The 103950-nt window shown below is 61.3% G+C and carries 107 protein-coding genes, 2 pseudogenes and 1 riboswitch; of the genes and pseudogenes, 67 read left to right on the forward strand and 42 right to left on the reverse strand.

Annotated features, from left to right (window positions below):
* Window positions 1-926 precede the first annotated feature (926 nt).
* Genes V3587_RS27185 through V3587_RS27195 form a run of 3 tightly spaced genes read left to right on the forward strand, consistent with a single transcriptional unit; the run spans window position 927 to window position 2958 of the window.
* Window positions 927-1289: a GntR family transcriptional regulator gene (locus V3587_RS27185; RefSeq protein WP_019747490.1), complete on the forward strand. Its 363-nt coding sequence runs from the start codon at window positions 927-929 to the stop codon at window positions 1287-1289.
* The gene (locus tag V3587_RS27190) at window positions 1286-2221 is read left to right on the forward strand and encodes an ABC transporter ATP-binding protein (RefSeq protein WP_283377492.1); all 936 of its coding nucleotides are present in this window, start codon (window positions 1286-1288) and stop codon (window positions 2219-2221) included. The genes V3587_RS27185 and V3587_RS27190 overlap by 4 nt, the downstream gene beginning before the upstream one ends.
* Window positions 2218-2958, forward strand: a complete 741-nt coding sequence (locus V3587_RS27195; RefSeq protein WP_283377491.1) for an ABC transporter permease — start codon at window positions 2218-2220, stop codon at window positions 2956-2958. Before V3587_RS27190 ends, V3587_RS27195 begins: the two co-directional genes overlap by 4 nt.
* A gap of 137 nt (window positions 2959-3095) precedes the next feature.
* Here V3587_RS27195 and V3587_RS27200 read toward each other — a convergent pair whose 3' ends face one another.
* The gene (locus V3587_RS27200; RefSeq protein ID WP_095971824.1) at window positions 3096-3587 is read right to left on the reverse strand and encodes an FBP domain-containing protein; all 492 of its coding nucleotides are present in this window, start codon (window positions 3585-3587) and stop codon (window positions 3096-3098) included.
* Between the two features lie 475 nt (window positions 3588-4062).
* On the opposite strand from V3587_RS27200, the gene V3587_RS27205 reads away from it, so the two are divergent.
* The 6 genes and pseudogenes from V3587_RS27205 to V3587_RS27225 all read left to right on the forward strand — a co-directional run bounded on the left by V3587_RS27205 (window position 4063) and on the right by V3587_RS27225 (window position 9198).
* Complete coding sequence (locus V3587_RS27205) at window positions 4063-5727, forward strand: hypothetical protein (protein WP_283377490.1); 1665 nt, start codon at window positions 4063-4065, stop codon at window positions 5725-5727.
* Window positions 5728-5773: 46 nt separating this feature from the next.
* On the forward strand, window positions 5774-6043 hold the full coding sequence (locus tag V3587_RS27210; RefSeq protein WP_283377489.1) for a WS/DGAT domain-containing protein: 270 nt from the start codon (window positions 5774-5776) through the stop codon (window positions 6041-6043).
* 279 nt (window positions 6044-6322) lie between these two features.
* The gene (locus V3587_RS27215) at window positions 6323-7795 is read left to right on the forward strand and encodes an MFS transporter (protein ID WP_283377488.1); all 1473 of its coding nucleotides are present in this window, start codon (window positions 6323-6325) and stop codon (window positions 7793-7795) included.
* Between the two features lie 150 nt (window positions 7796-7945).
* Window positions 7946-8119, forward strand: a pseudogene (locus V3587_RS30730) (helix-turn-helix domain-containing protein); the annotation flags it as partial.
* 9 nt (window positions 8120-8128) lie between these two features.
* Entirely contained in the window at window positions 8129-8566 is a 438-nt protein-coding gene (locus V3587_RS27220) for a TetR-like C-terminal domain-containing protein (RefSeq protein WP_253252960.1), read from the forward strand.
* 173 nt (window positions 8567-8739) lie between these two features.
* On the forward strand, window positions 8740-9198 hold the full coding sequence (locus V3587_RS27225; RefSeq protein ID WP_143538676.1) for an HtaA domain-containing protein: 459 nt from the start codon (window positions 8740-8742) through the stop codon (window positions 9196-9198).
* An 18-nt stretch (window positions 9199-9216) separates the two neighbouring features.
* Here the strand turns inward: V3587_RS27225 and V3587_RS27230 are convergent, their stop codons facing one another.
* Complete coding sequence (locus tag V3587_RS27230) at window positions 9217-9966, reverse strand: pentapeptide repeat-containing protein (protein WP_283377487.1); 750 nt, start codon at window positions 9964-9966, stop codon at window positions 9217-9219.
* 182 nt (window positions 9967-10148) lie between these two features.
* Here V3587_RS27230 and V3587_RS27235 point away from each other — a divergent pair, with 182 nt between their 5' ends.
* The 5 genes from V3587_RS27235 (at window position 10149) to V3587_RS27255 (ending at window position 14198) form a co-directional block, all read left to right on the forward strand.
* Window positions 10149-11033 carry an MBL fold metallo-hydrolase gene (locus V3587_RS27235; RefSeq protein ID WP_283377486.1) on the forward strand — a complete coding sequence of 295 codons (885 nt, stop codon included), beginning with the start codon at window positions 10149-10151 and terminating at the stop codon, window positions 11031-11033.
* Window positions 11034-11086: 53 nt separating this feature from the next.
* The gene (locus tag V3587_RS27240; RefSeq protein ID WP_166812257.1) at window positions 11087-11635 is read left to right on the forward strand and encodes a hypothetical protein; all 549 of its coding nucleotides are present in this window, start codon (window positions 11087-11089) and stop codon (window positions 11633-11635) included.
* 279 nt (window positions 11636-11914) lie between these two features.
* Window positions 11915-13285: an FAD-binding oxidoreductase gene (locus tag V3587_RS27245; protein WP_235171473.1), complete on the forward strand. Its 1371-nt coding sequence runs from the start codon at window positions 11915-11917 to the stop codon at window positions 13283-13285.
* A gap of 199 nt (window positions 13286-13484) precedes the next feature.
* Complete coding sequence (locus tag V3587_RS27250; RefSeq protein WP_235171472.1) at window positions 13485-13946, forward strand: Hsp20/alpha crystallin family protein; 462 nt, start codon at window positions 13485-13487, stop codon at window positions 13944-13946.
* Window positions 13947-14054: 108 nt separating this feature from the next.
* On the forward strand, window positions 14055-14198 hold the full coding sequence (locus tag V3587_RS27255; RefSeq protein ID WP_235171471.1) for a hypothetical protein: 144 nt from the start codon (window positions 14055-14057) through the stop codon (window positions 14196-14198).
* A gap of 362 nt (window positions 14199-14560) precedes the next feature.
* Here V3587_RS27255 and V3587_RS27260 read toward each other — a convergent pair whose 3' ends face one another.
* Window positions 14561-15280 (reverse strand): TetR/AcrR family transcriptional regulator C-terminal domain-containing protein, encoded by a 720-nt coding sequence (locus tag V3587_RS27260; RefSeq protein ID WP_283377485.1) that lies wholly within the window; start codon window positions 15278-15280, stop codon window positions 14561-14563.
* Between the two features lie 223 nt (window positions 15281-15503).
* Here V3587_RS27260 and V3587_RS27265 point away from each other — a divergent pair, with 223 nt between their 5' ends.
* The 4 genes from V3587_RS27265 to V3587_RS27280 all read left to right on the forward strand — a co-directional run bounded on the left by V3587_RS27265 (window position 15504) and on the right by V3587_RS27280 (window position 19042).
* A complete protein-coding gene (locus V3587_RS27265) occupies window positions 15504-16775 on the forward strand; it encodes an ice-binding family protein (RefSeq protein WP_283377484.1) in 1272 nt (423 codons plus the stop codon).
* 198 nt (window positions 16776-16973) lie between these two features.
* On the forward strand, window positions 16974-17429 hold the full coding sequence (locus V3587_RS27270) for a class F sortase (RefSeq protein WP_283377483.1): 456 nt from the start codon (window positions 16974-16976) through the stop codon (window positions 17427-17429).
* Window positions 17430-17552: 123 nt separating this feature from the next.
* The gene (locus V3587_RS27275; RefSeq protein ID WP_283377482.1) at window positions 17553-18704 is read left to right on the forward strand and encodes an alkane 1-monooxygenase; all 1152 of its coding nucleotides are present in this window, start codon (window positions 17553-17555) and stop codon (window positions 18702-18704) included.
* Entirely contained in the window at window positions 18701-19042 is a 342-nt protein-coding gene (locus tag V3587_RS27280) for a hypothetical protein (RefSeq protein ID WP_283377481.1), read from the forward strand. Before V3587_RS27275 ends, V3587_RS27280 begins: the two co-directional genes overlap by 4 nt.
* A gap of 133 nt (window positions 19043-19175) precedes the next feature.
* Here V3587_RS27280 and V3587_RS27285 read toward each other — a convergent pair whose 3' ends face one another.
* The 3 genes from V3587_RS27285 to V3587_RS27295 form a co-directional block, all read right to left on the reverse strand.
* A complete protein-coding gene (locus V3587_RS27285) occupies window positions 19176-19586 on the reverse strand; it encodes a hypothetical protein (RefSeq protein WP_283377480.1) in 411 nt (136 codons plus the stop codon).
* 551 nt (window positions 19587-20137) lie between these two features.
* Window positions 20138-20950: a M23 family metallopeptidase gene (locus V3587_RS27290; protein ID WP_283377479.1), complete on the reverse strand. Its 813-nt coding sequence runs from the start codon at window positions 20948-20950 to the stop codon at window positions 20138-20140.
* Window positions 20951-21539: 589 nt separating this feature from the next.
* Window positions 21540-23237: a 3-ketosteroid-delta-1-dehydrogenase gene (locus tag V3587_RS27295; RefSeq protein WP_095971813.1), complete on the reverse strand. Its 1698-nt coding sequence runs from the start codon at window positions 23235-23237 to the stop codon at window positions 21540-21542.
* 397 nt (window positions 23238-23634) lie between these two features.
* On the opposite strand from V3587_RS27295, the gene V3587_RS27300 reads away from it, so the two are divergent.
* Together V3587_RS27300 and V3587_RS27305 are read left to right on the forward strand one after the other, a co-directional pair.
* Complete coding sequence (locus tag V3587_RS27300) at window positions 23635-24057, forward strand: hypothetical protein (RefSeq protein WP_166812267.1); 423 nt, start codon at window positions 23635-23637, stop codon at window positions 24055-24057.
* Between the two features lie 97 nt (window positions 24058-24154).
* A complete protein-coding gene (locus tag V3587_RS27305) occupies window positions 24155-25405 on the forward strand; it encodes an amidohydrolase (RefSeq protein ID WP_283377478.1) in 1251 nt (416 codons plus the stop codon).
* Here V3587_RS27305 and V3587_RS27310 read toward each other — a convergent pair.
* A pseudogene (locus V3587_RS27310) lies at window positions 25373-26647 on the reverse strand (MFS transporter); the annotation flags it as partial. The gene V3587_RS27305 and the pseudogene V3587_RS27310 sit on opposite strands and share 33 nt — an antisense overlap.
* A gap of 49 nt (window positions 26648-26696) precedes the next feature.
* Between V3587_RS27310 and V3587_RS27315 the strand changes: the two are divergent.
* Together V3587_RS27315 and V3587_RS27320 are read left to right on the forward strand one after the other, a co-directional pair.
* Complete coding sequence (locus V3587_RS27315; protein WP_124567407.1) at window positions 26697-27146, forward strand: winged helix-turn-helix transcriptional regulator; 450 nt, start codon at window positions 26697-26699, stop codon at window positions 27144-27146.
* Window positions 27147-27208: 62 nt separating this feature from the next.
* Window positions 27209-27772 (forward strand): hypothetical protein, encoded by a 564-nt coding sequence (locus V3587_RS27320; protein ID WP_095971811.1) that lies wholly within the window; start codon window positions 27209-27211, stop codon window positions 27770-27772.
* A gap of 108 nt (window positions 27773-27880) precedes the next feature.
* On the opposite strand, the gene V3587_RS27325 is transcribed toward V3587_RS27320, so the two are convergent.
* A complete protein-coding gene (locus V3587_RS27325) occupies window positions 27881-28102 on the reverse strand; it encodes an RGCVC family protein (protein ID WP_095971810.1) in 222 nt (73 codons plus the stop codon).
* A 239-nt stretch (window positions 28103-28341) separates the two neighbouring features.
* Between V3587_RS27325 and V3587_RS27330 the strand changes: the two genes are divergently transcribed.
* From V3587_RS27330 to V3587_RS27340, 3 genes are all read left to right on the forward strand, one after another.
* Entirely contained in the window at window positions 28342-28686 is a 345-nt protein-coding gene (locus V3587_RS27330; protein ID WP_095971809.1) for a nitroreductase/quinone reductase family protein, read from the forward strand.
* A 234-nt stretch (window positions 28687-28920) separates the two neighbouring features.
* A complete protein-coding gene (locus V3587_RS27335; RefSeq protein WP_283377477.1) occupies window positions 28921-29652 on the forward strand; it encodes a response regulator transcription factor in 732 nt (243 codons plus the stop codon).
* Window positions 29642-31342, forward strand: coding sequence for a GAF domain-containing sensor histidine kinase (locus V3587_RS27340; RefSeq protein ID WP_283377476.1), 1701 nt, complete (start codon window positions 29642-29644; stop codon window positions 31340-31342). Before V3587_RS27335 ends, V3587_RS27340 begins: the two co-directional genes overlap by 11 nt.
* 3 nt (window positions 31343-31345) lie before the next feature.
* On the opposite strand, the gene V3587_RS27345 is transcribed toward V3587_RS27340, so the two are convergent.
* A complete protein-coding gene (locus V3587_RS27345) occupies window positions 31346-31726 on the reverse strand; it encodes a VOC family protein (protein WP_095971948.1) in 381 nt (126 codons plus the stop codon).
* 201 nt (window positions 31727-31927) lie between these two features.
* On the opposite strand from V3587_RS27345, the gene ctaD reads away from it, so the two are divergent.
* The 3 genes from ctaD to V3587_RS27360 are packed head-to-tail and all read left to right on the forward strand — an operon-like array spanning window position 31928 to window position 34713.
* Window positions 31928-33670 (forward strand): aa3-type cytochrome oxidase subunit I, encoded by a 1743-nt coding sequence (gene ctaD, locus V3587_RS27350; protein ID WP_283377475.1) that lies wholly within the window; start codon window positions 31928-31930, stop codon window positions 33668-33670.
* Complete coding sequence (locus tag V3587_RS27355; protein WP_283377474.1) at window positions 33663-33914, forward strand: hypothetical protein; 252 nt, start codon at window positions 33663-33665, stop codon at window positions 33912-33914. Before ctaD ends, V3587_RS27355 begins: the two co-directional genes overlap by 8 nt.
* The gene (locus tag V3587_RS27360) at window positions 33892-34713 is read left to right on the forward strand and encodes a universal stress protein (RefSeq protein WP_283377473.1); all 822 of its coding nucleotides are present in this window, start codon (window positions 33892-33894) and stop codon (window positions 34711-34713) included. The genes V3587_RS27355 and V3587_RS27360 overlap by 23 nt, the downstream gene beginning before the upstream one ends.
* Window positions 34714-34882: 169 nt before the next feature.
* On the opposite strand, the gene katG is transcribed toward V3587_RS27360, so the two are convergent.
* Both katG and V3587_RS27370 read right to left on the reverse strand, forming a co-directional pair.
* Window positions 34883-37105 (reverse strand): catalase/peroxidase HPI, encoded by a 2223-nt coding sequence (gene katG, locus V3587_RS27365; RefSeq protein ID WP_283377472.1) that lies wholly within the window; start codon window positions 37103-37105, stop codon window positions 34883-34885.
* A gap of 36 nt (window positions 37106-37141) precedes the next feature.
* A complete protein-coding gene (locus tag V3587_RS27370) occupies window positions 37142-37585 on the reverse strand; it encodes a Fur family transcriptional regulator (protein WP_095971947.1) in 444 nt (147 codons plus the stop codon).
* Between the two features lie 248 nt (window positions 37586-37833).
* On the opposite strand from V3587_RS27370, the gene V3587_RS27375 reads away from it, so the two are divergent.
* Window positions 37834-38142 (forward strand): amphi-Trp domain-containing protein, encoded by a 309-nt coding sequence (locus V3587_RS27375; RefSeq protein ID WP_095971946.1) that lies wholly within the window; start codon window positions 37834-37836, stop codon window positions 38140-38142.
* Between the two features lie 27 nt (window positions 38143-38169).
* Here V3587_RS27375 and V3587_RS27380 read toward each other — a convergent pair whose 3' ends face one another.
* From V3587_RS27380 to V3587_RS27425, 10 genes are all read right to left on the reverse strand, one after another.
* Window positions 38170-40467, reverse strand: a complete 2298-nt coding sequence (locus V3587_RS27380) for a serine/threonine-protein kinase (RefSeq protein WP_283377471.1) — start codon at window positions 40465-40467, stop codon at window positions 38170-38172.
* Between the two features lie 86 nt (window positions 40468-40553).
* Window positions 40554-41966, reverse strand: a complete 1413-nt coding sequence (locus V3587_RS27385; protein ID WP_283377470.1) for an FAD-dependent oxidoreductase — start codon at window positions 41964-41966, stop codon at window positions 40554-40556.
* Window positions 41967-42047: 81 nt separating this feature from the next.
* Complete coding sequence (gene nagB, locus V3587_RS27390) at window positions 42048-42827, reverse strand: glucosamine-6-phosphate deaminase (protein ID WP_283377469.1); 780 nt, start codon at window positions 42825-42827, stop codon at window positions 42048-42050.
* A complete protein-coding gene (murQ, locus tag V3587_RS27395) occupies window positions 42828-43745 on the reverse strand; it encodes an N-acetylmuramic acid 6-phosphate etherase (RefSeq protein WP_185564577.1) in 918 nt (305 codons plus the stop codon). It lies immediately after the preceding gene.
* A 94-nt stretch (window positions 43746-43839) separates the two neighbouring features.
* Window positions 43840-44715: a MurR/RpiR family transcriptional regulator gene (locus V3587_RS27400; RefSeq protein WP_283377468.1), complete on the reverse strand. Its 876-nt coding sequence runs from the start codon at window positions 44713-44715 to the stop codon at window positions 43840-43842.
* Window positions 44712-45908, reverse strand: a complete 1197-nt coding sequence (locus V3587_RS27405) for an anhydro-N-acetylmuramic acid kinase (RefSeq protein ID WP_095971798.1) — start codon at window positions 45906-45908, stop codon at window positions 44712-44714. Before V3587_RS27405 ends, V3587_RS27400 begins: the two co-directional genes overlap by 4 nt.
* Before the next feature lie 46 nt (window positions 45909-45954).
* Window positions 45955-47286, reverse strand: coding sequence for an MFS transporter (locus tag V3587_RS27410; protein WP_235171459.1), 1332 nt, complete (start codon window positions 47284-47286; stop codon window positions 45955-45957).
* Between the two features lie 103 nt (window positions 47287-47389).
* Window positions 47390-48370, reverse strand: a complete 981-nt coding sequence (locus V3587_RS27415; RefSeq protein WP_283377467.1) for a linear amide C-N hydrolase — start codon at window positions 48368-48370, stop codon at window positions 47390-47392.
* A gap of 17 nt (window positions 48371-48387) precedes the next feature.
* Window positions 48388-50295, reverse strand: coding sequence for an alkyl/aryl-sulfatase (locus V3587_RS27420; RefSeq protein ID WP_283377466.1), 1908 nt, complete (start codon window positions 50293-50295; stop codon window positions 48388-48390).
* A 109-nt stretch (window positions 50296-50404) separates the two neighbouring features.
* Complete coding sequence (locus tag V3587_RS27425; RefSeq protein ID WP_283377465.1) at window positions 50405-51811, reverse strand: MFS transporter; 1407 nt, start codon at window positions 51809-51811, stop codon at window positions 50405-50407.
* 112 nt (window positions 51812-51923) lie between these two features.
* On the opposite strand from V3587_RS27425, the gene V3587_RS27430 reads away from it, so the two are divergent.
* Complete coding sequence (locus V3587_RS27430; RefSeq protein WP_283377493.1) at window positions 51924-52526, forward strand: helix-turn-helix domain-containing protein; 603 nt, start codon at window positions 51924-51926, stop codon at window positions 52524-52526.
* Here V3587_RS27430 and V3587_RS27435 read toward each other — a convergent pair.
* On the reverse strand, window positions 52523-53302 hold the full coding sequence (locus V3587_RS27435; protein WP_283377464.1) for an IclR family transcriptional regulator: 780 nt from the start codon (window positions 53300-53302) through the stop codon (window positions 52523-52525). The genes V3587_RS27430 and V3587_RS27435 overlap by 4 nt on opposite strands.
* Before the next feature lie 167 nt (window positions 53303-53469).
* Here V3587_RS27435 and V3587_RS27440 point away from each other — a divergent pair, with 167 nt between their 5' ends.
* The 3 genes from V3587_RS27440 to V3587_RS27450 are packed head-to-tail and all read left to right on the forward strand — an operon-like array spanning window position 53470 to window position 56092.
* Window positions 53470-54237, forward strand: coding sequence for a CoA transferase subunit A (locus tag V3587_RS27440; RefSeq protein WP_172436629.1), 768 nt, complete (start codon window positions 53470-53472; stop codon window positions 54235-54237).
* On the forward strand, window positions 54234-54896 hold the full coding sequence (locus tag V3587_RS27445) for a 3-oxoacid CoA-transferase subunit B (RefSeq protein ID WP_283377463.1): 663 nt from the start codon (window positions 54234-54236) through the stop codon (window positions 54894-54896). The genes V3587_RS27440 and V3587_RS27445 overlap by 4 nt, the downstream gene beginning before the upstream one ends.
* Window positions 54893-56092, forward strand: a complete 1200-nt coding sequence (locus V3587_RS27450) for an acetyl-CoA C-acetyltransferase (RefSeq protein WP_283377462.1) — start codon at window positions 54893-54895, stop codon at window positions 56090-56092. Before V3587_RS27445 ends, V3587_RS27450 begins: the two co-directional genes overlap by 4 nt.
* A 71-nt stretch (window positions 56093-56163) precedes the next feature.
* On the opposite strand, the gene V3587_RS27455 is transcribed toward V3587_RS27450, so the two are convergent.
* The gene (locus V3587_RS27455) at window positions 56164-56379 is read right to left on the reverse strand and encodes a BldC family transcriptional regulator (RefSeq protein ID WP_095971307.1); all 216 of its coding nucleotides are present in this window, start codon (window positions 56377-56379) and stop codon (window positions 56164-56166) included.
* A gap of 111 nt (window positions 56380-56490) precedes the next feature.
* Between V3587_RS27455 and V3587_RS27460 the strand changes: the two genes are divergently transcribed.
* Window positions 56491-56898 (forward strand): RidA family protein, encoded by a 408-nt coding sequence (locus V3587_RS27460; RefSeq protein WP_283377461.1) that lies wholly within the window; start codon window positions 56491-56493, stop codon window positions 56896-56898.
* Between the two features lie 22 nt (window positions 56899-56920).
* On the opposite strand, the gene V3587_RS27465 is transcribed toward V3587_RS27460, so the two are convergent.
* Window positions 56921-57190: a DUF4235 domain-containing protein gene (locus tag V3587_RS27465; RefSeq protein ID WP_007734706.1), complete on the reverse strand. Its 270-nt coding sequence runs from the start codon at window positions 57188-57190 to the stop codon at window positions 56921-56923.
* A gap of 189 nt (window positions 57191-57379) precedes the next feature.
* Here V3587_RS27465 and V3587_RS27470 point away from each other — a divergent pair, with 189 nt between their 5' ends.
* Window positions 57380-57595, forward strand: coding sequence for a hypothetical protein (locus tag V3587_RS27470; protein ID WP_095971309.1), 216 nt, complete (start codon window positions 57380-57382; stop codon window positions 57593-57595).
* Between the two features lie 7 nt (window positions 57596-57602).
* On the opposite strand, the gene V3587_RS27475 is transcribed toward V3587_RS27470, so the two are convergent.
* The 4 genes from V3587_RS27475 to V3587_RS27490 all read right to left on the reverse strand — a co-directional run bounded on the left by V3587_RS27475 (window position 57603) and on the right by V3587_RS27490 (window position 60159).
* Window positions 57603-58760 (reverse strand): AI-2E family transporter, encoded by a 1158-nt coding sequence (locus tag V3587_RS27475; RefSeq protein WP_095971466.1) that lies wholly within the window; start codon window positions 58758-58760, stop codon window positions 57603-57605.
* Between the two features lie 64 nt (window positions 58761-58824).
* Window positions 58825-59301, reverse strand: a complete 477-nt coding sequence (locus V3587_RS27480) for a hypothetical protein (protein WP_283377460.1) — start codon at window positions 59299-59301, stop codon at window positions 58825-58827.
* A gap of 136 nt (window positions 59302-59437) precedes the next feature.
* Complete coding sequence (locus V3587_RS27485) at window positions 59438-59593, reverse strand: DUF6131 family protein (protein WP_003945564.1); 156 nt, start codon at window positions 59591-59593, stop codon at window positions 59438-59440.
* A 164-nt stretch (window positions 59594-59757) separates the two neighbouring features.
* Window positions 59758-60159: a nuclear transport factor 2 family protein gene (locus V3587_RS27490; protein WP_235171452.1), complete on the reverse strand. Its 402-nt coding sequence runs from the start codon at window positions 60157-60159 to the stop codon at window positions 59758-59760.
* 100 nt (window positions 60160-60259) lie between these two features.
* On the opposite strand from V3587_RS27490, the gene V3587_RS27495 reads away from it, so the two are divergent.
* Window positions 60260-61615 carry a DUF1254 domain-containing protein gene (locus tag V3587_RS27495; RefSeq protein ID WP_235172262.1) on the forward strand — a complete coding sequence of 452 codons (1356 nt, stop codon included), beginning with the start codon at window positions 60260-60262 and terminating at the stop codon, window positions 61613-61615.
* Window positions 61616-61667: 52 nt separating this feature from the next.
* On the opposite strand, the gene V3587_RS27500 is transcribed toward V3587_RS27495, so the two are convergent.
* On the reverse strand, window positions 61668-62459 hold the full coding sequence (locus V3587_RS27500) for an SDR family NAD(P)-dependent oxidoreductase (protein WP_235171451.1): 792 nt from the start codon (window positions 62457-62459) through the stop codon (window positions 61668-61670).
* Window positions 62460-62622: 163 nt separating this feature from the next.
* Window positions 62623-62781, reverse strand: a complete 159-nt coding sequence (locus V3587_RS27505; protein ID WP_166813300.1) for a hypothetical protein — start codon at window positions 62779-62781, stop codon at window positions 62623-62625.
* Window positions 62782-62937: 156 nt separating this feature from the next.
* Between V3587_RS27505 and V3587_RS27510 the strand changes: the two genes are divergently transcribed.
* From V3587_RS27510 to V3587_RS27530, 5 genes are all read left to right on the forward strand, one after another.
* Entirely contained in the window at window positions 62938-63795 is an 858-nt protein-coding gene (locus tag V3587_RS27510; RefSeq protein ID WP_235171450.1) for a siderophore-interacting protein, read from the forward strand.
* Between the two features lie 40 nt (window positions 63796-63835).
* Window positions 63836-64016, forward strand: a riboswitch (cobalamin riboswitch).
* A 58-nt stretch (window positions 64017-64074) separates the two neighbouring features.
* Window positions 64075-65088 (forward strand): ABC transporter substrate-binding protein, encoded by a 1014-nt coding sequence (locus V3587_RS27515; protein ID WP_235171449.1) that lies wholly within the window; start codon window positions 64075-64077, stop codon window positions 65086-65088.
* A complete protein-coding gene (locus tag V3587_RS27520; RefSeq protein ID WP_283377459.1) occupies window positions 65089-65841 on the forward strand; it encodes a class I SAM-dependent methyltransferase in 753 nt (250 codons plus the stop codon).
* Window positions 65838-66878: a FecCD family ABC transporter permease gene (locus V3587_RS27525; RefSeq protein WP_095971315.1), complete on the forward strand. Its 1041-nt coding sequence runs from the start codon at window positions 65838-65840 to the stop codon at window positions 66876-66878. Before V3587_RS27520 ends, V3587_RS27525 begins: the two co-directional genes overlap by 4 nt.
* The gene (locus V3587_RS27530) at window positions 66875-67648 is read left to right on the forward strand and encodes an ABC transporter ATP-binding protein (RefSeq protein ID WP_283377458.1); all 774 of its coding nucleotides are present in this window, start codon (window positions 66875-66877) and stop codon (window positions 67646-67648) included. The genes V3587_RS27525 and V3587_RS27530 overlap by 4 nt, the downstream gene beginning before the upstream one ends.
* Window positions 67649-67663: 15 nt before the next feature.
* Here V3587_RS27530 and V3587_RS27535 read toward each other — a convergent pair whose 3' ends face one another.
* Entirely contained in the window at window positions 67664-70024 is a 2361-nt protein-coding gene (locus tag V3587_RS27535) for an arylsulfatase (protein ID WP_283377457.1), read from the reverse strand.
* Window positions 70025-70201: 177 nt separating this feature from the next.
* Here V3587_RS27535 and V3587_RS27540 point away from each other — a divergent pair, with 177 nt between their 5' ends.
* From V3587_RS27540 to V3587_RS27550, 3 genes are read left to right on the forward strand one after another with little or no spacing between them, the layout of a single operon-like run.
* Entirely contained in the window at window positions 70202-71179 is a 978-nt protein-coding gene (locus V3587_RS27540) for an HAD family hydrolase (RefSeq protein ID WP_283377456.1), read from the forward strand.
* A gap of 12 nt (window positions 71180-71191) precedes the next feature.
* A complete protein-coding gene (locus tag V3587_RS27545; RefSeq protein ID WP_283377455.1) occupies window positions 71192-72058 on the forward strand; it encodes a hypothetical protein in 867 nt (288 codons plus the stop codon).
* A 55-nt stretch (window positions 72059-72113) separates the two neighbouring features.
* The gene (locus tag V3587_RS27550; RefSeq protein WP_095971319.1) at window positions 72114-72527 is read left to right on the forward strand and encodes a PPOX class F420-dependent oxidoreductase; all 414 of its coding nucleotides are present in this window, start codon (window positions 72114-72116) and stop codon (window positions 72525-72527) included.
* Between the two features lie 18 nt (window positions 72528-72545).
* Here the strand turns inward: V3587_RS27550 and V3587_RS27555 are convergent, their stop codons facing one another.
* Window positions 72546-73922 (reverse strand): WS/DGAT/MGAT family O-acyltransferase, encoded by a 1377-nt coding sequence (locus V3587_RS27555; protein ID WP_283377454.1) that lies wholly within the window; start codon window positions 73920-73922, stop codon window positions 72546-72548.
* Window positions 73923-74202: 280 nt separating this feature from the next.
* Here V3587_RS27555 and V3587_RS27560 point away from each other — a divergent pair, with 280 nt between their 5' ends.
* Window positions 74203-75075, forward strand: coding sequence for a hypothetical protein (locus V3587_RS27560; RefSeq protein ID WP_283377453.1), 873 nt, complete (start codon window positions 74203-74205; stop codon window positions 75073-75075).
* Window positions 75076-75087: 12 nt separating this feature from the next.
* Here the strand turns inward: V3587_RS27560 and V3587_RS27565 are convergent, their stop codons facing one another.
* Window positions 75088-75546 (reverse strand): MarR family winged helix-turn-helix transcriptional regulator, encoded by a 459-nt coding sequence (locus V3587_RS27565; RefSeq protein ID WP_172436599.1) that lies wholly within the window; start codon window positions 75544-75546, stop codon window positions 75088-75090.
* A 63-nt stretch (window positions 75547-75609) separates the two neighbouring features.
* On the opposite strand from V3587_RS27565, the gene V3587_RS27570 reads away from it, so the two are divergent.
* Window positions 75610-76488, forward strand: a complete 879-nt coding sequence (locus V3587_RS27570) for a haloalkane dehalogenase (RefSeq protein WP_283377452.1) — start codon at window positions 75610-75612, stop codon at window positions 76486-76488.
* 144 nt (window positions 76489-76632) lie between these two features.
* A complete protein-coding gene (locus V3587_RS27575; protein WP_166813324.1) occupies window positions 76633-77271 on the forward strand; it encodes a PAS and ANTAR domain-containing protein in 639 nt (212 codons plus the stop codon).
* A gap of 156 nt (window positions 77272-77427) precedes the next feature.
* On the opposite strand, the gene V3587_RS27580 is transcribed toward V3587_RS27575, so the two are convergent.
* Window positions 77428-77574, reverse strand: a complete 147-nt coding sequence (locus V3587_RS27580) for a hypothetical protein (RefSeq protein WP_166813326.1) — start codon at window positions 77572-77574, stop codon at window positions 77428-77430.
* A gap of 195 nt (window positions 77575-77769) precedes the next feature.
* On the opposite strand from V3587_RS27580, the gene V3587_RS27585 reads away from it, so the two are divergent.
* The 4 genes from V3587_RS27585 to V3587_RS27600 all read left to right on the forward strand — a co-directional run bounded on the left by V3587_RS27585 (window position 77770) and on the right by V3587_RS27600 (window position 81003).
* Entirely contained in the window at window positions 77770-78957 is a 1188-nt protein-coding gene (locus V3587_RS27585; RefSeq protein WP_283377451.1) for a zinc-dependent alcohol dehydrogenase, read from the forward strand.
* 112 nt (window positions 78958-79069) lie between these two features.
* Window positions 79070-79597, forward strand: a complete 528-nt coding sequence (locus tag V3587_RS27590; protein WP_283377450.1) for an SRPBCC family protein — start codon at window positions 79070-79072, stop codon at window positions 79595-79597.
* 51 nt (window positions 79598-79648) lie between these two features.
* Window positions 79649-80236, forward strand: coding sequence for a TetR/AcrR family transcriptional regulator (locus tag V3587_RS27595; RefSeq protein ID WP_166813330.1), 588 nt, complete (start codon window positions 79649-79651; stop codon window positions 80234-80236).
* Complete coding sequence (locus tag V3587_RS27600; protein WP_283377449.1) at window positions 80233-81003, forward strand: SDR family oxidoreductase; 771 nt, start codon at window positions 80233-80235, stop codon at window positions 81001-81003. Before V3587_RS27595 ends, V3587_RS27600 begins: the two co-directional genes overlap by 4 nt.
* 46 nt (window positions 81004-81049) lie before the next feature.
* On the opposite strand, the gene V3587_RS27605 is transcribed toward V3587_RS27600, so the two are convergent.
* Both V3587_RS27605 and V3587_RS27610 read right to left on the reverse strand, forming a co-directional pair.
* Window positions 81050-81535, reverse strand: a complete 486-nt coding sequence (locus tag V3587_RS27605) for an RNA polymerase subunit sigma (protein ID WP_283377448.1) — start codon at window positions 81533-81535, stop codon at window positions 81050-81052.
* Between the two features lie 51 nt (window positions 81536-81586).
* Entirely contained in the window at window positions 81587-81931 is a 345-nt protein-coding gene (locus tag V3587_RS27610) for a hypothetical protein (RefSeq protein WP_283377447.1), read from the reverse strand.
* 287 nt (window positions 81932-82218) lie between these two features.
* Here V3587_RS27610 and V3587_RS27615 point away from each other — a divergent pair, with 287 nt between their 5' ends.
* From V3587_RS27615 to V3587_RS27625, 3 genes are all read left to right on the forward strand, one after another.
* Entirely contained in the window at window positions 82219-83106 is an 888-nt protein-coding gene (locus V3587_RS27615) for an SAM-dependent methyltransferase (RefSeq protein ID WP_283377446.1), read from the forward strand.
* A 337-nt stretch (window positions 83107-83443) separates the two neighbouring features.
* Entirely contained in the window at window positions 83444-84697 is a 1254-nt protein-coding gene (locus V3587_RS27620) for a serine hydrolase (RefSeq protein ID WP_283377445.1), read from the forward strand.
* Between the two features lie 1165 nt (window positions 84698-85862).
* Window positions 85863-87041 (forward strand): carboxylate-amine ligase, encoded by a 1179-nt coding sequence (locus V3587_RS27625; protein WP_283377444.1) that lies wholly within the window; start codon window positions 85863-85865, stop codon window positions 87039-87041.
* On the opposite strand, the gene V3587_RS27630 is transcribed toward V3587_RS27625, so the two are convergent.
* Window positions 87035-87190: a DUF6131 family protein gene (locus tag V3587_RS27630; RefSeq protein WP_095971469.1), complete on the reverse strand. Its 156-nt coding sequence runs from the start codon at window positions 87188-87190 to the stop codon at window positions 87035-87037. The two genes, V3587_RS27625 and V3587_RS27630, sit on opposite strands and share 7 nt — an antisense overlap.
* A gap of 145 nt (window positions 87191-87335) precedes the next feature.
* Between V3587_RS27630 and V3587_RS27635 the strand changes: the two genes are divergently transcribed.
* The 3 genes from V3587_RS27635 to V3587_RS27645 all read left to right on the forward strand — a co-directional run bounded on the left by V3587_RS27635 (window position 87336) and on the right by V3587_RS27645 (window position 89935).
* Complete coding sequence (locus tag V3587_RS27635; protein ID WP_003945456.1) at window positions 87336-87539, forward strand: hypothetical protein; 204 nt, start codon at window positions 87336-87338, stop codon at window positions 87537-87539.
* A 77-nt stretch (window positions 87540-87616) separates the two neighbouring features.
* Window positions 87617-88699: a M48 family metallopeptidase gene (locus V3587_RS27640; RefSeq protein ID WP_095971333.1), complete on the forward strand. Its 1083-nt coding sequence runs from the start codon at window positions 87617-87619 to the stop codon at window positions 88697-88699.
* A 201-nt stretch (window positions 88700-88900) separates the two neighbouring features.
* Complete coding sequence (locus tag V3587_RS27645; RefSeq protein ID WP_124568701.1) at window positions 88901-89935, forward strand: baeRF2 domain-containing protein; 1035 nt, start codon at window positions 88901-88903, stop codon at window positions 89933-89935.
* A gap of 39 nt (window positions 89936-89974) precedes the next feature.
* On the opposite strand, the gene V3587_RS27650 is transcribed toward V3587_RS27645, so the two are convergent.
* A complete protein-coding gene (locus V3587_RS27650) occupies window positions 89975-91141 on the reverse strand; it encodes a MinD/ParA family ATP-binding protein (protein WP_124568702.1) in 1167 nt (388 codons plus the stop codon).
* 309 nt (window positions 91142-91450) lie between these two features.
* A complete protein-coding gene (locus V3587_RS27655) occupies window positions 91451-92158 on the reverse strand; it encodes a hypothetical protein (RefSeq protein WP_283377443.1) in 708 nt (235 codons plus the stop codon).
* A gap of 218 nt (window positions 92159-92376) precedes the next feature.
* Here V3587_RS27655 and V3587_RS27660 point away from each other — a divergent pair, with 218 nt between their 5' ends.
* The 4 genes from V3587_RS27660 (at window position 92377) to V3587_RS27675 (ending at window position 96181) form a co-directional block, all read left to right on the forward strand.
* The gene (locus V3587_RS27660; protein WP_029254615.1) at window positions 92377-92907 is read left to right on the forward strand and encodes a hypothetical protein; all 531 of its coding nucleotides are present in this window, start codon (window positions 92377-92379) and stop codon (window positions 92905-92907) included.
* Window positions 92908-93015: 108 nt separating this feature from the next.
* Window positions 93016-94446, forward strand: a complete 1431-nt coding sequence (locus V3587_RS27665; RefSeq protein ID WP_283377442.1) for a PepSY-associated TM helix domain-containing protein — start codon at window positions 93016-93018, stop codon at window positions 94444-94446.
* A 24-nt stretch (window positions 94447-94470) separates the two neighbouring features.
* Entirely contained in the window at window positions 94471-94971 is a 501-nt protein-coding gene (locus V3587_RS27670) for a copper chaperone PCu(A)C (protein WP_019747182.1), read from the forward strand.
* A complete protein-coding gene (locus V3587_RS27675; RefSeq protein ID WP_283377441.1) occupies window positions 94964-96181 on the forward strand; it encodes a Dyp-type peroxidase in 1218 nt (405 codons plus the stop codon). Before V3587_RS27670 ends, V3587_RS27675 begins: the two co-directional genes overlap by 8 nt.
* Window positions 96182-96261: 80 nt before the next feature.
* On the opposite strand, the gene V3587_RS27680 is transcribed toward V3587_RS27675, so the two are convergent.
* Both V3587_RS27680 and V3587_RS27685 read right to left on the reverse strand, forming a co-directional pair.
* Window positions 96262-97398 (reverse strand): GIY-YIG nuclease family protein, encoded by a 1137-nt coding sequence (locus V3587_RS27680; RefSeq protein WP_095971339.1) that lies wholly within the window; start codon window positions 97396-97398, stop codon window positions 96262-96264.
* A 45-nt stretch (window positions 97399-97443) separates the two neighbouring features.
* Entirely contained in the window at window positions 97444-98031 is a 588-nt protein-coding gene (locus V3587_RS27685) for a TetR/AcrR family transcriptional regulator (protein WP_283377440.1), read from the reverse strand.
* Window positions 98032-98243: 212 nt separating this feature from the next.
* On the opposite strand from V3587_RS27685, the gene V3587_RS27690 reads away from it, so the two are divergent.
* The 3 genes from V3587_RS27690 (at window position 98244) to V3587_RS27700 (ending at window position 101449) form a co-directional block, all read left to right on the forward strand.
* Window positions 98244-99809, forward strand: coding sequence for an LVIVD repeat-containing protein (locus V3587_RS27690; protein ID WP_124568708.1), 1566 nt, complete (start codon window positions 98244-98246; stop codon window positions 99807-99809).
* Window positions 99806-100462 (forward strand): DUF305 domain-containing protein, encoded by a 657-nt coding sequence (locus V3587_RS27695; RefSeq protein WP_235171429.1) that lies wholly within the window; start codon window positions 99806-99808, stop codon window positions 100460-100462. The genes V3587_RS27690 and V3587_RS27695 overlap by 4 nt, the downstream gene beginning before the upstream one ends.
* Window positions 100463-100525: 63 nt before the next feature.
* The gene (locus V3587_RS27700; protein ID WP_283377439.1) at window positions 100526-101449 is read left to right on the forward strand and encodes a DUF2797 domain-containing protein; all 924 of its coding nucleotides are present in this window, start codon (window positions 100526-100528) and stop codon (window positions 101447-101449) included.
* Between the two features lie 7 nt (window positions 101450-101456).
* Here V3587_RS27700 and V3587_RS27705 read toward each other — a convergent pair whose 3' ends face one another.
* Window positions 101457-101927 (reverse strand): hypothetical protein, encoded by a 471-nt coding sequence (locus tag V3587_RS27705; RefSeq protein WP_283377438.1) that lies wholly within the window; start codon window positions 101925-101927, stop codon window positions 101457-101459.
* Window positions 101928-102178: 251 nt separating this feature from the next.
* On the opposite strand from V3587_RS27705, the gene V3587_RS27710 reads away from it, so the two are divergent.
* The 3 genes from V3587_RS27710 (at window position 102179) to V3587_RS27720 (ending at window position 103894) form a co-directional block, all read left to right on the forward strand.
* The gene (locus V3587_RS27710; RefSeq protein ID WP_317829779.1) at window positions 102179-103000 is read left to right on the forward strand and encodes a roadblock/LC7 domain-containing protein; all 822 of its coding nucleotides are present in this window, start codon (window positions 102179-102181) and stop codon (window positions 102998-103000) included.
* A gap of 111 nt (window positions 103001-103111) precedes the next feature.
* A complete protein-coding gene (locus V3587_RS27715; RefSeq protein WP_283377437.1) occupies window positions 103112-103477 on the forward strand; it encodes a pyridoxamine 5'-phosphate oxidase family protein in 366 nt (121 codons plus the stop codon).
* A 78-nt stretch (window positions 103478-103555) separates the two neighbouring features.
* The gene (locus V3587_RS27720) at window positions 103556-103894 is read left to right on the forward strand and encodes a hypothetical protein (protein ID WP_283377436.1); all 339 of its coding nucleotides are present in this window, start codon (window positions 103556-103558) and stop codon (window positions 103892-103894) included.
* The last annotated feature ends 56 nt before the right edge of the window (window positions 103895-103950 follow it).

The following is a 103950-nucleotide window of genomic DNA, read 5'->3' on the forward strand; positions in this document are numbered from 1 at the left end:
AAAACCAAAGGCGCAACTCGCATACAAGCAAGTATCGCAAATCCAACTGTCTAATTATTTATCCCACGCCGCACTAGTTGGCACAGACCACTTCAAGTCGTCGACCAGGTAGCCGGTGGAAGCGCTTCGGTCTTCGGCCTGATCACGGGCGGCCGCACTATTTGGTGAGAATCGGTCGGTCGCCTCTTGAAATGTAATTGGCGAATCGCTCAATTCCTGCTTGTGAGAAGCTCCCTCGGCCTGCGCGTTTCAGTGCGGCTTCGACGAATGGGAGCGGTTTCCTGCGGTATGTGCGGTAGATGCTGTCGAGTACTGGTTGCAGTGCCCGGCGTGCGAGGTCTGCTGTTTCCGGGTCTGAACCCCCGAACTTCACTGTCACATTCGGCATTGATACCCCTGTTGGTCGAGTGTCCGATTCCCTGGCCGGAAGCGTACGTATCGGGATCGCGAATCAGTACAGAAACACCAAAACGAGGCGCTAAGTCCCTACTTGCGGTGGATGCGATTCCGTCTTTGGGTTGACGAAAAACAGCCCGACCGCGGCGTGCGGTCCGGCTTCTGTTCTACGACTGCGGGTTACGCCCCGAAGCCGAGGCCGCGGGTTTCGTCTGTTCACGTTGGGTGGCGAATTGCCGATGCTGACGGGTGTTTCGGTCAACCCTGTCCCGTGGTCGACCACCTAGAACGGCGGTTCCACGGTTCCGCAGAAGCTCAATGCCTGTGCCCAACGCCCCGGGATCTGGAAGTCGTAGCTGGTCTGCATCCAAGCTGTTCCATCAGCCTCTGCGATGAATGTCCCGATAGGTAGCGCTCGGAGACCCAAGTCATCGGTGCCAGATTCCGCGATCTCATTGCCAACATGCCCCACGACGTTCTATGGTTCACTACATGAGTAATGAACCAGTGAACACCGGGCATCGATCATCGTGATCGACGACGGACGACCACTGTTCCAGCAGATCGCCGAGCAGATCGAAGGCTCGATCATCGACGGCTCACTGCCGGAAGACGGACAGGTGCCCTCAACCAACGAACTGGCGGCGTTCCACCGAATCAATCCGGCGACGGCAGCCAAGGGCCTCAATCAACTCGTAGGCGAGGGGCTCCTCTACAAGAAACGGGGAATCGGAATGTTCGTCACCGTCGGCGCCCGCGATGCACTCAGGTTCAGACGACGAGAAGCGTTCGCGCGCCAATACATCGAGCCGCTGGTCATGGAGGCCGACCGCCTTCAGATTTCCCTCGACGAACTCAAATCCATGCTGGACGACAGGAAGGCGGACCGATGAACTCGAGCACGACAACGACCAAGTCGCACGTCAGGCGTTTCGACGAAACTGAACTCGTCGCCTCGATGCGAGCAGTGAACAGAAGCTACGGGGACGTCGATGCGCTCTCGGACGTCTCGTTCGAGATCAGCCAGAACAAGATCTACGGCCTGCTCGGCCGTAACGGCGCAGGCAAGACCACGATCATGCAGATACTGACCGGACAAGACCTGCACACCAGCGGCGACGTCGAGGTATTCGGCGCTGCCCCTTTCGAAAATGCCGACGTCCTGGCGAACGTGTGTTTCGTCAAGGAAAGCCAGACGTACCCGGAAGACCTCAAGGTCAAGCACGTACTTGTCGCCGCCGGCCATCTTCTCCCGCATTGGGACCACGCGTTCGCCGAGACACTGCTCGACGACTTCCAACTTCCCCTGTGCCGCAAGGTGAAGAAGCTTTCGCGCGGCATGAGGTCAGCGTTGGGGGTAATCATCGGACTTGCCTCCCGTGCACCGCTCACGCTCTTCGACGAGCCGTATCTCGGCCTCGATGCCGTTGCACGCCAACTGTTCTACGATCGACTGCTTGCGGATTACGCCGAACATCCTCGCACTGTGGTGCTTTCGACTCACCTTATCGACGAGGTAGCCAATCTGCTCGAGCACGTGATCGTCGTAGACAGCGGCCGGATTGTCGTCGACGAGGACGCAGATGCACTGCGAGGTCGCGCCGTAGTGGTATCCGGCCCCATTGATGCGGTGGATGCCGTTGCCACCTCCGGCAGGGTCCTGCGCCGGGAGACACTAGGCGCCCACAGCCGAATCATGTTGCAGGCCGAGGTGACAGAGACCGAGCGAATCCGACTGCGGGAGGCCGGAGTCCAAGTAGAACCGGCATCTTTGCAGGAACTTGTCATCGCGACTTCGACGCAGCGCAAGGAGATCACCGCATGAGCATCGCAACGACAGCGCCACGGACGGTCCCGAAGGCGCCCACCCGGTCCAGGATCGGTTCCGTCCTCAAACTGCACACGGTCGCGTGGCCGTTGCTGATCGCCTGGCCGGTGGGCATCCTGTTGATCTCGTTCCTCATCAGCTTCACCATCTACGCGATCGTCCGGAACGATGAGGGTGAGGGATTCACCGGCAGTGTGTTCTCCGTTTTCGGTTTCGTGCTGGCGTTCTACCTCCAGTCGATGACCCAGACGTTCCCGTTCGCGCTCGGACTCAGCGTGACTCGCCGCGAGTTCTTCACTGCCACCACAGTAATGGCGCTGGCACAGTCCGTAATCTTCGCAATCGCGCTACAACTGCTGTCAGTAGTGGAATCCGCCACCAACGGCTGGGGTGTGCACATGCGCATGTTCGGCATCGCACGCTATTTCACCGACAGCGCAGCCGTTCAGTTGCTCGCACTGTTCGCGACACTGCTGCTGACCAGTTCGATCGCAATGCTGACAGGTGCGATCTACCAGCGGTGGAGGACCACCGGTTTGCTCGCCTCCCTCACCGGCCTCTTCGGTGTGCTCGGCCTGTCAGCGATCGTAATCACCTGGGCCAGCTGGTGGCCGGCGATCGGTTCGTGGTTTGCCGATACTTCCCGAGTGGTGCCGATGGCACTACTTCCATTGGCCCTGGCCATCGCCTGCATAGCCGGAGCCTGGGTCACTTTACGTCGAGCAACGCCCTGACCGAGTAATCATGTGCGACGCCAGATGTCGCACGGTCTCCGAGTGCCCCTCGGATCGACACCGCCCAGGTAGTTCGGCCCCTCCCTAGCCTAGGGGGCCGAACTTCGTAACAGGTCTATCGCGTCCCCGGGTCCGTTCTACTGCCGAGCCACCCGCTCGACAAAACTCGAAGAACGCAGCACCAGTTCATCTTTCCGGTGCTGACGCGCAGCGGAGGCGTCGTAGCCGGTGTAAGGAAGAGGTGGGTCGTTACGAACATTGGCTGAGCATTGGAAGTCTCGACAGATCAGTGTTCCGACCGTGCTGCCGCGGCGACCAGCGGGCCCGGCCAACTTGGCGCCGTAGAAGACGACCTCGTTGGGAAGTCGCGTGTCACGGCACCAGGAGCACTGGGCGCGCGACCGCGGAGTGGCCTCCGCTTGAACGAGCAAGACTCCGATGGTCTCCCCGTCGAGTGTCGGGACGATCGCGTAGGCGCGTCGGCCCATTTTGGGATCTCGCCAGCCCAGATAGTCGAGAACGTCGAAGTCGATGGCGTCGAAGCCGTCCGGCAGGGTGAGATCGGACTTCTCCTTGCGGCTCGCGTTGACGAGGCTGGAACGGATAGATGTATCGGTCAAAATGATCATGGGTGTTTACCAATCGCGGCTCGGTGAAGGTGGGTACAGCTCATGGCCCGATCAGCACCAAGTGCTGTCGGGTCCGAATGCGCTATCTGCTGTCGGCGTAAGCGACGCCGACAACCCCCTCACACCCATAGGGCTTCACCGTGTCCACACCGCGATGGTAGCCACAAGCCTGCGTCACGGGCCACTCTATTTGGCGTCACACCTGCAAGGGCGGGGTTTTGGAAGAGACGAATAGCGCACTGGACAGGAGGAATTCGTGCGACTTCGGATAAGACACGTGGTTCGCCTGCTATCGGTATTCCTGCCTGGTCGCGGAGCGGTCTACCGACTACTGCGAAAGCACTTGCAGGACAATCTCTCCAATAGTCACCGAAATCCCGCAACACAGCAGTCGGGACTCTGCGCTGCAACCGACACAGATGGACAATCCTCACATTCTGCCGATTCAACGTGCCGATCATGCGACAATCGGACCGTGAACGACACCGACAGTGGAGTTTCGCATCCGCACCGATCGCGACTGGTGAGCGTCGGCATCCTCCTCTCTGCCGGTTTACTGTGGTCCACTCCCCTGGCCGCGGCAGCACCCGCCGAATCCGGGCCGGCAAGTTGCGTACCGTTCGGAACCGCCCAACTGCCGCCAGGTGTGCCCTCCGGCGGTGGCCGAGTCGGGCTGGCGCACCTACCGACGTTCACCGGTTCGACGGCCCCTACCTCCGTCGAGATTCGCACGCCGATAACTCAATTCAATCGCTTCTGGGACTTCGCGCTCGTCGACCACGACCTGCTCGCCCGTCCGCGGGAGCCTGGCGTACCGACCACGGAAGCCTGGCATTTCGTGCCGATGCCCGAGTGCCTGCGTGGACGACTGGTCGGGATATCGCTGGACGACGACGAACTGGTTGCAGTCGACGACAACGGCTGGATCTACACGATGGACAACCCGTCGCAGGATCCGCTGGTGTGGAACTGGACCTCAGCGTGGGGTGCGCCTCTGTGGAGTGGCCCAGGCAGACAACTCCCAGGCGACCGGCCGAACGGGTGGGCGCTGAGCGTCTCGTCGCCGTGGGACAACCGAACCTTCACCGACGTCGCGGGACGAATCCACTACGTCGGACTGGCCAAGATGACGATGATCCCCACCTTGACCGGGGACGGTAGCCGGATCACCTATGCGGACCCGTGGCTGCCCAACGACGACAGCTACGAGATCGGCGGCCCGCTTGGTGGTCGGTTCCGGGCCGACTCGCTGTCGGCGGCTGGATCGACCACCTTCGTGATGAACAAGTACGGCGACATGTACACCCGCACATTTGATTTCGACTCTTCGGGCTCCGACTCGATCTTCTTCCGATACAGCTGGGAAGACCAGTCGGGCAAGCCCACCGCACCCAACCTCGTTGCAGAAACGCTCGACCGCAACACCGCCGCGATCCAACTTCCGGCGCCGGACTGGGTGCACCAGCCCAAGATTCCGGGTGAAGTCACATCCGCGATCAGTGTGCACTCACTCGGTCCCGGCCCGAACCGGCGGGAATTGCGCGTCGAGGGCCGCCGCGACGCTGAATCCGGCTTCTGGCACAAGGATCTCGTCGGTGGCGTCTGGGAGTTCACACCGACAGGCGCTCCCATCCTCGGCACAGCGATCGAGAACACGCCGACAGACCGCTCGGCAGACACTCTCGCCCCCGCCGCCCCCTGGCACTTGTCCGCATCCCTGCCCGCTCGCAATGGCGCCATCGACGGCCAAACATTGATCGACATCGGGTTTCCGTACTCTGTCGTGGATCCGCGCCTGCTCGACGCGATCGGCCAGCACGCCCAGCCGTCGGGATACCAGCTGAAGGTGGACCACTTCGACCCGGCCGCCACTACCCGGACCGCGACCGTGACTGCACCTGATGGCACGGCGCTACCAGTCGTCCTGCACACCGCCGACGGGTTGAGGATGTCTCCCCGAGAGTCCGGCCTCGACAGCAATCCGCGCCACCTCGTCGGGGCAATCGAGATCCCGGCGACCGCGTACGCAGATCGGGCATCCAATCCGGCCTTGGATACGTTCGTGCGGGACTGGATGCACGGCAACCACATTGCGGCAATCACCCTCAGCGCCACCGACCACGACTTGGTGATCCGCTAGCTGAAACCCGCGTCGCCCAGGCCCGTTCGTCCATTACGCTCTGTAGATGGCGGAAACCACACGCGACGTGCCGATATCGCCCGTCGACGCGGTTCACGGCCCGCACGGCCCGCTCGCGCTCGCCGGGGCAGCGCTCGTCGAACCCTGGCCGCTTGGCCCGTTGGCCGGCAATGTTCGAGTCGGTTTCACAGCGGCGTCCTACAACGAATACTTCTGGATCGGAATCCAGGCGGATGCAGAGCATCTGCCTCCAGCTTCCAAGATCGCGCACGCCGTCGAGCGAGCTCTCGACGAAATAGCAAGCACTGCAATCTGACTGTGCCCCGCAGGTGATGTCTTGATGTCGGACCACACGCCGCTCATCGCGGGTTCGCACACTCGACCACACCCGCCGAGTGCAGGAGTTCAAGCACCCGATTTAGCTACCACCCAGTAGTAATTTTGTGAGCCTTGACACATCAGTAAGGCACTCAATACTGTTCAGCGGACGATAGTCGTCTCTAATTCGGTCGACTCCGAATCTCCCGAAGACAAGGAACCGAGAACTGATGCGCAACAACCGAACCCACAGTGAATACTCCGCCGAGGGGATCCAGTGACCGAACCGAACGTCCAGTCGAGTTCTGTGATTTCTCCGCGCCAGGCCGGAGGGCTCGCCGCCGTTGGCTTCCTCGCATTTTCCGAAGTCACCAGCGGAATGTTGCAGTCGTGGTACATACCACTCATACCGAAAATCGGACAGAGGCTCGACGTCAACCCCGCACAACTCAACTGGGTCTTGGCGGCATACCTACTTTCGACCGTCATCTGCGTCCCATTACTGGCCAAACTGGGTGACAAATACGGTCATCGTCGCATGGTAATGGTTGTGCTCGGCTCCGTAGCCCTCGGAACGATCCTGACAGCTGTAGCTCCGTCCTTCGGAATCTTCTTGTTGGGCAGGGCCATCCAAGGAACGCTGGGCGCACTACTTCCTCTCGAGCTTGCAATTCTCCGAGAACGCGCGGGTGCCAGTTCAGGACGCGCAATCGGAATTCTCGTGGGGTGTCTTGGCGCCGGAGGAGCCGCAGGAACCCTTTTGGTCGGACTACTCGGAACCAACGCGAGCCTGACTCTGGTCCTCTTCGTGCCCGCGGCACTCGTGCTGGCAAGCCTTGCCACTATTGCACTGTTCGTTCCCGAAACCTCTACCCGTGCAACTGGGTCCATCGACTGGACAGGGGCAGCACTGCTTGGCATCGGCCTCGCGATCTTCCTTGTCGGAATCAGCAACGGAAGCAAACTGGGGTGGACTTCTGCGACAACGCTCATGGCAGTTGGTGGCGGCTTGGCGTTACTTGCCGCTTTCGTCGCGCTCGAAAAGAAGATCAGTACCCCGCTGGTCGATTTGAACTTGTTGACCAAGGGTGGGGTGGGTTTCCTGTTGGGATTGACCGGATTGTTCGGCTTGCAATTCTACGGAGCTGCCACTGTCTCAGCACTGTATTTCGCATCCAAACCCGAAGTCGTCGGGTACGGATTCGGTCTCGATTCGATGGGCATTGCCCTCGCGATCACTCCAGTACCCATCGGCATCATGATTGCGTCGTCACTCGCCGACAGCTTTGCGCGGAGATTCGGCACTCGGACGGCATTGCAGATGTCGGCGATTCTGATTTCCACGTGGTTTGCTGGATTAATCGTATTTCGAGACTCGCAGACCGCGTTCATTTCAATGGGATTTGTCGGCGGCGCCGGAATCGGTTTGTTCGTCGCGATCCTTCCCGCTCTGGTAATTTCGCGCGCACGCCCGGAGGATTCCGCGATAGCGGGTGCTCTGTACAACACATCGCGAACGGTTGCGGGTGCAGTCGCTGGAGCCGTTTTTACCGCAATCATGTCCGGCATGTTGATCAGTGGGTCGAAACTGCCAACTGAGAGTGCATTCGTCGCAATCTGGGCCGTGTGCATCGGAGTCGGTGTTCTGATTTTCGTCTTGGCCCCCTTCCTCAACAAGCTAGGCGGAAAGGCATACCAACCCGAGACGATTGAGCAATTGGTCCATCTTCCGGTCCGAGAATCATCTTGACGCTGCGCGGGAGAAGGCTTTGCCTCGCTTCCTCTCACTTCGAGCAAGAAAGTGACTTCACTTTCGCTGCACCGTCGAGATTGACCCGAACCAACGACTCGACACAGACCCGACGATGGCGCGTGGCATGATGGGTCCATGTCGCGTGCCATGCCACAACCATCTGGTCGTGGGCGACCCAGCGACCCGGACATAGAGACACGCATTCTTTCCTCTGCGTTGGATTTGTACGGAGAACTTGGTTGGGCGAGATTGAACCTCGATATCATCGCCCGACACGCCAAAGTTGGAAAAGCAGCACTCTACCGGCGATGGACGACCAAAGAGCAGATAATGTCGGATGCATTGCGATCGAGCAAGAGAACCGTCCTCGACTTCGATACCGGAACGCTTCGAGGAGACTTGATTGCGATCGGTCACGTCACGGTAGAACAGTTGCTCGGTAAGCACGGCTCAGTACGAATACGAGCCATGATCGATGCAAAGATTTATCCCGAACTATTCGAGGGAGAAATTGCCGACTTTCGCAGTGAGAGCATTGCCGGCGGTCGCGAAATTATCTTTCGGGCAATCGAACGCGGAGAGATCAGCAAAGGAACGTCACCGGCCCTGATTCTCGACGCCGTGGCAGGAACAATTGAGCACCACTATTTGATGACCCCGATGTCCAAAATCAAAGAGTTCGAAGCTGGATCCGACACGTACGTCGAGTTGGTCGTCGACCTCGTTCTCGCGGGCCTCAAATCCCATCCCGGATCCAACGACGAATAACCAACACTGTTGCCGGTAGTTCGACCCCGACGGATAGCCGGGCGAACCATGGAACGATATTGCGCGTGGCCGTTGGAACGGGACTCGAGGTCGTCGACGCTGGGCCCGGTCGGTCAGGATCCGAGCGGATCACGTCCCGTTCACATTTCGGCGCACGAGAAGGAGGCTTGGGAATGACAGAGAACAGTAGTCCCACAATCTTGAGTTGGTCTGTGAAAGAGTCTCTGCTGCAGTATGTTCGCGCGCTGGGTGAGATTTCGTATGTGTCTGGCCTCGTTGAGCTGGGTGACGAATTGGTCTGGCCACTGGCGTCCGATCATCATGACGCAGTCGGGGTTCGGATTGCCGAGTTCAGTGGCGCGATCCATCTTCGTGCTCACGACGGGCTTCTCGATATCGTCATTGCCGATCCGGAAGTTCGTGTGAACGAGACGCAGGGGCAACTGAGCGTGAGGACCGCTCTGGACGCGCCGGAACGCGTCGTGATTGCGACCCTCGATGGTATCGAGAGCTCAGCGTCTGTCCTGCGAGCCGAAGTACAGGTGACCGCCGCCGGCTCAGCTGTGTTCGGCGCCAATTACCCTTCGGGTACGAGACTCTCGCCATTGACAATCGGCAGTGACCGCAACTGACAGACATCTTGCGGTCTTTCAGAATGGATCGAGGGACACGTTGTCCTCCTCCCCCATCTCGACTGCGGACGCGTAACGCACTGCGTGGCGCTCCAACGCCACGGCTGCTTGGGCCTTCCCTTCCCACTGGTCCCGCAGAGTAGATCCGTTACTCGTCGATCGCGAAACCCTCGCCGTCGAGAACTCGATGTCAGTGCGAGTGAAGGTGCACCGCTCGAAGTTGGTGGACGCGGAGAATCGCGCGCTTTGGAAGGTGCAATCGACAAAGGCGGTATCGGCGAACTCCGCGCCTGCCAGGTCCGAGTCGTCGAATGCGCACCGCTCGAACAAGGTATTGGGCACAGAGCGGAGCCTGTGTGCTTTCATCCCGGTGAAATCGCAATCGACGACCTTCGGTCCGATCGTCAGACGCGAAGCAGTGACTCCCCGGAAACTGCATCGCTCGAATCGGCGATTGAGTCGTTGCTGACTCGTCAGCGCAGCGAAATCGAAACGGCAGTTGAACATCTCAGCCTCGAAGGCGGTGAGCGCGCCCCGTACGTAGCTCAGATCAACACGTTCGAGTGCGAGGAATCTGAGGTCGAGACCATCGCTACCGACGACTAGACCGCGCAGATCCACGAAACCGTCATCGGTCTCTGCCCAACGAGAAGTGAGAGTGTGAGGGGGCTTGACAATCCGCGACTGGACGACCAATTGCGCGCGCAGATTCTCGACATCCTCATCCGCCCAGCGGCGGCGCAGTGCGGTGATCTCGGCCTTCTTCACAGATCGATCGTATCGAGCACCGAAAACCGGTGTGTGCCTGCCAAGAGACGGGCCACCTGTAGCCGGGTCACTATCCGATTCATCCCGTCGTCGGGGCAACGCATATTGTCGAGAGGTCCTGACTGATTCGAGCCTGCAAGCCGGTGTCATCTCGACACTGTCGTCGCACTGGGAGGCGAAAGATGTTCACACCCGTGGAATTCGGCAAGGTCTCGGTGTTGATTCCGGAGAACGGTGGAGCCGTCCCCTACGGAAACACCGTGGTGGTGAGCGGATCCGAAGGCACCCTCGTCATGGACCCTTCCCTTTCTCTCGACCGCGACCCCGTCGGCGCGGATCTCGTATTCGTCAGCCACGGCCACGAAGACCACATCGCCGGACTACGTCACTTCGACACACCGGTTTACGCGCACCACCTCGACGCACCCGCGGTTGCATCCCTCGACACGCTGCTCACCAACTACGGCGTTCCCCCAGGCCAACGAGCCGAGGTCCAGCAATCGATAGCAACTCAGTACGGCATCCCCTCGACGCACGAGAATGTGGCGGGGATCGATGACGGTCACGTCTTCGACCTCGGCGACCGCACCGCGACAGTCATTCATTTGCCTGGTCATACTCGCGGACACTGCGGCGTCCTTGTCGAGCCCGACGGCTTCTTCTACGTCGCCGACATCGACCTCACCTCCTTCGGCCCGATGTACGGCGATCTTGGCAGCAGCGTCAACGACTTTCTCGACTCCATCGACCACGTCGCAACGATCGACGCGCGTTGGTACGGAACTTTCCACCAGAAAGGCGTGATCGAGGGCAGCGAGGAATTCCGTCGACGCTTGACCGCCTACCGGGACAAACTCCTCAGCCGCGAAGAACGACTCGTCAACTTCCTCGATGAACCACAACGCTTGGAAGACATCGTCGCCCACCGCCTCGTCTACCGGCCCCACGTCAGTGCCCCGTACGTCGACGCCGTCGAACGGCGAACAGCGCAACTTCACCTCGAACGACTTATCGCATCCGGCGCCGTCATCACAGTCGCAGACAAGACGTACCGTCGTGCCCTCTGACGTTGTAGTAGGCAACCTGCCGCTCGACGATCACTCGTAGCATAATCTTCGGCATGAATTGGAACAGTTCCACAGATACCGGATGGTTTGTCAATCTTGCCGAAGACGGTTCAGCCGTAACGATTTTCGATCCATCGGGAAGCGTCTACGGCGCACTGTTCCCAACACACACGGACGAGGGCGATCAGACGCCAGGTAGAAGGAAGCGGGATTCGTCGATCGCCGCTCGAGATCGACAGGTTCTCACCTTCCGCAAAGGCCATCCCGCAACACTTCGATTGTCCGGAGGGATGACCGGAACTGTGACAGATCAACAACCCAAGGCAATGCGTCGAAAGAACAAGCGATGCGAAGTGGTCATCTCCGACCGGACGTATGTCTTCGCGCATTCATCGAGTCGGAGAGCGACAGCTCTCCGCGACGGATCCGCCTTGGCGCACATGGCCCGCGGACGCTGGTCAAACCGAAGTACCGTCACTCGGAAAACCGTGTCGGTAACGGACGCACTCGACGAGTGCGTGCTGACGCTATTCCAGAAAGTAGTGACTCCCGGCCGTACCGGAGCATTCGATCAGGTGATATCGGACCTCAGCAGTATCTGACACAGCGGTGCCGTCATGGTGTGGTTCCTCCATCGCTGGCTCGTTGCTGGGGATTGCCGTGGCGGACGAACTGTGCCGTACGCCACATTCAGTGGATCTCAACCGCACTCGAGACACTAGCTTTCAACTACCTGGTCCACGCCCATACCCCGGATGAGGCAAGACTTCTTGCGTCATCGACTGATGTCCACGCGGTTTGTGGGTGACCGACCATCGGTATTCCTCAGGTTCAACCGGTTTCGGTAGAACATCACGGATCGGAAGGCTGAAACTCGAATCATGGACACTGTCGACGACTTGGATCTACTCACCCAGCGACTGTCACCGGGCGCGATGACCACCGATCCAGATCTCCTCCAATCCTATCGACAGGACTGGAGTTTCGACCCCGCAGCAGGCACACCGGTAGCCGTTGTTCGTGCATCGACGACATCAGACGTGCAGGAGACCCTTCGCTTCGCCGACAGCCGAAGTATTTCAGTTGTCCCACGGGGCGCCGGAACCAGTGTCGTCGGCGGATCCACGGCCATCGACGGCGCGATAACCCTCAGCCTCGAACGAATGAGATCGATCCGGATCGACGCATCGTCACGCACGGCAATCGTCGAACCGGGCGCACTCACCAACGATGTGAAAGCCGCTGCCGCAAAAGAAGGTTTGTACTATCCACCAGACCCGTCGTCATTCGAGATCTGCTCGATCGGCGGCAACGCCGCAACCAACGCGGGTGGTCCTTGTTGCGTGAAATACGGCGTTACCAGCGACTACATTCTGGGAATGACCGTTGTGCTAGCGGATGGGTCCATCGCTGAACTCGGCGGAAACCGCATCAAGGACACCCCCGGGCTCTCGTTGACGAAGTTGTTCGTGGGCAGCGAAGGCACTCTGGGAGTGATAACCGAACTGACACTTCGGCTCATCCCTCAGCCCCCGACTCCTCACACATTGGTGGCCTTCTTCCCGCTGATGTCCGAGGCCGTCACCGCCGCACGGGACATCACAAACCACACACGCCCCTCAGAACTCGAAATCCTCGACAATGCCGCCATCAAGGTGGCTGAAGAGTTCCTTCGCATGGAACTCGACACCGACGCCGGGGCACTCCTCATCGGGCGCTCCGACGCCGGCAACGCCGCAGAGGCCGAGATGGAACTGATGCGCACGTACTGCGAAAAACGGGGAGCCTCAGCTGTATTCGTCACCGACGACCATCACGAAGGTGAGCTGTTCATCCGTCCGCGCTACGCCGTCTACGAAGCCTTCGAGCAGAAAGGCGTGGTCATCGGCGACGATGTTGCCGTCCCGATCGACAAGCTCCCTGAGCTCACCGACGGTATAGCCGACATAGCAAATCGCAACAACACCACTGTCGTCAGCTACACCCACGCCGCGGACGAGCTCACACACCCCGTCCTCAACTATCCGGTCGGCGACGAAGCGGCCGCAGCATCTGCAGCCGCGGCGAGACGAGAGATCTATGACCTCGTGAGGGCACTGGGAGGGACCGTGACAACAGAATACGGCGTGGGACAACACAAACGAGGAAACCTGTCGAATGCCTTGGACCCGGTCGTGATCAAGCTGAACAGGGCAATCAAGAACGCCGTCGACCCCAACAACATCTTGAACCCGCGCGTTCTGATCCCGTAGAGGCCACAAAGGTCGAGTAATCAGCGACCCGAGTTCGGCACACATCCTCCCGAATCTCGGTCCGAAGTCTCAACCGAAAAATCTGGCACTCGAGGTTGCAGAGTGCTAGATTCTTTGGTTATCATGTTCTCGCACAGTGAGTTCGGTCGCCGTCGAGGTGACGGTGACCTTTCTTCGACGATACGGGAGGTGTGTTGCTGTGCTTCGTTTCGATCCTTTCACCGACATCGACGCGATCACCAAATCCTTGCTTGCTACCGGAACCGGTAGTAACCGAAGTCCACGCTTCATGCCGATGGACCTCTACAAGGTCGATGACCACTACGTCCTGCATGCCGATCTCCCCGGCGTCGACCCGGGATCGGTGGACGTACAGGTAGACGGCTCGACTCTGACCTTGACCGCGCACCGTAGTGCCCTCTCCGAAGAGGGCGTGACGTGGCTGGCCGGTGAGCGTTTCACGGGAACGTACAGAAGGCAGTTGTCCATCAGCGAGGACATCGATTCCGAGCGGATCGTCGCCTCGTACGACAACGGCGTATTGACCGTGAGCTTGCCGATCGCCGAGAAGGCAAAACCGAGGCGAATCGAAATCTCGTCGGCGGCTCCTGTCCGATCTGCACATTCCGAGACGGAAGCTCGGGGACAGATCGAAGCCTGACCTGATCGGATCTGTAGCGCTACCCACACGCCTGGATCACGCTGCAAAATTCTGCAGTCCTGGCGCGAAATCGCATGCACAAGAACCTTTCATCCCAGGAGGTCTCCTATGTCCGCGACAACCGTTGCCCCCGAACCCACTCTCGCTGAACCGGTGCTCTGGAACGAAGACCCGCAGCGGCAAAAGTGGTGGAAGCGCATACTCGCAACCAGTCCACCGGAGAATCCCCACAACGAAGAGTTTCAACCCTGACAAGGCGACACAAATTTCGCCAAATATGTTGTCCAGCACATGAAACGATGCCTTCCGTCCGTTCATCTCGCGAACGGGCGGAGGGCGCCGTTCAGGCGTCTTCCCACACGCGCAGCGTGCAGGTCGTTCACCGTGCAATCTGCGCAAGCCAGCCGGCACTCGATGCGAGAGTTGCCCGAAATGGGCGAAGCAGGACGAAACACTCACACAACCAGGACGAAGCTCGACGCCGCTCTCCAACCGTGACACGTACGGTTGACATGTAAACGTCAGTGACCTCGCTGGCGTTCACCGGCCTCGTCGGTCCCCTGAATTGTGTGACCGTCGAGGTCGTCTCATGTCGCCACCCAACGTGGCACCGGTCAGGCTTCTGCACTCGACGGCGGCGAAGCCGTCGCCAGACCCTCCAGAAGAATTGCCAGGCCGCGCTCGAGTTCGTCCCGTCCGTCGTAGTGAGCCATGACCGTGGCCATCGACCGCAACCTCGGGAACTCGGCAAGCGGAAGCCGATGCAGACCTAGCCGCAGCAGATCGTCCGTCTCCTCGGGCTTTTCGACTACTTCTTGAAGCTCGTTGAGAATATGCCCGTTGAGGAAACCGAAGACCGCCCGGAAGATGTGCAAAGCGTCCTCGGGGGTGAAACCGGCCCGCACCAACAGTTCCAAGATCGCCTCGAGGTAACGCAACGTCCCCGGAGAACGCAATCCGAGCGGCGTCGCCAGTGGCCGAGTGACCAGCAAAGGGACCACGTTGGGATGCTCGAGCGCGAGGCGGCGATACCCATACGCAACCGCGTGCAGTTGCCCTCTCCAGTCGCGATCGGACGGATCGACGACCAGTTGTTCGAGCACAGTCTCTACCACCCCGTCCAACAGCGCGGCCTTGTTTTCCGCATACCGGTAGAGAGTCATCGGATTTCTGTCGAGCGCTTTCCCCAGTCGCCGCATGGAAAGGCCTTCCACACCTTCCCCGTCGATGATCGCCAACGCCGTCGACAGAACCACGGCACGATTGATCGACGTCTCACGACCTACAACTGGAAACGGTTCCACGCTGACGCGCTTCGAGGGGGTTTCGATCATCCACGAAACATACACCGTATACCTACATATTGACAGAACAGGCCGATTGGTTTATCTTTCAAATACGTCTTGCGTGTACAACGTATACACACATCGTATAGCCGGAATGTCCGGATTTACGTGGGCGCTCATCGATACGTCCCGGCGCCGGAGTCGGCGCGGACGTTCGGACTCACTTTCGTCGCATGAGTCCCTTCTTCAAAGGATCGAAGATGAACAGAACATGACAGCACCCACCGCAACACGACGCTCGCGGTTCTTTCAATTCTCAGGCATTGCAACGATTTCCGTATTCTCCGTCGGCATTCTCGTCCTGCCGGCCGGCACTGCCGGCGCGGAAGCGACCGCTGTCGGACTCGGCACCGCTGAGCCCTTTGCAGTCCTTGCCGGAGCAGGAATCACCAACACCGGACCGACAACCCTCGGTGGCGATATCGGCACGTATCCGACGCCGACCATCACCGGTGTATCGGACCTGACGATCACCGGCACCAACCATGGCGGCGACGCGGTATCGCAGGGAGCGAAACCCGATGTATTGACTGCCTACAACACTCTCGCCGGTCAGGGCCCCACACAACCAACCGGAGCTGACTTGACCGGCAGGACACTGGTTTCGGGTGTCTACAATTCCGGATCGTCGATCGCCCTCTCGGGTACCGTCACCCTCGACGCTCAAGGTGACCCGGATGCCGTCTTCGTCTTCCAAGCCGGATCAACGCTGATCACGTCGTCGTCGAGCACCGTCGCGTTGATCAACGGGACGCAGGCATGCAATGTTTTCTGGCAGGTTGGTAGCTCCGCCACTCTCGGCACCAATTCCGTATTCCGAGGAAACCTGTTGGCACTGACAGACATTACTGCCACCACGGAGGCCACCGTCGAGGGTCGCCTGTTGGCGATCAACGGCGCGGTCACTCTCGATACGAACACCATAACCACCCCCACCTGCGCGCCTCCGGTCACGACCACAACCCCGACCGTCACTACGACGACTACGGTCCCGCCCGACACGACGACAACCACCACGACGGCCGTCCCGCCCGACACGACGACAACCACCACGACGGCCGTGCCGCCAGAGGTGACTACAACCACGGTGGGCACCCCCGTTGGAACGGTGACCACCACGGTGGGCGTACCTCCGGTCATCACGACCAGCCGAAACAATCCGTCGATACCCACGATTCCCGGTTTACCGCCACTACCGGGAACACCTCCGACTGTGCACGGGACAGTTACCATCCCGTCTCAGGTCCCGACGACGTCGGCTTCACGAACGAGTGCCCCGACCACTCAACCTGAAAGACCCGAATCCCCAACTGGCCGAACCCCTCAGGTACCGCAGGTACCACGAGGCTCGGTAGACACCGGCGACGGGAGCACACAATCTCAACGCGGCGCACAGCCCAGCGGGGGGTCGATCGCCCTGCTCGTCAGTGTCTTCAGCGTCGTAGCAGTATCGGTCCTCGTCATCCGTCGGACAAGTCGATAGATGAAAAACAAGAATTCCGTGATGGCTCCGCGAACTCGCCGAGCTATCACGGCTGTCGCCCTTGCTGTTTCGGCACTCTTGACAGTCGTCGGATGCGCCGGTGGACAGTTCGACGCCGGAAACTCACAACCGCACCCATCTTCTCGACAAAGTGCCAACTCCGCGCAGAGCACCTCTGATTCTGCACACTCGGAAAAGGTGCCGTCAACGGCAGCACAACGCCCCGTGCGACTCGAAATCCCTTCCATCAGCGTCGATACCGACATCATCGATCTCGGACTCGATACCGATGGAACACTCGAAGTCCCACCGGACGGGAAGGCCGCGGGGTGGTACACCGGGGCTCCCGCCCCTGGCGAGGTCGGGCCGGCAATCATCGCCGGCCACGTCGACTGGGAAGGCACCGACGGGGTCTTCTTCGATCTGCGAAATCTCGAACCAGGGGCCGATATCATCGTCACCCGCGCAGACGGAAGTCGCACAGTATTTACCGCCACCAGTATCGAACACTTCCCCAAGGACGACTTCCCCACCGACGTCGTATACGGCGACCTCGACCACCCCGGGCTCCGAATCATCACGTGTGGTGGATCCTTCGACGAAACCGCCCGCAGCTACACCGACAACATCATCGCATTCGCCGACATCGTCTAACAACCCGACGACGCCGCAGCACGAAACTCATTGCAGCGAAGCGGTATAGATACCTCGAACATTCTGTACGAACAGTTGGAGAGCAATGATCATGTCCCACTTGTCCTTACTCGAGAACTCTCGATGACAGACACCGACGACGTTGGTACCGGCGTCGAAACCGGTGTCGATGCGCTCGCATGGCGGGATCGGAAGCGCTATTGGTGGCCGTTGGGATTGCTGATCCCACTGAGCCCCTTCCTATCCTGGTTACTCGTCGAACATTTGCACCTCGGCTTGTTCTGGGCGACCGGTGCTTGGATCCTGATTCTCGTCATCCCGATCGTCGACGTCGCCGTCGGCGCCGACGGCCACAGTCCGCCCGACAACGTGATCGCGGAATTGCAGGATGACCGATACTACCGATGGTGCACCTACCTGTTCGTGCCGCTGCAATACGGGGGTCTCGTCTTCGCCGCCTGGTGCTGGTCGTATGCCCCGATGGCAACCGGAGAGAAAATCGCACTGGCGATGACCGTCGGCGTCGTGGCAGGTGTCGGCATCAATGCCGCACACGAACTCGGCCACAAAAACAATCGCCACGAGCGGCGGTTGGCGAAAATTGTTCTTGCTCAATCCCTCTACGGACACTTCTACATCGAGCACAATCACGGTCACCACGTCAAGGTCGCGACGCCTCGCGACCCGGCCAGTGCCCGCTTCGGGGAATCTTTCTGGATATTCCTGCCCCGCAGTGCGTTCGGAGGTCTCAGATCGGGATGGCTGATCGAATCGGCACGTCTGCGCCGACAAGGTTCACCGGTACTGTCGCCTCGGAACAGCATCGTGCAGGCGTGGTCGCTCAGCGCCGCACTGTTCGGGACTTTGATCAGCGTGTTCGAGTGGCAGATATTGCCCTGGCTGTTCCTGCAAGCCTTAGCCGGGATAACTTTCCTCGAAGCGGCCAATTACCTTGAACACTACGGATTGCTCCGTGCACGAAGAGAAGACGGCAGCTTTGTCAAAGCCAGGCCCGAAGACAGTTGGAACAGTGATCATCTCGTGTCCAACTTGTTCCTGTATCAATTGCAACGACACAGCGACCATCACGCGAATCCGCGACTGCGCTACCAATCTCTGCGCAGCGCTCCGACGGCTCCGCAGCTGCCGGCCGGATACGCGGTGATGATCGTCTGCGCTGCCGTACCACCGTTGTGGAGGCGGATCATGGATCACCGCGTCCTCGACTACTACAACGGCAACATCGAACTCCTACACTCCAAGGCCACCATATGAATGACACTGCCCGAGATGGCGACCGCAGCGACGAGCAGTACACATCCATCGGACCGACACAGAACGCCCGAGCCGACTACCAGCCGGCCCGTGTTCGACTCATGCGCGCCGCTCCGAGTCCGGAGGTCGTCGCTTCCGCGGAGTACCTGTTGACCAAGCCCGACGCATACCTCCATCGCCGCCGCTACCTCGACCTGATCGCCCACACCCCCGGGCCTGACGGCACATCGATCACCGACTACGCCGCAGCAGAACGCTACCTTCTTGACACCGCCACCGCGTACCGGCGAACGATTCGTGAGCGTCTTCTGTCGCCGGTGACCGGCGAATTCCGGTGAAGTCGACAAAGTAACGAGCCCGATATCCAGATCACCGGTGAGTCATCCGCTTCGCTCAGTGCCATTGTGGGTATTGGTGTTCGGCGCCAATCATCCTCAGGAACAAAGCTTTCGCCATCGACAATCGGGATGGTCACTGGGGCTCACCGATACCTTCCAGGACCAAGAACTCGATCTTCCGCAGTTCGTCGTCCGCATCGAACTCGCTGTCGCGGGCGGCGACTCGCCTGATCAATTCCACCATGGCCGAGTGGATTGTCTGGAACAGGAATGCACGTGGGTCGGAAGCATCCGAGACGTCGTCACTGTTCATCTGGATCTGTGCTGTTGCCGTGCGTCGCCCCAGAAACACGCGCGGAACCCGAAGTCCGGTCGGGTGAGTCACCACGGTGATGTCTCCACCAACGACGACGAACAGATCGAAGCCGTACTGGAACTCGACGGCTCTCAGCCGGTGCCGGAGTCGAGCCAACTCCTCGATGAAGTCCGGCGGTATCGACGGCCCACCAAACACCGTTCTGAACGAGATCCTGCGAGTTTCCATGGTCAAAACACTAGGACATATCTGCTACCCCGCCTTAGAGATATCGATCGCCGGAATAGTTGACGACGCTCCCCGATTCCAACTCGATCTATCGACCCTGAGATTCGGGATCAAGGCTCATTCCAGGAACGGGGCGCAACCACGGCGTCGTCACCAGTGGCGTCGTGGTGGGCATCATCCTCGCCCACCGTGGCGGTACTGGTTGCTGATCTGGCCGGCTGGCGCGCGGCCGGGTCAGTCGTGACGCTGACAACTGCGAACCGAGTATTCCGTACCCGGGCACTGATCACACTGTTCCTCTTTTCACACTGTTCCTCTTTGCATCCTTCGGTGCACTTGTGGAGTGGAATGGCACTGCCACTGAGCGAGGAACGGTAGTGGTTGTCCACAACACAGACCTGACGCGCACATCGTGGGTACGAACACAGCCGGGCCGCAAACACGGCCCGGCTGTGAAGTTCTCACGCACCACTGGGATTCAGAATGAACGTAACTACTGAACCGGATCGAGAATCAGTCGTCCACCCTCGATCACTTCGAATCCTCCACTCTTACAGGTTGATGACGTCACCGACAAAGATCTGGTCGGGATCGACGATGTGCGGGTTCATGTCCCAGACCTGCTGCCAGGAAAGCCCCCGTTCTGCACCGAGACCGGACAACGTATCGCCCGCCGCAACGATTACCTCTTCGCCCGACACACGAGATTCAGTCTCCGGAATACTTTCTGCCGGTGCAGATTCAGATGACACGGGTTCGACAACCGGAGCGGAAGCGGGCTCCGGTGCGGATTCGATTGCCGCCTCAGGTGCAGGTGCAGGTGCAGGTGCAGCGGCAGGAACAATGCTCGAACCGGTATCGCACGCGCCGACCGAACTCAGGAAGGCCATCGGATCGACGGCCCCGCCACTGTGAATCCGCAGATGCAAGTGGGGACCGGTCGAGCTACCGGTGTTGCCGGTTGCCCCGATCTCATCGCCGACCTCGACGTGCTGACCCACTCCGACCCAGGTGTCGGAGAGGTGTCCCATCTGGATCTGCTCGCCGGTGTCCGCTTCCAATTGGATGTAAGTTCCGTATCCTCCTGGATCATTGGGCCCTGCAACAGAAATCGTTCCCGACGTCGGCGCGTAGAGCGTGGTACCGACGCTTACGGCGAAGTCGACGCCGTCGTGGCCCGCGTGGTACCCCTGCGAGAGTGATCCACCTACCGGCCACTCCCAACCGCAACTGGCCGACCAGCCTTGCGCACCGGCGATACCTGCGTTGGCTACTGCTCCGGCACCTACGAGGGCGCTCACTCCCGCGGTCAGGGCGATGAATCGTTTTGTGTTGGAGGGCTTGTGTTTTCTGTGCTTACTCATTGTTTCCTGACTGGATGTGGACGGTGAAGGTGCAGCCTCTACCGGCTGACAGCACTCGAAATGTGCTGAGCTCATGGCGAGCAGCACCGACTCCGTTGTGTAGAACTTTTCGAATGCGCCCAATACGGGGCGTGTAAAAGACGAAGCTCGCGATCGAGGGCACCTGGCGATCAAACGGACCGATCAGACTCTGACGAGTTCTGACTTCGTGGCGGTTCGATCTGCCGCGCGCTGTGAATGCAGGCGCACCGAACTTCAAATTTTTCGATCGCAGACCAATCGAGGCGGGTGTCTACCCGGACGGTCGAGAAAGGGGTGGAACATGCAGATCCTTGCGTTGCGGATGACGAATCACCTCATACGCTGTCGCTTCACGACGCTGCACGCGACGGTTGAACTACCTGGATACGTACCTGTTTTTGCACGTTCGTCCCGACCGGTCGTGTCATAATCCCGCGCCTGACAACGCCCCCACCAGGAAAAATGCCGAACGGGAGACCAGCGCACGTTCCGGTATCGGAAACGCGCGCTGATCTCCCGTCAGGTAGATCTATTTATGTGGTCGAGCTAGCGCTCTGTGTTTGTCGAGCTACCGCTCTGCGGCGTGATGGGCAGCGATGTAGCCGTAAACCAGGCCCTGGCCAATCGTCGCGCCGGCACCTGGATAGGAGTGACCGAATGCGTTGGCCGCGGTATTGCCGATCGCATAGAGACCGTCGATGATGCTGCCGTCCTCACGAAGCACGCGGGCACGCGCGTCGGCTTGTACGCCACCGCAGGTACCGAGGTCACTCAATGTCATCTTCACCGCGTAGAGGGAACGACCGTCGACCGGCCTCAGGTTGGGGTTGGGAGACACTGTCGGGTCACCGTAGTAGCGGTCGTACGCACTTCCTCCACGACCGAATTCCGCGTCGCTACCTGCTGCTGCGGCCTCGTTGTACGTCCGGAAGGTCTCGGTGAAGGCGTCCTCCGGCAGTCCGACCTTGCGAGCGAGCTCTGCCGGGTTGCTCGCTTTGTGTGCGATACCGGACTCGAAGAAGGCCGGTGGAAGGGGCTGACGCGGGAAGATGCCGCCGGCGAACACGTAGCTGTTGCGGTACTCCTGGTCGAAGACGAACCACATGGACTCGGCCGGGTCGCCCGCCTTCTCCCTCTCGAGCACGCGCTGACCGAAGGTCATGTAGTCGGTTGCCTCGTTCACGAATCGCCGGCCGGTGTGGTCGACGATGAACGAGCCAGGCAGGGCACGCTCCGCGAGCATCACCATCGGCGGCCGTCCCTTGATGCTCGCGACCGCCGGGAACCACCACGACTGGTCCATGGAACCGATACCGGCGCCCAACTCCTGCGCTGCCTCGATCGCCTCGCCAATGTTGCCCTCGGCACCGAGGCTCTCGTGCTCTCCGAGGCTCTCCGACTGGTACTTGTGGCGCCACTCCATGTTGTGGTCGAACCCGCCGGCGGCCAGAACTACGCCGCGCCGGGCCGTCACCGTCACCTCGCGGCCGTCTTGCACGACGACTGCACCGGTCACGCGGTCGCCCTCGGTGACGAGCCGAACCAACGACGTCTCCGTCCACACTGGGATACCAGCTTGCACCACACCGGCGAACAGGCCAGCTGCGAGCGCCTGACCACCGGCGATGTATTCACGCTTGAGGACGTACTTGCCGTAGACGCCCTGCGCCAAGCGGCGGATGATGCGCGGAAAAGCCTTGGTCGGCTTCTTCACCATCAGGTTCATCCATTTGTAGTCCGCGCCGGTCACGGGCATCGGCAGCCCGGCTTCCATCAAGCCGGGGCGCAGGCGACCGCGTTCCGCACCGAGCACCGACGCATCGAACGGCAGGCACTCACAGGTGCGGCCGGCAGCGCTACCGCCCGGCAGTTCGGGGTGGTAATCGGAGTATTCCTTGGCCCAGAAGAATTTCATGGGCGTCGTGCGATGGAGCATGTCGACCGTGGCGGCACTGTTGTCGACGAACGCCTCACCACGTGCGGCAGGTGCCGTATCACCCACCGCTGCATGCACATACGTCTTCGCGCGCGCAATCGTGTCGCCCGCACCGGCTTCTGCCAGTACCGGGTTGGCAGGCATCCAAAACGCCCCACCGGACCGCGCCGTCGAACCGCCAACGTACTGCGTCTTCTCCACGATCAGCGTGGACAAGCCGAGCTCGTTCGCGGTGAGGGCCGCCGCCATGCCGGTACCGGACCCGATCACAAGCAGGTCGACAGCGATGTCATGGGCTCGTGTCGCGGGGGGTGCCTGATTCTTAGCCATTGAACGAATCCCTTCACGTGGTTTATCGACGCAAACGCTAGGGCAGTCGCAGCGGAGTAGGGTCCGGATGCCCATTCAGCGGGACACTGCGAGCGGGTTGGCTCTGACAGCATCCGGTCAGAGTGGGCGCAGTTCGGCCGTCACGGCAAACAGCCCGGTCCCTGAGTGACATATTCGCGGCGGTTGATGCCGGGAGTCGGGAAGAATCGTGGGTGCGTTTGATCGTGCCTCGACATTGTCGACCAATTCGCAGATCGGTCCACCATCACGCCAGTGTGTCCTCGATCCACGAATTTCTCCTATTCGAGCGGATATGGTGAGGCTGTCCCTTCGATCACGACCGTGGTGGAAAGTGGTAACCGCAGGCGACATTGCCGAACACTGGAGGTCTCTCGTGATGAATCTCGTTCGCCGACTCAGCGTCTGCGCATCCGTCGTGATCGTTTCGGCTCTGACGCCGGTAGCCCTCGCATCCGCTTCGGTGACCATTCCGTTTCAGATCAACCCTGCGCCGTACGGCAACCCGAACGGCAGCTTCGACGCGCCCGCCGTCCGCTGCGTAGCTGTAGTCGGCGAACAACCCGGCACGGTGACGATCACCGGCGGCAAGGAAGACCGCTGGGGATGCCTGCTCTCGTCCGAAGTGCGCTGGCTGAACCTTTCGACCGGGGCTTCCGGCTCCGCTCGACTCTCGGACGGTCTGAACGGAGTCCCGGCCGAGGCGATCGTGCAGACCGGGACCGGTCAAGTCGCTGTCGCCGTGCTGTCTATGGCCGGATCCATCATCACCCCAGGTGCCACATCGTTTTACGTGCCGTAGCACCGGACTCCGCATCACCGGCACGGTGGGACCTAAGGTCCTGTTTACCGACCTGTCATCCCGGTTAGCCTGAAAAGACGCTACCGAGAGGACGCCCATGACCTCGTCAGTGCACGAAACAATCGCAGTCGATCTGGATTTGATCGACGTGTACAAGGATCTCCACAGTCACCCCGAGCTGGGGTTTCACGAAGATCGCACGTCCAAGATCGTCGAAAAACATTTGCATGCATTGGGATTCGACATCACAACCGGAGTCGGGACTACCGGAGTCGTCGGAGTCCTGAAGAACGGAGCAGGACCCACTGCGCTGCTGCGTGCGGACATGGACGCCCTCCCGGTTCGGGAAGAAACGGGATTGGACTACGCCAGCACCGTGACAACGACCGACGATCAGGGGAAGTCCGTCCCGGTCAGCCACGCGTGCGGCCATGACCTGCATACGACTTGCTTACTCGGTGCAGCCCGGATCCTCTCGCAGGACACGACGACCTGGTCCGGCACTCTTGTCCTCGTATTCCAACCGGCCGAGGAACTTGGCGCGGGTGCGCAAGCCATGGTCGACGACGGACTGTTCGAGCGATTCCCGAAGCCCGACATCGTTCTCGGCCAACACGTATCGCCGCTACCGGCAGGCACGATCGCCGGGCACGCCGGCCCCTCGTATGCGGGATCGGACTCACTTCGTGTGAGACTGGTCGGAAAGGGCGCCCACGGATCTATGCCGGAGAACTCGGTCGATCCCGTGGTCATGGCAGCCGAAACCGTGTTGCGTTTGCAAACTGTCATCTCACGCGAGGTCCCGAGTACTGCGACAGCTGTCCTCACCGTCGGCTCCATCCATGCTGGAGATGCCGCCAACGTCATTCCCGGCGAAGCAGAACTGCAACTCAACATCCGCAGCTACGACGCGGCTGTGCGTCAGCGCATCCTGGACAGCGTCGACCGCATCGTCCAGGGCGAAGCGGCCACCGCCGGCGCACCCACCCCACCGACCATCACCGAGACGGAGCACTTTCCGATCGTCGTCAATGACCCGGCGGCGCTGGACAAGACACTTGATGCGTTTGCCGAATGGCTGGGAACGAACAAGATTCTCGACCCCGGTGCGGGCGCAGGTAGTGAAGACGTCGGCATCCTCGCCACCAGTGCCAGTGCGCCACTGTCGTACTGGCTGTTGGGCGGGACCGACCCTTCACTGTTCACTACGGGTGACATGACTGATCCGGCCCTGCGAACCGTTCCGTCGAACCACTCTCCGCACTACGCTCCAGTGATCGAGCCGACCCTGACCATCGGTGTGAACGCCTTGGTCGTCGCGGCCAGGACGTGGCTCCCAACTCCATAGTGCGGGACCGGTCCGCAATCGATCAATCGTCCACACCGCCAATGCTGCAAACGCGTAGGCACCGCCGAGAATGCTTGCAGCACCCCACCCTGCCGCGTCGAAAACCATTGTGGTGGTTACCGCTCCAGCGGCGCTGCCCAACGAATAGAACACCATGTAACCGCCGATGATCCGTCCGGCCGATTCCGGTTGGTCCGCGACGATCAGATTCTGGCTCGTGACGTGAACAGCCTGTACGGCGAAGTCCAATGCGACAACACCGACTACGAGCAGGACAAGCGAATGCGGCGCCTGCGCGTTCAATACCCACGACAGCAAGAGAACGACCAAAGACGCCCCGGTAACACGTTGCGCCTTCCTTTGATCGGCCCAACGTCCGGCACCGATCGCGCCCAATGCTCCGACCAATCCGGCGATTCCGAAGAGCCCGATCTGTGTGGTCGACAACCGCCATGGTTCTTCGCTCAATGGCAGGGCCATTCCACTCCACAAGGCGCCAAAGGACGCGAACAAGAACAAGGTGATGAGAGCCCTCGTGCGAAACAGTCGGTTCGTAATCGCCAATGTCACGACCGATCCCATGGCATGCACATAAGAAGACCGATCCGAGTGCGAGCGAGTGTCTTTCGGCAGCATCGTCAACGCGACTGCCGCGACCAGTACCGAAATGAAAGTGGATCCCGAGTAGACCGCACGCCAGCCTGCCAGATCCGCAACTGCGCCGGCGACAGTTCGAGCGAGGATGATGCCGACGACAACGCCACTGGTGATTACACCGATGTTTGCGCCCCGCTCGTCCGGGTCGCTGATTGCCGCAGCGTAGGCGACTACGACTTGAACGACAACGGAGAACGTGCCGGCGACGGTCATCCCGATCAGCAGTTGCGCGCTCGTGGTGGCCAGAGCTACAACCATCGTTCCCGTTGCAGCAGCGACGATCTGGAGTGCGATCAATCTCTTGCGATTCACGAGATCGCTCAGTGGCACCAACACGATCAACCCGACCACGTAACCGAGTTGGGCGAGTGCCACGACGAAGCCGAGGCCGGCCGGAGGAAGGGAAAGATCCGAGCCGATCTGTCCGAGTAGCGGTTGCGCGTAGTAGATGTTCGCCACCGAGACACCGCAGAGCACGGCGAGCAACAGGCGAAGTCCACGAGGCATTTTCGGCCCTACCGGTGCGATCGTGAGTGCATGACGTTCGGACACTTCCACCTCAACTTGGTTGCATTTTGATACCATTTGAAGGCTACGTCAATTCGGTTTCAAAACGCAACCAATGAGGAATTCGATGCCTGATCGCGCACAGTGGACGGACTCGCACTGCCCGACGGCCCGAGCGGCCGACATCATCGGCGATCGATGGTCGTTGTTGATCGTGCGAGACGCCTTCGACGGGGCATCCAGATTCAGTCAGTTTCAACGAAACCTGGGCATCGCAAAGAACATTCTCACGGACAGACTCAAAGCCCTTGTCGAGCAAGGGATCTTCGAGGTTCGATCAAACGTGCAAGGGACCCGCAACGAGTACGTCTTGACTGAACGTGGCATGGATCTGTTCGTCGTGATCACGAGCCTGCGACAGTGGGGCGAACGCCATGCGTTCGATGACGGTGAACCCCATTCGACGTTGATAGACGACACCACGGGAGACCCGGTACCCGGACTCCGACTGGTCAATGCACGGAAAATCGACCTGAACCCGACCAACACACACGTCGAGAAGGTCGTTGAAGGTTGAGCGACGACTCGGCACAGTGAACGGTGGCCACGCAGGGTTGGTAGTACGCGCATACTCCATTCATGACCGTCGATCTCGAGTTTTCCTGGCCGCAGTTTCTCTGGATCGTATTCATCTTCGTCGGCGTGCCCACGGCTGTCGGTGCGAGCTTCATCTGGACTATTTGGCGTTCGGAACGACTTGACCTGGAGCATTCCACAACCGCCCCCGGTTCCGGGCTCACAGGGTCGGGCTCACTCGGACTGTGGCGCACTGGCCTGTTGGCTTTTGCGCTGGGCGTTCTGTCTTGCGTGGGCTGGCTCAGCTGGTCAGCCGACTACAAAGGCGGATTCCGCGGCCCCGGCCTGCCTGCCCCGACGCAGTTTCCGACCTGGCAGGTCCTCGCCTGCGGATTAACGGTAATTCTCGCGTGTTTCGTTTCCGCACATTGCGCGCGATGGATCAAGTCGGGAGGTCTGACTGCAGCTGCCGGCACGGCTGCAGGATTCACCACAGCTTTCAGCATCGGCGCTAGTACTGATGTCACCGGCCAAGCGGGCGTAGGCGTTGCGCTGTCTGCAATCGGATGGGGGCTAACCCTTACCGCACTGATGCTTCTGCGCGACAGATGGTCGCGACGACGCTGAATCCTGCCCTCAGTACATAGCCCCCGCGGCGCGATTCAGCGGCGACGACAGCATCACGCGGGTGGTAGTCGAATCCTGACGAAGGAATGGACGTGACGTCCATGCGGATCAATATCGCGAGTAGTGCTGCATTTCCTCGCGATCGGCGGCACAGATGCACTTTCGGTCGAGACCGCGGTCGGCAGTCACCGCGCAGAACCGAACTCCGAGCGGATCGTGGGATTCCATACTGTGCTGACATGCCGGACAGATGGACAATGCTTTCTCATCCGCGTCAGTCGACTCGGCTTGCCCTGGTGCATTCGACACGTCGGACGGGTTCGACGCCATACAGGCGCTCCAGTTCTCGGCCGTTCGACCACGGACCGGGTTGGCGTCGAGGACGACATGGCTTGACCGCGCATATTCGAATGACCCTCGACCTACCCCACGCTACTCGCTTCGGCGCACCGGTTTGTACCAATTTCTGCCCGCGCGACAATCCCCGTCGAGCAGGATAGAACTACTGCACGCAGCAATTTCCGTGCAGGATTCGATTTCGTGCAGTAGTCGATGTGAAAGGGCTTCTTGTGAACACTTTCCAACGTGTGTCCGCCGCCGTGAACGTAGTGGTCCAACCACTGATCGGTGCCCCGATAGTGGGCAAGCTTCTCGGCCGTTCGATGACCGTCATCACCTATGTCGGTCGCAAGTCGGGACGCACCTTCAGCGCGCCCGTCTCCTACAAGCGCAAGGGCGACCATGTGACGATCGGCGTTGCCATGCCGGACAAGAAGAGTTGGTGGCGCAATTTCTATCCGGAACAAGGACCGATCATTCTCCAACTGGACGGTATCGATCGCCCGGGTGAGGCACTCGCACACCGGAAAGGAAAGGGCGTCTACGTCTCGGTCGAACTCGCTCCCGTCGACTGAACGAATCGAACCGCCACCGGCGCAATCACATTCAGCTCACACCCACCACTTGGTGACATCGGGGTGATTCAGATCTCGTGACGGTCGGGACCTTTGACTCTGTGCAATCGGCACCCGGTCTCGCACCCTTCGACGCGGGTTTCTTGTCGACCATCGGTCGGACAACCCGATCCTGTCGGGACATTACCGTCCGGTAACATCGATGGCAGGCGTGAGCTGGAAGAGGTGACCACCGTGACGATCGGCATCTATCTGGTCGACGACCACGAGATCGTTCGTCGTGGATTGGCAGACCTGTTGAATCGGGTTTCGGGATTCAATGTCGTGGGCGAGGCGTCGTGTGTTCGCGAAGCCTCGACCGGCATACCCGCATGCCGACCCGACGTGGTTGTCATGGACGTCAGGCTTCCCGACGGCAACGGTGTGGAACTGTGCCGAGAACTGGCGTCGACCTATCCGGAAGCGGCCACCTTGATGCTCACGTCGTATTCCGACGACGACGCCCTCCTCGACGCCATGATCGCGGGCGCACGCGGATTCGTCCTCAAGAACATCCGCGGCCACGACCTGGTTTCGGCGATCCGTACGGTCGCCACCGGCAAATCCCTGTTGAACACTCAGGCAGTCATCGGTTTGGTTCGGCGCATCCGATCCGAGCAGGAGTCCGGCACTGCGGCAGCAATGTTGACCGATCAGGAACTGTTGATCTTCGAGTTGATCGGCAAGGGGCTGAGCAATCGAGAGATCAGCACGCACGCGGAGCTCTCGGAGAAGACAGTCAAGAACTACGTCTCCCGCATCCTCGAAAAACTGGGTCTCGAGCGTCGAACTCAGGCCGCAGTTCTGGCGACAAAGCTTCGTGCGGGCACTGCTCACCCGGATCCTTCCGGACAGGCGACCACTCACCTGCTGACTCCGTCAGGTTCGCCATTCTCCGCCACTACGGGCACACACCATGCCAGGTAGCCGCGACGCGCTCATGCTCAGCCTTTTCGGCGACATCGCCGGAAGCGCCGAGGCGACTGCCCTCAACCCGACCGCGATTCCCAAGCTGCTCAGTGCCGTATTGACCGTCGGGTCCACCCTCGAGCTCGACGAAACCCTGCAACAAATTGTCGACGTCGCGCGCCATCTCCTCGAAGCGGACTACGGTGCGCTCGGCGTGAAGTCCCCCGACGGACGCTTGTCGCGATTCATCCACTCCGGTTTGGATCAGGGGCAGGTCGCCGAGATCGGGCATCTTCCAGAAGGTCACGGACTACTGGGCCTGGTCGTTCAAGAACCGTGTCCCGTTCGAACCGAGCGCATTTCCTCGCATCCGTCCTCGGCGGGGTTTCCAGCCAATCACCCGCCGATGGATACGTTTCTCGGAGTTCCGATCTTCGTCAGGGGCGAAGTATTCGGAAGCATCTACCTCGCGGACAGTTCGGACCGGACTGCATTCGACGACCGCGACGAGGCCGTACTCCAGATCTTGGCAAACGCTGCGAGCATCGCCATCGACAATGCGCGCCTGTTCGAGGAATCCCGGACGCGAGAAGCCTGGCTCAAAGCCGTCGCCGCCGTCAACGCGCGTCTGCTCAGCGGCGGATCGCGCGACGAGACGCTGGCCGAACTCGTACGCACGACGCGCCATCTCACCGACGGCAATCTGGTGTGCATAATTCGCTACGACTTGGGCAGAGAGCCAGTAGTTCACGTCGCGGACGCTGCCGATTCCCAGCCTTTCACGGCGACCGGCTCAGCCGTCGATCTGTCCGGGACCGTGATCGACGACGCTGCGCGCAGTCGTCGACCGATCTCTGCCTTACGTGGCAGTTCCGTTCCGGCGCTGAATGTTTCCGGCGACGATTCGGTGGTCGCGCTCCCCCTCTCCGGAACCTCGTTCGGCGGCGGCGTTCTGTTCGCGTCACGCCGCAGCGACCGCCCGTGGGGCGCCGAGGAGATCGAGCAACTGACGGCAATGACAGACATCGCTTCTGTCACTGTCGAATTCGCCGAACAGCAACGGAAAGAAAGACTGGTCGACGTCCTCGAAGATCGCGACCGAATCGCGCGCGATCTCCACGACCACGTCATTCAACAGCTGTTCGCCACTGGATTGAGCCTACAAGGGGTATTGCAACGTCCAGGTGACGAGAACACCGTTCGAACCGTATTGGACACCTCTGTCGATCAACTCGATCGAACAGTCCGTGAAATCCGCACCGCAGTCTTCGACCTTCACACGAGCGAGATGTCTACTCCCACAAGCCTGCGGCGCCGCTTACTCGACGCGGTCAACGGTCTGTCCGGCCACTCGTCGATCACTCCCAGCGTCACCTTTGAAGGAACCATCGACAGTTCCGTCCCGGCTCGACTCGCCCCGCACGCCGAAGCCGTTGTGCGCGAAGGTTTGAGCAACGCACTGCGACATGCTCATGCCGATGCCATCGACGTCACCATCCGGGCCACCGAGGAACTTGTCATCAGCATCGTCGACGACGGCGTGGGTATCGACCAGGCAACCAGAATCCACGGTCTCGACAACCTGTCGACCCGCGCCCGTCAGTGCGGAGGCTCGAGCAACATCACCAGCGAGAACGGTGTCACCGAACTGGTGTGGCGGGTTCCGCTGAGCCCCAGGCGAAGTCCGATACCAAGCTCTGGCCGTTGAGCGTCAGAGCGGATCCAGTTGGGCCTTGAGCAGGCAGAACTCGTTGCCTTCCGGATCGGCCAGGACATGCCACTGTTCCTGACCTGTCTGGCCGATGTCGGCCGGGCGCGCACCAAGAGCCAGTAGGCGTTCGAGTTCGGCTTCCTGATCGCGGTCGGTGGCGTTGACATCGATATGCAGGCGGGGCTTACCCTTCTCCGGCTCGTCTCTACGACTGAGGATGATCGTGGGCTGTGGACCGCCGAACCCTTCGCGTGGGCCGATCTCCAGCGAACCGTCGTCCATTCGATCGAGCACGACGAAGTCCAGGACCTCGCACCAGAACCGGCCCAGCACCTCGGGTTCCCGGCAACCGAGCACCAGTTCACTGATACGACATGCCATGACCATCTCGCTTTCTTTCCGCCCGTGAAGACAACTCTCTCGACCGTACCGGACCACGTGATCTACGCCATGCCGCCCTGTCCGATCCTCGGGACCTTTTCCCCTCGCCCGAGGTCGTAACCGCCACGATCATTGCGTTTATGTTCCACAGTCCCAAGCATTCTCGGTATGTCGTCACGTCGATGCGCGTAGGCGGCCGTCGTGGTTGATCTCGCTCCCCGGCCGGTCGACGAGGTTGATATCCACATCGGCGCCACTCCCCGAACCGCTCCGAAGGGTTCGAAACTGGTCGAGATCCTCAGGACCACCGATCACAAGATGATCGGCCTGATGTACATCGTGACATCGTTCGCGTTCTTCCTGATCGGCGGGTTGATGGCGCTGCTCATGCGGATGGAATTGACCGTTCCGGGAATGCAATTCCTGTCCAACGAGCAGTACAACCAGTTGTTCACCATGCACGGCACGATCATGCTCCTGCTGTACGCGACGCCGGTCTTCTTCGGATTCGCCAACTACCTCATGCCACTGCAGATCGGCTCGCCGGACGTGTGTTTCCCGCGACTCAATGCCTTCAGCTACTGGTTGTACCTCTTCGGCGGCCTGATCACCTCCGCCGGATTCGTAACACCCGGTGGTGCGGCAGATTTCGGCTGGACCGCCTACGTGCCGCTCACCAGCGAACTCCACTCCCCCGGAATGGGCGCCGACCTGTGGATCATCGGTCTCGCTCTCGGCGGCGTCGGCACCATCCTCGGCGCAGTCAACATCGTTTCGACGATCGTCTGCCTGCGCGCCCCGGGTATGACGATGTTCCGCATGCCGATCTTCACGTGGAATGCGCTGGTCGCCAGCATGCTGATCCTTCTCGTTTTCCCGCTGCTCGCTGCTGCCTTGATCGGATTGTGGGTGGACCGGCACCTGGGAGCGCACCTGTTCGACCCCGCCACCGGTGGAGTCATGTTGTGGCAGCACCTGTTCTGGTTCTTCGGCCATCCCGAGGTCTACATTCTTGCACTGCCCTTCTTCGGCATAGTCTCCGAGATCTTCCCCGTCTTCAGCCGCAAGCCGATCTTCGGATACACCGGATTGGTCTACGCAACACTGGGAATTGCAGCACTGTCGATCGCTGTGTGGGCGCACCACATGTATGCAACCGGCGCTGTTCTCCTCCCGTACTTCTCGTTCATGACCTTCCTGATCGCAGTTCCGACCGGCGTCAAGTTCTTCAACTGGATCGGCACGATGTGGAAGGGACAGTTGACCTTCGAGTCCCCGATGTTGTTCTCCGTCGGCTTCCTGGTCACATTCTTGTTCGGCGGACTCTCCGGCGTCATCCTTGCCAGCCCGCCCTTGGACTTTCATGTCACCGACTCGTACTTTGTTGTCGCGCATTTCCATTACGTCCTCTTCGGAACAATTGCGTTCGCGACATACGCCGGAATCTATTTCTGGTTCCCGAAGATGACCGGCCGGATGTTGGACGAGAAGCTCGCCAAGATCCACTTCTGGTTGACTCTGATCGGCTTTCACGCAACATTTCTCGTCCAGCATTGGCTCGGCGCTCAGGGTATGCCTCGGCGGTACGCGGACTACCTGCCGTCGGACAATTTCACTCTTCTCAACACGATCTCGACCGTCGGCGCATTTGTGCTCGGAGCCTCGACGATTCCGTTCATCTGGAACGTTTTCAAGAGCTACCGGTACGGCCGAATTGTGACAGTCGACGATCCTTGGGGCTTCGGAAACTCGCTCGAATGGGCGACGTCCTGCCCACCACCGCGACACAATTTCACCGAACTCCCCCGAATCCGCAGTGAGCGGCCGGCATTCGAACTGCACTACCCCCACATGGTCGAAAGAATGCGCAACGAGGCGCATGTCGGGCTGCTCGGCCACAAGTCGGTTTCCGACGTGAGAACTGAGGTGAAACAACATGAATGACGGCACGAAGTACCGAGCCTGGGCAGAAGATCAGCAACACGAACGCCGAGCGAAACCCGGCCATCTTCTCGCGCCGTTGCTCGTGCTCATGTTCGCGGTCGCGACGCTGGTGTGGTTGCCCTTGACGACTGCCGCATGCTCGATAGTCGTCGCAGGATTGCTGTTCGGCACTGTCCTGCAAGCCAGTTCGCATTCGACAGACACAGCTCGAGGAGTTCACGATGAAGCCCGAACTATCGACTGACCTCATCACCTCCGAGTGGTCCGCAAACGGAGCGGTCGTCGTGTGTATCGACGGATCCCCTCTGCGCCATGACGTGATCACGTGGGCGGCCGAGTTCGCGCATCGCCACAGTCTCTGGATGCGAATTGTTTTCGTAGCTCCGACCACCGCCGATCCGAACACCTCGGCGTCACCGACCGGCCTGTTCATGGAAGCCATTCAGATCGCCGAGTCGGTGTCGCCAGATCTTCGGATCCGGACCGATCTGATCTCCGGGGAGAACACCGCAATTCTCACCGCGCTGACCGCTGAGGCCGCCTTGATCGTCACACCACAGGACGATCTCGCTGCCCCTGCCCCGAGGTGTTCGTTCGCAAAAGTCGGAAGACCGCGTGAAAGCATCGCTGCGGCAGCCTTGCCCGTTGTCGTCGGTTTGGACGGAAGCGCCCACAGTGAAAGCGCTTTGGCTATTGCATTCAAAGAAGCAGAGGCTGCGAATACCGAACTGGTCGTCGTGCACGCCGCCCCGCCAGAGGGCGAACTGCGTCGAGACTTCGCATCCGGGCACGCGCCCCAGCACTCGACGCCGCTGACGTGGCAACTATCGGGTTGGGCCACGCTCTACCCTGGCGTCGCCATCCGTCAGATCGAGTTCGACGGCCCCTCAGTTGCCATTCTTGAACAACTCTCCACCGAGGCACGGCTTCTCGTCGTGGGTCGGCGTGGGCGAGGTTCGTTCGACGACGCCGGTCTCGGCACGACGAGCAGCACGATGATTCGAAAAGCTCAGTGCCCGGTCATCGTTGCGAGCGAAGTCTGAATCAGATCCTCACCCGGTCAGAAGCCGTAGCTGTGGATGGGTGCGAGCTGACCGTACACCGCTGGTACCAGCGCAAATTGATCGGCCACACGACCACGCTATCGTGTGCAGAAGCAACGGCGCCCCGCGAGAACAAAGCTCGCGGGGCGCCGTCGGTTGATCTGCTGGATCAGCGGGCGTCGAACCGGTCGAGGTCCATCACCTTGGTCCAGGCAGCGGCGAAGTCCTCGGCGAACTTCTGCTTGGCGTCTTCGCTGGCGTACACCTCGGCGAGTGCACGCAGTTGCGAATTCGATCCGAAAACGAGATCGACCGCAGTTGCCGTGTATTTCGGATCGCCCGTCGCACGATCAACGCCGTCGTAGACGTTCTCGTCCGTCTTCGACGGCTTCCACTCGGTACCCATGTCGAGAAGGTTGACGAAGAAATCGTTGGTCAACGTCTCTGGGCGGTCGGTGAACACTCCGTGACCGGTCTTGGCGAAGTTCGCGTTCAGCGCGCGAAGTCCACCGACCAGCACTGTCACCTCGGGCGGGGTCAGCGACAGCATGTACGCGCGGTCGACCAACAGAATCTCTGCCGGAATCTTCTCCCCACCCTTGAGGTAGTTCCGGAATCCGTCGGCCCGGGGTTCGAGTACCTCGAACGAGTCGACGTCTGTCTGCTCCTGCGTTGCGTCTGTACGCCCCGGAGTGAACGAGACCGTGATGTCCTGTCCGGCGTTCTTCGCAGCCTGTTCGACGGCCGCTGTACCACCCAGAACGATCAGGTCGGCGAGCGAAACCTTGGCTCCACCTGCCTGGTTGAAGTCTTGCTGAACCCGCTCGAGAGTCTGAAGCACCGCGGAGAGAGCTGCGGGCTCGTTGACTTCCCAATTCTTCTGCGGTTCCAAGCGGATTCGCGCACCGTTGGCGCCGCCGCGCATGTCGGTGCTGCGGAAGCTCGCAGCCGACGCCCACGCCGTCGATACCAACTGCGAAATGGACAGCCCGGAGTCGAGAAGTCGACTCTTGAGGATCGCGATGTCTGCGTCCCCGATCAGCTGATCCTCCGCCGAGGGAACAGGGTCCTGCCACAGCTGCGGCTCGGGAACCCACGGCCCCAAGTAGCGCGTGACCGGTCCCATGTCACGGTGCAGGAGCTTGTACCAAGCCTTGGCGAACTCTTCGGCGAATTCTTCCGGATGATCGAGCCACCGCCGGGTGATCTTCTCGTACGTCGGATCCAGGCGTAGGGAGAGGTCGGTCGTCAGCATCGTCGGAGTGCGTCCGGCCGACGAATCGAACGGATCCGGGATCGTGCCCGCCCCCGCGCCGTCCTTCGGAATCCACTGCCAGGCACCCGCCGGGCTCTTGGTCAGCTCCCAGTCGTAGCCGTACAGGATCTCCAGGAAAGTGTTGTCCCACTTCGTCGGAGTGGGCGTCCATACGACCTCGAGACCACTGGTGATCGCGTCCTTGCCCACTCCTGTACCGAAGGCACTCTTCCAGCCCAATCCCTGCTGCTCGATGGGTGCGCCTTCCGGTTCCGGTCCGACGAGGTCGGCCGGGCCGGCGCCGTGCGTCTTGCCGAAGGTGTGGCCGCCGGCGATCAGTGCGGCTGTCTCCACGTCGTTCATCGCCATGCGAGCGAAGGTTTCGCGAATGTCGCGGGCGGCCGCTACCGGGTCCGGTTGGCCGTTGGGCCCTTCGGGATTGACGTAGATCAGGCCCATCTGAACTGCGCCCAGCGGCCCGGACAGCTCGCGGTCTCCGCTGTAGCGCTCGTCGCCGAGCCAGGTGTCCTCAGGACCCCAGTAGATCTCCTCCGGCTCCCAGATGTCTTCTCGACCGAAGCCGAAGCCGAACGTCTTGAACCCCATCGACTCCAAGGCGCAGTTGCCCGCGAACACCAGGAGGTCGGCCCAGGAAACCTGCTTTCCGTACTTCTGCTTCACGGGCCAGAGCAGGCGCCGCGCCTTGTCGAGGCTGGCGTTGTCCGGCCAACTGTTGAGCGGGGCGAAACGCTGAGCGCCCTGACCTCCGCCGCCGCGACCGTCGGCGATGCGATAGGTGCCGGCAGCATGCCAGCTCATACGCACGAAGAGTCCGCCGTAGTGCCCGTAGTCGGCCGGCCACCAATCCTGCGACGCCGTCATCAACGCGATGACGTCGCGCTTGAGTGCCTCGACATCGAGTTTGGCGAATTCCTGGGCGTAATCGAAGTCGGCACCCATGGGATTGGATTTCGACGAATGCGAATGCAGGACAGAGAGATCCGGCTGATTCGGCCACCAGTCGCTGTTTGTTCTCGGACGATTCCCGGTAGGTGTCGGAGACGGGATTGCGGGGTTTTCACTTTCGCTGGTGCTCTCGGTGTTTCCATCGTGAGCAACCGGGCAACTATCGGACACGGTAATCCCTCCATGAGCGAGTAGAACGGACTTCGATCACGGGTGTGATCGCAAACTCTGAGTTGTCGAACAGTCGGCACACAGGCCCCAGTAAATGACCTCGGCTTCATCGAGGACGAAGCCGTTGCGCGCCGACGGCGTCAAACACGGTGCCTCTCCGACTGCGCAGTCGACATCGGCAACGACCCCGCAGGACCGGCAGACGACGTGATGGTGGTTGTCGCCGACGCGGGATTCGTACAGCGCCACCGATCCGGACGGTTGGATCCGCCGTATCAGCCCGGCGTCGGTGAGAGCGTGCAACACGTCGTAGACCGCCTGCCGAGATACCCCCGGCAGAACTGCCCGCACAGCATCGAAAATCGTCTCGGTGGCTGCATGTGGGCGTGCATGCACAACCTCGAGCACCGTGACTCTGGGACGAGTCACGCGAAGCTCAGCGTTACGCAGTTGGGCTGCATAATCCGGCGTCGAAGGCACCTTTCCACTATTGCGCAATCTTCTGGACTGAACCCAGACTTTCGCGAAAATCATCGCTGACAGGGCCCTCCCGACCGATTCGTCCGTGCTAGGAGTGAGCCGGATTCCTCGCTTTTTCTGGCACCCCCACAGCGTCTTCAGGCGTGTTGCGCGTCGGCGCGTCCTGCTGCGTGGTTCCACAAACGACGACAATCTCCCCTTCGTCCAACTACCGTGAAAGAGAGAATCCGCCGAGGTCAGGAGTCATCGTGCCCAAACTGGAGATCAAGAGGAAGTCAGAACTCTCACGGCAGGAAGTCGCCGACCGACTCATCGCCCTCGGCCAAGCCCTCGCCAGCGGATCCGAAGTGGAGCTGGGGTCGGGTGGGGACTCGATCGAAATCAGTGTTCCGGAACAGGTTCGGTGGGAACTCGAGATCGAAGTCGACGGCAACGAAGTCGAGATAGAAATCGAGATTCACTGGCGCGACGACCCTCAGGAAGAATCAGAAGTGAAGTCTCCGACGCCCGCCAAAGCAGTTCGTCGCAGCCGACCGCGCAAGAGCACTGCGAAGTAACTCGTCGCGAACACGGTTGTCAGGTGGTTACGGAGACGCCGACACCTCGAGAGACACAACGCGCAGCAGTGCTCGGAGATCACTTTCGATCCGTCGAAACAGTTGATACACAACGATGAATCCGGCGATCCCGCCCAGACACAACGCACGAACTGTTGCGTTGAGCTCCTCGCCGGCCCCGGAACCGACAAAACTGAGCCCCGCGATTCCCACCAGTGGAACCGATGCCGCCACCGCGAGGTAACGCGTGCTGCTCCGACCCAGCGAGCGAATATCGCGTCCGTCGTCGCTCCGTAACTCCCCGTGTGACAACAAGATCGGATACAGACATCGAACCGAGTAATACGTCAGGATGAAGAACGGATACGCGACTGCGACGGCGCCGCACACCGCCAGCGACGACATCAAGTGCACGTAGGCTCGCTGCGGAATTCCGCCGGCGGCAATCTGCAATGCAACCGGATATGCGATACCGGCCAGAACCCACAGACCGAATGCGATCACCACCGCGCGGTGTCCGACGTTCAGCGTCGCGGTACGCGCCTTGTTCAAAACCTCTGCGCTGTACGTCTGACCGTTGCGCAGTCCGTGAGGCACGGTGAGGGCGAGCCGACACCAATACAGGATCGCTGCGGCGCCGAGAGAGAACGCAGCCACCCCGATGACCAGATGAACCTGCTCGAGGTGCTGCTGGGCCTGCGGCGAGAGTCCCGAGATGATCAGCATCTTGTTGTAGTAGTAGTTGTAGCCCGCCGCCAGGAGATTCGGAATTCCGATCGCGGCCAGAAGAATCGGCAGTGCCCACTTCCACAGCGTCGACCGTGGGCTCCCTTCCGGTGGGTCCACCAGATTGCGGGCCGACCGGTCCAGGCACAGAGCGAACTGACGAGCCAGCTTTCGTCCGCCAGACCACCTTCCGTCTCGCTCGGGCGAGAGAGACTTCACCAGCACTCGGCGCAGCGCCGGCGGACAGTCGTCCGGTAACCGTGCCTCGGCCGCAGGATCCACTCCACGCCGGCGGGCCTCGAGCGCCTTCTTGGGCGACGGCGGGTTCTCTCCCGTGCCGTCGCCCAAGAAAGGCCTACTCCCGGTGAGGAGTTCCCACAGCATCACGCCGAGCGCATAGATGTCGCTACGGGTGTCGAGTGTGCCGGGCGCCCCCACAGAACAGGCCTCCAACTGCTCCGGAGACATGTAGGCAAGCGAGCCTCCGACAAAACATGCTGCATCCTCGGTGGACACCTCCTCGCTCGAACTGACGTTGAAGTCGGCGAGTTTGGGAATGCCTTCGACACTGAGAAGTACGTTCGCCGGCTTGATGTCCCGATGTAGTACGCCGTGCTCACGCGCGTATTCGAGGGCGTCGGCCAGTCTCATTCCCATCCAGGCCACGGTCTCCGGCCACGACATCGCCGCGATCTCGCTCCGTAAACTCGTCTCGCTCGGCTTCATCTCTCCCTTCTTCGCCAGGGTGTGATCGATGGCGTCGAGAAGTAGTTGTCCGGACCGCTGCGCCTGCGGTGTCACGCGGACAAGTTTGACCACGTCGAGCAGGGTCCCGCCTGGCACGTATTCCATGAACAGAACTCGCAGTGCACGTTCTTCGAGCAGTCGTTGGTCGAAGACGCGAACGATGTTGGGATGGTCGAGTTGGGCGAGAGTCTGCGGTTCGACCCCGACGTTGCGCGAGATCTTCAATGCGACCCACCGCTGCATCGAAAGTTGCCGAGCAAGGAACACTCGGGCAAACGCTCCGTGCCCGAGTTCCAACACCAGTTCGAAATCGTCGAGGTGCTGCCCGATCTCGAACTCGTCGAAACCCGAGAGTCCCAACATCATGACGTCTTCGCGTCCGGCCATCGAATCACGATCGAACAACCGCTCGAAACTCTCTGCCTGCAAGGGGAACTCGCTGAGATAGTCGGCTGCTACGACGTTCTCCCCACTCTGCTTCCGCAGCCGGAACTCCTCGTACAGGAGCTCGGCCGGAAGTGGTTCTTCGAGTAGTTCGGGATACTCGGCACAGTAGTCCGTGAGTCGTTTCGGGCGATCATTTTTCAGCCAGCGATACTCCATGTCGATCCCGACCAATTCGATCAACGCCGCCCGACGAATCTTGGCCGGATCGGGCAGATAGTCGCTCAAGTCGGACGGGGTTCGCCCCTCCTCCCAATCCCCGACAAGGCGCCCGAGGCCGTCGACACCGTTCTGTCGGTCACGCACCACCGGCGGTGCGGACGGGCGCAACCCGGTGACGGTGCCCCGTTCGGTCAGGGGCCCGCTCGCGATTGTCGCGTCAACGGCCTGCGCACCACGTTCATTCATGACACTTCTGTTCCGCACCTCGATCACGATGAATCGGGGTGACTCACTTCAGCGTAACCCCGGCGGTACCCCAGACCCCAGCGAAACTATTGGGGGTGAACCGGCAGATTCGTGCCGATACCGACAAGTACCTCGCGATCTTTGATCTTGACGCGATCACGCCCATACTTCACACCGAGATCACGTTCGGCGGCATCGATGCGAAGCCATCCGTCCCAATCGACGGACACGACGTTGCCGGCCCCGAGGAGCCTCGCGATCCCGCTTCGGTCTGCTCGCCGCTCGCCAACCGAATCCAGCTGGTACAGCATCGTTTCGACGGTCTGGCGAGCATCAGGCCGCGCCGCGCCGATCAGCCCGGCGGCACCTCGCTTCATCCACCCGGTCACGAACAAGCCCGCAACCGGTGAGCCGCTCTCGTCGACCACAGCGCCGCCCCGGTGCGCAACGGTGCCGCGCCCGTGATCGAAAGGCACCCCTGCAAGTGGCGTTCCGAGGAATCCGATTGCCCGGTACACAGCGTGAACCGGATAGTCGGTACAGGTGCCCGAAGCGGTGACGTGACCGTAGCCGTCCGGGACTGACCGCTCGACGCGGAGTGCTTCGACTTTCCCACTGCCGAGAATCTCCGTCGGCTGTCGGTAGAAGTGCAGGTGAACGCGGCGGTGAGAAGTCCGGTCGGCAGAAGGGTCCGCGAAAGTGCGGAGTGTCTCGACTGCCAGTCGGGTGTGCACCGACTGCTTTGCCATCCGCTCGATATGCCGGTCCGGTGCGACATCGGCAGCGTCGACGACGACATCGACGCCTGGCAGTTCACCGAGAGCGCGCAACTCGTTCGGGGAGAAGCGAGCGTCGGCTGGTCCGCGCCGGACAAAGATGTGCACTTCGCGAACACGACTGCCTGCCATCCCTTCCCGAACTTCGGCCGATACGTCCGTGGCCTGCAGCGATTGCGCCTCGGCGAGGAGCATTCGGGTGACATCGAGTGCGACGTTGCCACCTCCGATCACCGCAACCGATGCGGCGTTCAGCGGCCACTGCAGCGAACTGTCCGGGTGATCGTTGTACCAGGCGACAAACTCGGCGCTGCCGAAAGAACCTGGAAGCTCGACGCCGGGAATGTCGAGAAGCGCATCCCGCGGCGCACCCGTTGCAATGATCACGGCATCGTAGGAAGAGCGTAGGTCCTCGACGGAAAGGTCCTTGCCGATCTCGACGTTGCAGAACAACCGGAAGTCACTGGCGGCCAGCGTGGTGTGCAGAGACTGGACGAACTTTTCGGATTCGGGATGCCCCGGCGCGAGACCGTAGCGCACCAGTCCGTACGGCGTGGGTAGACGCTCGAACACGTCTGTCTTGGTGCCTGGTGCCAGTTCAGCAAGAGCGCCCGCGGCGTGGATTCCCGCCGGACCCGCCCCGACGATCGCAACACTGAGCGGTGGTGAGAAAAACCGGGGCGACGCAAGCGGGGGTACCTCTGAACCTCTCGCACTGATCATGCCCCGAGGCTAGGGGCTCAACTGCACTAGAGATCAAATTCGCTTTTCGGTAACACGAACACGCTTTCAGTAACACGCCGTTCAGTAGCCCTGCGCAGCCGGCTTGTGCTCGGTTGTGTAGCGGTAGAAGTCAGCTAGTTGGAGTTCGCCGGCAGCTGCCTCGTCGACAATGACGGTCACGTGTGGATGCAGCTGCAACACTGATGCCGGGCAGAATGCCGAGACCGGACCCTCGACCGCCGCCCGGACCGCGGGCGCTTTACGGGCGCCGTCCGCGATCAGAACGAGATGCCGTGCATCACTGATGGTTCCGAGCCCCTGCGTGATCACATGATGCGGCACGTCAGCCGGGTCAGCGAAGAACCGTGCGTTGTCGGCGCGGGTCCTCTCGGTCAAGGTCTTCACTCGGGTGCGCGAGGCGAGCGAGGAGGAGGGCTCGTTGAAACCGATGTGCCCGTTGAGGCCGATTCCGAGGATCTGCAGGTCGATGGGACCGTTTTCGGCAATGGCTGCGTCGTAGCGTCGGGCAGCTTCACCGGGATCGGCGGCTCCGCCGTCGGGGCTGAACACTCGCGCATTGTCGATGTCGAGATGATCCACGAGTTCCGTGCGGATGGTGTGCGCGTAGGACTGCGGCTGATCGGGCGTGAGACCTACGTACTCGTCGAGAAGATACGCACTCATCGCCGCGAACGACACTCCAGATTCTCGATGCCGCTTGATCAGCTCCCGATACGTATGCAGCGGTGACGATCCCGTCGCGAGGCCGAGCGTCCGCGCTCCGTTTTCGATGGCGCCGCACACGATATCGGCAGCGATTCGTCCGCCGTCTTCCGGACTGGGAACTATGACGATTTCCATTCAGACTTCCTCACTGCTTTTGCCGGCTCCGACGATGGCCTCACGTACCGAACCCGAGGCGCGGTCCAACAATTCGGCCGCTTCGGCGAAGTCGCATTCGGCCAACAACATGACGACCGCTGCCTTCACATGACCGTCGGCATTTTCGATGGTCTCCGCAGCGATCTCGGTATCCACTCCGGTGGCTGCCGCGACGATCCGGTTTGCACGATCGACCAGTTTGGCGTTGGTAGGCCGAAGGTCGACCATCAGGTTGTGAAACGCCTTGCCGGAACGGACCATGCTTGCCGTCGAAAGCATGTTGCACACCATCTTTTGTGCAGTCCCGGCCTTGAGCCTGGTCGATCCGGTGAGGATCTCGGGGCCGGTCTCCACTTCGATGGCCACTCCGGCGTGCGAACTCATTGCCGCATTTCGGTTGCACGAGACTGCCACTGTTGCGGCGCCGAGTGCGCGGGCATGGTCAAGTCCCCCGATGACGTAGGGAGTACGACCGCTGGCCGCCAAACCCACCACGACGTCCGTGGCGTTCAACGAAATTGCGTCGAGGTCGACCCCAGCCGCTCGCGGATCGTCTTCTGCACCCTCGACGGCGTTCAGAAACGCTCCCGGACCACCGGCGATGATGCCGATCACCTCGCCCGGATCTGTCCCGAAGGTCGGAGGGCATTCCACTGCGTCGAGAACCCCCAGACGGCCACTCGTCCCCGCTCCCAGGTAGATCAGTCGACCACCTCGCGCCCGTGCCGCGACGATCAAGTCGACTGCGGCTTCGATGGCAGGTAGTACCGCCGCGACCGCGTCGGCCACGATCGCGTCCTGTTGATTCATCACCGTCAGCAGATCCGACACCGACATGACGTCGAGATCGCGGGTGAGAGGGTTGGGTCTCTCGGTGGAGAGCATTTCCAAGTGCATTGTGGCGAGTCCTCCTCGATCAAGTTCCATTAGACGACTCCTCGTCGGATTCACAGCGACGACTCCTCGTCAGATTCACAGCGACGACTCCTCGTCAGTGCCGCTTCGAAGCAATGGCGTCATGGCTTCGTTGCAGAGCAGAGAGTGCGCTGGGCAGCGAGTGCGCCACCATCGCGAAAATTGTGTCCACTACCAACAGCTGGCCAGTTCGGCTTGCCATCGCAGCCGACCGGAAACCGAATTCTCTACCGGCAGTGAGCAGTACGTGGTCTGACTGCACGGCGAGCGTCGAACGCGCTCCACCAGTGATCGCAGCCGTCGATGCCCCGGTACGACGGGCAAGGGCGAGTGGTTCGACGACATCGGAAGTCTCACCTGAATGTGAGATCCCCACTGCGATGTCGTCCGGTCCGAGCAAGCTGGCGCTCACCATCGCCGCGTCTCGGTCGAGATGAACCCGGCAGTTGACGTCGATACGCGAAAGCTTCAATGTGAGGTCTTGCGCGACGATGCCTGACGCGCCGATACCGTACACCTCGACCCGGCGGGCGGATCGAATCCGGGAGACAACTTCTTCGAGCGCAGCAGGATCTGTCAATTGCGCCGTGCCCTTGAGTTGTTCGGACTCGAACTCGGCAAGCTTGGCCATCACCTCGCCGGCCGAGTCAGCAGCAACGATGTCCACACCGAGTGGGATCGTGTCGCCGGCGCTGGACCCGCTGATCGCCGCCAGCGCGAGACGAAGCTGTGGATAGCCCTCGAAGCCGAGCCTTTTGGCTGTGCGGACCACTGTCGCCGTGCTTGTCGACGCTCGGTCGGCGAGATCGTTGACCGTCAGCGTGGAGGCCAGGCTGGGGTCGGCTTCGATGATTTCCGCGATCCGCAGCTCGGCAGGCGAGAGGCTGCTCAACGACGCGCGAATACGGGCAAGCAGGTCGACGGACGCCGGAACACTCCGGTCCAAAGTCATAACGCCTCGATTCGCATCGTTTTCGGAGCTGACGGCACCGATGTGATTCTAGGCAGCCCACGGCTTCCCGGCGTCAAGGATCCGAGCACACTGGCGTGACGCGCACCGGTGCACGAAGCAATGCTGCCAGGCAATCCGTGTGCGGTGAGAAAGCCGAGTACCGCGAAAGCCAATGCTTCCTTGATGTCGGAGGTGACCCCGAGTTCGTCCGAGGAGACGAGCGCAATGTCGCCCAGTTCGTCGCGAAGCATCGCCATCAACGTCGGGTTTTTGGTACCACCACCTGATACCACCACTTCGGTCGCCGCAAGCCCTTTGACGGAATCGGCGACGGTTCGGGCGGTCAGTGCAGTCAGTGTCGCGACGATGTCGGCCAGGGACAAGGATTCGTAACCACGCAGAGCGGCGAGTAGATAATCTCGATGGAACAATTCCTTGCCGGTGCTCTTGGGAGCGGGCTGCGCGTAATACGGCTCGCTCAGTAGATGCGCGAGCAGATCGACGTTCGGGGTGCCTGCTGCACCCAGAGCACCACCGAGGTCGAACCACTGCTCCCCCGCCGTGAATTCGCTTACCGCAGCGTCGATCAGCGCATTGGCCGGGCCGGTGTCGAAAGCAATCGGTTCAGCGGCACCGTCTGCCGTCGACGTCGGGGCGCCACCTGGAGCAGTGACGTTCGCGATGCCACCGAGATTGAGCGCGACGGAGCCCGAAGTTCTTCCGTTGAGCCACAATACGTCGAAGGCGCTGACAAGTGGTGCGCCCTGACCACCCGTCGCCACGTCACGAGAGCGCAGATCCGACACGACTGTGCACCCGGTCTCCTCGGCTATCCAGGCCGGCTGCCCGAGTTGAAGAGTGCCCCTCACTTGCGATCCTTCGACCCAGTGGAACATCGTCTGACCATGTGAGGAGATCAATTCCGCACTGCCACCGCACAGTTCCGCGTTCGCCCGTGCGGCCACCGCCGCGAATGCCTGTCCGATCTCGGTATCGAGTTGGCAGATCTGACCGACAGTGGTGGACGCAGGCGGTACCGCAGCAGCCACCGCTGCCCGCAACTCACCGGAATATGGTTCGCTGACCATCCCCAGTGGGGTCAGCACAAGAGTGTCCCCGTCGATCCGGATGTCTGCTGCGGCAGCATCGATAGCGTCGTACGAAGTACCGGACATCAGGCCGATGACTCTCATGAAATATCCCTTACTCGGATTGTTTCGGCATTCGGGAAAGCTGCGGTCAGTCGACGAGTGCCCGCTTGTGGGCATTACCTCGCAAGGTACTCAAGGCGATCGCGCTGACGGCGCATGTCGCCATCACGAAGTAGGCCGGAATATCGAGGTTGGAAGTTTCCTTGATCAACCACGTGATGATCAGACCGGCACAGCCCGAAAAGACTGCGTTGGACAGGGAGTACGCGAGTCCCAATCCGGTGTACCGCACCGAGGTGGGAAACATCTCGGAGAGCATCGCAGGTCCGGGTCCGGCAACGAGTCCCACTGCGGCGCCGGCGGCAAAGACTGCAAATCCCTTGGCGGTCAGAGACGTCTGCTCGTTCTGCAGGACGTTGAGCAGCGGCAGAGCCAAGACCAGAATTATCACGGTGCCGGTGAGCATGACCGCGCGTCGTCCGATGCGATCGCTGAGTCCACCCGCGATCGGAATGGTCACCGCGAAGCCCGCATTGGCGAGCACGGAAGCAACAAGCGCCTGATGGAAGGTCGCGTTGAGCGAACTCTGAAGATAGGTAGGCATCACCACGAGGAAGGTGTAACCGGCAGCAGACCACCCCATCAACCGCCCGATTCCGAGCAGGATCGCTCTGGCAGTCTCCCCGACGGACGGTTGCACTATCGGCACCGCTGTTTCAGCTGTCGGTTCGGATTGGACCGATCGAGCACGCTCGAACGAGGGCGTTTCCTCGAGCCGGAGCCGGAGCCACAGGGCAACCAGACCCATCGGAAGTGCAAGGAGGAACGGGATGCGCCAGCCCCAGTCACTGAGCTGTCCCGAGTCGAGCACGGTGGCGAGGAGTGCCGCGATACCCGCACCGGCGAGCAGTCCGAGTGCGACGGTGAACGACTGCCACGAGCCGTACAGCCCACGTCGCCCGGGCGGAGCGAACTCGGTCATCACCGATACAGCACCACCGAACTCACCGCCCGCCGACAATCCCTGGAGGATTCGAAGGACCGTCAAGAGCAGCGGTGCCAGAATTCCGACGCTCTCGTAGGTGGGCAGCACGCCGATCAGAGTCGTCGCACCCGACATCAACAGAAGGACGATCACCAAGGTGGGGCGTCGGCCGATGCGGTCACCGAGTCGACCGAACAGTGCGGCACCCACTGGGCGGAAGAAGAACGCCAGCGCAAACGACGCATAGGTCTTGATCAGGCTTTCGAGGTCGCCGGAGCCGTCTGCGCTGAAGAAGTTCGACGCGATGATCGTCGCGAAGAACCCGTACACACCGAACTCGTACCACTCGATGAAATTTCCGACGGAGCCGGCGACGAGCGCCCTGCGCCGTTTGAGCTGCGCACCATCGTTCCGTGTCTGCACTGTGATGCCCATGCCGTCCTCCGTTGACGAAACCCGAATATGCAACAAAGTTTCATCTGAACGGAGTAGAAATGTCAAGAAGTTTCACAACTGGGTTTTTGTGGGTCCCGAATCCCTATGCACCTGCGAACGTGAATGCCTCCGCCCGTTCGAACCGATCAGTGGAGTCGCCGGAGTAGACGGTGCTCTCGTTCGGACCCAACCCGAGCTTTCGAACGGCAGTCCCTTCTCCGAGATCCATCGACGCCACGTCCACCCAGAAGGTATTCGGCGTCATCGCGGATTCGAAGAAATAAAGCGCACGTTTGTGGTCGACGACCGTGCGCCATCTGGTCGACGAGATGTTGGGCTCGTCGGGAGTCGAAATACCCAGGGGTACCGAAACATTCCGGATGACGCTGAAAGTGGATGCCAAGGCCGATCGAGGATCGTCCGTCTGCGGTATCGCATCCACGTAGAACGACGCCCGGGCGAATCTGTCAGCGGCACGGTTGGTTCCGGGCAGCATGACGGTTCCGTTGATCTGCTTCCAGTACTCGTTGACGGCGAGTTGCTGATCGAAGATGGGTGAATTGGTCATCACCTGGTACTCGCGGCTGTGGTGAATCGTCGGACGTCCACCGATGTACTCGATGATCGCGCTGTCTCCCCCAGCGTCCGAAAGCGACATGTGCAGCGTGGCGAGGCGGTCTTCGCCCGGAACGGCAGCGGTCACCACCGTGAACGGTTCCGACGACAGCACTTCGACCGCTTCCCGAACTGTCGCAAAGCTGTCCAGGACGTACTGCGCCCACGCCGCGATCGACAATCCCGGGCTCGAACCGTCGTACTTCGGATACTCGGACTCGACCAACCACAAGAGATTGGCCGACAACCCAGCCTCGTTGACGCCGTCGGTCGTGCACATGTCGTAGGCCGTCGCGACAACACTTCCGTATTTCGACGTCCACTGGATCGAGTTCGGACCCGCGCAACCCTCTCTGGTCATGCCGCGTGGGAACGCCCAGAGGTTCGTTCCGAGGTCGACCTTCCAATCCATCGATCGAGCCGTGATCACAGTGTCGTTGGGCCCCAGGTAGACCAAGCGTGTGCACATCGAGAGCTCTCCCTTCGTTACGGTGTGACGATATTGAAACTGGGATCGAAAGTGTCCAGTAACCCTCCCAGCGTCTCCAGCGCCGATCCGTCTCCATCGAGCGAAATCTTCCCCGCCTTGGCCAGTTGGGCGGCGGCGACCGGCTGTAGAAGTGCCCCTACCAGTGCGGCTTTCGGTCCGGAGACGGTCAGTGGTGTGTTCGGTGACGCGCCCTTACGTGCGTTGAGAACGCCGCGCTTGACCCACACGGTCCATGCCTCGTCGCTGTGATCGGTGAACACGAAATCGATGCGCAGGTCCGCGTCGGCTGCCTTCTCGCCGATCAGATGTATTGCGACGAAGTCGAAGAGGATGTCGATGGGCATCGCGAGGACACTGTCCTGACTCGCCGTGACATACGGGGCAGGCTGGGCACCTTCGCGTAGTTCCAGGGCGGCCGAGAGATAGATTCCACGCCACTGAGGCCCTTCGGCTTGATAACCCATCTGCTCGTAGACGTCGGCTTGGAGATTCCTCGCTTCGGTGTTCTCCGGTTGCGCGAAAACCAACTTGTGCAGAATCTCCGCCGCCCATCGGTAGTCCGCAGCCTCGAAGGCCCGTTTACCCTCGTCCAGGATCTTCTGCGCGCCAAGGAGATCGACGAACCTCTTCGCCGATTCAACCGGCGGATGTGGATGAAGCGTCACCGGATCGCCGTCCCACATTCCCAGTTCCTTGGTGTACACGGCGCGCACGTCGTGGTGCAGAGTTCCGTGGTATCCGCGGTTGTACCACTTACGCGCGAGCTCGTCCGGCAGTTCGATCACCTCGGCGGCTTCGAGCGGCGTGTACCCCTTGTTCGCGAGGCGGAGCGCCTGATCGTGAATGTACTTGTAAGTGTCCCTTTGAGATTCGATGAACGGAACCAGGTTCTCGTTGCCCCACACCGGCCAGGTGTGCGGTCCGTAGTGAACCGCAGCTTCGTCGCCCCACCGTTCGAGAGTCTCGTCCAGATAGCGAGCGAAGTTCCGAGCGTCGCGGGTGCGCGCGCCACGCAACGTCTGAATATTGTGGAGCGAGTGGTTGGCGTTCTCGGCGCACGTCAGGGCCGCGAGTTCCGGAATCCAGATGTGCATCTCCTCCGGCGCCTCGGTATCAGGGGCGTACAGGAACTCGAACTCCAGACCGGCGATCTCGCGCTTGGTTCCGGTCTCCGTGATGCTGTCAGTGGGGGAAATATACGAAATCAGTGGACCTCGAGTACTGATCGTGCCGATGCCGCACGTGACCATCCCCTTGGCATCGAGGTCGAGCAACCCGCCGAATGCGTAGAAGGACCGTCTCGCCATGGCATTTCCCGCGACGACGTTTTCACCGATTGCAAACTTGTCGAACGACGCGATCGTGCCCGGCGCGATGATCGGCACTCGCCCCGACGTCACGTCGTCGAGGTCGACGATCCCTTTGACGCCGCCGTAGTGATCGATATGTGTGTGCGTGTAAATGATTGCCGCGACAGGCTTGTCGCTGACGTGCTCGCGAATCATCTTCATGCCCTGCCGTGCCGATTCGACCCCTGCCATGCAGTCGATGACGATCAGCCCCTCGTCACCTTCGACAACCGTCAAATTGGCCAGATCGTTGTTTCGCACCTGATAGAGACGATCCGTTACCTGGTAGAGCCCTCCGCGACGCATCAGTTGACCCTGGCGCCACAGGCTCGGATTGACGGTGTCGGGTGCCGGAACGTCGTCACCGATGTACGCCATTGCCTCGGGGTCGAAGACAACGTGCCCGTCATCGGCCACCACCTTGCCCGGCAACGGGGCGATCAGACCGCGATCGGCATCGGCAAAATCTTGCCGGTCCTCCATGGCATACCGCGAAAGCGCTTCGCGATTCGCCGTGACCGTGGCCGGTGTTGCGTCCTTAGGTGTCTGGCACATGGCACTCCCCGCTCGGATACGAGTCGATCAGATACCCCATCATCTGTATCGGGTGCGAACACACTTGGAATCACCCGCGCAGGGTGAAGCTCGAGCGGACGCTCGGTGGTTATCCGTTCGGTTCCTCGGAATTTCGAGATGCAAGTGCAATCGCCAGGACCGCGAGCCCACACCCGGCAACCAGGATCCATCCCGGCCTCGATGCTTGCGCGACATCCACCGGGGCGCTGCCACCGATGATCCATCCCGCCAGCGCCACACCGAGAGCGGCGCCGAATTGGCGTGCACTGGAGGTTATTCCACCGGCAAGCCCGGCCTGCGATCTCGGCAGCCCGTTGACGGCGGTGTTGGTGATGGGGGCATTCGAGAACCCGAATCCGATACCGAGGAACAGGTAGGCGACCAACAGCGTCGGAATCGCCGTGTTGTTGTCGAGCGCGACCAGGCACAGCCCGCCGAGTGTCGTGAAGCTACCGGCGATCAGTAGCGGCCGCCGCGGACCGAAGCGCCCGACGAGAATTCCGGACAACGGCGCGCAGACCGTTGCTGCAACAGCCATCGGGAGGGTGATCGCACCGGCCAGGGCCGGACTCATACCGCGGGAGTGTTGGAGATAGAACGTGCCGAGCAGCAGCGTCGCGTTCAAGGCGACGAACACCACGACCGCGCCGATCACGGCCGACGAAAACGGCCGTCGGCGAAACAGTGCGAGATCCATGAGTGGCTCGTGCTTTCGTGATTCGACGCGAATGAACGCGACCAACGCTGCAGCGACGACGACGTATCCGGCCGTCGCCGCGGCAGAGAACCAACCGATTCGCGGACCCTCGATCAGAAGGGCAACCGCACCGCCGACAAGAATCACCAGCAACAGCTGACCGGGAAGATCGAGACGTCGCGACTGCTGCGCTCGGGACTCCGGTACAAACGCAGCAGTCAGGGCGAGCACGGCCAAGATCACGGGCACGTTGATCCAGAAGACCGATCGCCAACCGAAACTTTCGATGAGCACCCCGCCGACGATCGGACCTGCCGCCATACTCAGGCCGAAGACGGCAGCCCACACCCCGATCGCCTTGGCACGCTCCTTCGGGTCGGTCATCACGTTGACCACGATCGCGAGGGCAACCGGGCTGAGCATCGACCCGCCGACGCCTTGGAAGATCCGCGCAACGATCAGCACCCCGACGGACGGAGCGAGTGCGCAGGCGATCGACGCCACCCCGAAGACAACGAGGCCGATCTGAAAAACTCGTCTCCTGCCGAAACGATCGGCCACCGCTCCGGACGAAATCAGCAAGCTCGCCAACACAAGTGTGTACGCGTTGACGACCCATTCGAGACCACGGGTTCCGACACGAAATCCCTCCCCGATCGTCGGCAGGGCCACGTTCACGATGGTCGTGTCCAACCCGACGACGAACAGACTCGTGCAGCAGATCGCCAGGACTCCCCATCGCCGCCCTGCATCAAGTCCGATCACTTGCGTTTCGTCGGTCCCGCTCGAAGGTTTCATGGTCGGACTCCATCTCTCGAAGTGTTCTGCCGTGCTCGACTGCCGCGAGGATCGTCACCCGCACACCTGCTAACCCGTTAGAAAACTTGCAGAAACTGCAAAGATGGACAGCATGGATGCTGAATTCGAGCAGTTGATCGCCGATATCGGACCGAGGCTGCGCACGCTTCGACGCGCTCGCGGGTTGACTCTCGAGGTGCTGTCCGAGGCCACCGGTATCTCCGTCAGCGCACTCTCACGCCTCGAATCGGGTAACCGTCGTCCGACCCTCGATCTGCTGTTACCGCTCGCGCGGGCTCATCGGGTTGCACTGGACCAACTCGTCGGCGCTCCCGCTACGGGCGATCCCCGGGTTCACCTCACTCCGAGTCGACGCAAGAACGGCAGTGCCGTCGTTCCGTTGACGCGTTATCCCGGACGCGTGCAGGTGTTCAAGCAGGTGATCGGTCCACGTCCACCGAAGCTCGTCACCCACGCCGGCTACGAATGGCTCTACGTCCTCGCCGGGAATCTGCGTCTCATTCTGGGTACGAACGAGGTTGTCCTGCGCCCCGGTGAAGTCGCGGAGTTCGACACTGCCGAGCCCCATTGGTTCGGGCCCGCCGATGAACAGGTGGTGGAAATCTTGCATCTGTTCGGCCCGCAAGGCGAGAAGGCGCATGTGCGCACGACGGCAAGAACGACTACTCCACAAGACCTCGTTCACGAAAGCTAGTTCACTGCATGCGTTTTCAGTCGGTTTGACAGTGTATGAGCGTGCTCGAGGAGTAGCGTTCCCAACTCGGCATGGCGTGCGGGCCGGAAGCGAGTTTCCACTCCGGTCAGGCTCAGCGCCCAGGCCGGGCGACCGTTGCGGTCGAACACCGCGGCACCCATCCCCCAGCTTCCTTCGACGATGAGGGCCGGATTGACGGCGTAGCCGGTGACACGCGTCGACTCGATTCGCTCGCGGATTGACGTCTCACTGTGGATCTCGCCCCATTCCGGTTCCAGATTCACTCGGACGAAATAGTCGTCGACGTCCCGCGTCGGTAGGTGACTCAAGATGGCAAGGCCGGCCGACGCGACTCCCAACGGGAATCGCTTCCCCTCGTGCAACACGTGGGATCGCAGCGGAAAACTGCCTTCCTGACTCAGGACGCAGACTGTCTCGTCACCTCGACGTGCCGACAGGAATGCGCTCTCCCCCGTGACCCGGGCAAGTTCGTCGACGACGTCGCGAGCGCGGTCGGTGATGTCGTACCTGTTTCCCGCCGCCGCCCCCAGCAGGTACAACTCCGGACCGAGAGACCACCGACCGGTTCTCGCATCACGGTCGACCAGTCCTTCGGCAGCCAGAGACGTGAGGAGCCGATGCGCGGTGGGGCGAGCGAGGCCGGTGGCCTTGCCCAATTCCGTGGTGGAAGTACCCGTTGGCTCGGACGCGCCGAGAGCTCGCAGAAGTGCCGCCACCCGCGCGACCATGGCCGGCGATTGCTCGTGAGTTGGCATGCAGCCATCCTAGCGTCCATTGAGTGAACGAAATTTCTTCAGATGATCAGTAGCCGATCAGTTCTGCATTGATGGTCGAGATTCCTTGAACCTGTGAACTGGAGATAGTTCACTGGATACCGAAGTGAGTGAGTGTCTACTCAATGAACGCTTGGCAGGGAGAGAACATGACAGCAAAGGTGTACGAGTCCGCAGCGGACGCAGTCGCCGACATCGTCGACGGCGCAACGCTGGCCGTCGGCGGATTCGGTTTGTGCGGCATACCCGACGTACTGATCGACGCGATCGCTGCAACGAGCGCAACCGACCTCGAAGTGTTCTCCAACAACTGCGGCGTCGACGATCACGGTCTCGGAATCTTGCTGAGCGCGGGACGTATCCGACGGGTGACCGCGTCGTACGTCGGTGAGAACAAGGAGTTCGCACGGCAGTACCTGGCCGGCGAACTCGAAGTGGAACTGACGCCGCAGGGCACGCTTGCCGAGCGTCTGCGCGCCGGCGGAACCGGAATCCCGGCGTTCTTCACACCGGCCGGCGTGGGTAGCCCCATCTCCGACGGCGGAATGCCATGGCGCTACGACGCCGACGGCTCGATCGCTATTGCATCGCCTCCGAAGGAGACTCGCGTCTTCGGAACCAAGCGCTACGTGATGGAAGAGGCGATCAACGCCGACTACGCACTCGTGCACGCTGTTCTCGGTGACACCGACGGCAACCTCGTGTTCGACAAGACCGCAATGAACTTCAACCCTCTCGCTGCCATGGCCGGTCGCATCACCATCGCGCAGGTGGAACGCCTCGTCGAACCCGGTGAAATCGACCCGGCGTCAGTGCATCTACCTGGGGTGTTCGTCCAGCGCGTTGTCCACACCGGACCTCAGAACAAGCGAATCGAAAAGCGAACCGTCAGCGCTTCGGAAGGAACCACACGATGACCGCACCAGTGACAGTGACGGGTTGGACGCGCCAGCAGATGGCAGCACGGGCGGCCGCAGAGATGATCGACGGCGAGTACGTCAACCTCGGAATCGGTCTTCCCACACTGATTCCCGGATACCTGGGCTCGGACATTCGCGTGGTCCTGCACTCGGAGAACGGAATTCTCGGAACGGGACCGTATCCCACCGAGGACAACGTCGATCCTGACCTCATCAATGCCGGTAAGGAGACGGTCACCGTCAATCCCGGTGCGGCATATTTTGATTCGGCCCTCTCGTTCGGGATGATTCGCGGCGGACACATCGACACCGCGGTCCTCGGCGGCATGCAGGTATCGAAGACCGGTGACCTCGCCAACTGGATGGTCCCCGGCAAGATGGTCAAGGGCATGGGCGGCGCGATGGACCTGGTCCACGGTGCCCGTCGTGTCATCGTCGTCATGGAGCACAACGACCGCGACGGTAACCCGAAGATCGTCGACGCCTGCACACTGCCGCTCACCGGCCAGGGCGTGGTGAATCGGATCATCACCAACCTCGCCGTCATCGACGTGAGTGAGGACGGCCCACTCGTCCTACGTGAACTCGCCCCCGATGTCAGCGTCGAAGACGTAGTCGCCGCAACCGGCACCGAACTGAAAGTTGAACTGGCATGACCGACACGACCACTGTGATTGTTGCGGGAGCTCGTACCCCGATGGGTCGACTCCTCGGATCGTTGAAAGACCTCTCCGGGTCCGACCTCGGCGGCATCGCCATCAAAGGCGCCCTCGACAAGTCCGGAGTCGCCCCCGAACACGTCGACTACGTCATCATGGGACAGGTCCTCACCGCCGGCGCCGGCCAGATGCCCGCCCGCCAAGCCGCCGTCGCCGCCGGCATCCCCATGAACGTGCCCGCCCTGACCATCAACAAAGTGTGCCTGTCCGGCATCGACGCCATCGCCCTCGCCGACCAACTCATCCGCGCCGGAGAATTCGACATCGTCGTCGCCGGCGGGCAGGAATCGATGTCCCGCGCACCCCACATGCTCGAAAAAAGCCGCGAAGGCTTCAAATACGGCGACGTCACCCTGCGCGACCACATGGCCTACGACGGCCTCCACGACATCTTCACCGACCAGGCCATGGGCCTGCTCACCGAACAAGTCAACCAACAAGACTCCGCCCACATCACCCGCGAAGAACAGGACGCGTTCGCCGCCGCCTCACACCAGAACGCGGCCCGCGCCTGGAAAGACGGCCTGTTCGACAACGAAGTCGTCCCCGTCTCCATCCCCCAGCGCAAGGGCGAGCCGATCGTCTTCGCGCAGGACGAAGGCATCCGCGCCGACACCACCACCGAATCGCTCGGCAAGTTGCGTCCCGCGTTCAGCAAGGACGGCACCATCACCGCCGGCTCCGCCTCCCCGATCTCCGACGGCGCCGCCGCCGTGATCGTGATGAGCAAAACCAAAGCCGAAGACCTCGGCCTGACCTGGATCGCGGAAATCGGCGCCCACGGCGTCGTCGCCGGACCCGACTCCACCCTCCAGTCCCAACCCGCCCGCGCCATCGCCAAGGCCTGCGCCAAGGAAGGCATCGACCCCACCGACCTCGACCTCGTCGAAATCAACGAAGCATTCGCCGCCGTCGGGATCGCCTCCACCCGCGAACTCGGCCTCGACCCCGCCAAGGTCAATGTCAACGGCGGCGCCATCGCCGTCGGACACCCCCTCGGCATGTCCGGCGCCCGCATCGCCCTGCACCTCGCCCTCGAACTGCAACGCCGCGGCGGCGGCATCGGCGCCGCCGCACTCTGCGGCGGCGGCGGACAAGGCGACGCACTCATCATCCGCGTCCCCAAGGCGTAATCAGTTCCTGCTGACCAGATAGGTCGCCGAGCCCTCATCGTGCTCGGCGACCTGTCTGCTTCACGCCGGAGTCACGTCGGATCGAGTGTCGTCGAGCGGTTACGCAACAACTTCTCGATCTCCGACCGTCGGTATCTCCGATGTCCGCCAAGCGTTCTCAGCGTTCCGACTTTGCCCTCCCTCGCCCATCTCGATACCGTCGTCCGGTCGACGTGGAACAGTGCCGCAACCTGTTTGGTCGTCAGCCACTCGTCGACTGGTGCTGTGTGCTCTTCTTCTCGGCTCATTGACAGGCATTCGTAGCCGCAGCCCGGATGGACGGGTCCGATAACGAATTGGCTACCCCAGGTGCGCTGTGAAAGACTGGCTGCAAAACTTTACTATTCCTTGGGGAAACTATGTCGAAGTCGGTAACTCTGATCCGTTCCACATCGCTCTCTTCGGTCGCTGAATATGCTTATGCAGCAACGGCTCCCACCGAAGCCAGACTGATCTTCCTCGCAGGATCTTGCCCGTTGAACGAGGACGGCTCTACTGCCGCCGTCGGCGATTACGCGGGACAAGCAGCCAAGGCCGTCGACAACCTGAGAACCGCTCTCTCGGACGCCGGCGCGTCGATCACCGATGTGATCAGCACCCGCGTTCTGGTGGCGTCGAGCAGTCAAGAAGACCTCGTTTCGGCGTGGGAGGTAGTCCGCGACGCGTTCGGCGATCATGACGCCCCGAGCACTCTGATGGGCGTGACCGTTCTCGGCTACGACGATCAGTTGGTCGAGATCGAGGCAATCGCGGCCGTCGTCGACTGAACTCGAACCGAACCGGACGTTCCTACCGGGGATCTTCGTGAGCCAGCGCCTGGTAGCCCTTTGCCCCCGCACGATCGACTGCGGCTCGCACAACAGCGAATATGGCCCCCTGTAGGGCTGCGGCGATCAGGACTTCCTTGCTCGACCTGCTCAAGTCTTTCGGCTCGGGCGCATTCTTGTCGTCACCGATGCGCTTCCACACCTGCTGGAAGACGGCGCCGGCCAAAATGCCGCCGAGGACGCTCGTCGCCAGTGAGAGTGGCTTGTACATCGCTTTCGATACTGCGCTCATTGCGCGGATCCTCCATGGTTCGATTTCGTACCGCCTGAGCGGGCTGACCGACTCTCACTACCCCGCAGGTGAACTGTCGAAACATTGCACCGGCGCGCCGCGAAGTCGACTGTCGCACGTTATGTTCCACGGGTTTGCCACTTCGCGGGCCGGGTAGGATCGTCTTAGCGAAAGAAGGTTGTGTAAGTCATGGAAAACTACAGAATCGAACTACCGGACGGTACAACGGTGATGGAAGATTTCGTCTCGGATCGCGCCGCAATCGCATACGCGGTCGATCTGAATCACGGGTGCAGCGAGAAAGTATCGGTATTCCGTATCACCGACGAAGGGGAAACCATCCCGACTCGGATGTGCCCCAAGCCGAATCCTGGTTCGCGGCGTCGCGCGCGAAGCGCCCGATAGAGGCCGGTCAAGAAGCGTCGAGGCGGGGGAAGAGTGTTTCTCTTGCGAGCAGCAGCAGGGCCGCAGCAACCGGAATCGCCAGCAACGCACCGACAATACCGAGCAGCGCTCCGCCCAACAGAACCGCGACAACGGTCACCAGTGCCGGGACCGCCACTGTCTTCCCGATGATCTTCGGAACAAGCAGGTAGTCCTCGAGCAGGCGTAACGCGATGAAGAACGCAACTGTCGCCAATGCCGTTGGGACAGAGACTGTCAGGGAGACCAAGGCGACGATGACCCCTGCGATCGTGGAACCGACTATCGGGATCAGATCGAGCAGGGCGACCAGCAGCGCCAGTATCAACGGGTACGGCACGTCGAAGATCAACAACCATGCGAAGGTACATCCTGCGGTGATCACGGAGATCAGAACATTGCCGAGGACGTACCCACCCACGCCTGCCAGTATCTGATCACCGATGGCGATTGCTCGTGGCCGCCGCGAATGTGGCACCAACCGATACAGATTCGTGCGGATTCGTGGATAGTCGATCAAGAAGTACGTGGTCAGTACAGCAACGATTCCGGCGTCGGCGACTGCGCTGAACACCGCCCGCCCGGCACCGAGCAAACCCGTTGCGAGCGCAGAACCCGAACCGTCCAGTTGCGTGGTGAGGTGCTGCTCGAGGTGATACTTCTCGTCGAGGTCGCTGACGATGGGATACCGGTCCCGAATGTGCGTCAGAAGTTCTGGAGCGTGCGATGCGAACTGACGCCCCTGCTCGACCAGCGGGGTGATCGCAGCAACGAGAAACAGCGCCAACATCACGGCAATCCCGAACAGCACCACGGTGACCGCGATCCAGCGTCGGAAATTTCTCCGCTCCAGCCAGACGATCACCGGTTCTATGCCCACCGCGAGAAACAGGGCCACCACGATCAGGATCAGCATGCCTCGCGCCGCAAGCAGCACTTCGATCACCGCGTAAGTCACGGCAACTCCGGCAGCGGCGGTCAGACCGATGAAGAACGGTGAACGACGATCGAACCTCGGTCCGGGTTCACCCAGCGGCCGGACGGGCGTCGCCAATGCGGCGGCTTCGCGTTCGGCCACCGCCATCGGATCCGGAGCTTGGACTTCGCTTTCGGGGTCGGGTGACGTGTCCGCGGAATTGGGATCCATCCAAGCCACCTCACGATCCGCGCGACTTCCCGGCTCGAGGGTGAGTACCCGTGCCGTAGTCGGATCAACCTCGAGGCTTCTCCGCTCCACTTCGTGTCAGCGCGAGCCCGGTTCCCACAACTCCGATGACCGACACAGCGATGGCGATGCTCGGCCAGCCGTCACTCTGCCAGTAGACGTCGTCGAGAGTGATCAGTAACGCGGCCTCGTCGACGATGAGTCCGAGCGCAATGCCCAACGCGATGCCCATCCATGTTCGTGCGCGAGGGCTTCGGCCGACGAGTCCGAAGATCGCCACCCCCGCCAACAGGAGAATTCCCCACAAGTAGTGGTGCAGATGAGTGCCGCCGGCACTGATGTCGCCGACATCCCTGGTGTCGATCTGGATCAACCACGTCACCAGACGTGCTCCGCCGAACGTCAGCGTGAAGGCCACCCACGCCAACACCAAACCGCGACGTGATTCGTCAACTTGATTCCATCTGCGAGGGAATCTGAATCTCTCGGCAGATTTCTCTTCGTCATGATCTCGAGAAAGCATGCTTCATGTTTACCCGACGCCGATCAGAGTGATGATTTCGGGTAGAGACACCGAAAAGCTACTGAAGAACGAAAAAGCGGTACTCGATCTCCGAAGAGACCAAGTACCGCCTTTTCAGCTACTCGCCCAGTATCGATCAATACCAGACTTTTCGTCCGCCCACTGCACGCCCGGTAGCACCGAGGATGGACAAAACTGCACCTACGACGACCAAGATGATGCCGACGGTGGTCAGAATACTCAACCCCGTGAAGAAGCCGATCAACGCCAGAATAATGCCGAGAACAATCATGTGAGAACCTCATCCGGTATGCGTATAAAAATGATCTACTCATCTGACGCTACTACAAAAACGTCACATTCTATAAATCCGATAATTGACGTCGTAAATACTGAACTCGTATTACTACCCAATAGTCTCGACGTTAAAACATCAGCGTTTCTTCGCATTCTCGTTCACGGTTCCGCGTCCTCGATCTTCGCCTCGACCGCCGGCGTGATGTGGCTCAACACGCAGCGCCAGCGACCTTCTCGCCGGGCGAACACGTCGGTGGTCCACTCGTCGGCGTCGTACTGCCTGCCGTCGTAGTGCGCAGTATTGGTGATCCGTGTGGTGAACAGTGCAACGTCACCGAAGAAGCGCACGCGAGCGTTCCCGACACGGTCCATCGCCGAATGAGTCAGGTCGCCTGAGGCCACGAAGCCCAGAAACTCCGCTTTGGTCGAGACCCCCGATTCCGAAACGATGACCCAGTCGTCGGCCATGAAGTCGCCGATCCGTTCGGCGTCGTTCGAGCACATCGCGACGTTCCATTCGTCTGCGGTCGCTGTCAACGCCGCTTTCTCCTGATCCGACATGTCCACTCCCTCCGCGCCGTCACCCCTTGTGGGTGATGCCGCGACGACAGGGTTCCCGCAAGGTGGACCTCGAACCGACGTGGACGACGAGAGGGCAGCGATGACCGACACCACCCGCACCGAGCTTGCAGCTCAGGCGTACATCTACGGCTTTCCCCTCGTTTTCAATCTCGACCAGGTCAATCGGTACGTTCACGACGGTGTCGGGGCAAACCCGGCCGCACCTTTCAACACCTTCAGCCACGCCCGCACACTTGCCGGCCCGGCCGACACCTTCGTCACGATCAACAACGACACCGTGTATTCGATGGCACAGATCGACCTCTCGGTCGGCCCTGTCGCGCTGCACGTCCCCGATACCGATGGCCGTTACTACGTCCTCCAATTCGTCGACGCCTGGACGAACAACTTCGCTTACGTAGGGCACCGTGCCACCGGCACCAAGAGCGGAGACTTCCTTCTCGTCCCGCCCACCTGGACCGGAACCCCGGCGGCCCAGACCACGGTGATCAGATTTCCCACGACTGTTGCATCGATCGTCGGCCGGTGGGCGTGCGGTGGCGACGACGACCTCCCCGCCGTGCACGCCTTGCAGGACGCCACCACCCTGACCGTCGTCGACTCCGCCGGGGCTCCGGCAGGTCTCCCGGTCCCCGACGCCGAAGTCAGCCAGGACCTCCTGTTCCTCGAGAAACTCCGCATCTGGTCGCAGGCCTTTGCGCCTGCACCGCGCGACCGAGAGCTTCAGAATTCGTTCTCGGCGATCGGAATCGACGAGCGCGGGCCCTCGCCCTACACCTCAGCATCTGCCGACTCGCTGTCTGACGACGAAGCAGCCGCACTCGCCGACGGATTGAGGGTCGGTGAGAAGAACTTGCTCGAGGCCCTCACCAAAGGCTCCAGCCCCGAAGTCAACGGATGGAAGCTCACCTTCCACGCTTTCGACTACAACCTCGATTACTTCGAGGTCGGCGCAATCGACGATCCACAATTCAAAATCGCCGATCCCAGGTTGCGCATCGTCGAACGTGCCGCGGCGGCCAAGGGCGGGCTCTGGGGCAACCATCCCTACGAAGCGGCGTACATCATGACCTACGTCGACGATCAGGGAGAGCAACTGAACGGAACCCACACCTACACAATCAGACTCGACCCCACTCCGCCGGTGAGCGCCTTCTGGTCGCTGACGATGTACTCGGTGCCGGACTTCTTCCTCGTGGCGAACCCCATCGACCGATACTCGATCGGCGACCGCACTCCAGGTGTCGTCCACGACCCCGACGGCGCGTTGACGATCACGATCAGCCACGAGGAGCCGAAAGATGCCACAGCGAAGGCGAACTGGCTCCCCTCCCCGCCCGGAGACTTCCGACCGGTCCTGAGAATGTACGAGCCTTCGCCCGCCGTACTCGATCAGTCCTACGTAGTCCCCGCTATCACTCGCTCGCGAGAATGACGGCTCGCGTCTGACGGCCTGCCCTGGGGCAGGCCGTCAGACGGACGCAGAATCAGGCGTGTGTGCCGCCGTCGACCCGGATCTCCGTGCCGGTGATGAAAGCACCATCCTCGGAAGCCAGCATCGCGATAACTCCCGCAACACTTTCCGGCCCCGCCATGGGGGCGCCGCCGGACTCCAGATCAGTGCTCAGAATCGGCGACAGCTTGCCGAAGAGCGACCAGTCGGTGTCCTCCGGCAGATACGACGCCGTTGTGTCGGTGATCCCGCTCTTCACACTGCCCGGAGCTACCGCGACGGCGCGCAGACCTTGCTTGCCGTATTCGAGAGCCAGTGCGTGAGTGAAGGACTGGATTCCTCCCTTACTTGCCGCATATGCGGCCATGTACGGGTGCGCGAAGGCTGCGGAGGTGGAGCTGAAATTCACCACTACTGCGTTGCCCGTGGCCAGGAGAGCGGGCAATGCCTCACGCGTGACGAGGAAGGTGCCGGTCAAGTTCACGGAGATCACCTGATTCCACAGCTCCAGTGAGGTCTCGTGGGTATGCCCGCCGCGCAGTATCCCGGCAGCGTTGACCAGTACATCCAACCCACCGAGGGCCGAAATCGCTTGACCCACAACCTTGATGACGGAACTCTCGTCACCGATATCGACGACGACGGTGTCGAGACGGTCGGCCGTCAAGGCGTGTTCGGCCGATTTCCGGGTGTCCGCCAAACCCGCCTCGGAGATGTCTGCAGCGACCACACGGCCACCTTCGGCGAGCAACCGCAGCGCGGTGGCCTGCCCGATTCCAGATCCTGCGCCGGTGACGAGAATACGACGACCTTCGAAACGATTCATTGCTGAGTACCTTTCACGAAAACGAGTTGGTTGGTAATCCAGGCTCGGCGGCGCCGACACACAACCACCCGACACAGAACTTCGGTACGGGAAAAGCGCAGCACGGCAACAGGTGTGGTGCTGCGAAGTCACGGCAAGGCGATGCCCGCCGCAGTGGCGAATGTCAGACGGATCCGGCCGGTACGGCCAATGCTCTTTCGATCCAGACGAGACCGGAGGGGCGGCGGTCGATCGCCTTGCGCCCCCGTCGGAAAGTCGCTACGCCGAATCGGGCCGTGCGCAGTGCACGGCCGGAAGCGAGAGAACAGCGGCGTATGGACATCACGAGCACGGTAGCAGTGCGAGTACAAATCGCTCAAACGCGTTGTTCGCTGCGCCAGTTCATTCAGGTAATCAGATGTCACTTCTGGACAAATCTGTCGACTTAGGCAGTACTAACCTGATCGCATCTCGAAAACCCGATCCAGGAGCACAGTCGATGACACATGCAGACGCCACGAGCACAACAACTCCCCCGACGACCGTCCTACGCACCGCTGACCACAATCGCGGACTCAACGACGTTCGCGCGGTCGTAGAAGCACTGGAGCGACCGAGCGACCATCTGCTGCGGATCACGGCCCGTTTGACGGAGTCGACCGACGATCCGGCCTGGTCACTCCCGAACGTCACCGTACGCATGAATCTCGGGCCTTCCTTCGACGACGCTTCGCGCGTGTACACGGTGCGTTCCTACGATTCCGCCGCAGGATCGATCGTCATCGACGTGGTCCTGCACGGACATACCAGCCCGATGATGAGGTGGGCAGCAACATTGACCGTCGGGGACACCTTCGACCTCACCGGTCCGCGACCACACTTCTTGGTCCCCGAAGTTCCCGGTCGACGTATCGCGCTTTTTCTGGACGGCACCGCAATACCCGCGCTGTTCTCGATCATCGAGCAGCTGCCTACCGACGTCGTCGGAATCGGCTGGGTCACAACAGATGACGAGGTCGCATTCGACGAACTTCCCACCCTCCCCGGCCTGGAATTTCATCGCGTGAGCGCCGATCCCGCCGAGTCCGACGGCCCTCTGACAGCACGGGCACGCGAGCTCGCCGATCCCGAGAGTTACGTCGTGTGGGGAGCCGGTGAACGCAACGAGATGCGCGCAATCCGGAAGCACTTTCGATCGACCGTCGGACTCGACAAAGACGACGTCGCGATATTCGGATACTGGAAGCACGGCGTCAGCAACACCGAAATCGACCTCCGCCGGCGCGAGAACTACGAGCGCATCCTCGCCGACGGTGGAACCCTGACCGACATCGACGACCTGGCGATCGAGATCTGATCGCCCTCACCGGCCGACCTGACCGGCTGTGCACTGCGGTGATAAGTTCCTCTGTGCCAGCAGACCTCCACACAGGGGGTCAGGGAATCCGGTGTGAATCCGGAACTGACGCGCAGCGGTGAGGGTGACCGCCCGGGCTTACGCCACTGGATGAGAATCTGGGAAGGCGCTCGGGTGGAGTGATCTCGAGTCCGAATACCGGCTGGCAGCAGGGGCCAACAGGCGCCTGTTCACACGGTAACGGGCTCCGCGAACGAGCCCCTGCGAGAACGAGATTCCATGCGTCTGTCCACACTTCGCCTATCCGCCGCTGCCGTCGCGGCCCTGTTGGGTGCATCGTTGGTTGCCTGTTCCTCCGAAGACAGTGCTGCCGAACAATCCAACTCTTTCGAACAATCCGGCGCCACTGTTCAGAACTGTGGCCGAGACGTCACGGTGGAGCGACCGATCGAACGAGCGATCGCGGTAAATCAGCCTGCCGCCGAGATGCTGTTCGCGCTGGGAGTGCAGGACCGGATGGCCGGCTACGCCATGAGCGATGACGATGTCCTCCCCGAACTGCGTGAGGCGCGCGGTCAGGTCCAGGCCTTCGACACCGAGTTCCCGTCATTCGAGAGTGTCCTCGAACGCGAACCGGACATGGTTTACACGACTTTCAATTACACGTTCACTTCGGAGGGCATCGCCGACCGAACCAAGTTCACTGACCTCGGTGTCGCGACATATCAGTCACCCAGTGAGTGCACCGGCCAGGACGCAGAGCAGAACAAGGCCCTCACACTCGACGACCTGTATGACGAAATCGGGGACGTGGCAACACTGTTCGACGTCCAGGACAAAGGTGTCGAGCTGACCGAGAGTTTGAAGGATCGCGCGGCCACCGCCACGGCGTCACTGGGAGCCGAGAATGTGACACTGGCGTGGTGGTACGCAGCCACCAAGACCCCGTACTTCGCCGGGTGCTGCGGCGCACCGGGAATCATGACCGACGCGGTGGGCGCAAAGAACGCCTTCGACGACAACAAGCAGTACTGGCCCGAAATCGGTTGGGAGAGTGTGCTCGACCGGGACCCCACCGTGCTGGTGCTCGCTGATCTCGACCGCGGCGGAGACGGCGACAGTGCGGCTGCCAAGATCGCGTTCCTCGAATCGGACCCGGTAGCCAGCAAGCTCACCGCAGTGAAGAACAAGCGATACATCATCCTCGAAGGCACGACGATGGATCCCTCGATCCGCAACGTCGGTGGCATCGAACAGCTCTCCGACGGCCTGCGCCGGTTGGGCGTGGTCTAGATGTCCACGGAAGTCAGCGAACTGGTGCGTCAATGGGACGACCAGCAGGCGGCATACATCGCCGATCGCGAGAAGCGCTTCGACGTGATTCTCGACGTTCTCGAATTGCAGTACGCGCATGCTCCGTTCACAGTCGTCGACCTGGCCTGCGGACCTGGTTCGTTGAGCGTCCGGATCCTCGAGAAGTTCGGGCAAGCGAGCGTTGTGGGGATCGACTACGACCCGATGTTGCTGGAAGTCGCCCGCCAGTCGTCGACTCGTTTCGGCGACCGAATGCAGCTGGTCGACGCGGACCTGCTGAGTACCGATTGGCCGACTTCGGTGACTGCGCCGGTTCAGGCGATCGTGTCGACGACCGCGCTGCACTGGTTGCAACCGCAGCAGCTCGTCGAGGTGTACCGGCAGTGCCGCGAACTGCTGAGCCCCGACGGCGTTCTGCTCAACGGTGATCACTTTCGCTTCGACGGTCGCTCCCCTGTCATCGGACGGTGGGCGAAGGCACACGACGAGCAGACACAACGCTCCGCTTTTGCTGCCGGGGCTCCCGCGTGGGACAGCTGGTGGGACGGGTTGCGGGCCACTCCCGGGATCGGGGCACTGACCGACGAGCGTGAGCGCAGATTCGCCGGTCGCGACGCCACCGCGCCCACCGCCGTCGATTTCCAATTGGCGGCGCTCGCGCAAGCAGGTTTCCGGGAGTCGGGTACGGTCTGGCAACTGTTCGACGACTACGTGGTCTACGGCGTGAGATGACGACAAGAGTTCGGCTGCGTGACAACCCGACTGCCGTCAGCCTGCTGTGGGTGATCGGTGTTGTCACGCTGGCCGGGTCGGCCGCCGTGGCGATCACGTTGGGGCCGGCGGGCCTGTCGGTCGGGGAGGTGACCTCGATCGTCGTCGGGCACCTCGGAGGTACCGCGGCGGACGTCACACCTATCCGCGACGGCATCGTGTGGGATCTCCGTCTGCCGCGTACTCTGCTCGCCGCGCTCTGCGGTGCCGGTCTCGGGTTGTGTGGAGCGATCATGCAGTCGCTGCTTCGCAATCCACTGGCCGATCCGTTTGTCCTCGGCATCTCGTCCGGCGCCTCGACCGGTGCCGTACTGATCGTGATCCTCGGAGTGGGGTCGGGAGTGATCGGCCTGTCGAGCGGCGCCTTCATCGGCGCGGTGATCTCCTTTGCCCTTGTGCTGCTGCTCGCCCACGCGGCCGGCGGCACGCCGGATCGGGTGATCCTGGCCGGTGTCGCCGCGACCCAACTGTTCTCCGCGCTCACCTCGTTCATCGTCATCACCTCGGCCGATCCCGAGCAGACCCGCGGTGTGATGTTCTGGCTCCTGGGCTCACTCGGTGGCGCCGACTGGCTCGACGTCGCGCTCTGCGCTGCAGTGGTCGCAGTCGGCCTCGTGGTCTGTCTGACTCACTCCCGCGCACTCGACGCCTTCGCCTTCGGTGAAGACGCGGCGGCGTCACTGGGAGTGAACGTGTGGCGGGTGCGCGTGACCCTGTTGTTGGCTACAGCTTTGATGACCGCGGTGATCGTGAGCGTCGCTGGCGCCATCGGCTTCGTGGGCCTCGTCCTCCCTCATGCGGCACGGGCCCTCGTCGGTTCGAACCACCGCCGACTCCTGCCCGCGTCTGCACTGATCGGCTCCATCTTCCTGGTCTGGGTCGACGCTGTGGCACGCACAGCCATTGCACCGCAGGAACTCCCGGCCGGCGTGGTGACCGCACTGGTCGGTGTGCCTGCGTTCGCCGTCATCCTCTGGAGACGGAAGGCCAGGCCATGACACTCGAAGCAACCGGTGTCAGCTGGCGGGTCGGCGAGGCGCTCATAGTCGACGACCTCGACGTGTCCCCCATCGTCGGAAGCACGGTAGGACTCCTCGGCCCCAATGGCTCGGGTAAGTCGACACTGCTGAAACTGCTTGCCGGGCAGAACCGTCCGACGTCCGGTGTGGTGACGCTGGACCGAACTCCGTTGCCTGACTGGAAACGCCGCGATGTCGCGCGCCGGATTGCCACCGTCGATCAGCACAGCAACACCGAGATCGACCTGACGGTAGCCGAGGTCGTCGAACTCGGACGCACACCGCATCGCGGACTGTGGGGCGGGCAGTCGGATTCCGACCGCGACGCCGTCCGCGCTGCGATCGAACACACCGACCTCGCCGCCATGCTGGACCGTTCGTGGCACACGCTCTCGGGTGGGGAGCGCCAACGCGTCCAGATCGCGCGCGCCCTCGCTCAGGAACCTCACGAGCTGCTACTCGACGAGCCGACCAATCACCTGGACATCAACCACCAACTCGAATTGCTCGCGCTCGTGCGACGCCTGCCCACCACCACGATCATGGCTTTACACGATCTGAATCTGGCCGCCATGTTCTGCGATTCGATAGTGATGCTGAACCGTGGATCCATCGTGGCCCACGGAAGCCCGACCCAGGTCCTCACCGCCGACCTGATAGCCGAGGTCTACCAGGTCGACGCCGAGGTCCGCTTGGACGGCCCCGGCGGCATACCCACCGTGAGATACCTTCCACCCAGCTCGGATTAGACGCGCTGGGATCTGTCATTCACGCGAGAGCATCGCCACTGCTTCGCGTTCGAGGTCGACGTACGGTTCACCACTGACGTCGATCGCCACCCGGTTGAGCGTTCCACCGGTAAACGCCCAAGGTGACGTACCCGGGTAGTCGTCGGTCACAGGCTCCCCGCTGTCACGGCCTGCGTTGAGCCCTTCGCCGCCGCCGATGCTGAACTTGCCTGGCTGAGTGCGGATTCTGCCCTCACCGACTTTCCGGTCGCCGTAGTAGAGACCGAGCACCCCGTTCGCAGTGCCCGGCGGGTCCTCACCTTCCTTCTCGAAAGTTGCTGCCAAGATCACGTTTTCGCCGACCGGAAGGTCTTCGGTGGCATCGATCTTCTGCTGTTCACTGCCGAGGAAGTTGTACACGTAATGCAGTCGGTTGTCCTTGACGTACAGCGAATGACCACCGAACCTGCCGCCATGCGAGAACAGCACGCCGACCGCACCCGGTTCGGCCAAGTCGACAACTGCTCCGATCGAGAAGGAACGATTACGAAGGTTGACGGCGACGGCTTCCGGTACCTCGGCTCCCCCTGGACGGTAGACGTACCGGTTGCGCGGCGGAGCGAGCTGGGGGCGAGGGGTGGTGAGGAGTTCGACACCGGACCGATCGTCCAGTGGCAGAGCTTGATTGGCGCCGGCCTCGTGGAACCACAACCCCACGAGCTCGGCCAGCCTGCCGGGTTCTTCATCCGCAAGGTTCCGGAGCTCGGCTCGGTCGACCTCCGTGTGGTAGAGCTCCCAGGTGTCTTCCGAGAAATGGCCCCACCCGCTCAGAGTCGGGTGCGTGGTGACGGCCTTCCAGCCGTCATGCCAAATCCCTCGTCCTCCGAGCATCGAATAGAACTGGGTGTGCTTGGCGGTGGGGATGTTGCCGGCGTCGAAGCTGTACCGCATGCTCACGCCTTGGATCGGGTGCTGGGTGTATCCCTTCACCGTGTCGGGCAAGTCGACGCCGACGCAGTCGAGCAGAGTCGGGACGACGTCGATAGCGTGGTGGTACTGATCTCGAATCTCACCACGGGCGTCGATGCCTTCCGGCCACGAGATGATGCAGGGGTCGCAGGTTCCACCGTTGAACGAGTACCGCTTCCACATCTTGAATGGAGTGTTGAACGCCATCGCCCACCCGTTGGGGTAGTGATTGTATGTCTCGGTGCTGCCCAACTCGTCCAGCTTTGACAGGTTCTCGGCGAGGTCGTCGGGTACGCCGTTCGCAATCTTGTTCTCGTTGACGGATCCGTCGGGTCCGCCCTCACCGCTGGCACCGTTGTCGGAGACCACCACGATGATCGTGTTGTCGAGCTGCTCGATTTCTTCGAGGTATGCGAGCAGGCGTCCGATCTGATCGTCGCAGTGCGAGAGGAAGCCCGCGTACACCTCCGCCATCCGTGAGAACAGTCGCTGCTCGTCAGCGGACAGGGTGTCCCAGGGGCGGGTGAAATCCAGCGGCGGGAACGGTTTACCGTCAGGTCCGGTGCGGGTGTCAGGAGTGCCTATCGGGTTGAGTGAGGGCAGAGTCGTGTCGTTCGGGACAAGTCCCATGTCCTTCTGCCTCGCCAGAATCTCATCCCGCATGGCTTCGTACCCTGCGTCGAACCTGCCTGCGTAGCGATCGGCCCATTCGCGGGGCGCGTGATGTGGAGCGTGTGCGCACCCGGGTGCGTAGTAGAGAAATACCGGCCGGTCCGGAGCTATCGACTTCACGTCGCCGATGTATTCGAGCGCTCTGTCGGTAATGTCGACGCTGAAGTGATACCCCTCTTCAGGCGTCGACGGCTGTTCGACGGGGTGGTTGTCGTGGACGAGGTCGGGATACCACTGATTGGTCTCGGCACCGAGAAAGCCGTAGAACCGCTCGAATCCGCGACCGACCGGCCAATTCCGTTTTGTGGAAGCAAGATTCATCTCGTCTTCGGCGCAGAGGTGCCATTTCCCGACCATCGCGGTACTGAACCCCTGCTCGACCAGAACCTCGGCGAGCGTGGCACATTCGGGAGGGATGTGACCGTTCCCGCCGGGAAACCCGACCGCGCACTCACTGATGCAAGCCATTCCGTTGGTCGTGTGGTTCCGGCCGGTGAGCAGACACGATCGCGTCGGTGAGCACAGCGCTGTGGTGTGCCACTGCCCGTACCGCAATCCGTTGCCCGCGATGCGGTCGATGTTCGGCGTCTCGATCGGTCCCCCGTAGCAACCCAAGGCGCCGAATCCGACGTCGTCGAGAACGATGTAGAGAATGTTCGGCGTGCCGGCGGCAGCCTTCGGCTGCTCGTACGGGCTCCAGTCGGGAATCGAATCGCGAATATCGAGGTTGACGACGCCTTTGAATGCGTTGGCCATGACCTGGCTCCTTGTAGGTGATCTGAATTCCAGCCTCTACGGCCGCATGGTCAATCGCATACCCGGATTGTGGTCACCGAAGCGCTGTCGCCCGAAATGGGCGATGACATCGTCGGGAGAGGATCCGAGTATGAGAGTGCCGGGTTTGTCATCACCTCACTGGAAGCCAGGGACCACATGAACAGTCACTTCGTCGAACCCTCCGACTCCGGTAGCCGTGACCCGCTTCCGAGCTGGCAGGACGGCACGTCGAAACAAGCCATCCTGCAATTCGTCGAACGCGCGACGACGGAGGGAAGTCCGGACGAAATCGCACCGGAAGACCGGATCGCAGTCTTCGACAACGACGGAACCCTGTGGTGTGAGAAACCGATGCCGATCCAACTCGACTTCATCTTGCGCCGCCTCGTCGAGATGACCAACCAGGATCCGACTCTTCGCAACCGTCAACCGTGGCAGGCGGCGTTCGAACAGGACTACACCTGGTTGAACGATGTGATCTCGAAGCACTATCGCGGCGACGACAGCGCACTGAAGGTGCTCGCGGCCGGTGTCCTGGCGGCATTCGCCGAAGTCACGGTCGACGAATTCGAGAACCACGCCGATACCTACCTGCGCACTGCTTCGCATCCCACTCTCGATCGCAAATATTTGCACTGCAGCTATTCGCCCATGGTGGAGTTGCTCGATTACCTTGCAGCCAAAGGATTCTCCAACTACATAGTGTCCGGCGGCGGACGTGACTTCATGCGGCCGATCAGCCAGGAGGTCTACGGCATCCCCCGAGATCGCGTCATCGGCAGCGGCGTGGCTCTGACGTGGAAGGACGACGGTCACAGCGGCACGATCCTTCGTCAGCCTCAAACGGATGTCGTCGACGACAGGCCGGCCAAGCCCGTCCAGATCTGGAACCGAATCGGTCGACGACCTGTTCTCGCGGCCGGAAACAGCAACGGTGACGTACCTATGTTGAAGTTCGCCGACCACCCGAACGTTCCGGCACTTCGCCTTCTCGTGCTCCATGACGATCCGGAACGCGAGTTCGACTACGTGGACGGGGCCGAGCACGCGCTCGACACCTCGCGCACAAACGGGTGGACCGTGGTGAGTATCAAAAACGACTGGAAGGCAGTCTTCGAACCACCCGCCGAATGACAGTATGGATACGTGACCCTCGATGATGTCGCCGACGAACTGTACGGCCTCGACCCCGGCGAGTTCGTCGAGGCGCGTACGAAGCATGCGAAGGCTGCGAGGGAGGGCAACGACCGCGCACTGGCCACGGAGATCGGAAAACTTCGAAAGCCGACCACCGTGGGCTGGTTGGTCAATCTCATTTCGCGCGATATGCCTGAAGAGCTGGAAGCACTTCTCGCACTTGGTGAATCGCTACGCGACGCCCAGCGACATCTCTCGGGCGCGGACCTGCGCAAACTGACGACACAGAGGCAGCAGGTGGTGCGCAGCCTCGCCCACAAATCCGGTGAGATCGCGGCCTCACGGGGAAAGAGTGTCGGTGAGGATGCATTACGTGATGTCGCGCAGACGCTCAATGCCGCCCTTGCCGACGAGGAGACCGCCGAGTTGGTCCGACTCGGACGAGTTGTGACCGCTGCCAGTTACAGCGGCTTCGGACCGGCGGGACTTGCTGTGGTGAAAGGGAAATCGCAGCAGCACGCCCCGAAGGAACCAGCAGAAGTGCCGCAGACTCCGAAGACGAAGACTCCGGATGTCGAGGCCGAACGTGCCAGGGTAAAAGCAGAATTGAAGGAAGCCAGGGCAGGCGTCGAGAAGGTCCGACGACGGGTCAAGGCCGAGACCACCCAGTTCGAGGATGCCAGGTCGAAGCTGTCCGACCTCGACCGTCGCATCGAGGAACTCCGCGCCGATCTCGAACACGCAGAACAGGAACGACAGTTCGCCGAGAACACCGAGAAGGCTGCCGGCGTCGCGGTTCGGGAATCCGAGGAGGAACTTCGTGAGGCCGAGCGCCGGGTCGAAGAGGCAGAAGAGAGCCTCGACGAGATGGAATGAGTTGTACGTTCGGAGACCTTGACCTCTACAGCTGTTCAGGTTCTAGCGTGGTTTCATGACAATGACCCGTATCGAACTCGACTACCTGGCCACACAGACTCTCGGACGCCTGGCAACGGTTCAACGGAATGGAACGCTGCAAGTCAGTCCGGTCGGGTTCCACTACAACCCGGATGCAGCCACGATCGACATCAGCGGCTACAACATGACTGGCAGCCGTAAGTTTCGCAATGTCGCGGAGAACGGGCGGGTCGCCTTCGTCGTGGACGACATTGCATCTGTACACCCATGGCGGGTCAGGTGCGTCGAAATCCGCGGACGAGCAGAGGCTTTGGACGCTACGGCTGCTGCTGCGCATGGTCTCGACGCACCGATCATCCGTATCCACCCCGAACGCATCATCAGCTTCGGCCTGGACGACAAGGAGTTGGACGTCCACCAGTTGGTTGTGAACGGACGTGACGTCTGAATGCCCGAATGGAAACGATCAGCCTGCGGCGGCTTCGAGTTCACTCAGTGATTCCTCGAGGTGGCCCAGGAGTCGCTGCAGGTGCGGCACATTGCGGCGGCAGCCGACGAGACCGAACTGCATGGTGTCCGCGTAGCCGATGACGGTGATGTTCATTGCCTGCCCGTCCAGCGGAATCGATGCCGGATAGCAACTCTCGAGCTTCGCACCGTTCCAGTATCGCGTCGTCGTCGGACCGGGGACGTTGGAAATCACCAGGTTGAACACCGGACGCCCAGTGATCAATCGGGAGGAACCAGGGATCAGCGGTAGCCCGAGACCGGCAACGTTCAACGCGCTCAACGCCGTGATCTGAAGGGGCGTCAGGCCTGACATCAGGGACTTGGCGCTACTCATCGAGTCGTGAATTCTCTGTAGTCGGGCCGCCGGATCCGCCAATTCGGTTGCCAGATCACACAACACCGCACCTACGGCATTGCCGGAAGCCTCACCCTCTTCGCCTTTACGAAGAGATACCGGCACCATCGCGATCAATGGCTTGTCCGGCAACGCATCCAGTTCGATCAGGTATCGCCGCAACGCGCCGGCGCACATCGCCAACACCGCATCGTTGAGCGTCACGCCTGCAACGCAGCTGACCTTGCGCAGGCGCTCGATCGGCCACGACTGCGCCGCGACACGCCTCGCTCCGGTGATCGGGACGTTGAAGATCGATTTCGGAGCAGCAAACGGCAACGGTGCGACGTGGTCCTTCACTGCCGAGGCAGCCGCGTTCACTATCGCTGGGCCCACCCCGACCACGTCTTGCACGGTCTCGATCACGGAGCCCACCCGCCTTTGCAGGTCCAGCCCGCGATTGGCCCGGACCCGCTCCGAAGAAGGTCGCTGCGCCCACGGAGGCATCGAATGTCGATCTAGCGGATCCGACGAGAGGCTGCGGTACCACGCCTGAACAGCAGACACACCATCCATGAGCGCATGGTGCGTCTTCATGTACACGGCAACTCGGCCGTCGGCGAGACCTTCGATCACGTACGCCTCCCACAGCGGCCGATGCCGATCGAGCAGCGTGCCGTGGAGCATCGAGGTCAACTCCAACAATTCGCGGACTCGACCCGGTTTGGGCAGTGCGAGCAACCGGACGTGATATTCGAGATCGACGTCCTGGTCCTCCGTCCAACGCACCGGCGCGAAGTTCGACAAGAACTGCACCGGCTTGCGGCGGAACAGGGGGCGAATCGAGTCGACATCGGTGAGCGAACGGTAGAGCGACCTGGCGAATTCGCCGTCATCCCCTTCCGGCGGAACGAACAGAGACAGGCCACCGACGTGCATGGGGTGCTCCCGCGACTCCATCAGCAGGAACATCGAGTCGAGCGGCAGCATCAGCGTCATGTCGATCCGTTCTCTCGGGCAGCTGCCCGGAGTACCGATCAGCCGCTGTTCGACAAAGTTACTCGCCCTGACTTCGCACATTGGCGATTCGCGAGTTAGTGATGAGACACGGAGCACTGCAACAAATTTCAAAGCACATGACCACAGGTAGTAACGGAGCCGATCGCACTAATACTTTTGTCGGAATTGTTGCAAATTGTCTGTACATCCAAGTCACACGTGACTACCGTCACTTATCATCACAAATCCGACTGGTCGGTTGCCTTCGAAGGAGAAATACATGTCCCGACGTCCAACGTCGCGTGCGCTTTCCGGCGCGCTCGCCACCGCAACTGTGCTCGCCACCGTCACAGCAGCGGGAACCTTGTCAGCAGGTATTGCCGGAGCCGCCCCAGCAGCGGACATTCCATTCGGCGGTTGGAGCTCCTGTCCGATCGACAATCCCGAGACCAGCACCTGCATGGACGTCACAGTCACCGGCGGCAACATGAAGATCGGCAAGCTCTCGGTCGGCATTCCCGCGGGGGCGATGCGCATCGCAGGCGGAGTTGCCTACCGAGAAAATCCGGAGGCCGAATTCGGATTCGACCAAGTATTCATCCCGCCGAACGACAACAGTCGAGGGATCTACGCCGAACCCATCGAGATCCCAGGCGGCGCACTCGGAATCGATCTACCCTTCAACAATCTCTTCGGACTGAACAAGGCCTCGGCCACCGTCGAGTCGACGTCTGCACTTCCCACCGTGGATGCATTTCAGCTTGGCGTGAAGCTACCCGTCAAACTGAAGATCGCGAACCCTCTCCTCGGCGGCAAATGCTACCTGGGCTCGGACAACAACCCTGTCCAGCTCAACTTGGATGTGACCGAATACGGCGCCCTCGAAGAGGTTCCAGGATTCCCGGATACTGCAGTGGTTCGAAACACCGGGCACACCGGACAGCCCTTCACGGTCCCGACAGCGTCCGGGTGCGGCCCGTTCGGCGTTCTGAATCCAATCGTCAACTGGCGCGCCGGGCTTCCATCGTCCACCACGTCCAACTCACTCACCACGACGAGCGACGTCTACAACATCGGCGCCGACAGCCTCAGGCCCCAGCCTGCCGGCTCACCTGAACCCGCCGCCGTCATCGCCGAACGTAACGCCAGGTAAGTAGTTCGGACTTCATTCATCTCCGGCTTCGGTGGCGTCGAGCAATGCACCGAGGGCGCGGTGAAGTTCGGCAAGCTCACGTCCACCGGCTTCCGTCAGCACGCGAGTATTCTCCGCATCCAATTCGCGGACAATGCCTTTGGCGAGCACGATGACTCGCCCTCCCTCGTCACTGAGATCGAGGCGAACGGCGCGCCCATCGCGGTCGTCGCGTTCGCTGACGACAAATCCCCCCTTCTCCAAAGCTCGCACGAGCTTGGATATGTAGATTCGCTGCAACCCTGTGTGCGTGGCGAGTTCCCGCTGGCTGGGCCTCTCCCCCGCACTCACCAAACCGTGCAGGGACGCAAGCACCGAATACTGGGCGTGAGTCAACCCGAGATGCGCAATCGCTCTGTCAACCCCCGCCCGCCAGCGCAAGGCAAGATGCCACACCAGCGAGCCAGTCGTCCATGTTTCTCGATCTTGCATGCATATAGAGTACATGGCTACTATCTCAATATAGAGTATATGGAAACTATTTGAGGAGTCGCAATGGCCGCAATTTCCGTGCTCGACTCGACCATGGCTTACAACTCGTGCGGCGCAGGCACCCCCTTCGTGCTGATCCACGGGAACCCCACATCGTCACACTTGTGGCGAAAGATACTGCCAGACATAGGAAATCTCGGCCATGCACTCGCTCCGGACCTCATCGGCATGGGGGCTTCCGGCAAACCGGCCATCGACTACGGTTTCCTCGACTCCGCCCGCTACCTCGATGCGTGGTTCGACGAGATGAAGATCGACGACGTCGTACTCGTCGGGCACGACTGGGGTGGAGCACTCGCTCTCGACTGGGCCGCCCGCCACCCCGATCGCGTCCGAGGTGTGGCCTTCTTCGAAACGATCCTCCGTCCGATGACCTGGGACGAACACTTCCCGGGAGACGCACGAGCGCGGGTTGAGGCGCTGAGGGCCCCGGGCACCGGCGAAACGAAGGTGCTCGACGAGAATTTCTTTCTCGAAATTGCGCTTCACAGAACGGTTCTCGGAGCTCTACCCGAAACAGATGCTGACGCCTATCGCGCCCCTTACCCGTCACCCGCGAGTCGACGACCCCTTCTCGCGTGGCCACGATCCTTCCCCATCGAAGGAACTCCCGCCGAAGTGACGGCACGCGTGTCGGCGTACAGCCAATGGCTTGCCACAAGCAGCGAGGTACCCAAACTCCTTCTCACCTTCAGCGGACCAGCCGAACTGCTCATGATCGGACCGGACGAAGTCGCGTGGTGCCGATCGAACATCACCAACCTCGAGGTGATTCAGTGCGGTCCCGCCGGGCATCTTGCCCCCGAGGATCAGCCAGGAGCAATCACCGCGGCGCTCACCGAATGGACACAGCGGCATCGTCTCAGCCCACGAGTGACGTAAGACCGACACCGACACCGACCCGCACAGCTAGCGTCCAGACCTCGCTCCGAAATGTGGGACCGACACCACCTCCGCCGGATTTGTCCGATATAACTATCTGGCGAGTACGCCGGTTGGGACGAGGTCGAGAACGAGGGGGCGTGTGTGGTGAACGAGGACGGGTTGGGGCGGACTTCCGAATCGGGGGCTCCACACCGAGTGGGTGGGTTTCTCTATCACCGCAACGGCGACCGTTGGGAGTGGTCAGCCGAAGTTGCGCGAATTCACGGTTACGAACCAGACCAGGTAGCTCCGACGACGGAATTGATGCTCTCGCACAAGCATCCGGACGATCGAAGACACGTTGCTCAGACACTGCATGCCATCCGCACTTCAGGCGGCCCGTTCAGCAGCCGACACCGCATCATCGACACTGCCGGAGACACTCACTCGGTAATCGTCGTCGGCGACAGCGTCGTGGACGAGTCAGGGGATGTGATCGGTAGCTCCGGCTTCTACATCGACGTCACCGAAACCCTCGACAGCACCGTGAAGGCATCCGTCGACGAACTGGTCAACGAAATCGCCACGTCCCGCGGAGTCATCGAGCAAGCCAAAGGCATGCTCATGGTGATCTACGGCATTTCAGCCGATCGTGCCTTCGATATTCTCGTGTGGCGTTCCCAAGAGACCAACGTGAAACTCAGGGATGTTGCCGAGCAGTTGATCGTTCGCGCGCTGGACGACTTCCGGGTCCCGACGCTTCTGCGTACCCGGTTCGATCACTTGCTGCTGCAGGGTTGAATCACTGATGGGTTGAGGGATCTGCACGGTTGAGGGATCTGCTTGAGGCGGTTCCCGTGGCTGGCTGCTCAACCTCGAGGAACCTCGCCCGCATTGATTCCGGGACGGTCCGATGCGGCCTATCCCCGTTGTTACCCAACACCGGGTAAAAGGAAACTACTCCTGGTCAGACTTTTTGTCGGAGGAGTCCTCGACCAGTTCAGGTGCTTGTTCTCGCGTTGCCATTCCGCCGTCGCCGCCCTTGTCCACGGGCCCTGGGTGCCCACCCTTGGGCGACTGGTCGTTGTCGTCTTTGTCGGTCATACGATTGTCCTCATCATCTCGCGTCCTCATCATCTCGTGGTCCAGGTCCTGGAGCCGGCGCAAAGACCGGGACCCAGCTCCATCTCAATCTAACGCGCTCAGGACTTCTCGCAACCCTCACCGATTTTGTTTGCATTTCAGTGCTTTCGGGCAGGTGAGTGCGAACAGCAGTTCCACGATGAGAGGTCGATTCCAGTGCGCGCAGTGACTTGGCAAGGCAAACGGAAAGTAAGCGTCGATACGGTTCCGGACCCCACGATCGTCGAACCCACCGACGCGATCATCAAGGTCACCACGACGAACATCTGCGGGTCCGATCTGCACCTGTACGAGACCTTGGGTGCGTTCATGAATGCGGGCGACATTCTCGGTCACGAACCGATGGGCATCGTCGAAGAAGTCGGGTCGGAGATCACGAACCTCGAGATAGGCGATCGCGTCGTGATCCCGTTCCAGATCTCGTGTGGCAACTGTTTCATGTGCGATTCGAGCCTCTACACACAGTGTGAGACGACTCAGGTCCGCGATCAGGGAACCGGCGCAGCGTTGTTCGGATTCTCCGAGCTGTACGGATCGGTGCCAGGTGGTCAGGCTGAATACCTACGAGTGCCGCAAGCACACTTCACACACATCAAAGTTCCCGAAGGTCCCGCGGATTCGCGCTTCGTCTACCTCTCCGATGTGCTGCCCACAGCCTGGCAGTCGGTCGAATACGCCGACATCCCGCCGGGTGGGTCCGTGACAATCCTGGGTCTCGGACCGATCGGTGACATGGCGGCTCGCATCGCCCACCACAAGGGATTTCGGGTAATCGGCGTGGACCGTGTACCCGAACGCCTTGCACGCCTTGCCGAACGTGGGATCGAAACCCTCAATCTCGACGACTACGGCAGCAAGATCGGCGACGCCGTCAGGGATGCGACGAACGGCCGCGGAACCGACTCGGTCATCGATGCTGTCGGCATGGAAGCGCACGGGTCTCCGATCGGAAAGCTCGCGCAGCAGTTCGTCGGACTTCTCCCCGATGTTCTAGCCGCGCCTGCGATGCGTAACGCAGGAATCGATCGCCTCGGTGCTGTCTATTCAGCCATCGACATCGTTCGGCGCGGTGGAACCGTTTCTCTGATCGGTGTTTACGGCGGCATGGTTGACCCACTGCCGCTGATGACCATGTTCGACAAGCAGATTCAGCTCAGGATGGGCCAGGCGAATGTCAAGAAGTGGGTAGACGACATCATGCCCCTGCTCACTGACGACGACCCACTCGGCGTCGACAGCTTTTCCACTCATCAGCTGCCGCTCGATCAGGCGCCACACGCCTACGAGATCTTCCAGAAGAAACAGGAAGGAGCGGTCAAGATCCAGCTGAAACCGCACCTGTAGTCCAACTCCGATCAGCTCGACGGGTTCATGCGCCGCTGCGCATCTTGTTCGCGAAACCACCGATCGCCATACTCACCTCACACACGCTCGACAGAAAGAAACTGAAACCGAAATGGCTCGCGTACTTACCGTCTCCGACAGCGTCGTCGTCAATGCCGACGCGCTCTCCCTCTACGAGCTCATCAGCGATCCCACTCGTATGGGTGCCTGGAGTCCCGAAAACTTGGGCGCGACCTTGCGAGGAGATCGCGAAAGCGCATTCCTGGGTATGGAGTTCGACGGACATAACAAACGTGGGCGCGCACAGTGGACCACGAGATGCACAGTCACCGCTGCCGACACCGGAAAGCTCTTCGAGTTCCGCGTTCACAAGATTGGCCTCTCCACGCCGCGGATTCCTGCCGCCATCGCAACCTGGCAGTTCCGATTCTCGCCGGTGCCCGGCGGAACGCGAGTTACCGAAACGTGGACCGACGACAGGCGCGGCTGGCCGGACCTTGCGGCCGAGTTGTTCGACAAGGTTGCCACCGGTGGAAAGACGTTCGCCGACTTTCAGCGCGGCAACATCCGCAAGACGCTGCTGAACTTCAAGAGCGTCGTTGAGCAGGAAGTATCCGGCGTCGAAGGCAGCACCGGCTGACCAACTGCAACCATATATGGCAGTTTCTGCCACTTTTGGTACAGTGCGGATATGGCAACAGCCCGCCGCACCGCACTACTTCTCCGCGTCTCGCAGAGTTGTGCTGCCGCTTTCGTCGAACGCGGCGACACTTCGACGACAATCGCCGAACTCGCCGAGCGTGCGGAAATCTCCGAGCGCACGTTCTACCGCTGCTTCGCCACCAAAGAGGAGAGCATCTGGCCGATGCTCGACGACGGCAACCGGAGCCTCGCCGCCGCACTCGGTGAGCAGCCACGCGATTCGGGACTTGCGCCGGCTGTCCGGAACGCCTTCGTCGCCTCGGTCGGCGAGTCTTTCGAGGCCATGACACGGTCACTGATGCCGATCATCTTCAGTGATGCTGCACTCCGGAGAGTCTGGGAGTCAGCGACTTTCGAGACGATGGAACTCATTCGCCCCGAAGTGGCCCGGCTGATCGATCGGCCGGAAACCTCGCTCGACACCACCGCAGCTGCGGGTCAGGCGACGCTCGCGGTGGTCGCAGCACTACGGGAAATGGCAGACCACCGAACCCCGGCGCCCGCGGCAATCAACCGCGCACTCGACGCGTTTTCGACGTCGTATCTCTCACATCCAACTGGTAAGGAACAATCATGACTCAGGATCTCTCCGGAAAAACCGTACTCGTCACCGGCGGCGCACGCGGCCTGGGTGAGGCGTTTGCGCGCGGCATCGTCGCGGGTAACGGCCGCGTCGTCATCGGCGACCTACTCGACGACGGCGGTCGAGCAGTAGCCGAATCTCTCGGCGACGCAGCGCGTTACGTTCATCTCGACGTCACCGACCCAGGGTCGTGGAAGTCTGCCGTCGAGTTCACCGTGTCCGAGTTCGGCGCCATCAACGGTCTGGTCAACAACGCCGGGATCTCCGCGTCCGGCCAGACGGTCGCCGATGAGCCCCTCGAAACGTTCCAGCGGATCATCCAGATCAACCTCGTGTCCGTACACACCGGCATCCACACGGTGGTCCCGTTCATGAAGGCAGCAGGCGGCGGATCCATCGTGAACATCTCCTCGGCTGCCGGCCTGATGGGCATGGCTCTGACCAGCGGGTACGGCGCGGCCAAGTGGGGCGTGCGTGGACTGAGCAAGATCGCTGCCGTCGAACTCGGTCGCGACAAGATCCGAGTCAACTCGGTTCACCCCGGCATGGTCCTGACACCCATGACTGCACCGACGGGCATCAGCCTCGAAGAAGGCGCATTCCCCAACAATCCGTATCGACGTGTCGGCCGCCCGGAAGAGTTGGTCGGTGCGGTCACCTACCTGCTCTCCGACGATGCTTCGTACACAACAGGTTCCGAGATCGCCGTCGACGGCGGTTGGACTGCGGGACCGTCGATCGAGTACATCGCCGGCCAGTAACGCAGAGTTCTGTTCGCTCCTCGTCTTCTGACACACTCCGGGAACCTCATATCGGTGTCAATATTTCCCTGATTGCATTCGCGGAGGGCAACTTTCGCAGTCGCTGCAGCGCTCGATGCAGGTCGAGTGACACCTCGTCCGTCGTACGGGCAAGCGATGTTGCGGTCGCCTCGGTGCCGAGGCCGACGATCAGACGCAGAACCAGGACATCGCGTTCGACAACCGGAAGGGCCGTTGGCGACGGAAGCGGCCCACCACTGAACCCGTTGGATGCCGCCCGAGCAATCGCGACGCTCGTTCTCGCATACAGCAACCGCAGGAAAGGCTGATTCAACTCCGATCCGTCGCGCACTGCCTCGAGAACGGCGAGGCACGAGGCATCCGCGGCGGAGTCGGAGACAGTCCGATCAAGCTCGGCGCGGCACCGCAGCACAACCATCGGACGAAACGCCGCGTACAAATTGGCCATGGCTTCATTGCTACCGCTCCGTGCCGCGGCGGCCAACACCTCGAGCGCGCCTTCCTGCAACATGGGCTTACATTCTCTCTGTCTCGAAACGAAATTCGTCGTGCAGACGACCGATCAGCTGGAACCGAACAGTCCGGCAAAGGGGTTCACTGTCGGCGCGGGTGCCGGACCTTGCCCGCCTTGCCATTGATTCTGGTTGCCCTGATTCCAGTCGTTGCCCTGATTCCAGTTATCACCCTGGTTCCAGTCGCCGTTTCCACCATGGTCCCAATCGTGCGAGTGATCGCCACCCTGATCTCCGTACCAACTGTTATCAGTCTGCGTTACATCATGATTCACCGTATCCGCCGAGGCCGGCGCGGCGAGCACGGCTATCGGTACCGTCAAGACCGCACCCGTCACTGCGAGCTTGGCCCAGAAGTGCTTCTTACGTTGTTCCGGTGTGAATAGTCGAGCCATGATCGATCCCTTCTCCGAAGATTTCTCCAGACTCTCTCTGGCTGTCCCGAACGGGGCACACACCAGTGAAGTCCTGCATCCTGGCCGTCCACTGGCACTACCCTGGCAGATGCCTGGCAGGACTTACTTCAAACCGAACGCCTTGCACTACAGAATGTTCCGGCACTGACGCGCTGCTCGCACCGCGCCCCAGTTCCGACCGTTCCGTTCCAGGCGGCAAGCGATCGCTCGGGCGTAAAGTCGAGAGAGTTCGGCTCAGTCACCCAGAGCGGAAGGACACCCAGGCAATGCGGAGCGATGGAGACACCTGGGACATCGTCAGTAGTGTCGGACTCACTGCGCTGGCAGTGGCGACGTTCCGCGCATTGGAAAGCACCCGCACGGACGCGATCATCGAGGACCAATTCGCATCGTGGTTCGTGGAAGCCGCAGCGGAGCCGCATTTCACAGCTCTTCTGAAAGATCCCGCGCTCCTCGACGACACCCCCTTCGGCGGTTTCATGGGGTTGCGAACCCGGTTCTTCGACGAATTCTTCTTGTCGTCAACCGAATCCGGAATCAAGCAGGCGGTAATCGTTGCGGCAGGGTTGGATTCGCGCGCCTATCGACTGGACTGGACCCCAGGATCGACAGTCTTCGAAGTAGATCAACCAAAGGTGCTGGAGTTCAAAGCCGAAGTGCTCACTGCGCGCGACGCCCAGCCGAAAATCGATCGACGCACAGTTCCTACCGATCTGCGCAACGATTGGCCGACTGCGCTCGAGAGCGCTGGTTTCGATCGGAACGACCCCACTGCCTGGTCGGCAGAAGGCCTGCTCGCGTACCTCCCCGGCGCTGCCCACGATGCATTGTTCGAGCGGATCGACGAACTCTCGGCGACCGGTAGTCGGTTGGCAGTGAACGACTTTCCGGCCGGTACGGACCCGAAGAAGCTGGCGGCCATCAGATCCAAGTACTTTGCCCAGAGTCCGTTCGGAGACCTGGACATTTCGCAACTGTTCTACAGCGACAAACGATCCGATCCGGGTCAGTGGTTGACTGAACACAATTGGACCGTCCGACGCTTCAACTCGGTCGAGTTGGCAGATCTGTATGATCGCCCGATTCCTGATCTCCCCGAAGAGATCGCCGCACTGTCGACGCAGCCCACTTTCCTGGCCGCAACCAAGAACTGAATCTCGCAGTCATCACGAAAGTTACTCGGGCGCAGCATTTCTCCCTATTGTCCAGCTTCAACATGCGCGTCACCACCACAAGGAGTTGACGGTACTCGAGGATGAACCGATTCAGTACTTCAGGCTGAGCATGTCCACACCTCAGACGGACGCGCGCCGAAGAGAACGCTGATGAAGTGAATCCATGAAACTCGAACACGCACGCAGGAAGGGTCGCCCGCTCACGCTGGTGGCACTTGCCTCCGCAGCGGTATTCGCCCTCGCTGCATGTACCTCCGGGTCCGATTCTGCACAAACCTCTGAGAACAGCACAACGAGCTCCGCCTCCGATACACCTGTGACAGTCACGATCCCCGACAGCTCCGTCGGCAAGCAGATCACCTGGCTTCTCGGTGCTTTCAACACGAGCACGCCATTGACCCAGGAAGAAATCGCCGAGCACTTCGGACCCACCGCACCCGTCGTCCTGACGCCTCCGGACTTCGACTCCATCCGAGCCGGACAGCCCTGGACACCAGTGAATTACACGGGAGGTGATACCGACGGCACCGTTTCCATCACCAGTGCCACCGGCGGCGCGTTCGACATCAACGTCGTCGTCGACGGCAACGGATTGGTCCTTGGAATGGCGATCACACCGGCCAAAGACGATCATGTGCCTGCCGCATCGTGGCAAGAGCTCGAAACAGCTGTCAAAGCACTTCCCGCGCCGACGAACTTGACCGTCACCGAAGTCACCGGCGGAAAGAACGCCGAGGTCTTCGGCGTCGGCGACACCTCACCGCAGCCCACAGGGTCAACGATCAAGCTGTACGTTCTCGGCGCAGTTGCGACGGCTGTCGAGAACGGGACACTCTCCTGGGATCAGAAGCTCACCGTCACCGACGACCTCAAGTCGATGCCAGGCGGGACCATGCAGGACCTGCCGTCCGGAACCGAAGTCACGGTCCGGGAAACCGCCGGCAAGATGATCTCGATCAGCGACAACACCGCCACCGACATGCTGATCGCTGCTGTCGGGCGCGAGCAGGTCGAAGCCGAGTTCACCCCGATGGGCATGGCGGATCCTTCGCTCAATATTCCGCTGAAGCCGACCCGCGCACTGTTCCAACTCGGCTGGGGCAACGATGGCGCACAACGTGTCGCCTGGCGCGACGGAACCCCGGACGAGCGTCGAGCAATACTGGCGGCACTACCCGGCGGCCTGGTGGACATTCCTGTGTCAGCATTCACCACCCCCGCATGGCCTTTCGACATCGACTGGTTCGCCTCGCCGGCGGACCTGCGTGCCGCGCTGGTCTCGTTACAACAGATGGCGAAGACCGAGACCGGCGCACCGGTTCGAGACATACTGGCCGAGGATCCAGCGCTCAGTGAGGAATCCGCGAAATGGTTCACCTACGGCGGATTCAAGGGCGGCAGCTCCATCGGCGTCCTTGCAGGTGCCTACTATGCCGAACACGCGGATCGCGCCTGGGTTGTCACCATGCAAACTCATAGTGACGAGGCTGCACTGGTTGCCGACCCGGCTCTGTACTTCGATCCGGTCGACGACGCGATGCTCTTGGTCCAGAAAGACGCGACCAGCTAGGAACCGATTGAGGTCGAGATTTCGCGGAAGTTCCCAGCGTGGCTTGCAGCGGAACAAAGACCGCTGCGCATCCGGTGACATCCGGATGCGCAGCGGCTTCGGTAAGTCTTAGCCCGTCGGCGTCTTAGCCCGTCGGCTCAGTCTCGTCCGACGAGAATCCGTCGAAGAATGCGATGACCTTCTGGAGAAGTGCCGCGATGTCGAAATCTTCCAAGCTACCCATTGCGTTCGTCCTTTCGTTTAACACTGAGGATGAAACGTGCATCTTGCAATTCCCAATGTAAAGCATCAATGGGATTATTTCTCGACCACGCAGCACTTCTGCCACAAAACTCCGCACAGCAAGATACGAGCAAATTGCCACAAATAACTGCTTCCACCCGCAGTATTTCCAGTCTTTGGAACCCGAGAAACTTCCCCAATTAACCGATGGGTAAATCTTGAGAAAAATTTCCGGGCGCGTCGATTCCGATAGATATCCCTGGCGAAACTCTTCATCGAAGACGGCGAGGTTGGCGAAGTTTCCACACTGTTGACACGCAGTTTTGCCAGCCTCAAAGAGGCGCCACCCACATACATAGTGGACATTCGACTGCGATAACGAACCGGTAGCAACACGATCCCAGGCACTTTCTCCCAAATTCTGACGTTCACCCATAACCACTGCATATTTCCGCTGATGAAACGCAATACCAGTCCAAAAGTCCGATAACTTTACCGGATACTGTGCACGGGATTAACTGGTCACATATCCACTGCCGCTCCGAGTGGCCACTCTCACCGAAACCTCACATCTGAATGTTGGACGTTAGTTTAGATGGGTTCACATTTCTCCGGGATCGGCGTGATAAATGCGGACTCCACGGATAAAACCGAGACAGCCCCACCGCACTCCGACAGGCACGATCCGCGACTCGACGACGTGCGGGCGGGCAGGCTCACACGAGGGTGAAATAGGGGGTGAAACATGCCAGGAGGTCTCGTTTTTCCGAGTCCGACACAGTACGTTTTCCCAGGCACGCCAGTCCCCAGATTCACACGGTGTGCAAGGGCTCGTTGACGCTTACGAGATGTTGGCAAGACCGACCACAGGCCCCGTTCTCCCGACGAGAACGGGGCTTCCTCGTGTCGGTTTCCTCCGTCGACCGACCGGGTAGACGCGAGCATGAGCGCCACCAGCTCGACCGGATCCACCGCTGGCCGCTACGAATCGACGACCCCGACCGTCGGCGTCGAAGAAGAATTCATCCTCGTCGACCCGACATCGTGGTTGCCCTCCACCGACAATGCCGCGGTCGCGGAAACCGCGTCGGCACTCGGTATGGATCTTCAGCTCGAATTGTCCCGGTGCCAGGTCGAGACCAACTCTCCGGTGTGCCAGAGCATCGGCGAACTCCGAACCCATTTGATCGACATGCGTCGGCGCGCAGCGAAAGCGGCCGAGTTGAAGGGCTGCAGGCTTTTGGCCGTCGGCGCACCGCTTTCCGGGCCTTCGCGTTTCGAGATTAGCGATGCGCCTCGTTACCGACAGATGGGTGAGCGCTTCGGCGCCCTCGCTGCCGAACAGAGCATCTGTGGTTGCCACATCCATGTTGGCGTCGCTGATCGAGCCGAAGCCGTGCAGGTCTGCAATCACGTGCGCATCTGGCTGCCCGCCTTGCTTGCTCTGAGCGCCAATTCCCGTGTCCACCAAGGATCCGACACAGAGTTCGCGAGTTGGCGGGCGATCCAATGGTCCAGGTGGCCCGTCGCCGGGCCGCCGCCGTACTTCGAGAGCGCTGCAGACTTCGACACCGTGGTAGCGCGGATGGTGGATTGCGGTGTGATGCTCGACGAGCGGATGGCCTACTGGGACGTCCGTCCGTCGTGCCATCTACCGACCGTCGAGATCCGGGTTTGCGACGTTCAACCGACAGCAGACGATGCAGCGCTACTGGCAACACTTGGACGGGCTCTGGTGGCAACTGCGTTAGGCGCGATAGACCGGGGCATCGAGGCTCCGAACATTTCCCTCGAGAACCTTCGTCTCGCAACCTGGGTGTCCGCGAAGGAAGGGGTCCTGGGAACGTCGATCGATCCTGTTACCACACAAAGAATTTCGGCCACCGAACTGTTGCGCCGACTCCTGATCCATGTCCGCGACTCACTCGACGAGACAGGCGAGTACGCGAGTGTGGAGTCGGCGCTGCGGAACAAGTCGGTCACCGGCAGCGGCAGCGACTGGCAACAGCGAACGCTTCGCCAGGTCTGCCTTCGGGAACTGATCGCACGTGCCGTTCAACGCACCACCCCGATCGAGCCGGCACGCATGGATACGCATGCGGGACCGGCTCCCGATCAGTAGTAATGCCGCCGACCGCCGACAGCGTGCCCGGCCGCGCCCAACGCGTACAGGATGATTCCGATCACCAGCAAGACGACACCAATCGTCCACAGGATCGGAATGTTCACCACGAAACCGATTATCAGCAGGATTACGCCGAGGATGATCATGACAAGCTCCTTCAGTGCGTTCACTCGGGCGGATACGCCCGCCTCGAGCCGCATACACCCCGGATACCCGTCGGCCGTGCGTTTCATACCCTCGCTGACCGGGTATTTCGCTGGGCACCATAATATTTGAAGAATCGAGCACGCCATGATGAGAATTGTGACTCTGATCGTTCTGATCTGGCTGATCGTCGGAGCCGTTGCGGCCGGCCAGCGCGGTTACTACAGCAGTTCGCCGACCAACTGTGCCGGCGTCGGGACCATCGCGCTCACCGTCATCGCGGGTCCGCTGAACTACTTCGGCGTCAATCCCAAAGTTACGGACTGCACGCTTCCTCAACCGACCGAGTGAACTGCCGATATGCAGCGCTAAACCGACTAGTCGTTACCCTGGAGGTGAGTCGACACACATCGAAGTGAGGGGCCACCATGACCACTGCGCCAGATCGCACCCGAATCGAGTTCCCGGACATCAGCTCGCGTGCGTGGGAACACCCTGCCGATCGGGCTGCATTGGTGACCCTCCGGACGCTTCGGGGGTTCGACACCGTGCTGCGGACGCTGTCCGGCTTACTCCAGGAACGCCAGCATCGCCTCATGTATCTCGCTACATCCGTGCGGGTCGACGAACGCCAGTTCAGCGACCTGAACGATCTGCGACGCGATTGCGTCGACATTCTGCAGGCCGACGAGACACCAGAGTTGTTCGTCCTCCAAACCCCGATGGTCAACGCCTTCACCATCGGTATGGACAAGCCGTTCATGGTGGTCACGACCGGCCTGCTGGACGTGATGAACTACGAGGAGCAGCGGTTCATCATCGGCCACGAACTCGGCCATGCGCTGTCCGGCCATGCGGTCTACCGCACCATCCTGATGCATTTGATGCGACTGGCCGGAACCATCGGTTGGTTACCCGTCGGCGGGTGGGCACTGCGCGCGATCATCGCCGCCCTCATGGAATGGCAGCGCAAATCCGAACTGTCCGGCGATCGCGCCGGATTGCTGTGCGGGCAGGACGTCCACACCGCGATTCGCGTCCAGATGAAATTGGCGGGCGGATCGCGAGTCAGTGAAATCGACATCGACGCATTCCTTGCCCAGGCTGCCGAGTACGACGCCAGCGGCGACCTCCGGGACGGCGTACTCAAGCTCCTCAACATCGAACTGCTCTCGCATCCGTTCTCGGTACTTCGCGCCGCAGAACTCAAGAAATGGGTGGACAGCGGAGACTATGCCGCGATCCTGCGCGGAAACTACCCGCGGCGAGGAGAGGACGACGGAGCGAAGATCAGCGACGAGTTCAAGAATGCAGCCAAGACCTACAAGCAGAACTTCGACGAGTCAGAGGACCCTCTGATCCGAATGGTGCGCGAGATCGGCAGCGGACTGGGCGGCGCGGTCGGCGCCGTCGGAAACGGCGTCGGCGACGTCGCGTCGGATATCAAGGAACGATTTACTCACTGGCGCAAGAGTTCCGACAGAACGAAGGGCACCGACGACGCCGAGTGAGCAGAATCGGGACCTGCCACCGAAGGCAGTCGGCGGCAGGTCCCGGGCTCTTGGCGTGAGAGTGATGCAGGCTTCCCTCTGCACCACCCTCACGTTCACAGACAGTACCAGCAGTCGAACAAACGTGCGAACTGAAAGCGGTCGTGTCGAATACCCGGTTGTCGGGTACGCGGCATAGGACCACTACAGAAGGGAGCCGACATGCATGCTGGGCGACTGAAGAAGGTCGGTTCGAGTGACGGCCCGTTTGCCTCCGTGTACTTCGAAGACGTCCGCAACCGGGAGGATGCGCGCGAGCGCTTCGAACTCGAATGGCGCTCGATGCGCAATCAACTCTCGAAACAGGGCGCGTCCGAAACGCTCATCGCACGACTGGACGAGGTGAAGGACAACCATCACGGAATCTCGGGACGCGCTGGGCGAGCGATAGTTGCCACACCCGAAGCAGTGCTGATCGACGATATTCTGCTCGAACCCGCCGGATCGACCATCGCAACCTTGGGCGAGCTGCCCTACTTGATTCCACTGATCGCACACGGATACGACACCGAGCCCTTCCTCATCGCCAAGGTCGACCACACCGGCGCGGACCTGTGCGTGCGCGATGCCCGCGGGCGTGACGTGTACGGCGAATCGGTCGACGGCGACGGCTTCCCGGTACACAAGGCGCACGTGGGCGGCCAGGAGCGGTACACCGACAGTCAAAGCCTCGTGGAGGAGAACATCCGGAAGAACCTGGCACAGGCTGTGGAGCGCGCGGCATCGCTCGCCCGCGAACACAAGGTCGCGCTGGTGGTCGTGATCGGAGAAGTACAGTCACGCAAAGCTTTTGCACAGCTCCTACCGTCGACGCTACGAGTGGTGGATGTCGAAAAGGGTTCACGTTCAGTGGGTTCGTCACCTGCTGAGGTGTCCAAGTCGATTCGTGAACTGATCGATACGCAGCGGCTGCGCAGGATGGACTCGGAAACCGAACGCTACGTCGCAGAGCAGGGACGGGACTCCGGTCTCTCCATCGACGGGACCGCGCGCGTCCTCGACGCTCTCGAACAGGGCAAGGTCGAGACACTGTTGCTCACCGATCCCGACGACAAGGAAGTCACCAGCGGAAAGTTGATCGGGCCCGCCGATCGCGTACTCCCCTACATCGCAATCGGGACCGGAACCGAACTGGTACAGATTGACGAACGCCTGGTTCTCGCCGACGGATACGGCGCGATCCTCCGGCATCCCTGAACATCAGGCAGCCTGATCGGATTCGGTGGGTGAGCACCTTCAGCGAGAGGCGTGCTTGCCCACCGAGTCCGGAAATCCGTCGGCAATTGCTGCGACAAGTTCCAGATATGCCCGCGCAGTGCGCTTGTTCAGCAATTTCAAGTCGATCGGACCGCCCTCGCCGAGGTGATCGTCGTAGGGCAAGGTCTTGACCGCGCGCACTCCCCGCTGAGCGAAAACGTCTTCGAGTTGATCGAGGTCGAGCGAAGACGAACCCGGCCTCGTCGAATTGATCGCCACGACCGACCTGCTCACCAGGTCTGCGTAGCCATGCTTGGTCAGCCAACTGAGCGTTGCAGCAGCGCTACGGGCACCGTCCTGTGCCGTCGGGCTGACGACAACCAACGCATCTGCTTCGTCGAGGATTCCGTACATGGCCGAGTGCATGATCCCTGTGCCGCAGTCGGTGATGACGATGTTGTAATGCACCTCGAGAATTCGCAGAGTATCGAGGTAGTCCTGTTCGTTGAACGACTCCGAGGTTTCCGGATCTGCTTCACTCGCAAGGATTTCGAGCCGGCTGTCGCCTTGAGACGTGTAGTAGCGAACATCGCTGTACGTGCGAATGTCGCCGTCGGCCAACAGATCACGAACGGTCAGATGATGTTCACGTCGTTCGCGATCCGCCAGGGTCCCCAGATCGGGGTTGGCGTCGATGGCCACGATGCGATCCCCACGGATCGACGCGAACGTCGAACCGACGGTCTTGGCCGCCGTGGTTTTTCCCACACCGCCCTTGAGCGAGATGAAGGCAATTTTGTACACACCGCGCACCGTGCGGTTGGCACGGCGCACGAGAGCTTGGTGCTCGAGTTCGGCAGCAGACTGCCCCGTGTTGATCCGCCCACCGGTGAGTTTGAACAACACACTGCCCAAACCGCGTTCAGGCGGACGCTTCGCTCGCTTGATGATGTCCAGGTCGTCGACGGACGTCATAGCCCTGGGCGTCGAGGTCCGAAAATCGGTCGGCTCTTCACGACGTTGCTGACGCATCCGCTGACTGGGCAACGGTTTTGCTGCGGGTTCGTCGAATTGCGGTGTGAAGGTGACGGTTCGAATCGACGTTGCGTAACCGTCGTCGGACGCGTCGAAAAGGCCGTCGCCCTGAGTTGTTCCGGAGTTGTTCCCCAAGACTCCGCCATTCGAACCGTTGTTATCGCTGCGCACCGTTTTCCTAGGTCGAGTTCGGAATCATTTCGGACATAGCCTCTCGGACGCTATCACTCTGGCGGGCTTGCCGTTCTCTGCTCAATACCGTCACGGCACAACAGACCGTTACACCCGCACTTCGATGACTTTGGTCCTCACACTGGTGCCATTCTCAGCAAATACGATCGTCGTAAGGATATGCGGCACATATATCTTCATCTGCCGACAAAAGCAGCCTTCCGCAATGTCAGGGCAAATCCCTTGGTAACAAACGAAAAAAGGGAGGGTGATCGCGCAAGCGACCTCCCTCCCTTCATGGACATGTGTTCAGCTGCTGCAGAATTCCGAGCTCCCGAGGCTCCCGAAAATCGTCGACAGATCCACACTTCCGAGCGAACTGCCCGTATCGCAGCCGTCGGCAGTAAGCGCGAAGTCGACACCGGTGACGTCAGCCGTACTCAGATTCACCGGAATTGCGGTTGGATCGGCGCCGCAACCGCTGCCGGGAATCACTTCGACGGAATAGCCATCCTTGGCCGGCTTGTACTGAAAGAAGTAGTCACCGGATCCATCCGTGATTGTCGTCGCGATTTGTGTGCCCGCATCGAGCAGATTCAACGTCACGTCGGAAGCACCGACTCCATCGACGCCCGGACACCCGGTGACAGTTCCGAAGATGCTGAACACTTTCACCATCTCGAAGTCGATCCCGGTTGCGTCGGATGTCGTCAGATCCACCGGCGTGCCGTTGGGTACGGATCCACATCCGGCGGGCGCGTAGGGACTGACGGTGTAATTGCCCGGAGGAACGTTCGCGATCGTGTACGCGCCACCCGCCCCGACAGTGGCCGACGAGATCTGCGTCGAACCGTCCCATACGACCATCCATATCCCGACCGGATCGCCAGAGTCGCTGCACGAGTTGACGAGGGTTCCCGACACCGAGCGTGTGACCGGGTCCGCCGAGGCCACCGAAGACAGGAAGAGACCGAACGCACCCACCAGGGCGAATATCGCAAAGAATCGACGCCTCATGAAACTCTCCTATGTGTTTGCCCTGCCGTCGACCCGTTGCCGGCGACCAGAGCCAAGTCAACACGGGAAAATGACCGTCATGTTTGTTTCGTCCACTCCTCGGCAAAGTTTGGCGAATCGGACAAATCGCCCTCTGGCACGGTCGTCGGTCGGCGACCACAACGATCCCGACCGATCACCTACTAAGCCCGGTAGTAGGCGCCTGTATCCTTTCGCGTATGACGCCGGGTCCGAAAGATGTCGCGCAGCTGCGCGGCGCTTTTGTGGGCGGCACCTCCGGCGCGGTGTCGGTCGCAGCCCACGCCCTCGGTGGCGGCGGCATGGCCCCGTCCGAAAGCGCCGTGGTGTTGTTGATCCTCGCGTGCGCGAGCGTCGGCGCGGTGGTCACGTCCATCGACACCCGCAGATCCCCCGCGCTCTTGCTTGCCCTCATGCTCGCAGCGGGTCAGGCCATCGGCCACGCGACATTGACGATCGCTTCAGATCATCAACACGGCTTGCTCCTGTCGCTTCCGATGCTTGCAGCGCACATCGCTGCGGTCGGAGTGTGCGCAGTACTGATCCGCGGCGCAGAACGCGGGTACGTCGTGGCGGCGTCGACGGTAGCGGCCATCGTCGCGGTGCTCCTACGGCCGTGGGCGCCTGAACCATCGCCGTTCACTGCGCGCACTCGATACCGCGCCAAAGTTGTTCTGCGTCAACTTCTCACTTCCGGGTTGGGCACTCGCGGCCCGCCGGCATTCGTGTAACTCACCTTCCCTTTCCTTTCACGCACGTGATTTCGTGCGCTACTTTGCTGTGCGCCTTTATTAACCGCCCGCGGTTAATAAAGGCGCACGGCGGGATCGAGTACACGCATGTCCGCACCCGAATTGGAGCGCGCACAGACGCGCGCGTCCAACGACAGTTCTCCCCCGAAGACGCAGGTTGGCGGCGCCAGACCACTGATACTGCGTCTGCATTTCTACGCCGGCATTCTCATCGGGCCGTTCATCCTCATCGCCGCGTTGAGCGGTGGCCTCTACGCGATGGCGCCCACCATCGAGAAGTTCGTCTACAGCGACTACCTCCAGACCGACACCACCGGACAGATCGCGTCTCTGAACGATCAGATCCGTTCCGCTCAGCAGTATCGACCTGACCTGACGGTCTCGGCAGTACGTCCGTCCCCTGCTGCCGGAACCACCACACGGGTCCTGTTCACCGATCCGTCACTGGGCGAATCGGAGAGACTCGCGGTCTTCGTCGATCCGGTGCTCGCACAGCCGGTCGGCGAATTGGCCGTGTACGGAAGCAGTGGTTCGCTGCCATTGCGCACCTGGATCTCCCAGCTGCATCGCCACCTTCATCTGGGCGAACCCGGCCGCCTCTACAGCGAATTGGCCGCGTCGTGGATGTGGGTGGTCGCACTCGGTGGCGTCTACCTGTGGTTCCGTCGATACCGCACCGCCAGGAACGCTCGTCTGCTCACGATCGACCGAGCGTCCACCGGACGAAGCCGGACCCTGAACTGGCACGGTGTCGTCGGCATCTGGATAGCAGTTGCATTGGTCTTCCTCTCGGCGACCGGCCTCACGTGGTCGACCTACGCCGGAGAGAACGTCAGCAATCTGAGAACTGCATTGAGTTGGACGACGCCCTCCGTCGTGAAAACTCTCGGCGACGCTCCCCCACCGGCGACAGGCGGGCACGAGGGCCACGACATGGCTCCCGCTGCCACCGGCACTCTGACCGATACCAACGTCGGACGCGTCGACACCGTTCTCGGAATCGCCAGATACAACGGGATCACCGGTCCGGTCGAAGTATCGATACCTGCCAATGCCGAGACAGCGTTCACCGTCGCCCAGACTCGTGAGCCCTGGGTGTACAGCAACAACACCATCGCCATCGACGGAGCGACACAAAAGGTCACCGACGAGTTGTGGTTCTCGGATTGGCCACTCGCAGCCAAACTTTCGGCCTGGGGAATCCAACTCCACATGGGCCTGCTGTTCGGCCTTGCCAACCAGATCGCACTCGCCGCACTGGCGCTCGCGCTGGTCAGCGTGGTCATTCGGGGTTACATCATGTGGTGGCGCCGACGCCCCACCCGTGGCTCCGACTGGGCAGTCGGCCGGGTTCCTGCCCGCGGCGGAATTCGCAACCCCTCCCCGATCAGCCTCGTTGCGCTCGTCGCGATCACGGCGCTGGTCGGCTGGTTCGTTCCGCTACTCGGCATCAGCCTGCTCGCATTCCTGCTGATCGACGTGTGCATTGCGGCGTTCAAACGCCGCGCCACTACCTGACAATCACGAATTACGGAGACACACATGACTGTTCGCACCAAGATATTCGCAGCTGTTGCATTGACCGCAGCTCTCGCGCTGACCGGCTGTTCTTCCAACTCCGACAAAGAAACCGAAGCTGCACAATCCATCACAGTTCAGGATCAATGGGTCAAGGCCGCGCCGGAAGGCATGAGTGCGGCGTTCGCCGAACTCGTCAACTCCAGTGACAAGGACGTACGCGTGGTCTCGGCCACCAGCCCCGCGTCGTCTCGACTCGAATTGCACGAGGTCGTGACCGGCGACGGCGGAACGATGACGATGCGCCCCAAGGACGGCGGTTTCCTGGTCCCTGCCAACGGTTCCGCCTCCCTTACCCCGGGCGGTGACCACCTGATGTTCATGGACCTGTCGGCGCCGCTGCTCCCGGGCGCCGAAACCGATCTCACCCTGATCTACGACGACGGCTCCAGCACCACGTTCACAGCTCAGATTCGCGACTTCTCCGGTAATCAGGAGAACTACGACCCGAATCACGGTGGCTGAGAACACGAACCCGCCCAGCCGAGCTCTCAGCCGGCGGCGCCTTCTCGGAGGAGGCGCCGCCGCGCTCGGCGTCGCGGGAATAACCTGGGGCGCAACCACAGTGGTCGAGCGCAGCGAACACGAGCAGCAAGCAGGCAAGCTCGTGGAACCGTTCTACGGAGTCCACCAAGCTGGGATCGCCACCACTCCACAAGCGCACGGCACGTTCATCGGGTTCGACCTCTTGCCTGGAACCGATCGAGCAGTCGTCGTCGGGATCATGAAGATGTGGTCCGAGGATGCGTCACGGCTGACCGCCGGCAGTCCGGCGTTGGCGGACACCGAACGGGAACTTGCCGTGGATCCGGCGCGCCTGACGGTGACCGTCGGTTACGGCCCCGGCCTGTTCACCAAGCTGGGATTGCAGTCACGTCAACCGGATTGGTTCGAGCCGTTGCCGAGCTACGCGATCGATCGACTCGACGAACGATGGGGCGGCTCGGATCTGCTGCTGCAGATCTGCGGCGACGATCCGGTGACCATTGCTCACGCCGTTCGAGTGCTGACCAAGAACGTCCGATCACTGACGACAATCCGATGGACGCAGAAAGGATTCCGGAACGCACGTGGCACCACGCCCGAAGGAACCACGATGCGTAATCTCATGGGCCAGGTGGACGGGACGGTCAATCCTGCTCCGGGAACAGTGGATTTCGATTCACTGATCTGGCACGACGGGACCGGGCAGTCGTGGCTCGCGGGCGGAACCTCGTTGGTACTACGACGCATTCGCATGGAAATGGATACCTGGGACGAACTCGATCGCTCGGGACGCGAACTCACCATGGGGCGCACGTTGTCCAATGGCGCTCCGCTCAACGGAACCGACGAATTCGACGAAGCGGACTTCACTCTCACGGACAAGTTCGGTATTCCGGTGATCCCTCCGGGATCACACATCGCGCGAGCCCATCAGACGCACGAGAAGGAGCAGTTTTTCCGCCGGGCGTACAACTACGACGACGCACCCGAGAGCGGGCAGACCTCGAACTCGGGGTTGATCTTCGCCGCGTTCCAACGGGACATCGCCGAGCAATATCTGCCGGTCCAACAGCGGTTGAGTGACTTCGACGCACTCAACGAGTGGACGACGCCGATCGGTTCTGCGGTGTATCTCATTCCGCCGGGGTGCACCGAGAACGATTACCTCGGAAGCGGTTTGCTCGGCTGACAACACTGGGTAACGATATTGTGGGGGCGGGATCCGAACGGATCCCGCCCCCACAATGCCCTCTACCTGAAGCTTTTGCGTTACTTGGACTTACGAGGCCCCGGCATAACCGCACCCGGACGAGCGGTAGTCAACCTCGTGACCCAACCGCTGGCGGGCCACTTCTTCAGGCCGACGTTGTGCGGGGTGACCTCGGTTCCGACGTACTTGGCAGCAAGCTCGTCGTCGACGGTTCCGTTGAACCGCCACAGTTGGCTTCCGTCGGCATTGCGGGTGGACACCTCCCATGACTGAGCGCGGAAGGCACCACGAATGATGCTGTCGGCAAAGACCAGAACGGGAATGCCGATCTCGGCACGGACAGCCGCACCGGCAGACCACTCGGCCCGTGCGAGTTCGTAAATCTCTTCCGGCGTTGCTCCCGGACGGGCGGAGGCCGGTACGTGGAGGACGATGCTCGGCGTCGGGAGTTCCGGCGCGGGATCGGCCGAGTATCGCAACGCGAGTTCCTCGACGCGGGTCGCACGGGCGTCCTTGTCCGAGGTATCGCCCGCGAGGTTGGTCAGGCCGTCTCCCGCGTCGGTAATCCGCAAGGCTTCCACGATGCCGCGGACGACCTCTCCGGTAGTGGCAGCCGAATCGGTGGCGGCGGAAACAGATCGGAGGAGTACGAAGTGCTCCACTGCCGAACCTGCGTCGTAGATTTCACGGATCCGAGCGATCTTGGCTGCCGTCACAGCAGCATTCGACTCGGCCGGGCCGTCCGCTCCTTCGAGATTCGCGAGTTCACCGAGCGCTTCGAACACCGGCGCGAACACCTGGTTTCCCGTGCCGTGCCCGACATGGAATACCTGGTCGTTACGTGGGTCACGCAGCGCAAAGACATACTGCCCCAACCGCTTCCCGACCTTTTCGGTGAACGGCTGCGGAGCCGGCTTCCTGACGACGACCTCGGTGGACAGAGTGCGCATCACGGCCAGACGCAGTGCGTCGGGCACGCTGGCAGAACCGGCAGCACCGGAAAAGATTGCCGCCGAGGCAGCGCTGATCGAGGTGAACGTGCGGCCGACTTGCTTCTCGAGAGATGCAGAGACCGTACCGACCGCAGTCAGTTTTGCATCGAGGGTGCCGTCACCCTCGACAAGGAACTCCTTGATCAACGGAGCAACGAGCAGGGTGGAGCCGATAGCGCGAGGAACTGTCCAGACAATAGCCATGACACGAGCCTAGGCGATCACTTCGAGACGCGAGGCGAACGCGACTCAGCCCGCCGCTGTCGGCCCGGCCAGTCCCTGCACAAGTAGGTTCCAGGCCGCGTGCGCGACTTCTTTTCGTGAGCTCTCGGCGGTCCGTTCCATGATCGCGGCGAACATGGCGATCGCCAGGATCACGTCCTCGGCAGTGACGGACTCGCGTATCTTCCCAGCTCGACGCGCTTCGTCGAGGCGACCTTCGAGAAGATCGGTCAGGCGGGTGCCGGCCGAATTCAGTCGTGAATCGCCGAAGGAGACGGGCTTGATGACCTCCACGAACACGATCGAGGTGGTGATCTGGTCGACCAACAAACGAAAAAGATCGTCGAGAGTCGAATCCGGATCGGCAGCCAGATCTTGCAACTCGACGATGTTCTCGTCGAACACTGCGAGTGCCAGGCTTTCGCGAGTGGCAAAGTGCCGGTAGAGGCTGCCCTGGCCGACGCCGGCCGTACGGGCGATCAGGCTGAGCGGAGCAGCGAAACCCTGGGTGGCGAATACCTCGCGAGCTGCTGAGATGAGTGCCGCACGATTGCGCGCCGCGTCTCTCGGCCCTCTGTTGAGAGATCCGCTATTGACGCGGCCAGACGATGTCACGCACACTACGATACCAACCGGACAGCATTGTCCGGTTGGTTGCGGCCCGACACCGGTTCACACCCCGACCCGACCGTCGTGAGCGCTCGAACCCGCGCCTGCCCTCCGTGCTGCCTGTCCGTGAGATACGTCTGCCCGTGAGATACGTCTGCCCGTGAGATACGTCTGCCCGTGAGATACGAAAGGCAATCCCGCACCGGGAGTTGGACTCGATGAAATCGTTCACGACCATCAGAACCAGATCTGCCATCGCGCTCGTCGCTTTGATCACCATCCTTCCCGTGTGTGTTGCCGCTGCCGAACCAGCCACCGCCCCCGGCTCGATCCTCGAGACCTCCGGTGTCGGTTCGAACGCGGCGAGTCGTGCGGAGTGCGGGCCTGGTTCGATGCCCGAGACCGGGTTGCAGGGTGATGTTCCGGCCGAGGACCGAAACAGCGGACGCAGCCGGGATGGTTACAGCTGCAACATGTCTCAGATCGGTGGTTACTCGGGTCGCGGTGGCGGGATCACATCCACCAACTTCGAACACTGCTCGTACGTCGGCAGCTTCTTCCCCGGGAACCTCCTCGGCCCCGCGCAAGGCGTCCAAGTTCTCGACGTGTCAGATCCTGCCAACCCCGCACTCACCGCCACTCTGACCGAACCGGCGATGCTGGCCGGAACGTGGGAGAGCCTCAAGGTCAACGCCACGCGAAAGCTGCTGGTGGGCACGGGCGTTCCGCTCTTGACCGGCGTCGGCCTGATGTCGGTCTACGACATATCCGACTGCGCGCACCCGAAACTGCTCAACCCCGGGCCGGGAACCGATCTGGGAATGCTGCTGCCCATCACCAATCACGAGGGTGGGTTCTCACCGGACGGGAACACCTACTGGTCTTCCGGCACCGCCCCCGGCGTGGTGAGCGCCGTCGATCTCACCGATCCCACCAACCCGCGTGTCATCTGGCAGGACCTCATCGGGTTGTCGACCCACGGATTCGGAATCAGTCCCGACGGAACCCGCATGTACCTGTCGAACAATCTCGGCGGAATACATGTTCTCGACATCAGTGAGGTTCAGCGCCGCGTCCCCAACCCTCGGGTGCGCCAACTGTCCCAGCTCTCGTGGACCGACGGGTGGGCCACCCAGCACAGCATTCCGGTGACGTACGACGGTTCGCCGTACCTGTTCACCGTCGACGAAGGCGGTTCAGGCGGAGTCAAATTGATCGACGTCTCCCATGACGACGAACCGTCGGTCGTCAATTCGGTGAAGCTCGAGATCAATCTGCCGGAGAATCAAGACGCTGCGCTGGCGTCCGCTGCCGGCGGATCGCTGTTCGCGTACGAATCTCACTACTGTTCGGCCGATCGCCCGGTCGACCCGACGGCGCTGGCATGCGGATGGATCTCGAGCGGAATTCGGGTCTTCGACATTCGAGATCCCTTCGATGTCCACGAAATTGCGTACTTCAACCCACCTGCTCGGACCGGCGACAACCTCCAACTCGCCAACTCGCCGCACGCTCTCGCGTCGCTCATCGGGGTACCCATCCTCAGCACCCCGGCAATCGCGCAGTCGATCGCGCAGGGCCAGTTCGACCCCGGCCAAGCGCTGAGTTCGCGGTCGGGCATGCTCGCTCTCGGCGACATCTCGACCGATTGGTGCTTCTCCCCACCCGAATGGCGAGGTACCACATTGTGGGCGACGTGCGCCGACAACGGCTTTGTTGCCATGCAACTCGAAAACGGTGTCTACACACCACCCGCCGACCAGAAGACGACCGTGGGATCATGACGGTGCCACGATCGGTCAAAGCCGTCGCGCTCGTAGCTGCGGCACTGATGCTGCTCGTACTCGGCGCAGCACTACGTCCCCTGTTTGCACCCGAGAACCACACGCAGACAGCTGTTCTGAGCGAAACCGAAATCGGATTCGTACACGACATGGCGGCCCACCATCAACAGGCACTCTTCATTCTCGCGCGTCTGAGTCCTGATGTGGACCCGGCGGTAACGAGACTGGCCCAACAGATCGACGATGTTCAACGAACGGAAATCGGTGTCATGCTCGGTTGGCTGCGGTTGGCCGGTGTCCCGCCGAACAGTAGAACGCCGATGGCGTGGATGGAGGCGTCACCGAGCAGTGCGGGCGACTCTCATCATCACCCGGCAACGCCGGAAACAGAGGCCGACGCCATGCCGGGCATCGCTACGACGGAAGAACTCGAGAAACTGAGCGCCGCTCGCGGGTTCGACGCCGAGGTGCTGTTCCTTCAACTGATGGAACGCCACCACCGTGGCGGGATCGCCATGGCACAGGTGGCCGATACCCTGCTCGAGAGCGGGCCAGTGAAACAGTCCGCCCGCGACATGATCAACACGCAGAGTCAGGAGTCCGGGTTGATGACACTGATGCTCGGACAACGTGGGGCACAACCACTGCACTGACCCGCATGTGCACTGACTACCATGGGTGTCGACCTGTGAACTACAGAAAGAATCGACACTTCAATGACCCTGCTCGTTCGCGGAATCGAATGGTCGAACCCGACAGCACCGCGGATCCGATGCGTCGACGACACCACTTCCGCTACGACCTTCTACACTCACGACTCGGTTCTTCGGTTCTCCGTCGACGAGAAGAAGGGCCGCCGCTGCCTCGGCTGGCGAGATCTCACCGCAGAAGGTCGAGGGCACTCGCCGTGTGACCGCGAGGCCACGGTCGTTGCCGGGCGCCAATGCGACCGGTGCCGAAATCGCGAGGGGTTCACCACAGTTCATCAGGCCCACGTCAGCGGGGCGCACATTCATCCGAACGTGCGCACCTACCTCGCACAACCACAATGGCTCTACGTGGACGTATTCGCCGGCGGTCAGATGAAGGTGGGGACGGCGTCCGAGTTTCGCAAACATCCGCGAGTCGCCGAGCAGGGCGCGGTCTGCGCGTTGTTCGTCGCGCGGTCGACGGACGGTTACAGCATCCGTTCGCTCGAAGCCAGGGCGTCGGAAGAGTTCCACTTGAGCCAGGCCATACGTACGTCTCGGAAGATCGAGGCGTTGACGGGAACTCTTGATCGAGAAAAACTCCGAAAGTCGTTGCACCACTTCGTATCGTCGATCAGCGACGAGCTGAAGGACATCGGATCGGACATCGACGGCATCGAGATCCTGGAGGCCCCCGAAGAATGGCGGGCGCCGGCATGCGCCGACGTGGTCTTCGATGCCGCACCATTGATCGCGTATCCGCACACTTTCGAGTCCGGGGAGCATTCCCTGTATCTGGAGGGCCTTGCCGGTTCGATCGCATCGATGCGGATCGAACCCGATCCTGAATCACCACGCTTTGTCGCGGACGTGTCCGGACTGGTCGGTCGAACCATCACCGTCGGCGAGTTCGAGTCCCCAGGCGTGGCGATTCAGGAATCGTTGTTCTGAATGTTGGTCAGCAGCTTCCCGCAGTCGCTGCGGCGAATCCGCGAGTGACCTCGGACTGCTCGTCGGCAGACAAGCTCGACCATTCGGGATAGGCCTGGATGGAGGTCAGCATGTCGTTTGCCAATGATTCACGCGTCATACCCATTTCCTCGCCCGACTCGTCAATCGCCGGCTGGTATGCGTCGAGGTACCGGAGAACGTCGGAGCACGCCTGCGCGTAGGTCCGTGGCAGCGCCGAACTCACATTCGGGTCCGACGGGACCTCGGCCGGGACGCTCGAGTCGACGGGCGGTGCCTCGGTAGTCGATTCCGGCGACGTCGCCGGAGCCGCGGATGACGTCGTCGGCGTCGCAGTGGCGGTCGCCGAAGCGGAGGAAGTGAGTGTTCCGACCTCGGTCGGCTTGTCTCCGTCAGAACCGCAGGCAACCAGCGCCACCAGCGAGCAGGCACCGATGAACCCGGTGATCGTTTTCTTCATCCTTCAAGGATGCCAGAGGGCAGCCGGCGTTCGAACCGACCGGCGTCGCCGACCGGCCGGGATCGCCTGGGCGGCCCGTCGAATCCGAGCGCCTCGTCGGCCCGACTGCAGGATTGGACCGTATGCCCCGTCCACCAACCCATGCTACCGTGATTTAACTGCAAAGTAACTATGGGTGGGATTGTCCGGTCTGCCGCGTTCATCCGGAACGCTCTGATCGGAAATAGTTCGTTTTTAAGGGGCTGGAACGAGTGGGACTTTTTCGTCGACGAGGTTCCCGGGAGGAAGACGACGATCGCGGGCAGAACCTCGATCGCAGCGACCCCGGGTACGCTGCCTGGTTCGCGAACCTCGCCGACGCGGGCAGTCAGCGGGTTCCGTACAAGCGGCCGCTGACCGCACCGGTCTATCCGCAACTCCACTCGCCGACACCGGACTACGAGACAGACACCGGATGGCCGCTCGACGCGCCCTCCGGAGACGGCTGGCTACCCGCAGACCGAATCGACGAATTCGAGTCGTCGTATGGCCGCTCATCTGCATCGAACGGAACGAACCCGCACATCTCACCAGCTGAACAGTTGCCGCCCGGCCCACCCCCGACGCCGCAACCGACGATTCCGCCTCGAAATGTACCGATGACTTCACCACCGAAGCATCACCTGGAGTCGCCCAGCGCGACTCGGCCCTACCAAGGAGAAGCAATGAGCAACATCGACAAAATCCTCGGCGAATTGATGCGCATCGACGGTGCCAGCGGTGCAGCCGTCGTCGACGCCGACAGCGGGATGGTTCTCGGTATGAGCGGCAACCCGTCGTTCAGCCTCGAATATGCCGGCGCCGGTAACTCCGAGGTTGTGCGAGCAAAGCTCCGCACGATGAGTAACTTGGGGATTACCGACACCCTGGAAGACATCCTGATCACTCTGAGCAACCAGTACCACCTCATTCGCGTCCTCGAGACGCCCGGACTGTCGACACTGTTCGTGTACCTCGTTTTGGACCGCGCACGTGCGAACTTGGCGCTGGCCCGCCACAAGCTGGGCGAGCAGACCCCCAAGATCGAGATCTGACGCGTCCACTCCACCCGAGAAGGCCCGGTCCTCACCCAACGGCGAGGACCGGGCCTTGTCCGTTCAGAACCGTCGATTGGTGAACGTCGCACCGGCACCGATACTGGGACCGTGACTATCGCGGATACACCTTGCGTGTGGTTGACCACCCTCCGAGATGACGGCTCGCCGCACACGACTCCGGTGTGGTTCTTACTGCGTCGGAACACATTCTGGATACCGAGCGCAGAGCAGAATCGGAAGGTTCGGAACCTGCGGGACGATCCTCGGGTCTCGTTGGCCGTCGACGGATCCGCCGGCGATCCGTGGGTCGCACAGGGACTCGGGACAATTCATCACGACGTCGGCGAGTTCGGCGATCTCCTGAGACTTTTCGGCGAGAAGTACGCCGGCTGGGATGCCGCGGACGAGACTCCCGACGGCCCGCGGGTTCTCGTCTCGGTCCCGGTGACGCGGTGGCTCCTTCGACCGGACTGACAGACAGTGCCGGTTCGGCCCGAAATGTCGTGAATGACATACTTGTAGTTCATCTCTCGCAGAAATGGACTCTCACACATGGCACGCACGGCACATCACAGGCACGGCATCACCGGCGTCACCATCGGCATTGCTGCCGTGATCGTGCTGGGAGGTTGCGCGAACTCCAACGCCGACGCGCCCGAAACATCTTCTCTCGGTTCAGGAATCGGATCCGGTGTCACGACGACGGCGGTGGCCGAAGCCTCGACGCCGTCTTCCGCTGCAGCTGAACTACTGGCGCAGATCCCGATCAAGGGACGCGCACCCAAGACCGGATACGACCGCGCGCTGTTCGGCACCGCTTGGACGGACGACGTCACCGTCGAGTTCGGTCACAACGGCTGCGACACACGCATTATCTGCACGCAGTTTTGACATATCTCAAAACCTTGCTGGTAGGCCCCCATTGTTCGATGTCGACGGTGTGAGTT

It is taken from the genome of Rhodococcus sp. IEGM 1306 (genome assembly GCF_036541985.1).
Classification (GTDB): Bacteria; Actinomycetota; Actinomycetes; order Mycobacteriales; family Mycobacteriaceae; genus Rhodococcus_F; species Rhodococcus_F qingshengii.

Bases quoted from the DNA above. Each gene is read 5' to 3' on its own strand.
- V3587_RS27430 (WP_283377493.1), top strand. From the start codon at position 51,924: ATGGATGCTGAATTCGAGCAGTTGATCGCCGATATCGGACCGAGGCTG.
- V3587_RS27435 (WP_283377464.1), bottom strand. From the start codon at position 53,302: ATGCCAACTCACGAGCAATCGCCGGCCATGGTCGCGCGGGTGGCGGCA.
- V3587_RS27720 (WP_283377436.1), top strand. From the start codon at position 103,556: ATGGCACGCACGGCACATCACAGGCACGGCATCACCGGCGTCACCATC.
- V3587_RS27515 (WP_235171449.1), top strand. From the start codon at position 64,075: ATGCGTCTGTCCACACTTCGCCTATCCGCCGCTGCCGTCGCGGCCCTG.
- V3587_RS27495 (WP_235172262.1), top strand. From the start codon at position 60,260: ATGACCGACACCACCCGCACCGAGCTTGCAGCTCAGGCGTACATCTAC.
- V3587_RS27680 (WP_095971339.1), bottom strand. From the start codon at position 97,398: ATGGCTATTGTCTGGACAGTTCCTCGCGCTATCGGCTCCACCCTGCTC.
- V3587_RS27440 (WP_172436629.1), top strand. From the start codon at position 53,470: ATGACAGCAAAGGTGTACGAGTCCGCAGCGGACGCAGTCGCCGACATC.
- V3587_RS27445 (WP_283377463.1), top strand. From the start codon at position 54,234: ATGACCGCACCAGTGACAGTGACGGGTTGGACGCGCCAGCAGATGGCA.
- V3587_RS27355 (WP_283377474.1), top strand. From the start codon at position 33,663: ATGAATGACGGCACGAAGTACCGAGCCTGGGCAGAAGATCAGCAACAC.
- V3587_RS27200 (WP_095971824.1), bottom strand. From the start codon at position 3,587: ATGATCATTTTGACCGATACATCTATCCGTTCCAGCCTCGTCAACGCG.
- V3587_RS27485 (WP_003945564.1), bottom strand. From the start codon at position 59,593: ATGATTGTTCTCGGCATTATTCTGGCGTTGATCGGCTTCTTCACGGGG.
- V3587_RS27420 (WP_283377466.1), bottom strand. From the start codon at position 50,295: ATGTGCCAGACACCTAAGGACGCAACACCGGCCACGGTCACGGCGAAT.
- V3587_RS27305 (WP_283377478.1), top strand. From the start codon at position 24,155: ATGACCTCGTCAGTGCACGAAACAATCGCAGTCGATCTGGATTTGATC.
- V3587_RS27400 (WP_283377468.1), bottom strand. From the start codon at position 44,715: ATGACTTTGGACCGGAGTGTTCCGGCGTCCGTCGACCTGCTTGCCCGT.
- V3587_RS27555 (WP_283377454.1), bottom strand. From the start codon at position 73,922: ATGACGCTGATGCTGCCGCTCGACTCGATGTTCCTGCTGATGGAGTCG.
- V3587_RS27635 (WP_003945456.1), top strand. From the start codon at position 87,336: ATGATGAGAATTGTGACTCTGATCGTTCTGATCTGGCTGATCGTCGGA.
- V3587_RS27325 (WP_095971810.1), bottom strand. From the start codon at position 28,102: ATGGCGTCGAACCCGTCCGACGTGTCGAATGCACCAGGGCAAGCCGAG.
- V3587_RS27695 (WP_235171429.1), top strand. From the start codon at position 99,806: ATGACGGTGCCACGATCGGTCAAAGCCGTCGCGCTCGTAGCTGCGGCA.
- V3587_RS27580 (WP_166813326.1), bottom strand. From the start codon at position 77,574: ATGACCGACAAAGACGACAACGACCAGTCGCCCAAGGGTGGGCACCCA.
- V3587_RS27630 (WP_095971469.1), bottom strand. From the start codon at position 87,190: ATGATCATCCTCGGCGTAATCCTGCTGATAATCGGTTTCGTGGTGAAC.
- V3587_RS27600 (WP_283377449.1), top strand. From the start codon at position 80,233: ATGACTCAGGATCTCTCCGGAAAAACCGTACTCGTCACCGGCGGCGCA.
- V3587_RS27560 (WP_283377453.1), top strand. From the start codon at position 74,203: ATGTCCCGACGTCCAACGTCGCGTGCGCTTTCCGGCGCGCTCGCCACC.
- V3587_RS27705 (WP_283377438.1), bottom strand. From the start codon at position 101,927: ATGAAGAAAACGATCACCGGGTTCATCGGTGCCTGCTCGCTGGTGGCG.
- V3587_RS27655 (WP_283377443.1), bottom strand. From the start codon at position 92,158: ATGAGGCGTCGATTCTTTGCGATATTCGCCCTGGTGGGTGCGTTCGGT.
- V3587_RS27220 (WP_253252960.1), top strand. From the start codon at position 8,129: ATGTCGGATGCATTGCGATCGAGCAAGAGAACCGTCCTCGACTTCGAT.
- V3587_RS27500 (WP_235171451.1), bottom strand. From the start codon at position 62,459: ATGAATCGTTTCGAAGGTCGTCGTATTCTCGTCACCGGCGCAGGATCT.
- murQ (WP_185564577.1), bottom strand. From the start codon at position 43,745: ATGCACTTGGAAATGCTCTCCACCGAGAGACCCAACCCTCTCACCCGC.
- V3587_RS27530 (WP_283377458.1), top strand. From the start codon at position 66,875: ATGACACTCGAAGCAACCGGTGTCAGCTGGCGGGTCGGCGAGGCGCTC.
- V3587_RS27540 (WP_283377456.1), top strand. From the start codon at position 70,202: ATGAACAGTCACTTCGTCGAACCCTCCGACTCCGGTAGCCGTGACCCG.
- V3587_RS27280 (WP_283377481.1), top strand. From the start codon at position 18,701: ATGAATGACACTGCCCGAGATGGCGACCGCAGCGACGAGCAGTACACA.
- V3587_RS27510 (WP_235171450.1), top strand. From the start codon at position 62,938: ATGACACATGCAGACGCCACGAGCACAACAACTCCCCCGACGACCGTC.
- V3587_RS27320 (WP_095971811.1), top strand. From the start codon at position 27,209: ATGACCGTCGATCTCGAGTTTTCCTGGCCGCAGTTTCTCTGGATCGTA.
- V3587_RS27610 (WP_283377447.1), bottom strand. From the start codon at position 81,931: ATGGCTCGACTATTCACACCGGAACAACGTAAGAAGCACTTCTGGGCC.
- V3587_RS27665 (WP_283377442.1), top strand. From the start codon at position 93,016: ATGTCCGCACCCGAATTGGAGCGCGCACAGACGCGCGCGTCCAACGAC.
- V3587_RS27505 (WP_166813300.1), bottom strand. From the start codon at position 62,781: ATGTCCATACGCCGCTGTTCTCTCGCTTCCGGCCGTGCACTGCGCACG.
- V3587_RS27415 (WP_283377467.1), bottom strand. From the start codon at position 48,370: ATGTGCACACGCTTGGTCTACCTGGGGCCCAACGACACTGTGATCACG.
- V3587_RS27570 (WP_283377452.1), top strand. From the start codon at position 75,610: ATGGCCGCAATTTCCGTGCTCGACTCGACCATGGCTTACAACTCGTGC.
- V3587_RS27520 (WP_283377459.1), top strand. From the start codon at position 65,089: ATGTCCACGGAAGTCAGCGAACTGGTGCGTCAATGGGACGACCAGCAG.
- V3587_RS27475 (WP_095971466.1), bottom strand. From the start codon at position 58,760: ATGGATCCCAATTCCGCGGACACGTCACCCGACCCCGAAAGCGAAGTC.
- V3587_RS27255 (WP_235171471.1), top strand. From the start codon at position 14,055: ATGTCCGCGACAACCGTTGCCCCCGAACCCACTCTCGCTGAACCGGTG.
- V3587_RS27225 (WP_143538676.1), top strand. From the start codon at position 8,740: ATGACAGAGAACAGTAGTCCCACAATCTTGAGTTGGTCTGTGAAAGAG.
- V3587_RS27470 (WP_095971309.1), top strand. From the start codon at position 57,380: ATGGAAAACTACAGAATCGAACTACCGGACGGTACAACGGTGATGGAA.
- V3587_RS27565 (WP_172436599.1), bottom strand. From the start codon at position 75,546: ATGCAAGATCGAGAAACATGGACGACTGGCTCGCTGGTGTGGCATCTT.
- V3587_RS27300 (WP_166812267.1), top strand. From the start codon at position 23,635: ATGAATCTCGTTCGCCGACTCAGCGTCTGCGCATCCGTCGTGATCGTT.
- V3587_RS27425 (WP_283377465.1), bottom strand. From the start codon at position 51,811: ATGAAACCTTCGAGCGGGACCGACGAAACGCAAGTGATCGGACTTGAT.
- nagB (WP_283377469.1), bottom strand. From the start codon at position 42,827: ATGGAAATCGTCATAGTTCCCAGTCCGGAAGACGGCGGACGAATCGCT.
- V3587_RS27385 (WP_283377470.1), bottom strand. From the start codon at position 41,966: ATGATCAGTGCGAGAGGTTCAGAGGTACCCCCGCTTGCGTCGCCCCGG.
- V3587_RS27670 (WP_019747182.1), top strand. From the start codon at position 94,471: ATGACTGTTCGCACCAAGATATTCGCAGCTGTTGCATTGACCGCAGCT.
- V3587_RS27625 (WP_283377444.1), top strand. From the start codon at position 85,863: ATGAGCGCCACCAGCTCGACCGGATCCACCGCTGGCCGCTACGAATCG.
- V3587_RS27645 (WP_124568701.1), top strand. From the start codon at position 88,901: ATGCATGCTGGGCGACTGAAGAAGGTCGGTTCGAGTGACGGCCCGTTT.
- V3587_RS27265 (WP_283377484.1), top strand. From the start codon at position 15,504: ATGACAGCACCCACCGCAACACGACGCTCGCGGTTCTTTCAATTCTCA.
- V3587_RS27700 (WP_283377439.1), top strand. From the start codon at position 100,526: ATGACCCTGCTCGTTCGCGGAATCGAATGGTCGAACCCGACAGCACCG.
- V3587_RS27450 (WP_283377462.1), top strand. From the start codon at position 54,893: ATGACCGACACGACCACTGTGATTGTTGCGGGAGCTCGTACCCCGATG.
- V3587_RS27290 (WP_283377479.1), bottom strand. From the start codon at position 20,950: ATGAGTAAGCACAGAAAACACAAGCCCTCCAACACAAAACGATTCATC.
- V3587_RS27260 (WP_283377485.1), bottom strand. From the start codon at position 15,280: ATGATCGAAACCCCCTCGAAGCGCGTCAGCGTGGAACCGTTTCCAGTT.
- V3587_RS27285 (WP_283377480.1), bottom strand. From the start codon at position 19,586: ATGGAAACTCGCAGGATCTCGTTCAGAACGGTGTTTGGTGGGCCGTCG.
- V3587_RS27275 (WP_283377482.1), top strand. From the start codon at position 17,553: ATGACAGACACCGACGACGTTGGTACCGGCGTCGAAACCGGTGTCGAT.
- V3587_RS27595 (WP_166813330.1), top strand. From the start codon at position 79,649: ATGGCAACAGCCCGCCGCACCGCACTACTTCTCCGCGTCTCGCAGAGT.
- V3587_RS27605 (WP_283377448.1), bottom strand. From the start codon at position 81,535: ATGTTGCAGGAAGGCGCGCTCGAGGTGTTGGCCGCCGCGGCACGGAGC.
- V3587_RS27245 (WP_235171473.1), top strand. From the start codon at position 11,915: ATGGACACTGTCGACGACTTGGATCTACTCACCCAGCGACTGTCACCG.
- V3587_RS27480 (WP_283377460.1), bottom strand. From the start codon at position 59,301: ATGCTTTCTCGAGATCATGACGAAGAGAAATCTGCCGAGAGATTCAGA.
- V3587_RS27525 (WP_095971315.1), top strand. From the start codon at position 65,838: ATGACGACAAGAGTTCGGCTGCGTGACAACCCGACTGCCGTCAGCCTG.
- V3587_RS27615 (WP_283377446.1), top strand. From the start codon at position 82,219: ATGCGGAGCGATGGAGACACCTGGGACATCGTCAGTAGTGTCGGACTC.
- V3587_RS27345 (WP_095971948.1), bottom strand. From the start codon at position 31,726: ATGGCATGTCGTATCAGTGAACTGGTGCTCGGTTGCCGGGAACCCGAG.
- V3587_RS27195 (WP_283377491.1), top strand. From the start codon at position 2,218: ATGAGCATCGCAACGACAGCGCCACGGACGGTCCCGAAGGCGCCCACC.
- V3587_RS27590 (WP_283377450.1), top strand. From the start codon at position 79,070: ATGGCTCGCGTACTTACCGTCTCCGACAGCGTCGTCGTCAATGCCGAC.
- V3587_RS27660 (WP_029254615.1), top strand. From the start codon at position 92,377: ATGACGCCGGGTCCGAAAGATGTCGCGCAGCTGCGCGGCGCTTTTGTG.
- V3587_RS27360 (WP_283377473.1), top strand. From the start codon at position 33,892: ATGAAGCCCGAACTATCGACTGACCTCATCACCTCCGAGTGGTCCGCA.
- V3587_RS27535 (WP_283377457.1), bottom strand. From the start codon at position 70,024: ATGGCCAACGCATTCAAAGGCGTCGTCAACCTCGATATTCGCGATTCG.
- V3587_RS27460 (WP_283377461.1), top strand. From the start codon at position 56,491: ATGTCGAAGTCGGTAACTCTGATCCGTTCCACATCGCTCTCTTCGGTC.
- V3587_RS27465 (WP_007734706.1), bottom strand. From the start codon at position 57,190: ATGAGCGCAGTATCGAAAGCGATGTACAAGCCACTCTCACTGGCGACG.
- V3587_RS27315 (WP_124567407.1), top strand. From the start codon at position 26,697: ATGCCTGATCGCGCACAGTGGACGGACTCGCACTGCCCGACGGCCCGA.
- V3587_RS27190 (WP_283377492.1), top strand. From the start codon at position 1,286: ATGAACTCGAGCACGACAACGACCAAGTCGCACGTCAGGCGTTTCGAC.
- V3587_RS27295 (WP_095971813.1), bottom strand. From the start codon at position 23,237: ATGGCTAAGAATCAGGCACCCCCCGCGACACGAGCCCATGACATCGCT.
- V3587_RS27210 (WP_283377489.1), top strand. From the start codon at position 5,774: ATGGCGGAAACCACACGCGACGTGCCGATATCGCCCGTCGACGCGGTT.
- V3587_RS27380 (WP_283377471.1), bottom strand. From the start codon at position 40,467: ATGAATGAACGTGGTGCGCAGGCCGTTGACGCGACAATCGCGAGCGGG.
- V3587_RS27405 (WP_095971798.1), bottom strand. From the start codon at position 45,908: ATGAGAGTCATCGGCCTGATGTCCGGTACTTCGTACGACGCTATCGAT.
- V3587_RS27340 (WP_283377476.1), top strand. From the start codon at position 29,642: ATGCCAGGTAGCCGCGACGCGCTCATGCTCAGCCTTTTCGGCGACATC.
- V3587_RS27550 (WP_095971319.1), top strand. From the start codon at position 72,114: ATGACAATGACCCGTATCGAACTCGACTACCTGGCCACACAGACTCTC.
- V3587_RS27410 (WP_235171459.1), bottom strand. From the start codon at position 47,286: ATGGGCATCACAGTGCAGACACGGAACGATGGTGCGCAGCTCAAACGG.
- V3587_RS27235 (WP_283377486.1), top strand. From the start codon at position 10,149: ATGTTCACACCCGTGGAATTCGGCAAGGTCTCGGTGTTGATTCCGGAG.
- V3587_RS27490 (WP_235171452.1), bottom strand. From the start codon at position 60,159: ATGTCGGATCAGGAGAAAGCGGCGTTGACAGCGACCGCAGACGAATGG.
- V3587_RS27455 (WP_095971307.1), bottom strand. From the start codon at position 56,379: ATGAGCCGAGAAGAAGAGCACACAGCACCAGTCGACGAGTGGCTGACG.
- V3587_RS27690 (WP_124568708.1), top strand. From the start codon at position 98,244: ATGAAATCGTTCACGACCATCAGAACCAGATCTGCCATCGCGCTCGTC.
- V3587_RS27640 (WP_095971333.1), top strand. From the start codon at position 87,617: ATGACCACTGCGCCAGATCGCACCCGAATCGAGTTCCCGGACATCAGC.
- V3587_RS27240 (WP_166812257.1), top strand. From the start codon at position 11,087: ATGAATTGGAACAGTTCCACAGATACCGGATGGTTTGTCAATCTTGCC.